Source organism: Burkholderia sp. BCC0044, assembly GCF_902832955.1.
In the GTDB taxonomy this organism is placed as follows: Bacteria; Pseudomonadota; Gammaproteobacteria; order Burkholderiales; family Burkholderiaceae; genus Burkholderia.
Window position 1 is genome coordinate 1,489,206 of the sequence record NZ_CADFDO010000002.1, and the last position, 115,343, is coordinate 1,604,548.

The window sequence follows — 115,343 nt, forward strand, 5'->3', positions numbered from 1 at the left end:
GTTCAGCACCAGCACGACCGCGCACATGCCGATCGACTGGACCAGCCCCGGCCATGCCTGCGCCAGGAACAGGCTCGCGAGCAGGAAGGCGAGATGGGCGAGCATGTCGAGCACGATCGCGCGCATCCGGATCGCCGACAGGTACAACAGCACGCCGTAGTCGACCAGCGCGCGCGCCGCGACAACCACCGCCGCGCCGATCAGCCCGAAGTGATGAATGCCGAACCACAGGCCGCCGACGAAGAACGGCATCTCGACGAGCCCGGCGAATGCCGCACGGGCCGGGTTGACCTGCGACTGGATCAGGATCCGCGTGACGCTCGCCTGCCCGACGAGCCACACGCTGATCACGAGCACGCGGCCGACCGGCGCCGAATGCGCGGCGAGATCGGCGCCGACCCACAGCGTGAGGAACGGCGCGAGCGCGAAGATCGCGACGATGCCGACCGGCGTGAACACACCGTTCAGGAATTCGAGCGACTGGCGCGCGAGGGTATCCGCATGATCGCGGCCGACCGCCGACAGGCGCGGGAACAGCGTGCGCACGAGCGCGTTCGGCAGCATGTTCAGGCGCGTGACGAGGTTCTGCGGCACCGTGTAGTACGTGACGAACTTCGCGCCCATGCCGGCGCCGAGCATCACGCGATCGAGCGTGTCGGCGATCATGCTCGTCGTGCTCGCGATCAGCATCCAGCCGCCGAAATTGAACAGCCCTTTCGCGGTGCCCCACTGCGGCGGATCGATGCGGCGAATCCCGAGCACCTTGATGCTGGCCTGCCCGAGCATCACCGCCGCGATCAGCCGCGCGACGACGGCCGCGGCGAGCACCGTCTGCAGGTTCGGCGCGATCCACCACGCGGCGGCGAGCGGCAGCAACTGGAACAGGAACGTGCCGATCGTCTGGTTCGTGTTGAACACGCCGAACCGTTCGGCGCCGTTGATCGCGCCGGCGAACACCCACGACACGTTCGCGAGCGGAATCGCGAGCGCGAGCCACGGCAGCGCGAGATATACCTCGTGCTGCATCGCGGCCGACACTTTCGTGAAATACGCGGTGTAGACGAACGCGCCAAAATAAATCAGCAGGCCGCCGACAATGCCGGTGCCGAGATTCAGCCAGAACGCGCTCCAGAACACGCGCGCGCTTTCGTCGGCGTTGCCGCTCGCGAGCGCCTTCGAAATGTGGTTCTGCGCGGCCATGCTCATCCCGAGATCGAGGATCCCGAAATAGCCGATCAGCGTCCACACGAGGCTCACGACGCCGTAGCGTTCGACGCCGAGCGCGTGGATGTACGCGGGCACGGTCACCAGCGACACGAAGGTCGGCAGGATCAGCCCGATGAAGTTGATCGAAACGTTCTTGAGTATGCCTTTGTCCATGCTTTAGCCCATGGGCCCGTTAAGGTTTCCAGCGGTACATGAGCACCTTGCCGCGCGCGTCTTCCTCGACGAACACCAGGTACTCGCCGTTCTCGCGCCGGAACGCACTGATGCCGAACGGCACGTCGACCCAGCCCGACGCCTTGCCGACCTCGGCGCCCGGGCTCATCACGCCGACTTCCTTGCCGGTTTCCTTGTCGTACACGTGGATCTTGCCGACCGGCTCCACCGTGAAGAGGTAGCGGCCCTCGACCGTGATCCCGATCAGGTCGAAGATCGGCTTCGCATCGAGCTTCCACGGCAGCGCCACCTGGTAGCGCGCAACCGGCGAGCCCGTCGACCACTTGTCGAAGCGGATCAGCACGCGCCCCACTTCCTTGTTGATGCCCGGCTGCGGCGGCGCATCGGCCGTGTAGCCGGTCACGTACAGCGTGTCGGTCTGCGGCTCGTAGATCGCGCGGCGCAGCTGCGTGAACGGCTGCGGCATCGGGTAGGTCGTGACCTTGTCGTACGAATAGATCGGGTTGCCGGCCTTGTCGACGCCGCCGTACTGGAAGCGGTGGATGCCGCGCACGTCGCTCGTGCGCCAGATGTCGCCCTTCGTGTCGACCCACCAGCCCCAGCCGCCCGCCTTCGCCTTGCCCGTCGTGTTGATCTCGGACTCGTCGGCATCGATCCGGCCGTTGCCGTTCGCGTCGCGCCACAGCCAGTCGCCGCCCGGCGGCTTGTTCGGCACCTTGTCGACCGGCCGCGCGCGGCCCGCGATCAGGCCCGACGGAATCGCGACCTCGCCGTCGCGCTTCGCGTCGAAGCGGTAGATCTTCAGGTGATCGGCGTACATGTCGGTCAGGTACAGGAACGTGCGCCCGTCGACGCGCCGCGCGATCGGCATGCCCGGATACTGGTCCGTATGGAACACCGGGTCGTCCGGATACTTGAAGCGGTTCGACAGGAAGCCGACGTATTTCCAGTCCTGACCCGGCGGCTTCGACAGGTCGAGCTCGAAGCGCTTGTTGCCCGTGTACACGCTGTTCGGCCGCGCGGGGTCGAGCCATGCGCCGTCGACGAACAGCAGCCCCTGCACCTGCCAGCGCAGCTTGCCGTCCGGCGTGTAGCTTTCCAGCACCGCGCCGAGCCCCGCGCCGATCGTGTCGTGGCGCGGCCCGATCCCGTTCATCGATACGTAGATGTTGCCCGCGCGGTCGACGCCGACGCCGGTCAGCCCGTTGAAACGCTGCGGCCCCGGCCGGCCCGGCACCGGGCCCGCGAAGATGCCGCCGCGTTCGCCGAGCGTGCCCGACGGCGCATAGCCGTTGCCGCCTTTCGAGAAGATCAGGATCTGTTGGCGCGGCCCGTTGTCCGCGACGAGCACGCGCCCTTTCGCGTCGACCGCCACGTCCACCGCGTCGGTGCCTTCCGGCAGCGCCGGCGCGTCGTCGAGCTTGCGGCCGTCGGCCCGCACGTGCACGAGATGCGCGGGCCCGGTGAGCGTATCGGTCAGCAGCCACAGCGTGCCGTCGCCGGCGAGCGCGATGCGGCCCGGTTCGCGCGCGCTCCACGTGCCCTTCTGCTGCATCGTCTCCGCGTCGTACACATCCACCACGTCGCGCGACGGATTGGTCGCGAACAGCGTCTTGTCGTCGGCCGCGAGGCCGCCCACTTCCGCCTTCGCCTCACCCACTTCCGAGCGCGCGGGCGCCGGCACCTCGTTCATCATCATGAAGCTGGCGGCCATCCGTGCGCGGCCGCTATCGGCGCGCCCGCCCGGCGCGACCTGCGGCGCCGCGCGAAACGGCGCGGGCTGCTTCATGTCGCCGATCGTGCGCCGCGAGATCCCGAACCATTGCTTGCCCTTGTCCGGCCAGATGCCGGGCGACTGCAGGTGACCGCGCTCGTTGCCGACGCCGATCGCGACATACGCGTACTTGCCGTTCACCGCGATCGCGCTGCCGCCGAGATTGCCCCAGCCGTGCGTGCCGCCGGCGAAGCCGAGCATCTTCCCGTCCTGGTAGACGCTCGCCTCGGCGCCGCTCTCGTCCCACGGCGCATTCGTATACACCTTGCCCTCGGGCGTCACCGCGATCGCGCGGATGTCGATCTGCGTCCATGTGCCATCGCCATAGCCGAACGTGTTGCCGATCCACGAGGTCGTCGCGGGCAACACCGTTTCGGCCGGCGCGGCGCTCGTCAGCAGCACCGCGCATACCGTCATGCCAACCAGAATCAGACGTCGCAATGCGCTTCTCCAGACTCGATGCAACAGCGACCGGCGCTGCCACGGATCGCCCGCGGCCGCGCCCCGTCGCTAAATGGGTTTCAAACGTCGCGATGCAGGTTACAAGCAAAAATAATCACAAGAAATTTGGAAATATTTGGGGATGTTTCTGCCTGAAATATCGAGCCGGAACAGCGAATAAACGACGCCCAAAAACGGCAATAACGACCGCCTTTTCCGGGCCATCACGTAGAAAATTCCGCTCCACGCCGCCTGGCGCGCCCGTCCGGACGTCAACCTTTCATGCCGCGATCGTAATAATCGGCATTTGCCTATTTATCGCCCACTAACGGACGCGCGTTTTTTTACCGATTTCTTTTCCCTAGAATCGGTTTCGATTCCATATTCGATTTAAAGGCATGCAATACGTACACGCATTGGATGCGGGTCGTGAAGGAGCCGCGCGATGACGGCCCTGGCGCGCCCCGCCGACCTCGCCCCGCCGCAACACGGCCGGATCGTGCAGCTCGACGGGCTGCGCGCGATCGCCGTGGGCGCCGTATTCCTGCAGCACGCACTGAAGGCGCCGCTGTGGATGGGTGTCGATCTGTTCTTCGTGCTGAGCGGCCTGCTGATCACCGGCATCCTGCTCGATCGCAAGGCGCGCGGGCAGTCGTACTTCAGCCACTTCTATGCACGCCGCGTGCGCCGCATCCTGCCGCCGTACGTGCTGCTGCTGGTGGTGTCGACGCTGCTGTTCGGCGCAAGCTGGCTGCCGCACTGGCCGTGGTTCGCGTTTTTCTCGACCAATATCGGGCTGTCGCTCGGCAGCATCGGCCATGACAGCCTGAACGTGCTGTGGTCGCTCGCGGTCGAGGAGCAGTTCTACATCTTCTGGCCGTTTGTCGTGCTGTGGTGCTCGGAGCGCGCGCTGCTGTGGGTCGCCGCCGCGCTGATCGTCGCGGCGCCGGTGCTGCGCGCGATCGCGACGCCGTGGTTCGATTCGTTCTGGCCGATCTACTACCTGACGCCGTTCCGGATGGACCTGCTCGCGGCCGGCGCCTTGCTCGCGATCGTGCTGCGCCGCGACCGGCGCGCGCTGGAGCCGTTCTATCCGCTCGCGATCGTCGGCGCGCTCGTGTCGCTCGCGATCCTCGGCTGGCTGCACCTGTCGTTCCCGCGCTTTCGCGCCGCGAACACGCCGCTGTCGAACGCAGCGCTCTACAGCATCTCGCTGCTGCTGTGCACGTCGATCGTCGTGATCGCGCTGCGCGGCCGCGGCCTCGTTCAGCGCGTGCTGACGAACCCGATGCTCGTCTACGTCGGCACCGTCAGCTACACCGTCTACCTGATTCATCTGAGCGTGCTGTACGCGCTGTGGCCGCTGCACCTGAACCGCTTCGTCACGGCCGCGCTCGCGCTGGCGATCACGCTCGCGTACGCGACCCTGAGCTGGTACGGCTTCGAACGGCGCCTGACGCGCGGGCCTGCGCGCCGCGCGGTGCCGGCCGCCGCCGGGACGACCGCCTGATTTTCATCATCCATCGATTTCGACAAGGACTACGCCATGAGCCAAACTCGCAAGAAGGCCATCATCACGGGGATCACCGGGCAAGACGGCGCCTACCTGACCAAGCTGCTGCTCGACAAGGGCTACGACGTCACAGGAACCTACCGTCGCACCAGTTCGGTCAACCTGTGGCGCATCGCCGAGCTCGGCGTCAACACGCATCCCAACCTCACCCTCGTCGAGCACGACCTGACGGATGCCGGCTCGAGCATGCGGCTCCTCGAACGCACGCAGCCCGACGAACTGTACAACCTGGCCGCGCAAAGCTTCGTCGGCGTGTCGTTCGAGCAACCGTCCACGACCGCCGACGTCACCGGCCTCGGTCCCCTGCACCTGCTCGAAGCGATCCGTGTCGTGAGTCCAAAGACGCGCTTCTATCAGGCGTCGACGTCCGAGATGTTCGGCAAGGTGCAGTCGATTCCGCAAACGGAAACGACCTCGTTCTACCCGCGCAGCCCGTATGGTGTCGCGAAACTGTTTGCGCACTGGATGACCGTGAACTACCGCGAATCGTACGGCCTGTTCGGCAGCAGCGGCATCCTGTTCAATCACGAATCGCCGCTGCGCGGCCGCGAATTCGTCACGCGCAAGATCACCGACACCGTCGCGAAGATCAAGCTCGGCAAGGCGACGCGCCTCGAGCTCGGCAATCTCGATGCGAAACGCGACTGGGGCTTTGCGCTCGAATACGTCGAAGGGATGTGGCGCATGCTGCAGGCCGACGAACCCGACACCTACGTGCTGGCCACCAACCGCACCGAGACCGTGCGCGACTTCGTGCGGATGGCGTTCGCGGCAGCCGGCTATCAGATCGAATGGACCGGCAAGGGCGAGCAGGAGCACGGCCTCGATGTGGCGACGGGCAACGTGCTCGTCGAAGTGAATCCCAAGTTCTACCGCCCCGCGGAAGTCGATCTGCTGATCGGTTGCGCGGACAAGGCCAAGAGCAAGCTCGGCTGGGCGCCGAAAACGACGCTCGAACAGCTTTGCCAGATGATGGTCGAGGCGGATTTGACGCGGAATCAACACCATGACACGTTCTGATATCGAACACGCACCGCGCCGTGCATTCGTCACGGGCCTGACGGGTTTCACCGGACGCTACATGGCGCAGCATCTCGAAGCCGCCGGTTACGAAGTCTGGGGAACGGTCGCGCACGGCTCGCCGCCCACCGACGATCCGGTATTCGCAAACTGCACGCTGTTGCCCGTCGACCTGCTCGACGCGGACGCGGTACGCGCAGCGGCGGCCGACGCACGGCCCGACGCGGTCGTCCATCTCGCCGCACGCGCACATGTCGCACAGGACGAGCCGTCGCAAACCTATGCGGTCAACGTCGTCGGCACGCGCAACCTGCTGGCCGCGCTCGCGGGGCTCGACCGCCGTCCGTCGGCCGTGTTGCTCGCGAGCAGCGCGAACATCTATGGCAATTCGACCGCAGGCGTGCTCGACGAGAACGTCCCGCCCGCCCCGGCGAACGACTACGCAATCAGCAAGCTCGCGATGGAATATGCGGCGAAGCTGTGGGCCGACCGGCTGCCGATCATCATCGCGCGGCCGTTCAACTACACGGGGGTCGGTCAAAGCGACTCATTTCTGCTGCCGAAGCTCGTTTCGCACTACGCGCGCAACGAACCGCGGATCTCGCTCGGCAATCTCGATGTTCGGCGTGATTTCTCCGACGTGCGCGACGTGACGGCTGCGTACCTGAAGCTGATCGAAACCGCGCCGGCCGGCGAAATACTCAACGTTTGCTCGGAGCGCGCGTATTCGCTGAAGGAAGTACTGGCGATCCTGTCCCGCATCGCAGGCTACGTAATCGACGTGACGATCGATCCGCGTTTCGTGAGAGACAACGAAGTGAAGAGTCTGAGCGGGTCGCGCGACAAGCTGCGGCGCGCGGTGGGCGAACTGCCCGTCACGCCGCTCGACGAAACGCTGCGATGGATGGTGAGCGCGGTGCGTAACGACGCACCGGCGGCGGCGCGGTCGCTGAGCGGATCGCGCACGCGCGAAGGCGTGCGCCGCGACTACGTCGCCGACGGCGACAGGTCGTCCGCACCGGAACGCCGCGTCGCATCGCCGTGAGAATGCCTGCCGGCGGCGTGCTCAGCCCTCCAGACCACGCGCCAGATCGTTGCGAACGTCGCCCGCATGCTCGAGCCCGACCGCCAGGCGAATCAGCCCTTCGGTGATCCCAGCCGCCGCCCGCGCTTCCGGCGTGATGCGGCCGTGCGTCGTGGTCGCCGGATGCGTGATCGTCGTACGCGTGTCGCCGAGGTTGCCGGTGATCGAGATCAGCTTCGTGCCGTCGATCACGCGCCACGCGTTCGCGCGCTGCTGCTCGGGCGTGTCGCCCTTCAGCTCGAACGACACGATCGCACCGCCCGCCTTCTGCTGACGCTTCGCGAGTTCATGCTGCGGATGCGATTCGAGCCCCGGATAGAACACGCGCGCCACCGCCGGATGCGAGTCGAGCCAGCGCGCGATCTCCAGCGCGTTCGCCGATTGCTTCTCGACGCGCAGCGACAGCGTCTCCATCCCCTTCAGCAGCACCCACGCGTTGAACGCCGACAGCGTCGGGCCCGCGCTGCGCACGAACGGGAACACCTTGCCCATGATGAATTCCTTCGAGCCGACCAGCGCGCCGCCGAGCACGCGGCCCTGCCCGTCGAGGAATTTCGTCGCCGAGTGCATCACGACGTCCGCGCCGAGTTTCAGCGGCTGCTGCAGCACCGGGCTGCAGAAACAGTTGTCGACGACGAACAGCGCGTTCGCGGCCTTCGCTATCTTGCCGATCGCCTCGATGTCGGCGAGTTCGGTCAGCGGGTTCGACGGCGTCTCGAGGAAGAACATCTTCGTCTCCGGCCGCACGGCTTCCCGCCATGCGTTCAGGTCGGTCGGGTCGACGAAGGTCGTCGTGATCCCGAACTTGCTGAAGATCTGCGAGAACATCCCGAGCGTCGAGCCGAACAGGCTGCGCGAGCTGACGAGGTGGTCGCCCGCCTGCAGCGCGGCCATCACGACCGACATGATCGCGGCCATGCCCGACGCCGTCGCGATGCACGCCTCGCCGCCCTCGAGCGCCGCGAGACGCTCCTGGAACATGGTGACGGTCGGGTTCGTGAAGCGCGAATAGGTGAAATAGTCTTCCGAATTCGCGAAGCGCTCGGCCGCGTCGGCCGCGCTCGAGAAGCAGAAGCTCGACGTGAGGAACAGCGCTTCCGAATGCTCGTTGAAGTCGCTGCGCAGCGTGCCCGCGCGCACGGCGAGCGTGTCGAAGTTGAGGGAGTCGTCCATGTTCGTTTTCCGTATTCGAGGGCCGCGCCGACGGTCATGCAGGCGGCGCGGACCCGGTCAAAACCGAGGCCAAAAAACAAAAAGCCCGCTATGCGTCGGCATCAGCGGGCTTCGGTGCGGTACGACAGCGATCGACTCGGGCCGGCTGCCGCCGGCCTTCGCTTTAGCTGTTTTGGGAAGTTGCCCCGCGTCCGCAAGCTGATATCAAATCGACGCAAGGCCACATCCTATCACGCCTCGATCAAAGCGTGCGCCGGTGTTACTCGACCGACAGTTGCAGGTTCATCTGCGAACGCTCGGTATCGCCGGCCGTGTCGCGATCGGCCTGCGACGCCGGCGCGAGGCGCGCGCGCTCGATCGCATCGAGATACTCGGGCGTCACGGCGCCGGTGATGTAGTTGCCGTCGAAGCACGACGCCTCGAAGCGCTCGAGCTTCGGGTTGATGTCGCGCACCGCGCGGCGCAGATCGTCGACGTCCTGATAGATCAGATGATCGGCGCCGATGATCTTCGCGACTTCCTCGTCGGTGCGGCCGTGCGCGACGAGTTCGCCGCGCGTCGGCATGTCGATGCCGTACACGTTCGGGAACTTCACGGGCGGCGCCGCCGACGCGAAGATCACCGACTTCGCGCCCGCATCGCGCGCCATCTGCACGATTTCATGCGAGGTCGTGCCGCGCACGATCGAATCGTCGACGATCAGCACGTGCTTGTCCTTGAACTCGATGCTCATCGCATTGAGCTTCTGGCGCACCGACTTCTTGCGCACGGCCTGCCCCGGCATGATGAAGGTGCGGCCGACGTAGCGGTTCTTGAAGAAGCCCTCGCGATACTCGACGCCGAGCTTCGCGGCGACCTGCATCGCCGCCGGGCGCGACGAATCGGGAATCGGCATCACGACGTCGATCGGCACGTTCGGCAGTTCGCGCTTGATCTTCTCGGCGAGATAGTCGCCCATGCGCAGGCGCACGTTGTAGACCGGCACGCCGTCGAGGCACGAATCCGGACGGGCCAGATACACGTATTCGAACATGCACGGATTCAGCGTCGGGTTCTCCGCGCACTGCTGGCTGTGGAAATTGCCGGCCTTGTCGATGAAGATCGCTTCGCCCGGCTCCAGGTCGCGCACGAATTCGAAACCGATGCCTTCGACCGCCACCGACTCCGACGCGACCATCCACTCGGTGCCGTGCTCGGTTTCGAGCTTGCCGAGGCACAGCGGACGGATGCCGAACGGGTCGCGGAACGCGAGCAGGCCGTAGCCGGCGATCAGCGACACGATCGCGTACGAACCCTGCAGGCGGCGATGCACGCCCGACACCGCCTTGAACACCGACGCCGGATCGAGCTCGAGGCCCGTGGTCGACAGTTGCAGCTCGTGCGCGAACACGTTGAGCAGCACTTCGCTGTCGGAATTGGTGTTGATGTGCCGGCGATCGATCCGGAACATCTCGTCCTTCAGTTGCTGCCAGTTCGTCAGGTTGCCGTTGTGCGCGAGGATGATCCCGAACGGCGCGTTCACGTAGAACGGCTGCGCCTCGGCCTCGCTCGACGCCGAACCGGCCGTCGGGTAGCGCACCTGGCCGATGCCGTAGGTGCCGGGCAGGCTGCGCATGTTGCGCGTGCGGAACACGTCGCGCACCATGCCGTTCGCCTTGTACATGTGGAAATTGCTGCCGTCCGCCGTCGCGATGCCCGCCGCGTCCTGACCGCGATGCTGCAGCAGCAGCAGGCTGTCATAGATCAGCTGATTGACCGGGGATTGGGAGATAACACCTACGATGCCGCACATGGCATGTCCTTCAAGATGACAAAATCGGTTACGTCCTGCCCGGCCGCGTCGTCACACGCGTACGTACTGGGCCATGCCGTCGGGCAGGAGCTGCTTCAGCTCGTGCACGCCCTGTTCGGCAAAAGGACGCAATAGCGCATTGCGCCAGAAATCCTGTTTGGGCAGTTCGGTCAGCCCAGCCGCCGCCACCAGCAGCACCACCAGCACGCAGCCGCGGACGAGCCCGAACATCATGCCCAGCGAGCGGTCGACGCCGCCCAGGCCACTCGCCTGCGCGATCCGCGACAGCAGCGCGTTCGCCACGCCGGCGACCAGCACGACGCCGATCACGAGCAACGCGAAGGCGATCACCCACTGCGTCAGCGCGCCGCCCGGCCAGTTCGCCGGAATATACGGCACGACCAGGCCGACGTAGCGGCCCGCGATCACGATCGCCGCGATCCAGCCGATCAGCCCGAAAATCTCGGACACGAAGCCGCGCCACGCACCGCGCAGCGCCGACAACGCGATCACCGCCAATACAGCGTAGTCGAAAGCCGTCAGCATCGTGGCCTTACTGCGTCAGACCGGCTTCGCGCACCTTCGCGATCGCGGCGGAGGCCGCCGAGCGATCCGCGAACGGGCCGGCACGCAACAGTGTAGCCGTGCTGCCGTCTGCCTGCTTGCGATGCTCGACATATGCGGGCACGCCGGCCGATTTCAACTTGGTCGCCCACGAGCGGGCCGTCGCGTCGTCCTTGAACGAGCCGAGCTGCACCGCGAAGCGCGCACCGGCCGGCGACGCCGGCGACGATGCGTCGCCGCTGTCCGGGCTCGCGGCGCCGTCGTTCGCGACGGTGGCGGGCGCAGGCTTCGGCGCGGCCGGTTTCGCCGCGGGCGCAGCCGGCTTCGGCGCGGGCTTCGGCGGCGTCACGCTCGCCGTGGTGGTCGTATCGGGTTTCGCGGCCGGCTTGGCGGCATCCTTCGGCGCGGGGGCCGGTGCCGGTGCAGCCGCAACGGCCGTGTCGGAGGCCGGCGGTTCGTCATGCGCGACGCCTGCCTGCACGTCGGACACATCGTCGTCGCGCGGCGCGACCGCCTGGTGCGCGGGGCGGTTGGGGATGTCGATCGCGATGTCGTCGGTGACCGGCTTCGGGTGCGAGTCGAGCACCATCGGCAGTACGATCACCGCGGCCACGACGAGCGCGATCGCGCCGACGAGGCGACGGCGCGCGCGTTGCTTTTCTGGAAGGGTCGGATCGAGAAGCAGTGCATCCGATTCCGGACGCTCGGTGCGGCGCGAGCGTCGCTCGACGCGTTCAGTGCGCTCCGTGCGCACGTTCCGGGATGCCCCGGTGCGACCGCCGCGCCGCGGGGGCGCGTCGTCGTCTTTCTTGCCGAACGAGAAAATTCCCATGAATGGCTGAGTCCGAAACTGCCCGTCAGTCAGTGTTGCTGCGATTTACGGTAGGCCAGCACGCCGGCAACCGTATGGAAACTGCCGAAAACCACGATTCTATCATTCTCGGATGCTCTTTTTAGTGCATCGCGAAACGCTTCCGCGGGCGACGCGTAACGCGTCACGCTCGAATCGGGCCCCTCCTCCACGCCGGCCTTGCGCAGCGCGGCTTCGAGCTGCTCCGCGGAGGCCGCGCGCGGCAGCGGCAGGTCGGTCACGCACCAGTGGTCGATCTCGCCCTTCAGGTGTTGCAGCACGCCGTCGATGTCCTTGTCGTGCATCGCGCCGAACACCGCGTACGTGTACGGGAAGAAACCCATGTTGCCGAGGTTCTGCTCGAGCACGGCCGCCGCATGCGGGTTGTGCGCGACGTCGAGCACGATCGCCGGCTTGCCGGGCAGCACCTGGAAGCGCCCCGGCAGCTCGACGTTCGCCAGCCCGAGCCGGATGTCCTGCGCGGACACCGGCAGCACCGGGCGCAGCGCCTCGAGCGCGGCAAGCGCGGCCGACGCATTGATCAGCTGATTCGCACCGCGCAGCGCCGGATACGCGAGCGCCGGATAGCGCTTCTCGCGGCCGAGGTAGCTCCATTGCTGGCGCTCGGCGCCGGCTTGCGCCTCGTAGCGGAAATCGCGGCCGACGAGCCACAGGTCGGCGCCGATCGCTTCGGCGTGGTCGATCAGCGTTTGCGGCGCGGCCGGATCGCCGCAGATAGCCGGCTTGCCCGCGCGGAAGATCCCGGCCTTCTCGAACGCGATCTTCTCGCGCGTGTCGCCGAGGTATTCGGTGTGGTCGATGTCGATGCTCGTGACGATCGCGCAATCGGTATCGATGATGTTCACCGCGTCGAGCCGGCCGCCGAGGCCGACTTCGAGGATCACCGCGTCGAGCCCGCGCGACGCGAACAGATGCAGGATCGCGAGCGTCGTGAATTCGAAATACGTGAGCGACACGGGCTCGGCCAGCGACGTGCGCGCGGCTTCGACGGCCTCGAAATGCGGCAGTAGTTCGTCGTCGGCCACGTTCTGCCCGTTCACGCGCGCGCGCTCGTTGAAGGCGAGCAGGTGCGGCGACGTGTGGCAGCCGACCTTGTAGCCCGCACGCACCAGGATCGTCTCGAGGAACGCGCAGGTCGAGCCCTTGCCGTTCGTGCCGCCGACGGTGATCACCGGGCACGCGAATTCGAGCTGCAGCGCCGCCTTGACCTGCCCGATACGGGTCAGGCCCATGTCGATGCCGACCGGGTGCGCGCGTTCGAGATGCGAAAGCCACGCGTCGAGAGTGGGAAAAGTGCTCATCGGATCAAGTCTGGATCGGAACCGCCACTACGCCAAAAACGAAGCGCGCCGCCTGACGCTGAAGCCAGGCGACGCGCAGAGTCACAACCTTGCGCCGGTCAGGCCAGCGCGTCGGCCGGCTGTCGCTGCAGCAGCGCGAGCAACTGCGCGATCTCGTCGCGCATCCGGCGACGGTCGACGATCATGTCGATCGCGCCCGTCTTCAGCAGGAATTCGGCGCGCTGGAAGCCTTCCGGCAGCTTCTCGCGGACCGTCTGCTCGATCACGCGCGGGCCGGCGAAGCCGATCAGCGCCTTCGGCTCCGCGATCACGACGTCGCCGAGGAACGCGAAGCTCGCCGACACGCCGCCCATCGTCGGGTCGGTCAGCACCGAGATGAACGGCAGCTTGGCTTCGGCCAGCTTGGTCAGCATCGCGGTGGTCTTGGCCATCTGCATCAGCGACAGCAGGCTTTCCTGCATCCGGGCGCCGCCCGATGCCGTGAAGCAGATGAACGGCACGTGCTGTTCGAGCGCGTTCTGCGCACCGCGCGTGAAGCGCTCGCCGACGACCGAACCCATCGAGCCGCCCATGAACGAGAACTCGAAGCAGGCCGCGACGACGGGCAGCGTGTGGATCGCACCGCCCATCACGACCATCGCGTCGGTTTCGCCCGTCTCGTCCATCGCTTCCTTCAGACGATCGGGGTACTTGCGGCTGTCCTTGAACTTCAGCGAGTCGACCGGCACGATTTCCTGGCCGATTTCATAGCGGCCTTCCGGATCGAGCAGCCCGTCGAGGCGCTCGCGCGCGCCGATGCGCATGTGGTGATCGCACTTCGGGCACACGTGCAGGTTCGCGTCCACGTCGTTGCGATAGAGAACGGCCTCGCAGGACGGGCACTTGACCCACAGGCCTTCCGGAATGCCCTTGCGGCTTTTCGGGTCGGTCTGCTTGATCTTCGGCGGCAACAGTTTGTCGAGCCAGCTCATCGTATGGTTTCCTGTTCCGTGGCGCGACGAGCCGCAAGGCCCGCCCGCTTCCTGTTGTGTTTATCGCGCCGTCTTGCCCGCGCCGTCCAGCGCGGCACGCAGCTCGGCGATGAAAGTCTTCAACGCGGCGGCGGCAGCTTCCGGCGCGGCGCTTTCGAGCAGCTGCACGAGGCGGCTGCCGATCACGACGGCGTCCGACACTTCGGCCACCGCGCGCGCCGTTTCGGCGTCGCGGATGCCGAAGCCGACGCCCACCGGAACCGGCACGCGCGACTTGATGGCCGGGATTTTACCTGCAATGCTCGAAACATCCAGATTTCCCGCGCCGGTCACGCCCTTGAGCGACACGTAATACACGTAGCCGCTCGCGATCTTGCCGACGTCGGCGATGCGTTCGTCGGTCGACGTGGGCGCGAGCAGGAAGATCGGATCGATCTGCGCGGCACGCATTTTCTCGGCGAACACGCCCGCCTCTTCCGGCGGATAGTCGACCACCAGCACGCCGTCGACGCCGGCCGCATGCGCTTCGGCCGCGAACGTGTCGACGCCCATCCGTTCGATCGGGTTCGCATAACCCATCAGCACGACGGGGGTTTTGGGGTCGGTTTCGCGAAAACGCTTCACGTCGGCGAGCACGCTCTTCAACGTGACGCCGCGCGCGAGCGCGCGTTCCGACGAGCGCTGGATCACCGGGCCGTCGGCCATCGGGTCCGAGAACGGCACGCCGAGTTCGATCACGTCGGCACCGCCTGCGGCGAGCGCGTGCATGAATTCGACGGTTTTCGCGGGATCGGGGTCGCCGGCCGTGATGAACGGGATCAGGCCCTTACGGCCTTGTTCGGCGAGCGCGGCGAAGGTCTGCTGAATACGATTCATGATAATTTTCCTATGTCGACCGGAGTTAGCGCTTTAGCGCTTACTCCGGTCCCATGCAAAGCAGCATTCGGCGATGCGGCGGCGCGATTCACGCGCACGCCGGCGCGGCGAGCGCGCTCACGCGCTCGTGCGCGATCGCACAATAGCTTTCGTTGATCTCGTAGCCGACGAAGTCGCGCCCCTGCCGTGCGCAGGCCACCGCGGTCGTGCCGCTGCCCATGAACGGATCGAGCACGCGGCCGCCCGGCGGGCAGCTTGCGAGCACCATCCGCTCGATGATTTCCAGCGGCTTCTGGGTCGGATGATCGACGCGCTCCGCGTGCTGCCGATGCAGGCGCGAGACCGACCAGACGTCCTTCGGGTTGTAGCCCATCTCCAGCCACTTGCTGCCTTCGAACAGCTTGCGCGAGCGGGCCTTCTTCGTATCGGCGTCGTACGGGATGCGGACCGGATCGAGATCGAAGTAATACGCCTTGGAAACCGCGAAAAAGCCGATGTTGTCGTGCACCGACGTGAAACGGCGCGTCGTGCCGCCCATGCTCGGCACGCGCCGGTCCCAGATGATCTCGTTGACCATCGTGAGCTGCGTCTTCAGGAAACTGAAGATTTCCGGCGCGTACTGCCACGTGCAGAAGATGTACATCGACCCGCTCGGCTTCAGCTTCGGAATCGCGAGTTCGAGCCACTCGCGCGTCCACGCGAGAAAGTCGTCGCCCGAACGCTTGTCCGAATCGTTGCCGTAGTCCTTGCCGAGCCCGTACGGCGGATCGGCGACGATCAGGTCGATCGACGCGTCCGGCAGGTGCGCGGCATCGGTCAGGAAATCGCGGTTGTGAAGCTGGATACCGGACGGCAGCGCGCGCGGCGCGACAGCGGCGGGCTGAACCGCCTCCGCCTCGCTCGCGGCGCCGCCGCCCGGCTCTTCGATCAGGTCACGCATCGGTCGGGGTCAGAGTTCGATGCCCGATCGCTCGGCGACCGTGTGCATGTCCTTGTCGCCGCGGCCCGACAGGTTGACGAGCAGGAGCTTGTCCTTCGGCAACGTCGGCGCGAGCTTCACGCCATACGCGATCGCGTGGCTCGACTCGAGCGCGGGAATGATCCCCTCGATCCGGCAGCAGTCGTGGAACGCCTTCAACGCTTCCGCGTCGGTGATCGGCACGTACTGCGCGCGGCCGCTGTCCTTCAGCCATGCGTGCTCGGGGCCGACGCCCGGATAGTCGAGGCCCGCCGACACCGAATGCGTCTCGATGATCTGGCCGTTGTCGTCCTGCAGCAGGTAGGTGCGGTTGCCGTGCAGCACGCCGGGGCTGCCGGCGATCAGCGAGGCCGCGTGATGGCCCGTGTCGAGGCCGTCGCCGGCCGCTTCGACGCCGATCAGCTGCACCGACGTATCGTCGATGTACGGATAGAAGATGCCCATCGCGTTCGAGCCGCCGCCGACGCACGCGATCACGGCGTCCGGCTGGCGGCCGGCGAGTTCGGGCATCTGCACCTTGCATTCGTCGCCGATCACGCGCTGGAAGTCGCGCACCATCATCGGGTACGGGTGCGGGCCCGCGACCGTGCCGATGATGTAGAACGTGCTTTCGATGTTCGTGACCCAGTCGCGCATCGCTTCGTTCAGCGCGTCCTTCAGCGTGCGCGAACCCGATTCGACCGGCACGACCGTAGCTCCGAGCAGCTTCATCCGGTAGACGTTCGCGGCCTGCCGGCGCACGTCCTCCGAGCCCATGTAGACGACGCACTCCATCCCGAAGCGCGCGCAGATCGTCGCGGTCGCGACGCCGTGCTGGCCGGCGCCCGTTTCCGCGATCACGCGCTTCTTGCCCATGCGCTTCGCGAGCAGCGCCTGGCCGATCACGTTGTTGATCTTGTGCGCGCCCGTGTGGTTCAGGTCTTCGCGCTTCAGGTAGATCTGCGCGCCGCCGAGCATCTCGCTCCAGCGCTGCGCGTGATAGATCGGCGACGGGCGGCCGACGAAATACTTCAGCTCGCGCTCGAATTCGGCGACGAAGTCGGGATCGTTCTGGAACTTTTCATACGCCGCGCGCAGTTCGTCCAGCGCGTGAATCAGCGTCTCGGCGACGAACACGCCGCCATACGGGCCGAAATGGCCGCGATCATCAGGAAGGTTGTACATGATGTCTCTCTCGATCGGTCGGTGCGCCCGCTGTGGGGGCCGCACCGGCTTGCATCACCCGGCGTCCGCTTCGCGCACCGCGCGTACGAACGCCGCCATCCGGGCGTGATCCTTCACGCCCTTCGCGCCCTCCACTTCGATGCCACTCGAGACATCGACAGCAAACGGACGCAGCTGGCGGATCGCATCACCGACGTTTTGCGCGTTCAAGCCACCACTCAAAACGACCCGACGCGCGAGCTCTGCGGGAATAAGAGACCAATCGAAGACCTTGCCGCTACCGCCGTAATCCGGCACCAAAGTGTCGAACAGGAGGCCGCGCGCTTTCGAATAATGAAGAGCCGATTCTACCAAATCGGCGCGCTGCGTCGAGGGGCCGACGCGCACCGCGCGCAGCCACGGCAGGCGGGCCGCGCGGCCGAGCGCGTCGCACTGCGCCGGCGTCTCGTCGCCGTGCAGCTGCAGCATCGTGAGCGGCACGTCGCGCACGACGGCTTCGATCTCGGCTTCGGTCGCATTCACGAACAGCCCGACCACCGACACGAACGGCGGCGCCAGGCTCGCCAGCTCGGCCGCCTGCGCGATCGTCACCGCGCGCGGGCTCTTCGGGTAGAACACGAGGCCGATCGCATCGGCGCCCAGCGCCGCCGCATGCAGCACGTCCTCGGGGCGCGACAGCCCGCACAGCTTGATGCGCGTGCGCGGCGGCAGGCCGGCCGCGGCGGAAGTCGAAGAAGACACGGCGTGCTCCGTCATGTTTGTGGGTCCAGATCCGCCCAGACGCTGCTCCACGGCACGCTGCCGAGCTGCGCGGGCGGGACGGCGAATTCCGCCGGGTAGCCGACGTGGGCGAGGTACAGCCCGTCGGCCATGAACGTGGGCGCCGCGAGGTTGCGGTCGCGGCCGGCCAGCACGTCGGCGAGCCAGTCGGCCGGATAGCGGCCGCGCCCGACCGCGACGAGGCAGCCCATCAGGTTGCGCACCATGTGATGCAGGAACGCGTTCGCGCGGAAGCGGAAATGGATGAAATGCCCGGCGCGCCGCACGTCGATCTGATACAGGTGTTTGACCGGCGTCTTCGACTGGCATTCCGACGACCGGAACGACGAAAAATCGTGCTCGCCGATCAGGTGCGCGGCGGCGGCGCGCATCGCGTCGTCGTCGAGCGGCGTGTGGATCCAGCCCGCGCGCCCGGCCAGCATCGGCGAACGTACCGGATGCACGTACAGCGCGTAGTAATAGGTGCGCTCGAACGCCGAGAAGCGCGCATGGAACGTGTCCGGCATCGGCTTCGCCCATTGCACCGACACGGTCGGCGGCAGGAACGCGTTGGTGCCGCGCACCCACGAGAACACTTCGCGCTCGAGGCCCGTGTCGAAATGCACGACTTGGCCGAGCCCGTGCACGCCGGTGTCGGTGCGCCCCGCCACCGTCGTGTGCAGCGGCGCCCGCGCGAACTCGGCCAGCGCATGTTCGAGCCGGTCCTGCACGGTCTTGCCGTGCGGCTGCGCCTGCCAGCCGCAGAACGCCGCGCCGTCGTACTGGATGCCCAGTGCGATCCGCATCACGCCTCGTCCGCCAGTTTCGCGAGCAGCGCGCGTGCATCGTCGCGCGTCGCGGCGTCGTTCGCGTCGACCACTTCCTGCAGCAGCGTCCGCGCGCCGGACAGGTCGCCCAGTTCGACGTATTCGGCCGCGAGGTCGAGCTTGTTGCGGGCGATGCGCGCGAGCTCGTCCGCGGTGAGCGCGGGCAGCGCGGCGCCCGGCGTGGACGGCAGGTCGAGATCGAAATCGAGCTTCAACGCGCCGAACTGCGCGCCGCCGAGCGGCGGCAGCGACGTCGTCGCAGGCGGGCTGCCCGCTTGGCCAGCGGGCGTCGCCGCGTCCGGATCCCAGTCGAACTCGTCGTCCTGGTACTCGTCTTTCTGGTCGGCCGGATGGTCCGGTGTCGTTTCTGCCGAACCCATCGGCGGGTGCTGGGCGGATTGACCGTTAGTTGCGATTTTATCGACGTCGGACTGCGGTGCGTGCGCAGACGGTTCCGCCACCGTCGACGACGGCTCGTCCGCCGCCCGCGGCGGCAACGGCATGTCGAGACTGTTGAGCGCGCTGATCGCGTTCTGCATCAGCGTCGCGTGCTGTGCTTCGGTTGTCGAAGGGGCGACGGATGCGGCGGTCGGCTCGGCCGGCTTGTCGGCGGTAGTGGTTTTTTCCGCCGGCTCTGCGTCGTGCGGAGCGTCAGCCGGAACCGGAGTCGCGTCGTTTGCGGGCGATGTGTCCACTGCGGGCGGCTCGACCGTCTCCGCCGCAGCGGCAGTCGCCGCGGCGAGACTCATGTCGGACGCCGCATCGCGTGCGACCGGCATCTCGGGCGTGATCGGCAGCTCGCGTTCGACGGACGGCGCGGCTTCCGCTTCTGCAGGCGGCAATTCGGGCGACTCGTCGCGCGGCGCCGTCACGTCAGGCGCAGGAGATGGGTCCGCGGCGGGCGGCTCGATCGTCTCCGCCGCAGCGGCAGTCGCCGCGGCGAGATTCATGTCGGACGCCGCATCGCGGGCGACCGGCATCTCGGGCGTGATCGGCAGTTCGCGTTCGATGGACGGCGCGGCATCCGCTTCCGCAGCCGCGGCCCCGCCTGCTGCGGCAGCAGTCGCAGCGGTGCCCGCCTCGTCCGCGCGGCGAGCCTTCCGGCGCTTGCGCCATGCGAAGCCGGCCGCGAGCACGATCACCGCAGCGCCGGCCGCGGCGGCCGGGCGCCAGTCGATTTGTTCGGTTCGACGTGCCGGTGTCGCGACGGGCGCGACCGGTTGCACGGAAGCCGAGGCCGGTTGCGGCGCACTCGCTGCCACACCCGACGCGGCTTCGTCCGCCGCCGATGCAGCAGCCGATGCACCCGCTTCACTCGCGGACGGACGCGGCGCAGCGGGCGCCGGAGCAGGTGCGACGCCAGTCGTCGTCGCCGGCTTGCCGATACCGTGCTTCTGCAACTCCATCAGCACGCGGTTCTTCAATGCCAGCAATTGCTGCAGGCTCGACGGCCGCGGCTGCGACGCCCCCACGGCAGGCGCCGCGCCGGCCGGTTCGTGCACGCCGGAAACCGGGCTGCCCGGCACCGACTGCCCCGCGGCCTCGCTCGCGGACGGCGGCGCCGACTGGATCGCACCGCTCCACACATGGGGGCCGCTTGCACCGTTTGCGGGCGCCGCCGGCTGCGTGCTGTCGACAGCCGACGCGCCATGTGCGGCCGACGCGCCGCTCGAAGCCAACGCACCGCTCGAAGCCGACACCCCCGCCGCCGTCGCGGCACTCGCCCCGCTCACCGGAGCCGCATGCACGGCCGGCGCCACTGGCGCAGGTTGCGCGGCCGAGCCGGGAAGCGGCGCGGTTGCGCCATGCTGCGCGATCGCCGCCCCGCCCGATGATGCGGCGGCGGGCGCGGAAGCGGCCGTCGTACCGGACGCAGCGGATGCACCGGCCGGCGCGAGCGCCGCGCCGGTCGCGTCGAGCGCTGGCACGGTCAGCGTCGCGCCGACTTTCAGGCGGCTCGCATCGCGCTTCATGAACGCCTGCGGATTGGCGTCGAACAGCGCACGGCCCGCGCGCGCGAGCACGGCCGGGTCGTGCGATTGCGTGGCCGCTTTCGCGATGTCGTTCAGCGACTGGCCCGGCTGGACCGTCACGGCGAGCGGTGCGGCGGCAGCAGCGCCGGCGGCGGATGCCGGCAGGTCGCCGGTGCCTACTGCCCAGGCCGATGCGGCTGCGCCGAGCGCCAGGATCGCCAGCGCGCCACGCACGGCGCGCGACAGACGGGACTGACGCGGAAACAAGGAAATTCGGGACATCGTTGGCTCTATCGCCGCGCGCGGGCGCGGCTCGGATTCGCGGTTGGAAGCGTCAATAAAGTGGCTGCAGAAATGCAAAAGCGTCGCGCGGAACGCGACGCTTTCGGCGGGTCTGTGCGTCGTAACCGCGTAGTTTACTTCACACGATCGCGTTCCGGCCGAATTCGTCTCCGACAGGTGCAACCGAGCGCGATCAGGCACTCGCATCGCGCGGGCCCCGCCGGCCGCAGCCCATGCATCCGATCGATCGATCGAAACGAACCTGCGCGCGCTGTCGAAAATCGTCTCGCGGCAACATCGCCCGCTTCGAATGCCGCGGTTTTCCGGCGCTCAGCGGGCAGCCGCCGCAGGACGCAGGACCCAGACGACAGAATCGCCAACGCCGCCTCAACGATCCATCCCGCCCGCCGTTAACGAATTTAACAGCCGGAAAATCAAAACAAATCCCGACCGGCGATCAATCCCGCTCCAGTCAATTCCAATTCGTCGATAAGAAGGCAATTTCCGCCTCTTATCGGAGAAATGAAAATCCACACATCCAAAGCCCCGCCCCATAAGGCTTTCGCCGCATCCCGCACGATCCATTACCCATACAAAAGCGATCGTTTCTGCATCAATTCAATTGCATTACACAAAATTACACAGACCTGATAACCGCCGTCGATACGATCGCCTTCAAACAGGAATCGGCACATTTCGACCTCGCGCCTGCACATGCCGGAAAGGCGGCCGCGCGCGGCCGGGCTGATGCCGTGAAGTACCGGAGGGCCATCGCGCAGTCGCACGACTGCATTCACTCACCAGCTCGTTACGGGGACCGAACATGGGCTATCAGCAGGGTTTGAGCGGGTTGGCCGGCGCGTCGAGCAATCTCGACGTGATCGGCAACAACATCGCGAACGCAAACACGGTCGGCTTCAAGCAGGGACGCGCGAACTTCGCCGACATGTACGCGAATTCTGTCGCGACGTCGGTCAACACGCAGATCGGCATCGGCACGCGGCTCGCGTCGGTGCAGCAGAATTTCGGCCAGGGGACGATCAATTCGACGAAGTCGTCGCTCGACGTTGCGATCAACGGCAACGGCTTCTTCCAGATGTCGAGCAACGGCGTGACCACGTACTCGCGCGACGGCACGTTCCACCGCGACAAGAACGGCGCGATCGTCAACGCGCAAGGCCGCAACCTGATGGGTTATGCGGCAGCCGCCGGCGGCGTGATCAACACCGCGCAGACCGTGCCGCTGCAGGCGCCGACCAGCAACATCGCGCCGCGCGCGACGAACAAGATCACCGGCCAGTTCAACCTGAACGCGCAGGACAAGGTGCCGACCAAGACCCCGTTCAACGCGACCGACAACACGACGTACAACTACAACACGTCGATCCAGGTCTACGACACGCTCGGCGGCTCGCAACAGGTCGCGATGTACTTCGCGAAGAGCGCGGCCAGCACGTGGCAGGCCTACGCGGGCCTGCAGGGCCAGACGCCGACGAATCTCGGCACCGTCACGTTCGACGCATCGGGCCGGATCAGCTCGACGACATCGGCCGCGACCGGCCTGCCGACCGCGAGCCTCGGCCAGTTCGCGTTCCCGATCCCGAACACGGCGGGCGGCGCCAATCCGCAGAACCTGACGCTCGACCTGGGCGGCACGACGCAGTACGGCGGCAAGGACGGCGTGAACAATCTCGCGCAGGACGGCTTCGCGAGCGGCACGCTGACGACGTTCTCGATCGGCACCGACGGCAAGCTCACCGGCAACTACTCGAACGGCCAGAGCGCGGTGCTCGGCCTGATCGCGCTCGCGAACTTCAACAACCCGAACGGGCTCGTGAACATCGGCGGCAACCAGTATGCGGAAACGGCCGCGTCGGGCGTGCCGCAAGTCTCAGCGCCTGGCAGCACGAACCACGGCACGCTGCAGGGCAGCGCGCTGGAAAACGCGAACGTCAACCTGACGACCGAGCTCGTGAACCTGATCACCGCGCAGCGCAATTACCAGGCGAACGCGCAGACGATCAAGACCCAGCAGGCGGTCGATCAGACGCTGCTGAACCTGCGCTGAACCGCCCATGAAAAACGCGCCGCGCCGGCCCCGAATCTCGAGGCCAACGCGGCGCGTCGTGTCGTGCAGCCCGGCCCGCGGGCCGGACAGGCAACGTGCTTACTTGTCGAGCAGGATGCGCAGCATGCGGCGCAGCGGCTCGGCCGCGCCCCACAGCAGTTGGTCGCCGACCGTGAACGCCGACAGGTATTCGCCGCCCATCGCGAGCTTGCGCAGTCGGCCGACCGGCACCGACAGCGTGCCGGTGATCTTCGCCGGCGACAGGTCGCGCATCGACGCTTCGCGCTCGTTCGGCACGACCTTCACCCAGTCGTTCGCCGATGCGAGGATGCCGTTGATCTCGTCGAGCGGCACGTCCTTCTTCAGCTTGATCGTCAGCGCCTGCGAGTGGCAGCGCATCGCGCCGATCCGCACGCACAGGCCGTCGACCGGGATCGAGCCCGGCTCGCCCATCGCCGGCTTGCCGAGAATCTTGTTGGTTTCCGCGCCGCCCTTCCACTCTTCCTTCGACATCCCGTTGCCGAGATCCTTGTCGATCCACGGAATCAGCGAACCGGCGAGCGGCACGCCGAAGTGGCTCGTCGGCATCGCATCGCTGTTCATCGCGGCCAGCACGCGGCGGTCGATGTCGAGGATCGCGGAAGCCGGATCGGCGAGCTGTTCCTGCACCGCGCCGTTCAGCGTGCCCATCTGCGACAGCAGCTCGCGCATGTTCTGCGCGCCCGCGCCCGATGCGGCCTGGTACGTCATCGCGGTGATCCAGTCGACGAGGTTCTCGCGGAACAGGCCGCCGAGCGCCATCAGCATCAGGCTGACCGTGCAGTTGCCGCCGATGAAGTTCTTCGTGCCCTTGACGAGCGCGTCCTTGATCACGTCGAGGTTGACCGGATCGAGAATGATGACCGCGTCGTCCTGCATCCGCAGCGACGATGCCGCGTCGATCCAGTAGCCGTTCCAGCCGGCCGCGCGCAGCTTCGGGAACACGTCGTTCGTGTAGTCGCCGCCCTGGCACGTGATGATCACGTCGCACTTCTTCAGCTCGTCGACGTTGGTCGCGTCCTTGAGCGTGGTCTCGTTTTTCGCGAACGACGGCGCCTTGCCGCCCGTGTTGCTGGTGCTGAAGAACACCGGTTCGATCAGGTCGAAATCGCCCTCTTCCTGCATGCGCTGCATCAGGACGCTGCCGACCATGCCGCGCCAACCTACGAGACCTACGTTCATGACTAACCCTTTGCTTGAATGGAGCTTCCCCGCCATTTCCGTCCCCGCGTGACCGCGCGGGGAAACAGGCGGGCACGACGGCGATCAGCGTTTAATGATCGTTTTCGTGGTAATGGTTTTCGTGATGACGATGGCGCGCGCACCCGCACGGGCAGTGTTGCCGTGGAGTTTCAGGACCGGGGAGATCAGGGAAATCAGCGCCATCGTTCGAGTCTACACAAAGCCGCTGGCCCGCACAACGGCCAACGGTGCGCGAACCGGCCGATTTTTCCGGCCCGTTCGCGCCCTTTTCATCTTAATTACCGGACTTCATTTCCGTCCGCTTACAGCGCGGCAACCACCGCATCGCCCATCGCGGCCGTGCCGACCTGCTTGCAGCCGGGCGTCGCGATGTCGCCGGTACGGTAACCCTGTTCGAGCACCGTTTTCACCGCGCGCTCGATGCGATCGGCCTGCTCGGCGCGATTCAGCGAGTAACGCAGCAGCATCGCGGCCGACAGGATCGTCGCGAGCGGGTTCGCGATGCCCTTGCCCGCGATGTCCGGCGCCGAACCGTGCGACGGCTCGTACAGCCCCTTGTTGTGCTTGTCGAGCGACGCCGACGGCAGCATGCCGATCGAGCCCGTCAGCATCGACGCTTCGTCCGACAGGATGTCGCCGAACATGTTGCCGGTGACGATCACGTCGAACTGCTTCGGCGCCTTCGCGAGCTGCATCGCCGCGTTGTCGACGTACATGTGCGACAGCTCGACGTCCGCGTATTCCTTCGACACGTCGATCATGATGTCGCGCCAGAACTGCGACGTCTCCAGCACGTTCGACTTGTCGACCGACAGCAGCTTCTTCGCGCGCTTTTGCGCGGCCTGGAACGCGACATGCGCGATGCGGCGCACTTCCGGCTCCGAATAGCGCATCGTGTCGAAGCCTTCGCGCTCGCCGGCGAACGGGCCGTCCGGCGCCGCGCGCACGCCGCGCGGCTGGCCGAAGTAGATGTCGCCGTTCAGTTCGCGCACGATCAGGATGTCGAGGCCCGCGACGAGCTCCGGCTTCAACGGCGAGGCATCGACGAGCTGCGGATAGCAGATCGCCGGACGGAAGTTCGCGAACAGCTCGAGGTGCTTGCGCAGCCCGAGGATCGCCTGCTCGGGGCGCAACGCGCGCTCCAGCGAGTCGTACTTCCAGTCGCCGACCGCGCCGAACAGGATCGCGTCGGCCTGCTTCGCGAGCGCCAGCGTCGCGTCGGGCAGCGGATGGCCGCTCGCCTCGTAGCCCGCGCCGCCGACCGGCGCCTGTTCGAGTTCGAACTTCTCGTCGAGTGCGTTCAGCACCTTCACCGCTTCATTGACGATTTCCGGACCGATGCCGTCGCCGGGCAGCACTGCAATCTTCATGCGAAATTCCTGACTGGATGGATTGTGATGGAGGCAGGCCGGCGAGCGCGCGCAACGCGCGCCCGCCGCGAAGGCGATATCAGCCGACCAGCTTGGTGTTGAGCCACGGCTGCTTCACGAGCCGCTCCGCTTCGAACTGGCGGATCTTGTCCGCGTGGCGCAGCGTGAGGCCGATGTCGTCGAAGCCGTTCAGCAGGCAGTACTTGCGGAACGCGGCGATGTCGAACGGATACTCGCGGCCGTCGCCCGCGCGCACGACCTGCGCGTCGAGGTCGATCGTCAGCTCGTAGCCGTTGAACGCGTAAGTGTCGTTGAACAGGTGATCGACCTGCTGCTCGGTCAGCACGATCGGCAGCAGACCATTCTTGTAGCAGTTGTTGAAGAAGATGTCGGCGAAGCTCGGCGCGATGATCGCGCGGAAGCCGTACTGCTGCAGCGCCCACGGCGCGTGCTCGCGCGAGCTGCCGCAGCCGAAGTTCTTGCGGGCGAGCAGCACCGATGCGCCCTGGTAGCGCGGCTGGTTCAGCACGAAGTCCGGGTTCAGCGGGCGCTTCGAGTTGTCCTGGCCCGGCTCGCCGTGATCGAGGTAACGCCACTCGTCGAACGCGTTCGGACCGAAGCCCGTGCGCTTGATCGACTTCAGGAACTGCTTCGGGATGATCGCGTCGGTGTCGACGTTCTCGCGATCGAGCGGCGCCACGACGCCGGTATGTACAGTGAATTTTTCCATGATCCGTCTATCCGGTTGAAGGGCCGGCAGTCAGCCGGCGCACATCGACAAATTCTCGGCGGGAAACGTCACTCCGCGGCGCGCTTCAGCGCGCTGCCGGCGGCGTTGACGTCTTCCCCGAAGCCTCGGACGGTATTGCAGCCGGCCAGGCCGAAGCCCAACCCCGCCAGCGCCAGCGCGGCAACCAGCCGCGCGATGACCTTCGATGCCGTCACGTGTTACCCCAGCTGGCGAATGTCGACGAAGTGGCCTTCGATCGCCGCGGCCGCCGCCATCGCGGGGCTCACGAGGTGCGTGCGACCGCCCGCGCCCTGCCGGCCTTCGAAGTTGCGGTTCGACGTCGACGCGCAGCGCTCGCCCGGATCGAGCCGGTCGGCGTTCATCGCGAGGCACATCGAGCAGCCCGGCTCGCGCCATTCGAAGCCCGCATCGGTGAACACCTTGTCGAGCCCTTCGCGCTCGGCCTGCGCCTTCACGAGGCCCGAGCCCGGCACGACCATCGCGAGCCGCACGTTCGACGCGACGCGACGGTTCAGCTTCTTCACGACGTACGCGGCCGCGCGGATGTCCTCGATCCGTGCGTTCGTGCACGAGCCGATGAAGATCTTGTCGACCTTGATCGATTCGATCGGCGTGTTCGGCTCGAGCGCCATGTAGGCCAGCGCACGCTCCATCGCGTCGCGCTTGACCGGATCCTTCTCGCGCTCGGGATCGGGCACGCGACCGTCGATCGACGTGACCATTTCCGGCGACGTGCCCCACGTGACCTGCGGGACGATCTCGGCCGCGTTCAGCTCGACCACGCGGTCGAACTGCGCGCCGTCGTCCGACCTGAACTGGCGCCAGTATTCGACGGCCTGATCCCATTCGGCGCCGGTCGGCACGAACGGACGGCCCTTCAGGTAGTCGATCGTCGTGTCGTCCACCGCGACCATGCCTGCGCGCGCGCCGGCCTCGATCGCCATGTTGCAGACGGTCATGCGGCCTTCCATCGTCAGCGCGCGAATGGTCGAGCCGCCGAATTCGATCGCGTAGCCCGTGCCGCCCGCGGTGCCGATCTTGCCGATGATCGCGAGCACGATGTCCTTCGCGGTACAGCCGCGCGGCAACGCGCCCTCGACCTTCACGAGCATGTTCTTGCTCTTCTTCTGCAGCAGCGTCTGCGTCGCGAGCACGTGCTCGACTTCCGACGTGCCGATGCCGTGCGCGAGCGCGCCGAACGCGCCGTGCGTCGACGTATGCGAATCGCCGCACACGATCGTCATGCCCGGCAGCGTCGCGCCCTGTTCCGGCCCGATGATGTGGACGATGCCCTGGCGCACGTCGTTCATCTTGAACTGCGTGATGCCGAATGCGTCGCAGTTCGCGTCGAGCGTGTCGACCTGCAGCTTCGAGACGGGATCGGCGATGCCGTGGCTGCGATCCGTCGTCGGCACGTTGTGGTCCGACACGGCCAGGTTCGCGCTGATGCGCCACACCGGACGGTGCGCGATCTTCAGCCCTTCGAACGCTTGCGGGCTCGTGACTTCATGCAGCAGCTGACGGTCGATGTAGAGCAGGGTCGTGCCGTCTTCCTCGGTGTGGACCACGTGGGTGTTCCACAGTTTGTCGTAGAGAGTCTGTGCCATGGGTATGCGGGGTCGTTGTGACTACAAGCCTTGCGGATGCGGTCGATTATGCCACGCAGAACGCGCCGCGGCGCAGGCCGGACACGAAAAAACCCATTAAAAACAGTGGTTTGGCTGGTAGTGCCAATACCTGTATCGGCATTACCCGGCAAAACGGGGCACGCACGATCCGGCGCGCGAGGGTCGCGCGAACGCGTCGCCGGGATTGCGCGTGTCATGCCCGTATCCGTGCCCTCGCCTAGCCGTTCGGATATTCGCGATTGATCAGCGCGAGCCGCAGCATCGACAGTTGCATGCCGGCGTTGCTCATCAGGTAAAGGTCGCGCCGTCGCATCGCCGGCTGCTGGGCCGATGCATCGTAGGCGCCCGGCAGCGACAGGCCGGCCGGCACCGCCGCCTGCATCCCCGCCGCGTTCGACGCGCGCACGGCGAGCGACGCCTGATCGCGATGCGTGACCACGCCGACCTTGCCGAGCGCCGCGGCCGAACCGACCTGCCTGACGATCGCGGCGGCCATACCGTCGGGCGTCGGTATCAGGCTGCCGGCAGCCGCGGCGGGCGTGGCGATCGACGTCACGCCCGCCGTCAATCCGTACTTCGACGCGAGCACGCTCGCGACTTCCTGCTGCGCGAACACCGGCACCGCGACTTTCTGCCGGAGCTGGAACACCGCATCGGCGATCGCCTCGTTCACGGGGCCCGGCACCGGCGCGGCGGCCGAGGCCCCGGCGCGACTGCCGAAGCCGAACGCGGCAATCGTGTTGATCGCGGCAGCGTCGACGGTCGGCGGCGTCCACGAGAAAAACGTGTCGAGCAGGTAACCGGTTTCGTCGCTGGCGGTCGCGCGATCGTTCAGTTCGTTGGTCAGCTTGCCGAGCATCTGGCGCTGCAGTTCCGCGTCGGAAACGAGCGCGTCGTTCGCGAAAGCGGGCGCAGCGGCGGCGCACGATGCGGCGAGCAACGAAGTGGAAGCCAGGAAATGGCGGCGGTTCGTCATGGTCATGGTCACGGAATTCGAATGAGAAACGACGGAAGGCCTCAGCCCTTCGGGAACGCCTGCATCGTCGCGGTGGTCGCGCGCGTCAGCATCTGCGCATACATGTCGTGCACGAGATAGAGGCTGCGGTTGCGCGTCCACGGCTGGCCCGACTGCGGGTCGTACGTCGTCGGCAGTGGCACCTCGGCAACCGCGGCCGCCTTCATGCCCGCCTGCTGCGAAGTCTGAATACAGCGCTTCGCATGATCGCGATGGCCGACCACCGCGACGGTGCCCATCGACGCCGCGCCGCCCGCGCGCGATACGGCCACGGCCGCGACACCCGCGGTGCTCAGGTACACGATCGAACCGTCGCTCGCGATCACCGGCTCGATCGACGACAGCACGTCGGCGCCGAGCCCGTATTTCGATACGAGAAAGCGCGCGATTTCCCACTGCGCGTACACCTTGACGGGTTTCAACTGGCGGATGCGGAACACGGCGTCCGCGAGCGCTTCGTTCACGGGCCCCGGATCAGGCAGCGCCGACTGGTTGCCGCCGGTGCTCGACGTATTGCCGCTCGCCGCGTTCGGACGGTTGCCGAAGCTGTACGCGACGATCGCGCCGATCTGGGCGGCCGGCGCCGTCGGCAGCGACCACGTGAAGCCGACATCGGTCAGCGCCGGCGCGATCGCATCGACCGTCGCCGCATCGCCGAGCTGGGCGTTCAGTTTCGCGGACATCTGCGCGGCGAGCGCGGCGTCGCCGATCGGCGCCGACGTGACGTCGTCGCCGCCGCATGCGCTGAGCAACGAAGCGGCCACGGCGGCCGGCGCGGCGGAGAGGAACGTTCTGCGGGACGAAGCCGGGGTATGCTGACTCATGAGTGCGAGACGAAAGGATGCGAATGTCGAGCACGCCTGACGACAGGCACGCTCGCAGGATTTCGCGGGGTCAAGGGAAAAGGCCAGCGGACAACCACGCGCGGATCGGCATCGCGACGTATTGCCGACTGACGAAGCGCGATCGTAGGCGGCGTTGGTTAAATTGCGGTGAAAACACCAATCGAATCGGTTCGGCCGCCGCGCCGTTTCGCCGATGGGCGCATCCGTTTCATCGGTGGCGAGCGCATCGAACTTTGTTTCGCCGGTGGCCAGCGCGGCGTTTCGACGTATCGACGCGCGCTACGACGGCGCAACATACGTTCCCGTAATCCGGACCCGGAGCCCGCCATGACGAAGCTCGGCCTGAAGGAATCGCTTGCACGCCTCGACGACGCAGGCACGCTGTTCACGACGCTGTTTCACCACGGCACGCTCGACGTCGAGCTGTACCGGCCGCGCATCGAGGACCGGCAAACGCCGCACCTGCGCGACGAGGTCTACGTGATCGCCGCCGGCACGTCGCGCTTCGTCGTCGACGGCCACGTATGCGACGTCGCGGCCGGCGACGCGCTGTTCGTCCCCGCGCACGCCGAGCATCGCTTCGTCGGCTTCTCCGACGATTTCTCGACGTGGGTGTTCTTCTACGGCCCCGAAGGCGGCGAACGCGGCGCGTGACGCACGACGCACGCGGAACTTTCCCGGCGATCTCCTAGACTGTCTATTCGCAGCGGGCGCCGCATGGCCGCCCCGTCGTCACGCAGCCGGCAGCATTCGGTGCAACGAACAGGAGAACAGCATGCGATATGAACTCTATTACTGGCCCGAGATCCAGGGGCGCGGCGAATACGTGCGGCTCGCGCTCGAAGCGGCCGAAGCCGATTATGTCGACGTCGCGCGCGAATCAGGGCGCGGGATGGGCGTGTCGGCCATGATGCGCATGATGGACAGCGCGAAGGCCGAATGCGTGCCGTTCGCGCCGCCGTTCCTGAAGGCCGGCGACGTGGTCGTCGGGCAGACCGCGAACATCCTGCTGTTTCTCGGCGCGCGGCTGGGGCTCGCGCCCGACGACGAAGCCGGCCGGCTATGGGTGCACCAGATCCAGCTGACCGCCGCCGATTTCATCACCGAGATCCACGACACGCACCATCCGATCGGCAGCGGCCTGTACTACGAGGACCAGCAAGCGGAAGCGGCCGAGCGCGCGGCCGATTTCCTCGAGAACCGGCTGCCGAAATTCCTCGGCTACTTCGAGCGCCTGCTCGAACAGAACCCGCACAAGCGCGGCTATATCGCGGGCAGCATGCTCAGCTATGCGGACCTGACGATGTTCCAGTTGATCGAGGGCCTGCGCTATGCGTTCCCGAAAGCGATGAAGCGCACGGAGCGCAAGGTCGCGGCGCTCATCGCGCTGCACGATCGCGTCGCGCAGCACCCGCCCGTCGCGCGCTACCTCGAGTCGGAACGCCGCATCCCGTTCAACGACATGGGGATCTTCCGGCACTATCCGGAGCTGGACAAGTAACGCGTCGGCACGTACCGCGGAACGTGCGCGCGCGGGGGATTTCACGCAGGGTCAGTGCGGCTGCCCGTGCTGCGCGGCGGCCGCGTCGACGGCCTCGACCGAGCGCGTGAGCCACGGCCCGATGTCCATCTCCTCGTAGCGCACGAGCCTGCTCTTGCGCGCGCGGCGATACGCCCACCAGATCGCGACGAACAGCGGAATCCACACATAGATCGACAGCACTTCCATCCAGTCGATGCGCGCCGCGAAAAACGCCTGGTAATCCTGCCCGAGCGAAATCACGATGCAGATCGCGATCGCGAACAACGGCCCGAACGGAAACCATTTCGCGCGATACGGCAACTGGTCGAGCCGATAGCCCTGCTTCAGGAATCCCTTGCGGAACCGGTAATGGCAGACCGCGATGCCGAGCCACGCGATGAAGCCGGTGATGCCGACCGTATTCAGCAGCCACAGATAGATGCGCTGGTTGTTGGTCAGCGACGTGAGGAAGCACAACCCGCCGACGGCCATCGTCGCGTACAGCGCGTTGCGCGGCACGCCGCCCGGCGACAGCGTCGCGAACATCGCCGGCGCGCGCCCTTCCGATGCGAGGTTGTACAGCATCCGCGTCGCCGCGTAGGTGCCGGAATTGCCGGCCGACAGCACGGCCGTCAGGATCACCAGATTCATCGCGCCGGCCGCGAGCGGGAACCCCGCGTGGCTGAAGACCAGCGTGAACGGGCTCACGCCGATGTCGGTCACGTCGCTCTTCATCGGATCGGTGTACGGCACCAGCAGGCCGATCACGAAGATCGCGAGCACGTAGAACAGCATGATCCGCCAGAAGATCTGCTTCACCGCGCGCGGAATCGTCTGGCGCGGGTTTTCCGATTCGCCGGCCGTGATGCCGACCAGCTCGGTGCCGAGGAACGAGAAGCCCGCGATCAGCGCGACGCTCATCATCGCGTGCACGCCGCCGACGAACGGCGCGTCGCCGGTCGTGAAGTTGCGCCAGCCGACCGGATGCCCGGCGCCGGTATGCCCATCGCCCAGCACGCCGGCCGCGATCAGCAGCCCGGCCGCGATGAACGCGATCACGGTGACGACCTTGATCAGCGAGAACCAGTATTCCGATTCACCGAAGCCGCGCACCGACAGCGTATTGAGCACGAAGATCAGCACGAGAAAACCCGCGCCCCACCACACGCCCGGCACCGACGGAAACCAGTAGCGCATCACGATCTGCGCGGCGACCAGCTCGATCGCGATCGTCACCGCCCAGCTGTACCAGTAGGTCCAGCCGAGCGCGACGCCGAAGCCTTCGTCGACGTACTTCTCGCCATAGATCGCGAACGAGCCCGATACCGGCATCAGCGCGGCCATCTCGCCGAGCCCCGTGACGACGAAGTAGACCATGATTCCGATCGCGACATACGCGGCGATCGCCCCGCCCGGCCCCGCCTGCGCGACCGACGCGCCCGACGCGACGAACAGCCCCGTGCCGATCGAGCCGCCGATCGCGATCATCGCGATGTGACGGCCCTGCAGACGGCGCTTCAGCGTCGTCCCGGACGGTGCGGCCGCCTCCGCTGCCGCTTGCATAGCATCCATAGTGTTCACCCTGATTGTGAGCCGGCCAGCCGATTTGATTGGGAATGCAAATCGATCGACCCGGTCATTCGCATCGAAACCGGCCCTGCCGGGCCGGCTGCATCACACAATGCTGCGCTTGATCGCCTGCAGTTCGGCCGTCGTCACGATCTTCTCGATCCGGAACCGCGGGCTTTCCAGCCACACGTTCGCGATCCGCCGGTATTCGTCGAGATCCTCGCACGCGAGCCGCACGAGAAAATCGAACGTGCCGCTCACCAGCCAGCAATCGAGCACGGCCGGATTCGCGCGCATTTCCTCTTCGAACGGCGCCTGCGAACGCCCGTGGTCGGCCAGCACGATCTGCGCGATCACGACGATCGGCTTGGTCGCGCGCGGCGCGTTGATCACCGCGCGGTACCCTGCGATCACGCCGAGCGCCTCGAGCCGCTCCACGCGCGCCTGGCACGGCCGCGGCGTGAGGTTCACGAGTTCCGACAGCTTCCGGTAGGAAATCCGCCCGTCGGTACGCAGGATGTCGAGGATCCGGAGATCGATCTTGTCGAGCTGCATCTTCTTGTCGGTCATCCGCGTTCGCTCCGGTCGGGTCGTGGCTCGTGCGCGAAGCGTCTGCCGTTCCGCGCGGGGGGCCACATTATCCGGCCGAAGCGGCCGCGCGCCAATCGGCTAGAACCGCAGCGACAGGCAGGTCAGGCCGCCGTCCATCTTGCGGAACTCGCTCGTGTCGATCACGTGCAGCGGCATGCCGAGCGACGCGATCGCGTCATGCACGCGCGGATAACCGGCCGGCGTGATCAGCGTGCCGTTCACGCGCAGCGTGTTGCCCGCGTATTCGTCGGCGGACGAGATCGCGATCCGGCGATAGTCGGCGAACGCCGGATGCGCGGCCAGCGCGTCGGTCACGAGCAGCGTGTCGTCGCCGAGCGCGTTGACGACCGATTTCAGGTGCAGGCCGGCGCCAACCGGCACCGCGACGACCGAATAGCCATGGCGCGACACCAGCGACTCGAACGCGGCGATGCCTTCCGCGTCGGTGCGGCTCGTCAGGCCGATGAAGAAGCGCTTGCCGACCAGCATCACGTCGCCGCCGTCGAGGCGGCCTTGCTGCATCGGCAGCAAGTCGCGATGCACGCGCAGCGCCGCTTCGATATGCGCGGTCTCGCCGCGCCGCGCGGGCGCGCCGGGGCGCGTGATCACCGCGAATTCCGGCGTGACGACCGCGACGTCCTCGACGAAATGCGAATCGGGAAATGCATCCAGCGGCGGCAATTCGGTCAGCTCGACGCCGAGCGTGCGCAGCGCGTCGCAGTACGCGTCGAACTGCGTGAGCGTCTTGTCGTAATCGGGTGCGCCGAGTTCGGCGGTGGTCAGGCCCGCGCCGCAGGACGGCGCGGGACGGCGAACGATCGCTTGCGTGAATTGCATCGACTCCTCCATGATCTGCGCCGCACCCGTGCGGCGCATGGGCCGGCGGCGTTGTGTCCGGACCATTATCGGAAGCCAAATTGCGCAATTCGCGTCGATTTCGGCGGCGCCGACAGCCGATTGCGTCGAATTGCGCGCACCACGCAGCGGATTCGGCAGACGGGCTGCCCGCCGTCTCGCGAACGGCCGTTTTCGCCCGCCGCACGCGCGTTACGCGCCGGGCTCGAATCCCATCTGCGCACGGCCGAGCGCCGTGAGCTCGCCCTCCCCCGCGCGCCCGTCGAAATCGACCTCGAAATGGTCGGCCGGGAAATCGGGCGGGCTGTCGCCACGCAGGAACGCGAGCCGCTGGCGTTGCAGGTACGCGTCGTTCTTCGCGCAGCCGGGCGCGGCCGCGATGTACATCACGTTGCTGTCGCCGCTGCCGCGATGCGCATCCTCGACCGCATGCACGACGTCGCCGTGCCAGAACACCGCGTCGCCCGGCGCCATGTGCGGAATCGGCACCAGCGCGTCGAGCAGCAGCGCGTGCCATTCCGGGCGGATCGACAGCGCGCGGCCGGGACGCGCGCCGCACAGGTCGTCGTCGGCGACGTCGTCCTGCAGCGCGCGCAGCACGACATAGGCCATCGCGTTCGCGACCGGGATCAGCTGCAGCGTGCCGTCGCCGGGGCCCTGCGGCGTCAGCGCGGTCCAGCCCTGGAACGTGCGGAACATCGAACACACGGCCGGCGACGGAATCTCCTCGACGTCGGGGCGGAACGCCGCATCGAACGGATCGTAGTCGCGCCAGCGGCCAGCCAGCACGTGGCGATAGACCTGCCGGAAATTCGCGCCGAGCCAGCGCTCGACCGAGCCGCCGTCGACGTGCGGCGACAGCCCGAGCGACGTCGAACCGGGCGGCCGGCGGCGAATCCGGTCCGCATACGCGGGCACCTGGTCGGGATCGAAATGCGTGCGTGCGCCGTCCGCATGCCGCCACAGACGGTTCAGGAACACGCGCGCCTGCGTGAGCGCCGGCGACTGGCGCGCGGCCACCTGCGGCTTCGACCAGTACACGCCGTAGATCTGCGGCTTGCCCGACGCGAGGTTGCCGAAATAGCGGTCTTCCGCGCGCGCATGCAGCCGGTCGGTGAAACGGTTCGCATCCAGGTAGGCGCCAATCTCGTCGTTCCAGTCGCGTGCCTGCTGCGCATCGAACACGCCGCGGATCACCGCCGCGCCGTGCGTGCGGATCGCGGCTATCGTCCGCGGATCGACGCGGCCGTTCGCGATATCCGGGAATTGCAGCACCGGAATCACGTCATCGCCGTGCGCGTGCGCGCGGCGGATCGCGTCGACCTGCCGCGCGATGTCGCCTTCCAGCTCGCGGAACGTGGCCGCGTAACCGGGCAGGTCGGCGCGCAGCGCCCGTTTCGCCGTGCGGATCGCCGCCGGCAGATCGTCAATCGTCAGTTGCATCGCTCGTCTCCTCACTGGATCGTGTTTTGATGAGCACTCAGCGTACGGCCGTCGCGGGGTCGCCATCGATACTATCCAGCCAACAATCGATACAATCCTGACAATCGTGCGTCACTCGGGACGATGGCAGACCACGCAGAGCTTGTTGCCGTCCGGGTCGCGAAAATAGGCGCCGTAGTAGTCGCGGTGATAGTGCGGCCGCAGGCCCGGCGGCCCTTCGCAGGCGCCGCCCTGCCGCAGCGCGAGCGCGTGGCAGCGATCGACGTGCGCGCGGGTCGGCGCATCGAACGCGATCGTCTGGCCGTTGCCCGGTTCGGGCGGGCGGCCATCGAGCGGCTTGCCGACGAAGAACAGCGGCCGCTCGGCGTCGGCCGGCATCCAGCCCGACCAGCCGTCCGGCTCGCGGAATTTCAGGCGCAGCCCGAGTTCCGCGAACAGCGGCGCGTAGAAATCGTAGGCGCGCGCCGTATCGCGGACGCCCACGCAAACATGTGAAAACATGGCATCGCTCCGTGGTGACGATCGCTCACGATCATGCCACGACGCGCTGCCCGCCCCTTCCGGAGGCCGCGATGAAACCGCAATACGAGCACGTGACGTTCGCGTCCGGCTGTTCGATCCGCGTCTATCACCGTCAGCTCGCGCGCATTCCGTTCGAATGGCATCGCCATCCCGAGTACGAACTGACGCTCACGCTCAACAGCCGCGGCCAGCGCTTCATCGGCGACCACGTCGCGCGCTACGCGGACGACGATCTCGTGCTCGTGCCGCCGAACCTGCCGCATACGTGGTCGTCGAACGCGCGCATCGATCGCGACGCGCCCGAGGTCGCGCTCGTCGTCTGGTTCGACGGAGACTGGGTGCGGCGGCTGGCCGACTGCTGCCCCGAATACGCGCCGCTGCGCTCGCTGCTGCGGCGCGCGGCGCCAGGCCTGCACTTCGACGTGGAGACGGCCCGCGCGATGCGCGCACGGCTGCCGCGGTTGCTCGATCCGTCGCCGCGCGTGCGGCTCGCGGCCACGCTCGACACGCTTGCCGATCTCGCGGAAGCCGGCGGCGAACCGCTCGCCACCGCGCACGCGTACGACCGGCCCGACGGCGCACCGTCGCCCGCCGACCTGGCCGCGCCCGAAGCCGAACGCCTCGATCGCGTGCTCGACGCGATCGACCGGCATTTCCACGAACCGCTGCGCATCGACGCACTCGCCGCTGTCGCGCACCTGTCCGAACGCACGCTGCAGCGGCTGTTCGCGCGTCATCTCGGCGAAAGCGTCGGCCGCTACGTGCAACGGCTGCGGCTCGCGCACGCATGCCGTCATCTCGTCGGCACCGACTGGCCGATCGCGACGGTGGCCGCGCGCTGCGGCATTCCGAATGCCGCGAACTTCAACCGCCAGTTTCTCGCCGCGCGCGGCACGACGCCCGGCGCGTACCGGCAATTCTTCAAGCAGCACGGCCATGCGCCCGACGACGATGCGCCTGCGCTCAACACACGGCCGCCGTCGCTGGAGCGCCGCCCCGCGCACGGCCGGGAACACGGCCAACGTCGGCCGCACAAATGAAAACACCCCGACGGGCTGACCCGTCGGGGTGTCGTGGCGTGGCGATTGCCGGACGCGAGCGGCCTGCCGGCCGTTCGCGCCGCACACGGCTTAACGTGCGTCGATCGGCTTCGCTTCGCGCGGCGTATCGCCGACGAACAGCTGGCGCGGGCGGCCGATCTTCTGCTCGGGATCGGCGATCATTTCGTTCCACTGCGCGATCCAGCCGACCGTACGTGCCATCGCGAAGATACACGTGAACATCGACGTCGGGATGCCCAGCGCGCGCTGAACGATACCCGAGTAGAAGTCGACGTTCGGGTACAGCTTGCGCGACACGAAGTATTCGTCTTCCAGCGCGATCTTCTCGAGCTGCATCGCGAGCTTGAACAGCGGGTCGTCGTGCAGGCCCAGTTCGTTCAGCACTTCGTAGCACGTCTCGCGCATCAGCTTCGCACGCGGGTCGTAGTTCTTGTACACGCGATGGCCGAAGCCCATCAGCTTCACGCCCGAATTCTTGTCCTTCACCTGCTTGATGAATTCGGGGATGTTGTCCGGCGAACCGATCTGCTCGAGCATGTTCAGCGCGGCTTCGTTCGCACCACCGTGCGCCGGGCCCCACAGACACGCGATACCAGCCGCGATACACGCGAACGGGTTCGCGCCCGACGAACCGGCCAGGCGGACCGTCGACGTCGATGCGTTCTGCTCGTGATCGGCGTGCAGGATCAGGATACGGTCGAGCGCGCGGACGAGCACGTCGTTGACCTTGTACTCTTCGCACGGGTTCGAGAACATCATGTGCATGAAGTTCGCGCTGTACGACAGCGAGTTCTTCGGATACACGAACGGCTGGCCGATGCTGTACTTGTACGCCATCGCGACGAGCGTCGGCAGCTTCGCGATCATGCGGATCGCCGACACTTCACGGTGACGCGGGTCGTTGATGTCGAGCGAGTCGTGGTAGAACGCGGACAGCGCGCCGACCGCGGCGACCAGGATCGCCATCGGGTGCGCGTCGCGGCGGAAGCCACGGAAGAAGAAGTGCATCTGCTCGTGCACCATCGTGTGCTTCGTGACGGTGTCGACGAATTCCTTCTTCTGCGCGGCGTTCGGCAGCTCGCCCTTCAGCAGCAGGTAGCAGCTTTCGAGGAAGTCGGCGTTCTGCGCGAGGTTGTCGATCGGGTAGCCGCGATACAGCAGCTCGCCCTTGTCGCCGTCGATGTAGGTGATCGCCGAATTACAAGCTGCCGTCGACATGAAGCCCGGGTCGTACGTGAACTTGCCGGTCTGGCCGTACAGCTTGCGGATGTCGATTACGTCCGGGCCCATCGTGCCCTTGTAGATCGGCAGTTCGACGCTCGGCGAATTGTCGCTGAACGATAGCGTGGCTTTAACATCAGACGGAGTCATGGCACATCCTCAATCGAAATAAAGAAACGGGATTCGATAACGGGCACAACGTGTTACACCTTGGCGTTACACGTTGCGCAGCATCTCCAACAGCCTGTGAATGTCCGGGCTGTCTAGGTCGCCCTCTGGTTCCTTGCGCGCGAGGAGCAAGTCCATCAGGTCGTTGTCGCTCAGATCGAGCAGGCGCGACAACGCGCCTACGTCTGCATCGGTGAGGTCATGCTCGTATCTGCTGAAGAATCGTTCGAAAACGATGTCGTTCTCCAGCAGACCCCGCCGCGCGCGCCAGCGAAGGCGCGCGCGACGGTGCGGGTCGGATTGATGCGAATCGTCGCTCATCAATCTTTATACCGCGCGGCGAACCATCAGTTCCTTGATCTTGCCGATCGCCTTCGTCGGGTTCAGGCCCTTCGGGCAAACGTCGACGCAGTTCATGATCGTGTGGCAACGGAACAGACGGTACGGGTCTTCCAGGTTGTCGAGACGCTCGCCGGTGGCGGTGTCGCGGCTGTCCGCGATGAAGCGGTAAGCCTGCAGCAGGCCGGCCGGGCCGACGAACTTGTCCGGGTTCCACCAGAAGCTCGGGCACGACGTCGAGCAGCTCGCGCACAGAATGCACTCGTACACGCCGTCAAGCTCGTCGCGCTCTTCCGGCGACTGGAGGCGTTCCTTCTCCGGCGGCGGCGCGTCGTTGATCAGGTACGGCTTGATCGAGTGGTACTGGTTGAAGAAGTGCGTCATGTCGACGATCAGGTCGCGCACGACGGGCAGGCCCGGCAGCGGACGCAGCACGATCTTCTGCGGCAGGTCGTTCAGGTTCGTCAGGCACGCGAGACCGTTCTTGCCGTTGATGTTCATCGCGTCCGAACCGCACACGCCTTCGCGGCACGAGCGGCGGAACGACAGCGTCTCGTCCAGTGCCTTCAGCTTGACCAGTGCGTCGAGCAGCATGCGCTCATGCTGGATCTCGAGCTCGTACGTCTGCATGCGCGGCGCTGCGTCCTTGTCCGGATCGTAGCGGTAGACTTCAAAAATGCGTTTTGCCATTTCGGATTCCCTTTGACTCGGCTTAGAACGTGCGCGGCTTCGGCGGCACGGATTCGACCGTCAGCGGCTTCATTTGAACCGGCTTGTAGTCGAGGCGATCGCCTTCGCTGTACCACAGCGTGTGGCGCAGCCAGTTGTCGTCGTCGCGGTGCTCGTAGTCGCTGTGCGCGTGCGCGCCGCGGCTTTCCTTGCGCGCTTCCGCCGACACCATCGTCGCGCGGGCCACTTCGATCAGGTTCTCCAGCTCGAGCGCTTCGACGCGCGCGGTGTTGAACACCTTCGACTTGTCCTTCAGATGGATGTTTTCCACGCGCGCCTTCAGGCCGGCCATCTGGTCGACGCCTTCCTTCAGCAGCGCCGACGTGCGGAACACGCCTGCGTGCTTCTGCATCGTCGCGCGGATGTCGTTCGCGACGTCCTGCGTGTATTCGCCCGAGCTCGACTTGTCGAGCTTGTTCAGGCGCGCCAGCGAGAACTCGCCCGCATCGGCCGGCAGCGGCTTGTGTTCCTTCTGGTTCTTCACGTGCTCGACGATGTGGTTGCCGGCCGCACGGCCGAACACCACGAGGTCCAGCAGCGAGTTCGTGCCGAGGCGGTTCGCGCCGTGCACGGACACGCACGAGCACTCGCCCACTGCGTAGAAGCCGTTGACCGGATCCTTGTGACCGCCGCGCGACGTGCCGACGACCTGACCGTGGATGTTGGTCGGGATGCCGCCCATCTGGTAGTGGATCGTCGGGACGACCGGGATCGGTTCCTTGATCGCGTCGACGTTCGCGAACTTCAGCGCGATTTCGCGGATCGACGGCAGACGCTTCATGATCGTCTCGGCGCCGATGTGCGACAGGTCGAGCAGCACGTGATCCTTGTTCGGACCGACGCCGCGACCTTCCTTGATTTCCTGGTCCATCGAACGCGACACGAAGTCACGCGGCGCCAGATCCTTCAGCGTCGGCGCGTAGCGCTCCATGAAGCGCTCGCCGTCCGCGTTGCGCAGGATACCGCCTTCGCCGCGCACGCCTTCGGTGATCAGCACGCCCGCGCCGGCCACGCCGGTCGGGTGGAACTGCCAGAACTCCATGTCCTGCAGCGCGATGCCCGAGCGCGCCGCCATGCCGAGGCCGTCGCCGGTGTTGATGAACGCGTTGGTCGATGCCGCGAAGATCCGGCCTGCGCCGCCCGTCGCGAACAGCGTCGTCTTGCCTTCCATGATGTAGACGTCGCCCGTCTCCATCTCGAGGGCCGTCACGCCGAGCACGTCGCCGTCCGCGTCGCGGATCAGGTCGAGCGCCATCCATTCGACGAAGAACTGCGTCTTCGCCTCGACGTTCTGCTGGTACAGCGTGTGCAGCAGCGCGTGACCGGTACGGTCGGCGGCCGCGCACGCGCGCTGGACCGGCTTCTCGCCGTAGTTCGCGGTGTGGCCGCCAAACGGGCGCTGGTAGATCGTGCCGTCCGCGTTGCGGTCGAACGGCATGCCGAAGTGTTCGAGTTCGTACACGACGTTCGGCGCTTCACGGCACATGAATTCGATCGCGTCCTGGTCGCCGAGCCAGTCGGAGCCCTTGATCGTGTCGTAGAAGTGGAAGTGCCAGTTGTCTTCGCTCATGTTGCCGAGCGACGCGCCGATCCCGCCTTGCGCGGCCACCGTGTGCGAACGCGTCGGGAACACCTTCGACAGCACGCCGACCGACAGGCCCGCGCGCGACAGTTGCAGCGCTGCGCGCAAGCCGGAGCCGCCTGCGCCGACGATCACGACGTCAAACTTGCGGCGCGGGAGGGAAGTTTTGATTGCAGCCATTCTTTACACTCTCCAGAGAATCTGCGCGGCGTAGCCCGCACATGCGAGCAGCCAGACGATGGTCAGCGATTGCAGCAGCAGGCGCACACCGACGGGCTTCACGTAGTCCATCCAGATGTCGCGCACGCCGACCCATGCGTGGTAGAAGAGGGAAAGCAGCATCACGAAGGTCGCGAGCTTCATCCATTGCGCGGCGAAGATCGAAGCCCAGCCTTCGTACGAAAAATCGTGCGCGCCGAAGAACAGGACGAGCAGAATGACCGTGTAGACCGCCATGATCGTGGCGGTGACGCGCTGCGCGAGCCAGTCGCGCAGGCCGTAGTGAGCGCCGACGACGAGGCGCTTCGAGCCGATTCGGTTGTTGGCTGCCATTTTCTTAGAATGCTCCGAACAGTTTGAGTGCCATGGCGATCGTCAGCGCGATCGAGACGACAAAGACGACGACGGCCGTCCGCTTGCCGCCTTCCTTCGTGACGGCGTCGTGGTTGACGTCCATCAGCAGGTGGCGAATACCGGCGCAGAAATGGTGGAAGAAGGCCCACGACAACGCGAGGACGATCAGCTTGACGACGATGTTGGAGAGGAAAGCCTTGAAGACTTCGAAGCTGAGCTCGGAGGTGAGGCTCTGGTCGAAGAGGAACAGCAGGAACGGCAGGAACAGGAACAGCAGCGCGCCGCTGATACGATGGAGAATCGACAATATCGCCGCCAGGGGCATGCGATATTTCAACGTGATGTCGCCGATTCCGATGTTCCGGTATTCCGGCCTCGGCTTTCTTACTGCGTCAGTCATGCTAGACCCCTACTATGTTGTCACACTAATCCGCGATTTTAGCGCCTTTTTATATCGCGCTGCAGCGAAAGTCTGCTCTGGATCATTGCGCGAACACGAACAAAGGCGGCCCGAAACGTGCTTCGCGCGCGTGGGAAACGCGAATGCACGCGGCTGAGCCAAACGTCGTCAGCTCAAGTCATTCTGATAGTAGTACCCGGTTGTGACATACCAGCCGCGCCGCACTTCCACCGGCCGGTCCCCGTACGTATAGGACACGCGCTCGACCGACAGCAGCGGGAAGCCCGCCGGCACGTGCAGCAGGTCAGCCACCGCCGGATCCGCCGCGACCGCGCGGATCTTCTCCGTCGCGCGGATCATCCGCGTACCGAACTCCGTCTCGAACATCGCGTAGAGCGGCCCCTTGTACTCGCTGAGCCGCTCGAACGTGAGCCCGCGGAACATCGTGCCCGGCAGCCAGATCTCGTCGAGCACCGTCACTTCGCTGTCGAACTCCAGCAGGCGGCGCACCTGCACGACCGGATCGGCGGGCTTCAGGTCGAGCTGCCGCGCGATCTCGGCCGGCGCGCGCAGGCGTCGGCATTCGAGCAGGCGGCTCACGTGCGGATGCTCGGCGCCGTCGTCGGCCAGCAGACGCAGGAAGCGGAATTGCGCGCGATCCTCGTTGTGCGTTGCAACAAAAGTGCCCTTACCCTGACGCCGGACCACGAGGTTTTCGGCGGCCAGCTCGTCGATCGCCTTGCGCACGGTGCCCTGGCTGACCTTGTAGCGGGCCGCGAGCTCCACTTCGCTGGGGATGATCTCGCCCGGCTTCCATTCACCGGATTCGAGACTTTGCGTGATCAATGACTTGATCTGCTGGTATAACGGGCTGAACGTCGGCGACGCGGAGACCGCGGGCGAGGCCGCGGCATCGCCCGCGCCCGGCTGCCCTGGGCCGCCTGCGCCGGTCTGATTCGCGGTGTTCGCCTGGTTCGATGTCATGGCGCGCATTTCATCACAAACCGCTCTTTTTCGTCCACTCAATTTCCGCAAAACATCTGTCTTATATAAGACATATGATACCGTTTGACTTTGCGCGTGACGGCTCCTACACTCCCGGTCGAGCAAGGGTTCGCGGGTGCCACAGCGCGTCCCCGGCTACGTGCCACGGCCGTCTCCAGGTTCACCGCGTCTGCCATCGCGAGTCCTCCGCCCTGCTTCAATGCAACGCTACGCACAACGCGCATAGAATGGCGTTTTCGCTCGCGTCCAACGCTTCACCCGTCCTGGAGATTTTCAATGGCTAAGCCCGCAAAGCGCGTTGCCGTCACCGGCGCCGCAGGTCAAATCGCTTACTCGCTGCTGTTCCGCATCGCGAACGGCGACCTGCTCGGCAAGGATCAGCCGGTCATCCTGCAACTGCTCGACCTCCCGCAAGCCCAAGGCGCCGTCAAGGGCGTCGTGATGGAACTCGACGACTGCGCGTTCCCGCTGCTCGCCGGCGTCGTGATCACCGACGATCCGAAGGTCGCATTCAAGGATGCAGACGTCGCGCTGCTGGTCGGTGCACGTCCGCGCTCGAAGGGCATGGAGCGCAAGGACCTGCTGTCGGCGAACGCCGAAATCTTCACGGTTCAGGGCGCCGCGCTGAACGAAGTCGCGAGCCGCGACGTGAAGGTGCTGGTCGTCGGCAACCCGGCGAACACGAACGCGTACATCGCGATGAAGTCGGCGCCGGATCTGCCGAAGAAGAACTTCACGGCCATGCTGCGCCTCGACCACAACCGCGCGCTGTCGCAGCTCGCCGCCAAGTCGGGCAAGCCGGTCGCGTCGATCGAGAAGCTCGCCGTGTGGGGCAACCACTCGCCGACGATGTACCCGGATTTCCGCTTCGCGACCGCCGAAGGCGAATCGCTGCTGAAGCTGATCAACGACGACGTGTGGAACCGCGACACGTTCATCCCGACCGTCGGCAAGCGCGGCGCGGCGATCATCGAAGCGCGCGGCCTGTCGTCGGCCGCATCGGCAGCCAACGCGGCGATCGACCACGTCCGTGACTGGGTGCTCGGCACGAACGGCAAGTGGGTCACGATGGGCATCCCGTCGGACGGCTCGTACGGCATCCCCGAAGACATCATCTACGGCGTGCCGGTCACCTGCGAAAACGGCGAATACAAGCGCGTCGAAGGCCTGGAAATCGACGCGTTCTCGCGCGAGAAGATGGACGGCACGCTGGCCGAGCTGCTCGAAGAGCGCGATGGCGTCGCCCACCTGCTGAAGAACTAAGCATCACGCATCGTGCCGGGCGGCCTTCGGGCCACCCGGCTTCGGTACGGGCCGGCATGCCGCCGGCCCTGCCGACCGATCCGATCCGTGCACGTTTTGCCGCCTCGCGCTGTGCCGCGCACCGGCCCAGAACCTGCCCGAATCCGATTTTCTCCCCGCTGACCCGCTTCCGTGACGTAGAAGAGATGGCCGCGCTCACTCCTGCACAAGTGCTGTACGACGGGGCGTCCCCGCCCGCGATCCTGCCCTGCTGCGATCACTACGCGGGCAGCGAGAAGCTGATGCGCAAGTCGCTCGCGCTGCAGGCCGAGCTGGGCCCCGTGTTCGACCTCACGCTCGACTGCGAGGACGGCGCGGCCGTCGGCCAGGAAGCCGCGCACGCGGCGCTCGTCGCCGATCTGCTCGGCAGCGCCGAGAACCGCTTCGGCCGCGTCGGCGTCCGCATCCACGACTTTTCCCACCCGCACTGGCGCGACGACGTGCGCATCGTGCTGCGCGCGTCGCGTGCACCCGCCTACATCACGCTGCCGAAGATCGCGAGCGCCGCCGACGCGGCCGAAATGACCGCGTTCATCGAAGGCACGCGCCGCGAGCTCGGCATCGCGCAGCCGATTCCGGCCGACGTGCTGGTCGAGACGCACGGCGCGCTCGCGCAGGCGGCCGCCCTCGCCGCGCTGCCGGCGGTCGGCACGCTGAGCTTCGGGCTGATGGATTTCGTCTCCGCGCATCACGGCGCGATTCCCGATTCCGCGATGCGCTCGCCCGGCCAGTTCGACCACCCGCTCGTGCGCCGCGCGAAGCTGGAGATCGCCGCGGCCTGTCACGCGCACGGCAAGACGCCGTCGCACAACGTGACGACCGAGGTGCGCGACATGAGCGTCGTCGCCGCCGATGCACGCCGCGCGCGCGACGAATTCGCGTTCACGCGGATGTGGAGCATCCACCCCGCGCAGATCCGCCCGATCGTCGACGCGTTCGCGCCGCGCACCGAAGAAGTCACGCTGGCCGCCGAGATCCTGCTGGCCGCGCAGGCCGCCGACTGGGGCCCGACGCGCCACGGCGATACGCTGCACGATCGCGCGAGTTATCGTTATTACTGGTCGGTGCTGCGCCGTGCGCGGGCCACCGGCCAGCCCGTACCGGCCGAGGCCGCGCCGCTGTTCGGGCCGGCCGCCGCGGGCGTCGCGCGGTGAGCGCGCGCCGCCTGTCGACACACGCGTTTCATGCATTCGCCGTTTCGCCCGCCGGACAGACGTTTGCGAAACGACAAAAAACGTAACGGAGCCCGAAAACCTGATATACGCGCGGCCAAATAGGTGAAAATAGCGGCCGCTGCGCGCTTTCGGGGCGCGTGCAGTTTCAACCCGGCCGGCCGTTTCGATTGCCGGCCCTTGTCAACTGATTATCGAAAGGTTCTGACTCCATGAAGAAACTCCTGATCGCTACCGCCATCGGCGCCTTGTCCGCCACGATGCTGGTGTCGGCTCCGAGCGCGTTTGCCCAGGGTACGGCCACCACGACCGCGAAGAAGGCCACGGCCAAGCGCCCGGCGCCGGCCAAGCGCATCATCCCGCGCAGCAAGAAGGCGCAGGCGCGCGCAGCGGCCAAGGTCGATCCGGTACCGGACGGCGCGGTCAAGTGGTCCTGTAAGGAAGGTCTGTCGTTCGACCTCGCCGGCGACATGAAGCGCGACCAGGTCGTCACGGTTCACTGGGCGAAGAAGAACTACAAGCTGCCGCGTCAGGCCACGACGACGGGCGCCGACACGTTCTACGATCCGGCAGCCGGCTTCAAGCTGGTCGTGATCCCGACCAAGGCGATGCTGTTCTCGGACGCGAACGGCGGCGAGCGCCTTGCGGACGAGTGCGTGACGCCGGAAATGGCACAAGGCGGCGCAGCGCCGACGCAGGCGAACGAGCTGAAGCCGGCCACGAACTAAGCGCGCGTTTTTCCGCTCCCGGCCCCTCGTGTCCGCCCCGGTCTCCAACGTCCGCCCCGCGCCGGATTCGGTACTCGTCGACATCGTCGACTACGTGCTGAACACCGGCATCGACAGCGCGCTCGCGCTGGAGACGGCGCGTCATTGCCTGATCGACACGCTCGGATGCGGACTCGAGGCGCTGTCCTACCCTGCCTGCACCAAGCTGCTCGGCCCCGTCGTGCCCGGCACGATCGTGCCGAACGGCGCGAAGGTGCCCGGCACGTCCTTCCAGCTCGATCCCGTCCAGGCCGCGTTCGGCATCGGCGCGATGATCCGCTGGCTGGACTTCAACGACACCTGGCTCGCCGCCGAATGGGGTCATCCGTCCGACAACCTCGGCGGGATCCTGGCGACGGCCGACTGGCTCTCCCGCACGGCCCGCGCGGCCGGCTGCCAGCCGCTCGCGATGCGCGACGTGCTGGTCGCGATGATCCAGGCCCACGAGATCCAGGGCTGCCTCGCCCTCGAGAATTCGTTCAACGCGGTCGGGCTCGACCATGTGCTGCTCGTGAAGGTCGCGTCAACGGCCGTCGTCGGGCGCCTCCTCGGGCTCACGCGCGACGAGCTGATCAATGCGGTCTCCAATGCGTTCGTCGACGGCCACGCGCTGCGGACCTACCGCCATGCGCCGAACACCGGTTCGCGCAAATCCTGGGCGGCCGGCGACGCGACGTCGCGCGCGGTGCGCCTCGCGCTGATCGCGAAAACGGGTGAAATGGGCTACCTGTCGGCACTCACCGCAAAAACCTGGGGCTTCTACGACGTGCTGTTCGACGGCAAGCCGTTCCGCTTCCAGCGCCCGTACGGCACGTACGTGATGGAAAACGTGCTGTTCAAGATCGCGTTCCCCGCCGAATTCCATGCGCAGACGGCCGCCGAGGCCGCGCTGCAGCTGCACGCGCAGCTCGCCGCGGCGGGCCGCACGACCGACGACATCGGCCGGATCACGATCCGCACGCACGCGGCCGCGATCCGCATCATCGACAAGCAGGGCCCGCTCGCCAATCCGGCCGACCGCGACCACTGCATCCAGTACATGGTCGCCGTGCCGCTGCTGTTCGGCCGGCTGACCGCGGCCGACTACGAAGACGCGGCCGCCGCGGACCCACGCATCGACGCGCTGCGCGCGAAAACCGTGTGCGTCGAGGATCCGCAGTTCACGAAGGATTATCACGATCCGGACAAGCGATCGATCGCGAATGCGCTGACGATCGAGTTCACGGACGGATCGAAGCTTGCCGAAGTGGCGGTCGAGTACCCGCTCGGCCATCGGCGGCGCCGTGCGGACGGCATCCCGCTGCTGGTCGACAAATTCCGGACCAACCTCGCCCGCCGTTTCCCGGCCAAGCAGCAACAAGCGATTCTCGACGTGTCGCTGGACCAGGCAAAGCTCGAAGCGATGCCGGTCGATGAGTACGTCGATCTGTACGTGATATAGCCGTCATTTACAGGACACGTAGTTTCCTAGCCTTAAACCCAGGAAAATCACCATGGCCCACAATCTCCACAAGACCCTCAAGGAATTCGACAGCGGTTCCGGCAAAGGCAAGTTCTACTCGCTGCCGCAGCTCGGCAAGGAACTGAAGACGAAGATCGAACGCCTGCCGGTGTCGATCCGCATCGTGCTCGAGTCCGTGCTGCGCAACTACGACGGCAAGAAGATCACCGAGGAGCACATCGAGCAGCTCGCGAACTGGAAACCGACCGCGAAGCGCGTCGACGAGATTCCGTTCGTCGTGTCGCGCGTCGTGCTGCAGGATTTCACGGGCGTGCCGCTGCTCGCCGACATCGCGGCCATGCGCGGCGTCGCCGAGCGCACGGGCAAGAACCCGAAGAAGATCGAGCCGCTGGTCCCGGTCGATCTCGTCGTCGACCACTCGGTCCAGATCGACTACTTCCGCCAGAAGGACGCGCTCGACCTGAACATGAAGCTGGAATTCCAGCGCAACAACGAGCGCTACCAGTTCATGAAGTGGGGCATGCAGGCGTTCGACACGTTCAAGGTCGTGCCGCCGGGCGTGGGCATCGTCCACCAGGTGAACCTCGAGTATCTGGCGCGCGGCGTCCACAAGAAGGCGGACGGCAGCGACACCGTGTACTACCCGGACACGCTCGTCGGCACGGACAGCCACACGACGATGATCAACGGCATCGGCGTGGTCGGCTGGGGCGTGGGCGGCATCGAGGCGGAAGCCGGCATGCTCGGCCAGCCGGTGTACTTCCTGACGCCGGACGTCGTCGGCGTCGAGCTGAAGGGCAAGCTGCGCGAAGGCGTGACGGCCACCGACCTGGTGCTGACGATCACCGAAATGCTGCGCAAGGAAAAGGTCGTCGGCAAGTTCGTCGAATTCTTCGGCGAAGGCACGCGCTCGCTGTCGCTGCCGGACCGCGCGACGATCGGCAACATGGCGCCGGAATACGGCGCGACGATGGGCTTCTTCCCGGTCGACGAAAAGACGATCGACTACTTCGAAGGCACGGGCCGCACGAAGGCCGAAATCGCCGCGTTCGAAAACTACTTCAAGGCGCAGAACCTGTTCGGCATCCCGAAGGCCGGCGACATCGACTACACGAAGACGGTGACGCTCGACCTCGCGACGGTCGCGCCGTCGCTGGCTGGCCCGAAGCGCCCGCAGGACCGCATCGAGATCGGCCACGTCAAGTCGACGTTCACCGACCTGTTCTCGAAGCCGGTTGCGGAGAACGGCTTCGCGAAGAAGGCGGACGACCTGAACACGCAGTACACGACGAGCAACGGCGTCGACGTGAAGAACGGCGACGTGCTGATCGCCGCGATCACGTCGTGCACGAACACGTCGAACCCGAGCGTGCTGCTGGCCGCCGGCCTGCTCGCGAAGAAGGCGGTCGAGGCCGGCCTCACGGTCGATCCGAAGATCAAGACCTCGCTCGCGCCGGGATCGCGCATCGTCACCGAATACCTGACGAAGACGGGCCTGCTGCCCTACCTGTCGAAGCTCGGCTTCGAAGTCGCGGCCTACGGCTGCACGACCTGTATCGGCAACGCGGGCGACCTGACGCCGGAACTGAACGAAGCGATCACGAAGAACGACATCGTCGCGGCGGCCGTGCTGTCGGGCAACCGTAACTTCGAAGCGCGTATCCACCCGAACATCCGCGCGAACTTCCTCGCGTCGCCGCCGCTCGTCGTCGCGTACGCGATCGCCGGCAACATCACGCGCGACCTGATGACCGAGCCGGTCGGCAAGGGCAAGGGCGGCCGCGACATCTACCTCGGCGACATCTGGCCGACGAGCGAAGAAATCCACGCGCTGCTCAAGTTCGCGCTCGATCCGAAGAAGTTCGAGGACAACTACTCGAAGCTGACCAAGAAGGGCGACCTCTGGAGCAAGATCGAAGGCGAATCGGGCGAGGTCTACGACTGGCCGAAGTCGACCTACATCGCGGAGCCGCCGTTCTTCGGCAACGACTTCTCGATGGAGCCGGCCGCATCGATCCCGACGGTCCAGGGCGCACGCGCACTGGGCATCTTCGGTGATTCGGTGACGACCGACCACATCAGCCCGGCAGGCTCGATCAAGGAAGACTCGCCGGCCGGCAAGTGGCTGAAGGAAAACGGCGTGCAGAAGGCCGACTTCAACAGCTACGGCTCGCGTCGCGGCAACCACGACGTGATGATGCGCGGCACGTTCGCGAACGTCCGGATCAAGAACCTGATGATCCCGGCGAAGGCGGACGGCACGCGCGTCGAAGGCGGCCTGACGATCCACCAGCCGAGCGGCGAACAGCAGTCGATCTACGACGCAGCGATGCAATACGTCGCCGCCGGCACGCCGACCGTCGTGTTCGCGGGCGAAGAGTACGGCACGGGCTCGTCGCGCGACTGGGCCGCGAAGGGCACGCAACTGCTCGGCGTGAAGGCCGTGATCGCACGCAGCTTCGAGCGCATCCACCGCTCGAACCTGGTCGGCATGGGCGTGCTGCCGCTGCAGTTCAAGGGCGCGGACAGCGTTCAGTCGCTCGGCATCACCGGTGAAGAGACGTACGACATCGAAGGCCTCGGCGACGACTTCAAGCCGCAGCAGGACGTCACGCTCGTGATCCATCGCAAGAACGGCGAAACGCAGCGCGTGCCGGTGCTGCTGCGCATCGATACGCCGATCGAAGTCGACTACTACAAGCACGGCGGGATCCTGCCGTTCGTGCTGCGCTCGCTGCTCGCAGCGTAAGCGCGCGGCTTTTGCAGGTGCCGCAGCCGCCTCGCGGGCGGTTGCGGCCGATTTGGATGCCCGACCTCGTGTCGGGCTTTTTTTGCCTGCTGCTCGGTTGGCGCGCGGCGTAGCGCCGACCGCACGGCGGCGCCCCGCTTTCGCCGAACGTCACCGGCCGGCATCCGGCCCGCGCGTCACGCCGCCTTGCTGCTTCGTACCTTCGCGCCCGCGGAGGAACCCGATCGCGCGTTCTTCTTCAGATGCGTTCGGTTGTATTCGATCGCCGCACGCACGAGGTGCTTCAACGCCCGCTTGTCGATCTTGTCGCCTTCGAAGAAATCGATCGCGCGCCGCGCATTGCCTTCGAGGCCGTCGTTGAACAGCTGGTCGGGATCGGGCAGTTTCGCGCCGTGCATGAAGGTCAGCTTCACCTTGCCCTTGTGCGCATTCGCGACCGCGATCATCCCGTCGCACGACCACACGGGGCTGCCCATCCATTTCCATTCCTCGACGATGCCATCGGCCGCCGCAAGAATCGTCTGGCGGAGTTCGGCGAACGTCTTGCCGCGCCAGTCGACGATGCCGGCGATCAGCGCGTCGATGCGCTCGGACGGTTGCAACTCCGTTGCACTCATGCGCGGGCCTCCGTTTGTGCGTCGGGGCGCGACAGCACCTGTTCGAGCGACTCGAAGAACCGCACCCAGCCGTGCTGCGCACCGCGGTACGCCTGCTCCTGATCCGCGCGAAAGCCGACCTGCTCCATGCGCAGGTGCGTGCCGGCCGGCGTCGGCGTGAGCGTCCACGTGACGACGCTTTCGAGGCCGTGGGCCGCCCACGTATAGGACAGCGCGCGGTGCGGCTCGATCGTGAGGACCGTGCAGTCGACCGAGCCCCAGTCCGCGCGGAAACTGAACGCACGGCCCGCGACGGGCTCGAAGTCGCTCTTCATCAGCCACGCCTCGATCAGGTGCGGTTGCGTGAGCGCGCGCCAGATCTTCTCCGGCGGATGCGGCAGCTCCCGGTCGACGACGACGGAGCGCGTTTCGGTAGTGGCTTGGTTCATTACTGATCCATCCTTTTGAGCAGATCTTCGAGGGCATCGAACCGGCGCTGCCAGAAGCCTGCCATCTGGCTCGTCCAGTCGATCAACGGGGCCAGCGCCTGCGGCTGCGCGCTGTAGTGCGTCTGCCGGCCTTCGTGACGGTCGTTCACGAGCCCGGCCTGCTTCAGTACGCCGAGATGCTTCGACACGGCCGGCTGCGACACGCCCGCCTCGGCGGTCAGCGCGGCAACCGTCAGCTCACCCTCCGCGCAGAGCCGCTCGAAAAGCGCGCGGCGCGTGGGATCGGCAAGCGTCCTGAAAAGCGTGTCCTGAGCGTTTTCCATATCGTCCAAAATCCATAACCCGATGGTTATGGATTGAAGGATATCCACTGATCGGCGCGCGTCAAGGCGGGATTTCGCGAACGACGACGCTCGATCGTGCGCGACGGGTGCGTGCGTCGCACCACCGCACGCCGACGCCGAATTCGAGCTTTCCCTCTAATCCGCGATGGCGGCGCGCGATCCGAAAGCGGCCTGCAAGACTGGCCGATACGCTGTTCCACAGTTCGGGAAACGTCCGGGGTCGGCCTGCCCCGTTCTTGTGCCTGCACGAAGCCGTTCCTGACGAGTCGCTTCCAATGACCACATAGTGCGATACGGCGCACGGCCATTGACACGCAAACGTCATGCATCCACGCGGCGCTCCCTTCCACGCCCGCGCACATTCCGATGCTGCAACGAACGACAGGTGCGTGCGAACGTCGCGCGCCGACAATCCGTCGTGCGGCGAACCGGTTCCGCCCACCGGCCTCGCCATCGCCAGCGCGTACGACGCCGCGCGCACACTCATGCGCCCCGTTGTCAGAACTGACAGCTATGGAAAATGGCAGCTACCCGAACCGCACCGACGCCCTACGCTCGTCACCGCTCGCGGCCCCACAAGGGCCGGGGGTTCCAGTAACGTCGCCTCTCCTAAAAAAGGACTCCCGATGAATAGGAACGCCTGGTTTGCCCTTCCCCTTCCGTCGCCCCGCCGCCTGGCGTGCGTGGCACCGCTCGTGTTCGCCGCCGCAACGGCGCACGCGGCGACGGATTGGGTCGATACTCATACGAAGGCCTTTCTGACCGGCCCGCAGTTGATGGCGCGCAGTGCGGCGCCGTCGCTCGAACTGGCGGCCGGCGAAACGACCCACGTCGTCGTCAGCCTGAAGCTGCGCAACGCCGCGCAGCTCAAGCAACTGGCGCGCGACGTGAACCGGCCCGGCAGCGCGCATTACCGCCAGTACCTGACGCACGAGCAGTTCCTCGCGAACTACGCGCCGACCGATGCGCAGGTGCAGTCGGTCGTCGACTATCTGCACAAGAGCGGCTTCACGAATGTCGAAGTCGCGCCGAACCGGCTGCTGGTCTCCGCCAGCGGCACGGCCGGCACGGTGAAGGCCGCGTTCAACACGTCGCTCGTGCACTTCGAGTACGCGGGCCGCTCGGGCTTCGCCAACACGTCGACCGCGCAGGTGCCGCGTGCGCTCGGCGACGTCGTCGGCTCGGTGCTCGGGCTGCAAAGTGTCGCGCACGCACGGCCGATGCTGCGCATCGGCAACGTGGCGAAGCCGCAGGCGCTCGCGGCCGGCACGGCGACGGGCCACTATCCGAAGGAATTCCCGGGCCTCTACAACGCGACCGGCGTGCCGACCGCAGCCGGCGTGACCGTCGGCATCATCACGATCGGCGGCGTGTCGCAGACGCTGCAGGACCTGAAGCAGTTCACGTCGAGCAACGGCTACGGCACGGTCTCGACGCAGACCGTCAAGACCAACGGCACCGGCGGCAGCTACAGCGATGACCAGGACGGCCAGGGCGAATGGGATCTCGACAGCCAGTCGATCGTCGGCTCGGCCGGCGGCCAGGTCGGCAAGCTCGTGTTCTACATGGCGGACCTGAACGCCGCCGGCAACACGGGCCTCACGCAGGCATTCAACCGCGCGGTCTCGGACAACACCGCGAAGGTGATCAACGTGTCGCTCGGCTGGTGCGAAACCGATGCGGACGCGGACGGCACGCTCGACGCCGAGGAGCAGATCTTCACGACGGCAGCCGCGCAAGGCCAGACGTTCTCGGTATCGTCGGGCGACGAAGGCGTGTACGAGTGCAACAACCGCGGCTATCCGGACGGCTCGAACTACACGGTGTCGTGGCCGGCTTCGTCGCCGCACGTGCTCGCGATCGGCGGCACGACGCTCTACACGACGTCGTCCGGCGCGTTCTCGAACGAGACGGTGTGGAACGAAGGGCTCGATTCGAACGGCAAGCTGTGGGCGACCGGCGGCGGCGTCAGCACGATCCTGCCCGCGCCGTCGTGGCAGTCGGGCAGCAATCGCCGGTTGCCGGACGTCGCGTTCGATGCCGCGCAAAGCACGGGCGCGTACATCTACAACTACGGCCAGTTGCAGCAGATCGGCGGCACGAGCCTCGCCGCACCGATCTTCACGGGCTTCTGGGCACGCCTGCTCGCGGCGAACGGCACGGGCCTCGGCTTCCCGGCCGGCAACTTCTATGCGGACATTCCGTCGCATCCGTCGCTCGTGCGCTATGACGTCGTGTCGGGCAACAACGGCTATCAGGGGTATGGCTACAAGGCCGGCACCGGTTGGGATCTGACGACCGGCTTCGGCAGCCTGAACATCGCGAACCTCAACCAGCTGATCAAGTCGGGCGGGTTCTGAGCGATGCATGAAGACCGGCGCGCGGCGATGGCTTGCCGCGCGCCGGTTGTGACCGTCCCGCGCGCTACTCCGTCGCCGGCGCCTTCACGGACTCCTTAACGGGCTCCGAAACGACCGGCGCGCCGGCCCGATGCGACGGCGCGAACAGCCGCAGCCCGCTCGCAACGCTCGCCGCGCCCGCGAAACCCGCACCGAGCATCAACGCAAGCGTCGGCCCGTGACGGCCCGCGATCCCGAACGACAGCGCCACCAGCGCCGCGCCGGTCGCCTGACCGATCAGCCGCGCGGTCGCGATGATCCCGCTCGCGCCGCCGCTGCGTTCGGGCGGCGCGCTCGACATCAGCGCCTTCAGGTTCGGCGACTGGAAGAAGCCGAAGCCCGCGCCGCACAGCATCATCCGCCAGCCGATGTCGACGGCGCCCGGCGACACCGGCAGCGCGGCGAGCGACACCATCCCCGCACTCAGCAATGCAAGCCCGATCGCGCCGAGCAGCCCGGGCGGATATCGATCCGACAGCCGCCCCGCGATCGGCGCGGCGAGCGCGACGATCGCCGACCACGGCGTCATCAGGAAGCCCGTCTCGACCGCGTTGCGATGCAGGACGGTTTCGAAATAGAACGGCAGCGACACGAACGCGAGCCCCTGCGCGGCGAACGCGCATACGGCGGTCAGCGCCGACAGCGTGAACACGGGCCGGCGAAACAGGTCGACCGGCAGCATCGGCGCGGGGTGCCCGGCCTGGCGGCGGATCAGCAGCCAGCCGAACGCGAACGCCACCGCGGCCGCCGCCAACACGACCGAGAGCGGCCCGCGCTGCGCGAATTCGCCGAGCGCGAAGATCAGCGACGCGAACGTGATCACGTTGAACAGCGCGGCAACCGGATCGAACACGTGCTTGCCGCGCGCCGTCCGCGGCAGCGACGGGATCGCCACCGCGAGCGCGAACACGCCGAGCGGCACGTTCACCGCGAACAGCCACGGCCACGCGGCCACCGACAGGATCAGCGACGCGATCGTCGGCCCCACCGCGAACGACACGCCGACGACGAGCGCGTTGAAGCCGACGCCGCGCCCGAGCCGGTGCGCCGGGAACAGGCCGCGGATCAGCGCGACGTTGACGCTCATGATCGCGCTCGCGCCGAAGCCCTGCACGATGCGCGCGGCCGTCAGCATCGGCAGCGTCGACGCGAGCGAACAGCCGAGCGACGCCAGCGTGAACACCGCCAGCCCGGCGACGTATACGCGCTTGTGGCCGACGATGTCGCCGAGCGACGCGAACGGCAGCAGCGTCGCGACCATCGCGAGCTGGTAGGCGTTGATGATCCACACGGACGCGGCCGGCGACGCATGCAGGTCGGCGGCGATGGCGGGCAGCGCGGTGTTCGCGATCGCGGTGTCGAGCGTCGCGAGCGCGACGGCCAGCAGCACGGCGGACATCGCGCGCCAGTTGACAGCCGGCTCGTGCGCGCCGGCGGAGGAAGCGAATTCAGACAAGATGGGCTCGGCTGACGAGCGACGCGCGGCGTCGCGGATTGAGCAGCGCGGCGCCGGATCTCCGTGCAGCAGCACGGGAATGCGCGGCACCGCGAGCCGTATTGTTGCAGAGCCGCACCGAACGTGCAGGCGGGCGCGTCGCCAGTCAGCGAAACGAAAGCTTCGGCATGCCGCGTCGGATGCGCGGCACCGATGAAGACGCAACGATCGGCGGCCTCGCGGCCTGCCGGACGGCGCGCGGCCGGGCGCCGCTATTTACGACACCGCACGCCGCGCATTGCGGCCGCGCAGCCATTCGAGCGCGAGCAGCAGGCTCGTCGAGAAAATGATCAGGATCGTTGCGAGCGCAGCGATCGTCGGGCTGATGTTCTCGCGAATTCCGGTGAACATCTGGCGCGGCAGCGTCGTCTGATCGGCGCCCGCGAGAAACAGCGTGACGACCACTTCGTCGAACGACGTCGCGAACGCGAACAGCGCGCCCGACATCACGCCCGGCGCGATCACCGGCAGCGTCACGCGGAAAAACGTCGTGACCGGGTTCGCGCCGAGCGACAGGCTCGCGCGCACCAGGTTCTGGTTGAAGCCCTGCAGCGTCGCGGCCACCGTCGTCACGACGAACGGCACGCCGAGCGCCGCATGCGCGGCGATCAGCCCCGTGTAGGTATTCGCGAGCCCGAGCGGCGCGAAGAACAGGTACATGCCGACGCCGACCACGACGACGGGCACGATCATCGGCGACAGCAGCACGGCCATCAGCAGCCCCTTGCCGCGGAAGTCGGCCTTCGTCAGGCCGATGGCCGCGAGCGTGCCGAGCACGGTCGCGACGACGGTCGCCGACGGCGCGACGATGAAGCTGTTCTTCGCGGCCATCCGCCACTCGTCGGACGCGATCAGGTTCTCGTACCAGCGCGTCGAGAAACCCGGAATCGGATAGACGAGGAACGTGCTCGACGAGAACGACAGCGGCACGATCGCGAGCACCGGCAGGATCAGGTACAGCAGCGTCAGCACGACGAGCACGCGCAACGCGACGTACCACGCGCGCTCGACGAACGACATGTGCGGCGCGAACAGCGGCCTGGCGAGTTTCATGGTCGGCATCCCCTTCCCGTTTCCCTGTGCCCGGCGCTCAGCCGAGGCTCACGTTGGTGCGCGTGAAGCGCCCGTATACCGCGTACAGCACGAGCGTCGCCGCGAGCAGCAGCCCGCCGAGCGCACACGCCATGCCCCAGTTGATCGTCACGTTCGTGAAGTACGCGACGTAGTAGCTGACCATCTGGTCGTTCGGCCCGCCGAGCAGCGCGGGCGTGATGTAGTAGCCGATCGCGAGGATGAACACGAGCAGCGCGCCCGCGCCGACGCCCGGATAGGTCTGCGGCACGTACACGCGCCAGAACGCGGCGAACGGATGACTGCCGAGCGACACGGCCGCGCGCTGGTAGGTCGGCGGGATCGACTTCATCACGCTGTAGAGCGGCAGGATCATGAACGGCAGCAGGATGTGCGTCATCGAGATGTACACGCCGACGCGGTTGAACAGCAGCGTCAGCGGATGGGAGATCAGCCCGCTGCCGATCAGCGCCGTGTTGATGAGCCCTTCACTCTGCAGCAGCACGATCCACGCGGCGACGCGCACGAGCACCGAGGTCCAGAACGGAATCAGCACAAGGATCATCACCAGGTTCGCGCGCCGTTCCGACAGCGTCGAGATCCAGTATGCGAGCGGATAGCCGAGCAGCAGCGCGAACAGCGTGACCGCGATGCCGATCACGAACGTGCGGCCGAAGATCGCGAGGTAGATCGACTGGTCGGGATCGGCCTGCACGATGTGGCCGAAGCCGTCCTGCTTGTGATCGAGCGCGGCGAGCAGGTAGAACGGCGACACCTGGCTGCCGTTCTTCGCGATCGCCTGCCAGTACGCGACGTCGCCCCAGCGCGCATCGAGATCGATCAATTTCGCGCGGGTCTGCGCGGGCGTCAGCGCCGCGTCGCCCGCGTTACCGTCGCCCTTCAGCGGCATCGCGCGCGCCGTCTTCGCGACGAGCGAGCGATAGCCGGGAATCTCGGTGTTCAGGCGCCGCGCGAGCGCGCCCATCGCCTCGCTGTCGGCCACCTTCGTCATGTCGGCCGCGAGCGCGACATACGCGGCATCCGCCGGCGGCGTCTTGCGGTCCCAGCCCGACAGCGCGGCGACCGTGTTCGGCAACGCGGTCGCGATCTCCGGGTTCTGCACCGCGCGCGTGAGCAGCGTGCCGATCGGCACGACGAAAATCAGCAGCAGGAAAATCGCGAGCGGCGCGACCAGCAGCAGCGCCATCGTGCGCTTGCGGGCCTCGGCGGCCTTCAGCTCGCGCTTGAGCGCGGCAGTCGACGGCGAGGAAGGCGCGATCGTCATCGTATTCAAAGGTTCTCTCCGGCCGGGCACGTTCCGGCGGAATGCCGCGCGACGCGATCGACGCGTCGCGCGGCCGGTTGCATCACGACACCCGTGAGGATGCCTGACCGCTTACTTCGTTGCCCACGCGGCGAAGCGCTGTTCGAGCTCGTCGCTGTGGTCGGTCCAGAAGCCGATGTCCTCCAGTACCGCGTTCTTGCCGTTGGCCGGCGAGTTCGGCAGGTTCGCGAGCGTCTTCGCGTCGAGCGACTTGATCGCGGCGACGTTCGCCGGGCCGTACGCGATGTGCTGCGCATAGGCCTGCTGCGGCTTCGGCGTCAGCGAATACGCGATGTACTGCTCGGCCAGCGCCTTGTTCGGCGAGCCCTTCGGAATCGCCCAGTAGTCGAGGTCGTAGATGCTGCCGTTCCACACGACCTTCAGGTTCTTGCCTTCCTTCTGCGCGGCGTCGATGCGGCCGTTGTACGCGGTCGACATCACGACGTCGCCGGCGACGAGGAACTGCGGCGGCTGCGCGCCCGCTTCCCACCACTGGATGTACGGCTTCAGTTCGTCAAGCTTCTTGAACGCGCGATCCTGGCCGGCCTTCGTGCCGAGCACCTTGTAAACGTCCTTCGTCGCGACGCCGTCGGCCATCAGCGCGAATTCGAGGTTGTAGCGTGCACCCTTGCGCATCCCGCGCTTGCCGGGGAATTTCTTCACGTTCCAGAAATCGGCCCAGCCGGTCGGCGCCGATTTCAGCTTGTCCGCGTTGTACGACAGCGCGGTCGACCACACGAAGAAGCCGACGCCGCACACCTGCGGCGATTCCGGAATCAGGTCGGATTTCTTCGCGATCTTCGACCAGTCGAGCTTCTCGTACAGCCCTTCGTCGCAGCCGCGGTTCAGGTCGCCCGATTCGACTTCGACCACGTCCCAGTTGACGTGCTTCGCCTCGACCATCGCCTTCACCTTCGCCTGCTCGCCGTTGTATTCGACGGCCGTGACCTTGTTGCCGGTCGCCTTCTCGAACGGCTGGTTGAACGCGGCCTTCTGCGCGTCGCCGTTCGCGCCGCCGAAGTTGACGACCGTGAGTTCGGCAGCGGCGGCCGATGCGCCGAACGCGACCAGTGCCAGCGCGAGCGCCGTGCGGCGCGCGGTAAAGCTTGCTCGTTTCATGATGGTTCCTCTCCTCTCGTGGTGGAAGTGGGCTTTGTTGTTGACGACGTGCTGCGGAAAACCGGGTGAACCATGCTCACGCGAACACGCGCAGGTGTTCGGGCGAGAACGCAAGCGAAACGGGTGCGCCGGGCGAGAACGCGTCGAGCGCGCCGGTGCCGAGCGGCACCTTCACGAAACATTCGTCCTGGCCCGGCACGGCGCAGCGCATGCGCACGTGATCGCCGAAATAGATCAGGCTGCGCGCCTCGCCGCTCACGCAATTGGCGGCGGCGCCGTTCGCGCCATTCGCGCCGTGCGCGGCCAGGCTCATGCGCTCGGGGCGGATGCACGCGACGGCCGATGCGCCCTCGGCGGCTTCGCCGATATGGCGGCCGACGAGCTTCGTGCCGTCGTCGAGCCGGAATTCGCAGAATTCGCCGTCGACGCGCGCGATGGTGCCGCGCAGCCGGTTGCTGTCGCCGATGAAGTTCGCGACGAATTCGTTGCACGGCGATTCGTACAGGCGGTCGACGGTGTCGAGCTGCTGCACGATGCCCTTGTCGAAGACGGCGACGCGATCGGACATCGTCAGCGCCTCGCCCTGGTCGTGCGTCACGTACACGAAAGTCACCCCGAGCTTTTCGTGCAGCGCCTTCAGTTCGTACTGCATGTGTTCGCGCAACTGCTTGTCGAGCGCGCCGAGCGGCTCGTCCATCAGCACCAGCTTCGGCTCGAACACGAGCGCACGGGCCAGCGCGATGCGCTGCTGCTGGCCGCCCGACAGTTGCGCCGGATAGCGTTTCGCGAAGCGCTCCATCTGCACCATCTTCAGCGCGTGCGCGACGCGCTCCGCGCGCTCGGCGGCCGGCAGCTTGCGCACCGTCAGCGGATACCCGACGTTCTGCTCGACCGTCAGGTGCGGAAACAGCGCGTAATTCTGGAACACCATGCCGATGTTGCGCTTGTGCGGCGGCACGCTGTTCAGCAGTTCGCCGTCGAGGCGGATCTCGCCGCCGGTCGGGAATTCGAAGCCGGCCAGCATCATCAGGCAGGTCGTCTTCCCCGAGCCGGACGGCCCGAGCAGCGTCAGGAATTCCCCGCGGTGGATGTCGAGGTCGAGCGATTTGACGACGAGCGTCTCGCCGTCGTAGGTCTTCCGCACGCCGCGAAAGCTGACGATCACATCATCGGACTTCATCGTGGCTGTCCCCTTGCTGCGCAGCAAAACGTTTTTGAGATGGACCCACTATACGGCCCGCACGGTTCTATACTAGGGAACCATTTCAATATTCCTAGTAGGACCACTTTGGATACCGTGATCCTCGCCGACTGGCTGTCCGCCCGTCTGGACCGCAGCTCGCCCGAACCGATGTACCGGCAACTGCTGCAACTGATGCAGCAGGCCATCCTGACCGGGGAATTGGGGCCGGGCGCAAAGCTGCCGAGTTCGCGCACGCTCGCCGGCGACCTGTCGATCGCGCGCAATACCGTGCTGCACGTGTACGACCAGCTGACGGCCGAAGGCTACGTGCTGACGACGACCGGCAGCGGCACCTACGTGGCCGACACGCGGCCGGACGCCGCCGCGATCCGCGTGCCGGGCGCCGCGCCGCCGCCGTCGGCCGCCGACGAACTGCCGCCGCCCGACGCGCAGGCCAGCCTGTCGATGCGCGGGCGGCAACTGATCGAGCACGCGGGCGTGTCGCGGCGCCAGTGGGGGGCGTTCATGCCGGGCGTGCCGGACGTGTCGGAATTCCCGAGCCGCACGTGGAGCCGCCTGCAGGCGCGGCTGTGGAAGGAGGCCAATCCGGAGCTGCTGACCTATGCGCCGGGCGGCGGCTACCGGCCGCTGCGGCGCGCGCTCGCCGATTACCTGCGCGTCGCGCGTTCGGTCAAATGCTCGCCGGACCAGGTGATCATCACGACCGGTATCCATCAGTCGATCGATCTCGCGGTGCGGCTGCTGTCCGACATCGGCGATCGCGCGTGGGTCGAGGAACCGTGCTACTGGGGCGTGCGCAGCGTGCTGCAGGCGGCCGGCCTCACGCTCGCGCCGGTGCCGGTCGACCAGGAAGGGCTCGATCCGCGCGCGAGCGACATGCAGCATCCGCCGCGGCTCGTGCTCGTCACGCCGTCGCACCAGTACCCGCTCGGGATGGTGATGAGCCTCGCGCGGCGCCGCATGCTGCTCGAATATGCGCGCCAGCACCGCTGCTGGATCATCGAGGACGACTACGACAGCGAATTCCGCTACGGCAGCCGCCCGCTCGCGTCGCTGCAGGGGCTCGACGACGGCGGCCGCGTGATCTACGTCGGCAGTCTCGGCAAGATGCTGTTTCCAGGACTGCGGATGGGCTACATGGTCGTGCCCGAGCATCTGGTCGACACCTTCCGCACCGGGCTGTCGGAGCTGTATCGGGAAGGCCAGCTGATGCAGCAGGCCGTGCTCGCCGAATTCATCATGGACGGCCACCTCACTTCGCACGTCAGACGAATGCGCACGCTGTACGGCGAGCGCCGGCAATTGATGATCGACGCGATCCGCGCGCGCTTCGGCGACGCGCTGCCGGTGATGGGCGACGAGGCCGGCCTGCATCTGGTGCTCGGCCTGCCCGACGCGTGCGACGATCGCGCGGTCACGCAGAGCGCATTCGACGCGGGCGTGATCGTGCGCCCGCTCACCAGCTACTACAGCAACCTCGACACCGCGCGGCAGGGTTTGCTGCTCGGCTATGCCTGCGTCGCGCACGAAGGCATCCGGCCCGCGTTCGACACGCTCGCCGACACCATCGAGCAACATCTGCCGCGGAACATCACGCGCGCGGCGTGAGGCCCGCCACGCGCGGCGTCGCCCGGGTCAATGCGCGCTGCCCGCGCCGCGATCGAGCGATGCCGCGCGCACGGCTTCGCCGGGCTTCGTGAACACACGCTGCCGCAATGCGGCGATCTGTGCGTCGCGATCCTGTGGCGACAGGCCGGCCGATTCGATCTGCGCACGCTGCGCCGCATAATCCGCGTAACGGCTCTGCCACGATGCATCGTCCTGCTGCATCTGCGCGACGCGCGCGGCGGCCTCGGGGCCGAGCGTCTGCGTCAGTTGCGCGCGCATCGCGTCGGGCGTCGCGCCGCTCTTCTGCAATTGCGCGATCTGGTCGATCGCGGCGCGCTGTTGGTCCATCCGCTGCTGCGCGGCGCGTTCGTCGGCCGGCATTTGCTGCTCGAGCGCCGCGAGCCGCTCGGCCTTCTGCGCGTCGGTCAATGAGCGATCGTGAGTGATCTTCAATCGTGCAAGGTCATAGCGCTGGCGCCACTGCTCCGCGCCGAAAAACGGCCGGCTCCAGTCGCCGAGCGTGCGGTACGCGATCGACGCGCGCTGGTCGAGCGCGAGCTGCAATGCGCCCAGGTCGGACTTGTCGACCGCGCCGGCGTCGCTCAATTTGGCGAGCGCATCGAGATACGCGCGATACCGGTGCCACACGTCGAGCGCCTCGGCTTGCGCGACCGTGCCGTCGAGCTGCGCGGCGATCTCGCGTACGACGAACGCATCGAGCGCGGCCGCGCTCAGGTCGCTCTGCGCGGTCAGGCAATAGTCGAAGAAATCGCGCACCGCGCGCGACTTCGCGAGATGGCCGCCGGCATCGAGCGGCAAGCGCGGCGCGCTGGAACCGGCGAGCGACGTCGGCAGCCCCGCACTCGCCGGCACCGCGGGCTGCGGTGCGGCGGCCGCCACGCCGCGCATCGCCGCCGCATCCGGCGCGTCCCCCGCGGCGCCCGCGCCGCGATGCGATCCCGCACCGCTCCAGATCGCGACGCCGGCAATCGCCGCCAGCCCCACGACACCATAGATCGCAGCGCGCCGCGCCAGCGGCGCGCGCCCTTCCCGTGCCGCCATCGATCACACGCCCGCGAGTTTCAACCGGTTCGCATGCGTGCGGATCACCGCGACCGGATCTTCCGCATACGCGCCGCGCACGCCGAGCAGCTGGTTGATCTCGTCGAGATGGTTCCACTTGTAGCTCGTGCTCAGCACCTTGCCGTACAGCGCGCTGCACTTCGACACGAGCCCGTCGTTCTGGCCCGACGCGCGGTTGATCATCACCGTGCCCGTGCCGTACAGCGCGAGCGTCGACAGGTCGAGCGCGTTCGCCGGGTCGATCACCGGAATCGTGCTCGTGTCCGTCGCGCCCGTCACGCCGAGCACGGAAAGCGTCGGCTGGATCGCCGTGCCGGCCCACGAATACAGCAGGTGCGTGTTGCCGCCGACGGTTTCCGTCGGCGCGCCGGTCTGGCAGCTTCCGGGGGTGCCGAGGCCCGCGCTCGGATAGTTCTGGTTGTAGGTGGCGGCCTGCGCGGTCGTCAGCGTCTTCAGTGCGGCGAGGGCGTCCTGGTTCGTGTTGTGGCTGCTGCTCGTCAGGATCCCGAACACATTGACGAAGGCGGCGATCACCGTCGACGACAACCCGGTCGGATCGTACGCGAGCACGCCCTGGACGAAGTCGGCGAATTCGGAGCCGCGATGCGGTGTGCCGATCGTCGTCACCGACGCGACGAGATCGGGCGCGACGGACGCGACATAGCGCGACGTCAGCCCGCCCTGGCTGTGGCCGACGAGGTTCACCTTGGTCGCGCCGGTCGCGGCGAGCACCGTCTTCACGTAGGCGAGCAGTTGTTCGCCGCGCCCGTTCGGGCCGTCGTCGCTCTGGAAGCCCGACAGGTTCGCGACGTAGACGGTCGCGCCATGCTGCTGCAGGTCTTCCTGGATGCCGTACCAGTACTCGAGTACGCCCGCGTACTTGTCGGTGCCGGTCAGCCCGTGCACGAGAATGATCGGATAGCGCGTCGCCGCATAGTTGTCGGCGGGCGCGGTGGCCGCCATCGCCGCGTGCGTCGTCGCGAGCGTCATCAGCGCGGTCGTCCCCGCGAACGGCGCGACGCTCATCGCGCATGCCACTGCCCCTGCCATTACCCTGGAACGCATCGATCTGGCCATGCATGTCTCCCGATTATTGTGCAGCCGGCGCGAATGACACCGGATCGACACGCACGCCGCATCGTGCACACGGCGGGTGTCGAAGCGGGAGTGAAGCACGACTCTCGAACGTTTGCGCCCCGACTAGACACGGTTCTCTAATCGGTTGACGCGCGCCGCCCGTTCGGGCGGTGCGGCGCTCAGGCATGCGGATGCTGCGACGCACACGCGCGTTGCGGGCTACAGCTTCGCACTCACGCGCACCCATGCGGTACGCCCCGGCTCCATGACCGGCGCGTTCGCCGGATAGCCGAAACCCGCGTTGCCGGCGAGGTTCAAATGCTCGGTGTAGGCCTTGTTCAGTACGTTGTCGACCCCGACCGAGATCTGCACGGTCTTGCTGACGTTGTACTGCGTATGCAGCGACAGCACGCCGAATCCGGCGCTCGGGCCGAAGTCCTTGCCGACCACGTTGCCCTCGTTCAGCGCGTAGCGATGCTGCGGCGCAACGATGCGCCACAGGCCGCCCGCCGACCATGCGCCGCGCGTGTATTCGAGCCCGATGCGCGCTTCCAGCGGCGGCATCTGCGGCAGCGGATCGCCGCTCGCCACGTTGCGCCCCCACGCATACGCGAGCGAGGTCTCGACGCGCAGCGGCGCGACCGGCCGCCACGACACGCCGGCTTCGCCGCCCATGATCTGCGCGTTGACGTTGGTTGCCTGCGTGGTCGGGCCCATCATGCCGGCCGCATAGTTGAACAGGATGAAGTCCTGGACGTAGCCCGCGTACGCCGACACCCATGCATCGAACCGGTCGCTCTTGTATTGCGCGCCGATATCGAGCTGCGTGGTCTTCTCCGGCTGCACCGCCGAAAACGCATTGACCGAACCGGCCGGCCCGCGCGTCGCGGAAAACAGTTCCCAGTAGTCCGGATAACGCTCCGCGTGGCCGATCCCCGCGTACCACGTGACGGGTAGCGACGCGAGATCGCGCTCATAGCGCACGAAGCCGCTCGGCAGCACCTTCGTCCGATCGTCGTCGAAAGTCGGGTTCGGCTTGCTCGTCATCATCCCGCTCTTCATCGCGCGCTTGTCGCGTGCGCTCGCATAGTCGATGCGTGCGCCGCCGATCACGCGCGATACGTCGCTCGCATACCACGTCAGCTCGCCGAACACGCCCGCGTTCCACATGGTCGCCTGCGCATCCCACGGCTGGTCGCGGTAGTTCTGCTGCCCCATCGACGAACGCGAATCGAGCCGGTTCGATTGCGCATCGACGCCCGTGACGAGCTTGACGTCGTCGCCGAAGCGCAACGTCGCGGCCGCACGCGCGCCGACCGTGCGGCGCCGCACGTCCGCGGCCATCCGCATCGGCATGCTGCTCGTCGGGTCGGGCTGCCGCAACGTGTAGTTGTCCATCACGTGATCGGCTTCGTTGTAGTACACGCGCGCCTCGATCCGGTCGAGCACGTCGCCGAGATGGCGCTTGTCGAACGACAGGCCGAACGTCTCGCGGCGGAAATGCGCGCCGTCCATCCCGCGGCCCGCATAACGCGCATAGCCATCGCCGGTGCCGGCGGTCAGCTCGACGCGCGTATGGTCGTCGGGCGTCCAGCCGAGCGCCGCATCGGCGTTCCATTTGTCCCACTGCGACGGCACGGTGTTGCCGTTGCCGTCCCTGTAGTCCTGCGAATGCGCGTGGTTCGCGGTGACGCGACCATAGACGTCCGGCGTGCCGGCCGTCAGGTCGACGTTCTGGTCGTTGCGGCCGAACGACCCGCCGACGAGGCTGCCGTCGAAGCGCATGCCGGGGCGCTCGAAACGCGGCGTCACGCGCTCGAACAGCACGGTGCCGGCCGACGCACCCGGACCGTACAGCACGGTCTGCGGCCCCTTCACGACGGTGACCTTGTCATAGCTTTCCGGCGCGATGTACGACGTCGGCGCATCCATCCGGTTCGGGCACGCGCCGAGCGTCGGCATCCCGTTCGCGAGGATGTTCAGCCGCGAGCCGAACATCCCGCGCAGCACGGGGTCGCCGTTCGTGCCGCCGCTGCGGATCGACGTGAAGCCGGGAATCGTCTTCAGGTAATCGGCGCCGTCGCTGGCGGGCAGCGGCTGGCGCGGCGCCTTCGGATCGGTGACGACGACGAGCGGCGTCGACAGCGGCGACGCGACGACTTCGACGGGCGGCAACAGCGTGGCGGCGGCGTCCGTCGGCGCACCGGCAGCATGCGTGGTGTCGGCCGCGGCCGCGCTCGCGACCAGCGCGCCGACAGCCAGCGCGGGAACGGTAAGTTTCAGCATCCGCGGCAAAGGCCGCGCACAGGCATTGCGTGGCGCCCGCGGCGCACGCAACTGGAAATTGGTCATGATCGAAAGCCCGAGTGACGCCCTCCACGCGGCCTCGACGGGCCGCACGGATATCGGCGGTAATAAGAACGGAAAGAAACGCGTCAGGCGCGCTCGGGCGGTGCGCGCGGATAGGCGCGCGGATAGCGGTCGCCGCGCGCCGCGACGGCGGGCGACGCGACGGCGGAAACGGAAACGACGGGAATGGAGCCGAGCAACGCGGCGGCAGGCGCGCCGATGGCCGGGCTATGCGCGAAGAAGCCGCAGTAGCCGCACGCGTCGAGATGCAACGCATGATCGTGCGTGCCGCGCGCATCGGCCGCACGATGCGCGCCATGCTCGGTACTGCAGACGATCGCCTCGGGCGCGGCCGCCTGCGCGATACGCCACTGCGACACCAGCGGCGCCGCGATCGCGATCCAGATCGCGAGCAGGCCGAGCCAGGCAGTCAGTTGACGATGTCGGTGCAGCATGTACGGCAACGCGTAAGCGGAATGTAAAAGCAGCCGAGATGTTACAGAATGTTCAACGCGATGACCAGTGCGGACGGCGGTAAACGAACCGGGGGCACATGGTTGTCAACACAACCATGTGCCCCCGCATGCTGCGCGCGCCGGTAGCGCGACGATCAGGGCGCCATGCGCCGCAGCACGTCATCGCGCCGGATGAAATGATGGTAGAGCGCGGCCAGCGCATGCAGGCCGATCACGAAATAGAACGTGTTGCCGATCAGCTCGTGCGCCTCCTTGATCGTCGGCCGCAGCGCCTTGTCGGGGCCGAACAGCGTGAACGACACGCCGAGCCAGTCGAGCGACACCGGCTTGCCGCCCATGTTGACCATCATGATGCCGAGCAGCGGCTGCGCGATGATGAACACGTAAAGCGCGAAATGCGCGAGCTTCGACAGCCAGCGCAGCAGCGTCGCCTGGGCAATGGCTTCCGGCACGCGGCTGACGACGCGCCACAGCACGCGCAGCACCGACAGCACGAGGACGAACGTACCGGCCGTCAGATGCACGTTCATCCAGAACGCCCGGCTGTCGCTGCCCTTCGGTCCGCGGATCTCGATGGCCAGGTAGGCCAGCGCGACCAGCAGGAAGATGGCCCAGTGGAAGAAGATCGCGGGCGAGCTGTAGCGCGTCTGTTTCGCGAGGATGTTTCTCATGCTTCGTCTCGTGTTGTATTCGGGGAGGGGCGCCAGCGGCAACCGGCCGGTGCCCGGCAAAGCTGTGACGATTGTAGCCGCACGGGCGGTGGGTTTTGCACGGCGCGATCAAATATCCGACGAATCGTCAACGCGCGCCGCGCAAGGCCGCCCTATGGAAAGTCCGCATCGCGCGCCGGGGCGGCTGTGGCACGATGAAGCTTTGGTGCGACGGCGCGCGGGCATCATGAGCAAAGCGTTCTTCGTTGCGGCCTACCGGCTGATCGCCGCGTTGCTCGCGGTGTCCACCACGCTGCACAGTGTCGCCGACTACTGGCGCCTGCCGAACTTTCATCTCGGTAACTACCTCAGCTATTTCACGCAACTGAGCAGCCTCTACGCGGCCGCGATGCTGGCCGCGGGGCTGTGGCGCATCGCGCGCCCCGGCTCGGCCCGCTACGAATCGATGCGCGGCGCGGCGGTGCTGTACGTGCTGATCACCGCGATCGTCTACGAGCTGCTGCTCGCGCGGCTCGATGCGCTGCGCCACGTCACGCCGGCGTTCAACAACTGGGTACTGCACCGGATCGTGCCGCTCGTGATGCTGTGCGACTGGCTGTATGTCGAACCGCGCTCGCCGATTCCGCGACGCAGTGCGTTCGCGTGGCTCGGCTTTCCGGTCGTCTATCTCGGCTATACGCTCGTGCGCGGCGCGGTGGAGGATTGGTATCCCTACCCGTTCGTCGATCCGCGGCCGCACGGCTACCTGCCGGTCGCGATCCAGTGTTCGCTGATCGCGCTCGGCGCGGCGGCGCTCGCGCTGGGCATTTGCTGGCTCGGCAATCGTGCGGGACAGTCCGGCCGCGCGACGCTCGAGGAAGGATGAAGGTGGAACAGTGAAGGAGGCAGGAACGTGTGCGCCGCCCGGCGCACACGTGGCGCGGCCGGCGATCAGCCGCCGTTGCGCGGCAGGAAGTTCATCGGATCGACGACCTTGCCGTTCTGGCGGACTTCGAACTCGAACGTCGAACGACCGCTTGCGTCGGTGCCCATTTCGGCGACCGGCTGGCCCTGGCGCACCGCGTCGCCTTCGTTGACGAGCAGCTTGCCGTTGTGCCCGTAGGCCGTGATGAGCCCGTTGTCGTGCTTCAGGATCACGAGCGGACCGTACGCCTTGACGCCGGAGCCGGCGTACACCACCCGCCCGTTTGCCGCGGCCCGCACCGAATGGTCGGGCCCGGAGGCGGCGATCACGACGCCGCGCGTCTTGCCGGCCGAGAACGGCGTCGCGACGACGCCCGTGGCCGGCCATGCGAGCGAGCCCGGCTGGGCGGCCGCACCGGGCGGCTGCCCGTACGCGTTCGCGGCCGGCGGCGGCGCGACTCGCAGGACCTGGCCCGGGAACACGGCGTCCGTGGGCGCCAGGTGGTTCCAGCTGGCGACGTCCTGCACGCGCTGCCCGTAGGCGTTCGCGATGCCCGCCAGCGTATCGCCCGGGTTCACGCGGTAATAGCCTGCGATCACGCCCGGCGTCGCCGCCGACGTGGGCGCCGGCTGGCGCGCGGGCTGCCAGTTGTCGGTCCACGGCGTCATCGTGCAGCCCGTCAGCGCGATGGCCGCGGCGACGAGCGCCGCCTGCGGCAGCCAGCGCGTGAGCGCGTCGTGGATGGGAATAGTTTCTCTCAAGGGTCCTCCCGGATTTGCGTCGTTGCGCCGCCCACCGCCCCCCGGCGCGCGACGCACGATGTCCGGCCGAACGGCCGGATCAATCAGTATCCGACCGCTTTCGCGGCCGTCAGTTTCCACAGCGGAACGTCGGCGCGAAGTGCTCACCGGCCCTTTTTTCGCGTCGTCCCGATCGGCAAAGATACCATTTGTCGCGGTCAGGGCCTCGACAGTTGCCCGGTCCGGAAACAATCTTGCGGCGTCGCGCGGGCGCGCGGGCGGCCTGCGAGCCGTGCCGGGCGGGGCGCCCGACGCACGCTTGGGGGTTTTTCGCGGACGCGGCCGCCCTCGCGTGCCGTATCGGCGCCGTCATATTGTCCGCTCCGATCGCCGCCTATACTCGGTGTTGCGCAGCGCGATCCAACGACAACGAGGAGCATGACAATGAACAACGCGACGTTTCTCTCCGTGCAGCTCGACGCCGACGATTTCGCCGGTTCCAGCAGTCTGGTCGAATTGCTCAACCGGCACCTGTTGTTCGCGACCGACGTGGCCGAAGCGGCCGACGCGCTCGTCCAGCTGGCGAGCGTCACGCACCTGACCGGCGCCACGCGCCACAGCGTCGAGCTGCCGGTCCTCGCGATCGAACGGCTGCGCGACGCGCTCGACACGCTGAGCGGTTACGACGAAACGTGGCTGCAGGTGCTGGAACCGGCCGAAGCGCTGTTCCGCGATATCGGGCGCGGCCGACGCCCGCTGCACTGAACGGCAGCGCATGGCGCGCCGCCCATGAAAAAGCCCGTCGTTCCGCTATGCGGAACGACGGGCTTTCGTACTACAGGGGGTCGGATGCGGTCGCCAGCGCGGCCGTACCATTAACGACCCTTGTAGACCGGTGCGCCGTCAGCGATGCGCTTGACTTGCCAGCCGGTCTTGGCAGCAGCCGGTGCGCCCGATTCCTGGCCAGCGGCCGGTTGTGCGCCGTAGCCGGTCGTGTCGGCGGCGGCGACGTTCTGTTGCGGGTTCACACGCGCTTCAGCAGCCTGGATGCCTTCCGGGTAGTTGGTCCGGTCGCTGCCCAGCTTGTAGCCGGCCTGTTGCAGCTGGGCCAGTTCGGCCTTCACCTGGGCACGGGTGACGGGCGCGTTCTGTTGGGCGAACGAGACGGCGGGGACGGCGAGGACAGCAGCAGCAGCGAACGTTGCGATCAGCGATTTCATGATTACCTCCGGGATTTTTTTGCTCCGCCGCACACACCATGTCTGCAGCGATGGAACAGAGTTTAGTCCCGGCAGCACCTAGGGAAAACCATGAAAGAACGAAAACACTGTTTCCCCGGAGCCAACAATGCTGGCATCCCGAATAGAAAAACCCTATTCAGAGTATAGATTTTCGCAACAATGCTACCCCCGCCAGCCGGTCAGGACCAGTTCGCGTGGAAACTGCCCGGCTTGTCGGTGCGCTCGAACGTGTGCGCGCCGAAGAAGTCGCGCTGCGCCTGCACAAGATTCGCCGGCAGCCGCTCGGAACGGTAGCTGTCGAAGTACGCGACCGCCGATGCGAACGCCGGGACCGGCACCCCGGCCTTCACCGCGGCCACCACGACGTCGCGCAGCGCGGTCTGGTAGTTCGCGGCGATGTCCTTGAAGTACGGGTCGAGCAGCAGGTTCGCGAGCGCCGGGTCCTTCGCATAGGCGTCGGTGATCTTCTGCAGGAAGCGCGCGCGGATGATGCAGCCCGCGCGGAAGATCTTCGCGATCGTCCCGAGATCGAGGTTCCAGCCGTATTCCTCCGACGCGGTGCGCAGTTGCGCGAAGCCCTGCGCGTACGAGATCACCTTGCTCAGGTACAGCGCGCGGCGCACCGCTTCGACGAACGCGGCGCGATCGCCGTCGAACGGCGCGGCGGCCGGGCCCGACAGGATCTTGCTGGCCGCGACGCGCTCGGTCTTCAGCGACGACAGCACGCGCGCGAACACCGACTCGGTGATGAGCGGCAGCGGCACGCCGAGATCCAGCGCGTTCTGGCTCGTCCACTTGCCCGTGCCCTTCTGCGCGGCGCGATCGAGGATCACGTCGACGAGATGCTTGCCGGTCTCTTCGTCCTTCTTGCCGAAGATCTTCGACGTGATCTCGATCAGGTAGCTGTCGAGCTCGCCCTGGTTCCATTCGGTGTACACCGCGCCGAGTTCGTCGTTGGTCAGGCCCGCGACGTCCTTCAGCACCGAGTAGCTTTCGGCGATCAGCTGCATGTCGCCGTATTCGATGCCGTTGTGGACCATCTTCACGTAGTGGCCCGCACCGTCCGGGCCCATGTACGCGACGCACGGCTCGCCGTCCGACGGCGCCTTCGCGGCGATCTGCTTGAGGATCGGTTCGACGAGATCGTACGCGTCGCGCTGGCCGCCGGGCATGATCGACGGGCCGCGCAGCGCGCCCTCTTCACCGCCCGACACGCCGGTGCCGATGAAATGCAGCCCCGACTGCGCGAGTTCCTGATTGCGGCGGATCGTGTCGGTGAAGTGCGTGTTGCCGCCGTCGATCAGCACGTCGCCCTTCTCGAGCAGCGGCTTGAGCGACGCGATCGTCGCATCGGTCGCTTCCCCGGCCTTCACCATCATCAGGATCCGGCGCGGCGTTTCGAGCGACGCGACGAATTCCTCGAGCGTATGGGTCGGCACCAGATTGCGGCCGGGGAATTCGGCGATCAGTTCGTCGGTTTTCTCGCGGCTGCGGTTGTACACCGACACCGCGTAACCGCGGCTCTCGATATTGAGTGCGAGATTGCGGCCCATCACCGCGAGCCCGATCACACCGATTGCTTGTTTGCCCATTAGTCAATTCTCCGGAAAAAACGGGGCGCGACCCGAGCCGGGCCGCGCGCACAGGCGAAAGGATAGTGGAAACCCGGCGGCGCTGCCCGCTTGCGTGTCATTGCTCCGCGTGCGGCAGGCGCCGGAACGCGACGCTCAGGTTGTTCGCCGGCATCTCGACGACCTCGATGCAGTCGAGCCCGCGATCGAGCCCGAGCGCGACCACGGTCTCGAGATCGCGCACGCCCCACGACGGGTCGCGGCTGCGCAACTGCAGGTCGAAGGCTTCGTTCGACGGCGCCGTATGACGGCCTTCGCGACGGTACGGGCCGTACAGGAACAGCACGCCGCCCGGCCGCAGCACGCGGGACGCGCCCGCGAACAGCGCTTCCGTACAGGCCCACGGCGAGATGTGAATCATGTTGATGCAGACGATCGCGTCGAGCGCCGCGACCGGCCACGGCGTGTCGCGTACGTCGAACGCGAGCGGCGCGGCGACGTTCGCGAGGCCCGCATGCGCGACCCACGCGGCGATCGAACGCCGCGCGTGCGCGTCGGGATCGCTCGGCTGCCAGTGCAGGCCCGGCAACGCTTGCGCGAAGTGAACGACGTGCTGCCCGGTGCCGCTCGCGATTTCGAGCACGCTGCCGTTCGCCGGCAGCACGCGACGCAGCACGTCGAGGATCGGCCCGCGATTGCGTTCGGCCGCGGGCGCGGACAGCCGCGCGGACGGATCGGGCGAAGAGGCGGCGCCGGTCACGATGCATGCTCCGTCGTGTTGCTGCTGCTGTTGCTGTTGCGCCCGAGACCCAGCCGCGCCGTGAGTGCGTCGAGCGCGGGTGCGCAGTGCGCCTCGATCTTCAGCGTCAGCATCGGGTCGGCGCGCGTATGGCCGAGATTGAGTGCGGCGACCGGCTTGTGCTGCGCCTGCGCCCACACACAGAAGCGGTAGCCGGAATACACCATCAGCGACGAGCCGACGACGAGCAGCGCGTCGGCCGCGTCGAGCGCCTGCGACGCCAGCGCCACGCGCTCGCGCGGCACGTTCTCGCCGAAGAACACCACCGCCGGCTTCAGCAGGCCGCCGCACGCGGGGCACGCCGGGATGCGGAACGTATCGAGCGCGGCCCATTCGAGATGCGCATCGCCGTCCGCGGCCGGCTCGGCCTGCGCGCCCAGCAGTTCGGGATTGTCGGTTTCGAGCACGGTCTGGATCGTCGCCCGCGCGTGATGCGCGCCGCATTCGAGGCAGGTCACGCCGTTGATGCCGCCGTGCAGCTCGATCACGTCGTCGCTGCCCGCGCGCTGATGCAGGCCGTCGACGTTCTGCGTGACGAGGCGCTCGATCCGGCCCGCGCCGCCGAGCCGCGCCAGCGCGACATGCGCCCCGTTCGGCCGCGCGCGGCCGACGACCGGCCAGCCGATCATGCTGCGCGCCCAGTAGCGGCGCCGCGCGGCATCGGAGCCGAGGAATTCGTGGAGCTGGATCGGCGGCGAGCGCATCCATTGGCCGTTGCGGTCGCGGTAGCCGGGAATACCGGAATCGGTGCTGATGCCCGCGCCGGTCAGCACGAGCAGGCGCGGATGACGCTCGACGAACGTCTGCAGCGCATCGAGCGCGGCCGGATCGAGGTCGGCGATGGAGGAGTCGGGCAAGGCTTTGTCGTTCATGTTGGCAACGTGATCGGTCGCGCCGGCAGGCCGTGCGCCCGCACGGGCGGCCAGACACGCCAGCACATGATACAGAACGCCGTGCGATCGGGCGGGCCGCCGCCGCGGCAAGCCGGCGCACGCGGCGCACGCAAAAAGACGCCCATCGCCGCTCGGCGACGGGCGCTTCAACAATTGATCCATCGGGGTAGTGGATCAACTGACAGCACAATGTTGCGACATCCGCCATACCGCGATTGACGGACGCTCCCCGGGACTTCGCGTGTTCCGCCCTGCCGCGCACCTCGGCGCGTCATCGGCTTTCCCGACCCGATCCTGCTCGGCGGGCTCGTCATGCCGACGCAATGCGCGGCGCGCAAACGCATTCGCCGCGCGACGACGTGCGTGGCGCCATGGCATGACGATTCCAGGATCCAGGCCGGGGCCATCCGCCTGCGTTCGCGGTTCATGCTGGACGGCCGACCGGCACTGGTCGAACGCGTGCGTCACGCAGGCACGCCGTCGTTCAGAACGAACCCGACTGCTCGGATGGAACGGAAAGCCGCTCGCTCACGTCGCCGCAATCAACGGCGAAGCGAATACCCTGGCAGGTCGGCGATTCATGTTTGCAACACGACACGTTGCGTTTCGGTCTTTTTTCATTCTCTTGTCCCCGTCCTCGATACGTCCGACCCACTGAAGCGATGGTCGGGCCGACTGCACCCGCGATCGCGCTCACGGCCCCTACAACCATGCAAGGAGCGCACCATGCTTCATGCCGCAAGGCCTCGCGGGCACCGGCCAGGCCGCGGGCAGGCATCGCACCCCTTCAGAAAGCGCGAACGTTTCGAAACTGAAACGCACCGCCGGTGGCGGCCGGCATCGTCGCATCGCCGCCGCGCGGAGCGGCCGGCCGCCTTACAATTGCCCCACATTGCGCGTCGCGGCGCGAGCGGACCCGTGCGCCTGGCGTTGCCCTTTCGCGTGGCGCGACACTGCGGGTCGCTCGGTGAGAGGCTTGGCCGCCCCGCTCGTGCATCGCGCAAACACGCTAGCATTCGGACACCGAGCGCCGCACGTTCCCGCTGCCTCGACGCCAAGGATTCGCCATGACCCCACCCGCTCCTGCCCGCCCGGACGTCGCACATTCCGTCTTCTCGGCCGGACGGCTGTCGATCGGCCTCACGCTTCCGCTGCTTCGCAGCGGCCACATCGTCGCGGACTTCAACGAACAGCTCGAGCTCGCGGCGCTGGCCGACTCGCTCGGCTTTCGCGCGCTGTGGATTCGCGACGTACCGCTGAACAGCGCCGACTATCCGGACCCGGTCGGCCATCTCGACCCGTGGGTGCTGCTCGGCGCACTGGCGTCGCGCACGCGCCGGATCGCGCTCGCGAGCGGCGCGATCGTGCTGCCGCTGCGTCATCCGCTGCATATCGCGAAAGGTGCGCTGTCGGTCGCGACGCTGTCGGGCGGGCGCTTCATCCTCGGGCTCGGCTCCGGCGACCGGCCGCCCGAATATGCGGCGTTCGGCGTCGACGCGGAAACGCGGCGCGACCGCTATCGCGCACACTGGGACGTCGTCGCGGCCGCGCTCGGCGTGCCGTCGCGCGTGCTGCCGGACGAAGCGCCGCCCGATGCGCCCGAGTTCACGCTACTGCCGCGCGACGGCGACGCGGTGCCGATGCTGGCGGTCGGCTCGGGCGGACAGAGCGTCGACTGGATCGCCCGGCACTCGATCGGCTGGATGACGTATCACCGCGATCCGGATACGCAGCGCGCCCGCTATTCGATGTGGCGCGCGGCGGTCGACCGGCTCGCGTCGCCGGAATTTCGCGCGTTCGGCGTATCGATGCGGCTCGACCTCGCCGCGCATCCCGATACGCCCGCCACCGCGCTGCCGCTCGGCTATGCCACCGGGCGCCGCGCGTTGGTCGACATCCTGCAGGACATGCGCGCGGCAGGCACGCACCATGTCACGCTGAACCCTGGATCGGACCGGCCCGTGCGCGACGTCATCGAAGAAATCGCCGCGCATGTGTTGCCGGTATTTCACGACGAGCACGCGTGATTCATCAGGAATCCCAATCCATCTGATGCGATGCACGTGTCGATCGCGCCCGGACGAATGCTCACGCAGCGCATCGCTGGCTGGCATCGGCATCGGCAAACACGCGTTACAGACGCCTTACGACCGGCAAGCAGGACGTTCCTCCGATATCCGACGGCCTGCATCCGGCACACGGCTTGCGGGCATGTGCCGCCCACGCCCGCATCCCCTCGCTCATGCCCGATCCAAATCGTCGGCGGCGGAACTATTCGGTCCCGATCGCGATCATGTTAACTTCCGTCCATCATTCAGCCTCGCGGGCCGCGTGACGAGACGCGCCCGCATGCCCACTCCATGCGACATATCCTCCTCGGCTGGCTGCTCGCTGTCGTCGTCTCCTCGGCCGCCCACGCGGCCGCTCCCGCTCCGGCCGCCGCGTCGGCCGCCTCCGGCGCCGCGCCCGCGCTGACGCCACAAGAGGCGCGACAGGCACTGAACGTGCTCGAAAACCCGCGCGATCGCGCGCAGGTCGAAACGACGCTGCGCGCGATCGCGGCCGTCGGCGCGTTGAGCGCACCCGCGGTGCCGGCAAGCGCGGCGCCCGCGGCCAGCGGCGCATCGGCTGCCGCGGCGCCGGCCGCGCTCACGTCGAACGGGCTCGCCTCGATGCTCGTCCGCCAGGGATCGCGCTGGGCCGCCCAGACCGGCAACGCGCTGCAGGAATCGCTGCACTCGCTGCTCGATATCGGCTCGGTGGGAAGCTGGTGGCGCGACAAGCTCGTGCGCGCGGACCAGCGTGCGGATCTAACTCACACGCTCGGGATCCTCCTCGCGGTGCTGCTGCCTGCGCTCGTCGTCGAATGGCTCGCGAAGCGGCTGCTGCGACGCGCGCTGGCCACCGTGGCCGCGCGCCGCGCCGACACGTTGCGCCACACCGCATCCGGTTCCGCCGCATCGGACGAGGGCCACGCGCCGCCGCCGTCCGATACGTCCACCCCGCCCGACACCGCAGCCGCAGACACCGCTCCCTCGTCGTCGCAAAGCCGAGGCCACGCACGGCGGCACACCACGCTGCTGCACCGGATGCCGCGCGCCCTCGTCAGTCTCGCGCTGCGCGCGGTGCCGCTGCTCGTGTTCGTCGGCGTCGCGAGCCTGACGATGTCGTTGCTCGTCGAAGCGGACACGCCGATCGAAGCCGCACTCGAAGCGTTGATCGACACCTACGTGATCTGCCGACTCATCACGATCATCAGCCGGCTGTTCTTCCAGCCCGATGCGCGGCAGTTGCGGCTGCTGCACATCAGCGACGCATGGGCCGCTTTCGTGCAACGCTCGATCGCGCGGATCGTGATCGTGGTCGGCGCATGCACGGCGGCCGTCGAGATCGCCGCGAACTTCGGCCTGAGCGAAGCCGGCCATGTCGCGCTGCTGAAGGCCGTCGCGCTCGTCGGCCACGTGATGATCTCGGTGCTGATCCTGCAGTGCCGCCGGCCGGTCGCGGCCCGGATCCGTGCCGCCGGCGCGGATCGTCCGACCTTCACGGTCGTCGGCAACGCGCTCGCGGACGCGTGGGCGCCCGTGTCGGTCTTCATCGTGATGGCACTGTGGTTCGTGTGGGCGCTCGACGTCCACAACGGCTACCGCGTGCTGATCACGCTCGGCGGCCGCTCGATCGCGGTGATGATCGCGATGCGGATGGTGTCGATCGTCGTGTTCGGCGCGCTCGCGCGGCTGTTCCAGCGCCGCGACGACGACCGCACGCTCGTTCATCTGCACGCGTACCGCTACTACCCGCTGCTGCGCCAGATCGTGTCGGGGGCGATCGGCGTCGTGACCGTCGTGCTGCTGCTGCAGATCTGGGGCGTGCCGATCTTCCGCGCGTTCGAGACGGGCACGATTGGCCACCGGCTCGCGTCCGCGCTGGTGACGATCGCGATCGCGGCTGTCGTCGCGCTCGTCGTGTGGGAAGCGGCCAACATCGCGATCGAGCGCCGGCTGCAGCGCTGGACGCGCGAAGGCAACCTGGTGCGCGCGGCGCGGCTGCGCACGCTGCTGCCGATGCTGCGCTCGCTGCTGTTCGTGATGATCGCGCTCGTCGTCGTGCTGACGGGCCTCAGCGAACTCGGCGTGAACGTCGGCCCGCTGCTGGCCGGCGCGAGCATCTTCGGCGTCGCGCTCGGTTTCGGCTCGCAGAAGCTCGTGCAGGATTTCATCACCGGGATCTTCCTGCTGATGGAAAACGCGATGCAGGTCGGCGACTGGGTCACGCTCGCCGGCGTGTCGGGCACGGTCGAATACCTGTCGATCCGCACCGTGCGGCTGCGCGCCGGCGACGGGTCGCTGTACACGATCCCGTTCAGCTCGGTGACGACCGTCAACAACACGAATCGCGGGCTCGGCAACGCGGCGGTGAAGGTCAGCATCGCGTACGGCGAGGACATCGAGCGCGCGATCGCGACGCTGAAGGAAATCGGCGCCGCGTTGCGCGACGATCCGAAGTATCACGACGGCATCCTGTCGGACTTCAGCTACTGGGGCATCGACCAGGTCGACGGCGCGGCGCTCGCGCTGGCCGGACAGATCCAGTGCACGGACTCGGCACGCTGGAGCGTGCAGCGCGAATTCAACCGGCGGATCGCGGAGACGTTCCGCGAACGCGGGATCCGGATCGCCAATCCGCAGCGCAGCGTCGTCGCCTATGCGGACGGGGCGCGGCCCGTCGGCAACGATGAAAACGACCCGCGCCCCGATACGCGGAATGCCGCCGAGACGGCAGCCCCGCCGCCGTCACCCGACGAAGCGGCGCGCAAGCCGGGTTGATCGCGATCGCCCGGAGCAGGTAATCCGCCGCGCTCAACGCGCGGCAGGCTTCTTCACGCGCGCGGTGCTTTTCGCGGCGGGCGGTACCGCCCCCGGCTTCGCCGCACGTCGTTTCGCCGCCGCACCCTGCGCGCGCTTCGCAGCGGATTCCGGACCGGCGGCACCCGCGTCGCGCTGCGCATGCCATTGCTCGAGCAGTACGCGCGTCTGGTCGGCAATCGTGTCGGTCACCAGCGCCCCGCGCTCGCCTTCGAACGCCTCCCATTCGAGCAACTGCAGCGCCGAACGCTGCGCGACGTGGAACACCGTGATCTGGCCGAACAGGCTCAGCGCGCGCAACCGCGTGACGGGATCGTCGGCCGGCCGCCCCGTGACGCGGCCGATCAATTCCGCGCTCACGTCGTTCAGCGGCTTGCGCATGCGCGTCATCAGGATCTCGCTCGCGCTCGCCGGCTCCTGGCCGCCCTGCTCGCGCGCGAAGAACATCCGCTGGTTCATCGTCTTCGGCGCGGTGAACATGCGGTCCGACAGCGCACGCAGCAGCCCGACGAACGCATCGATCAGCGCGTCGACGCTCGCGTGGGCGTCGAGCATCGCCCACGCATGGCCGACCGCCGGCGCGAACACCTGCCAGCCGTTCTCGGCGATCGTCTCGACGCACGCGCGGTACACGCCTTCCTTGTTCTCGAAGTAGTACTGGAGCGCCGGCGCGTTCACGCCCGCCATCGCGGCGATCTCGCGCGTCGACGCGCCCGCGAACCCGCGTTCGCCGAACAGTTCGATCGCCGCCTCGATGATCCGCTGGCGCGTTTCGTCGCCGCGCGCGTAGCCGCCCGCCGACGTGCGGCGCAGCTTCTTCGCTTCGTTCATGCCTTCCTCGTCATTCGATCGATCGACATTCTACTTGACACAATTTTATCAACTGGAATAATTCTTCCACTTGGAATAAATTGGATCCCGCATGTCGACGCCACAAGACCCGCCACAGAAAGCAGATCGTCAGGAAAACGGAACAAAACCGCGCACCGGAAACGGCGGGTCGAAGCGGCGCATCCTCCTCGTGGTCGCCGTGCTCGCGGCCGTCGGCGGCGCAGTGTGGCTCGGCCGCTGGTGGACGGTCGGCCGCTTCATCGAAAGCACCAACGATGCGTACCTGCAGGCGGACAGCATGACCGCCGCGCCGAAGGTCGCCGGCTACGTGACCGACGTCTACGTGCGCGACAACCAGCCCGTGAAGGCCGGCGATCCGCTCGTGCGGCTCGACGTCCGCCAGTACCAGGTGGCGCTCGCGCAAGCGCTGGCGACCGTCGACGCCCGCCGCGCCGATATCGCGCGCGCCGAAGCCGACATCAGCCAGCAGCGCGCGAACCTCGAGCAGGCCGATGCACAGGCGAAGGTGTCGCGCATCAACGCGCAGCATGCGAGCGACGAGTACACGCGCTATGCGCCGCTCGCGGCGACCGGCGCCGAAACGCACGAACGCGTGGCCGACCTGAAAAGCACGCGCGACCAGGCGCTCGCGACACTCGCCGCGAACGACGCGTCGATCGCCGCCGCCCGCACGCAGATCGCGTCGTTCACCGCGCAGCGCCAGCAGGCCCGCGCGCAGCTCGAGGCCGCACAGGCCAGCGCCGCGCAAGCACAGCTCGACCTCGACAACACGATCGTGCGCAGCACGCTCGCGGGCCGCGTCGGCGATCGCACCGTGCGCGTCGGCCAATACGTGCAGCCCGGCACGCGCCTGCTGACCGTCGTGCCGGTCGATTCGATCTATCTCGTCGCGAACTTCAAGGAAACGCAGATCGGCAACATGCGCATCGGCCAGCCCGTCGAGCTGCATGTCGACGCGCTGCCGGACGGCGCGCTGTCCGGCGTCGTCGACAGCTTCGCGCCCGGCACCGGCGCGCAGTTCGCGCTGCTGCCGCCCGAGAACGCGACCGGCAACTTCACGAAGATCGTCCAGCGCGTGCCGGTGCGCATCCGTCTCGCCGCGAATGCCCGCGCGCAACGCATGCTGCTGCCCGGGCTGTCGGTGACGGTCGACGTCGATACGCGCTCGGCCCGCGACGAGCAGCATCATGGCTGATACGCCCGCCACGATACCCCTGCCGCCGCATGAAGGCCGCGCGAGCGTGACCGACTGGATCGCGGTCTCGGCCGGCGCGCTTGGCGCGCTGATGGCGACGCTCGACATCTCGATCACGAATTCCGCGCTGCCGCAGATCCAGGGCGAAATCGGCGCGACCGGCACCGAAGGCACGTGGATCTCGACCGGCTACCTGATGTCGGAAATCGTGATGATCCCGCTCGCCGCCTGGCTCACGCGCGTGTTCGGGCTGCGCAATTTCCTGCTGACGAACTCCGCGCTGTTCATCGCGTTCTCGATGATGTGCGGCTGGTCGCATTCGCTGCCGATGATGATCGCCGGCCGGATCGGCCAGGGCTTCACCGGCGGCGCGCTGATCCCGACCGCGCAGACGATCATCCGCACGCGCCTGCCGCTGTCGCAGTTGCCGGTCGGGATGACGCTGTTCGGCCTGATCGTGCTGCTCGGGCCGCTGTTCGGCCCGGTGCTCGGCGGCTGGCTCGCGGAAAACGTGAACTGGAGCTGGTGCTTCTTCCTGAACCTGCCCGTATGCCTGCTGCTGATGGCGCTGCTGGTGTTCGGCCTGCCGTCGGACCGCCCGCAATGGAGCGCGTTCTTCAACGCGGACTGGCTCGGCATCTTCGGCCTCGCGATCGGCCTCAGCTCGCTGACCGTCGTGCTCGAGGAAGGCCAGCGCGAACGCTGGTTCGAATCGCAGATGATCGTCACGCTGAGCGTCGTATCGTTCGTCGGGATGGTCCTGATCGCGCTGTCGCAGCGCTTCGCGAAGCGGCCGATCATGCGGCTGTCGCTGATGCGCAATCCGCGCTACGCGAGCGTGATCGTGATCGTGTCCGCAGTCGGCGCCGGGCTGTATGGCGTGTCGTACCTGCTGCCGCAGTTCCTCGCGATCGTCGCCGGCTACAACGCGGAACAGGCCGGCGCGATCATGCTGCTGTCGGGGCTGCCGGCCTTTCTCGTGATGCCGATCCTGCCGCGCCTGCTCGGCAAGGTCGATTTCCGCATCCTCGTGATCACGGGGCTGCTGCTGTTCTGCCTGAGCTGCATGCTCGACATCAGCCTCACCGCGCAGAGCGTGGGCCACGATTTCGTGTGGTCGCAACTGATCCGCGGCCTCGCGCAGATGCTCGCGATGATGCCGCTCAACCAGGCGTCGATGGCGGCCGTCGCGCGCGAAGACTCGGGCGATGCGGCCGGGCTCTACAACATGGCGCGCAACCTCGGCGGCTCGATCGGGCTCGCGATCATCGGCACCGTGATCGACCGGCGCACGACCTTCCATACGGCCGCGCTGCGCGAATCGGTGACCGCGAACTCGCTGATCGGTCAGGATCGACTGTCGACCTACGCGGCCAACTGGTTCGCGCACACCGGCGATCTCGCGTATTCGAACCTGCGCGCGCTCGGCCAGTTGGCGCAGCAGATCCAGATCCAGGCCGTCGTGATGACCTATTCCGAAACCTTCTATCTGCTGGGCCTCGCGCTGCTCGCCTGCGTGCCGCTCGCGCTGCTGCTGAGAACGCCGCGCGGGCCGCAACCGATGTCGTCCGGCCATTGACCCGTCATACGCGATGAAACCCTTCTCCCTGCCCCGCCGCCCCGCGCTCACCCTGTGCGCGGCCGCGTGCCTGCTCGCCGGCTGCACGGTCGGCCCCGACTACCGCGGCGCGCCCGCCGCGCCGGATGCGCCGACTTTCGTGCGTGCGCCGGCCACCGGCGTCGACACCGCCGCGCCCGCGCCGAGCGCGTGGTGGCACGCGCTGAACGATCGCCAGCTCGACCAGCTGATCGTTGCCGCGCTCGTGTACAACCCCGATCTGCACGCGGCGCAGGCGCGCTTGCGCGCGGCACGCGCGCAGCTCTCGCAGCAGCGCGCCGCGCAGATGCCGAAATCGTCGGCCACCGTCGCGGCGATCCGCATGCGCGAACCGGACGTCAGCGCGCTCGGCTCGCTGCTGCCGTCGAACGGCTCGGGCCAGTCGGGCGGCGCGTCGCCGTCGCTCGGCGGCTCGGGGCCGCTGCAACTCTATTCGGCGGGCTTCGACGCGACCTGGGAAATCGACCTGTTCGGCGGCACGCGCCGCGCGGTCGAAGCCGCGTCCGCGCAGGCCGAGGCGGTCGATGCCGATCTTGCCGACACGCAGGTGTCGATCGCGGCCGAAGTCGCGAATGCGTATGTCGACCTGCGCGATCAGCAGCAACGGCTTGCGCTGTCGCGGCGCACCGCCGAGCTGCAGCAACGGATGCTCGATCTCACGCAGCAGCGCCGCGCGCGCGGCGTCGCGGCCGATGCGGACATCGAGCGGCTGACCACGCAGGTCGAGAACACGCGCGCGTCGCTGATCCCGCTCGATGCCCAGGTGACCGAATCGCTCGACCGGCTCGCGATCCTCACAGGCCGCGCGCCGGGCGCGCTCGACGCGGCGCTATCCACCCCGGACGCGGCCTTGCCGACGCTGCCCGGCAGCGTCGCGATCGGCGATCCGGCCACGCTGCTCAAGCAACGCCCCGACATCCGCGCGGCCGAACGCCGGCTCGCGTCGAGCCATGCGCAGATCGGCGAGCATGTCGCCGACTATTTCCCGAAGGTGACGCTGCTCGGCGATCTCGGCTTCAGCGCGACCGACCCCGGCCACCTGTTCCGCAAACAGAATTTCACGTGGGTCGGTGCGCCATACCTGCAATGGAACATTCTCGATTTCGGGCGCACGCGCGGCGCGGTACGCGCGGCCGAAGCGTCGCGCGACGAAGCGGAAGCGAATTATCAGAAGGCCGTGCTCGCTGCGTTACAGGACGCCAATACCGCACTGCAGCGTTACGGGCATCAGCGCGAGCATGTGGTCGCATTGACGAAGGTGCAGACGTCGGCCGTGCATTCGCGCACGCTGATGGACCAGCGCTATCGCGCAGGCGTCGCGTCGATGATCGACCTGCTCGATACGCAACGCGAAGCGCTGGCCGCGCAGCAGAACGTGATCGCCGGGCAAGCCGAGCTGGTCAAGGACTACGTGTCCGTGCAGAAGAGCCTCGGGCTCGGGTGGCAGGCAAGTGCCGGCTGACCGCGCCGACGCAAATCATGCACGACCCATGCATGATGCTCGTCGAAACAATCCGGCAATAACTCATTGCGCGCGCAACAATCCCGCTTCGTTTCTTGCGCAACGAACGGGCTCGCGCCGCATCGACCCCCACGGCTATCGAAAACATATCGAATATCAATTAGCCAATCGTCTGACGATCTCTTCTAATTCAGTCGGCTTCCCCACCACCGATCGGATTCAAGGAGTTCCATCGTCATGTCCTCATCTTCCCATCGCGTGCTGCGGCACGCAGTCGCCGCAATCTGCGTGGCACTCTCCGCCTCTCCTTACGCCGCCGAACTCACGCGCGACACCGGCGCGCCCGTCGGCGACAACCAGAATTCGCAGACGGCCGGCCCGGCCGGCCCGGTGCTGCTGCAGGATTCCGCGCTCATCGAAAAACTGCAGCGCTTCGATCGCGAGCGCATTCCGGAGCGCGTCGTGCATGCGCGCGGCACCGGCGCATTCGGCGAATTCGTGCCGAGCGCCGACATCTCCGACCTGACGAAAGCGAAAGTCTTCACGCCGGGCACCCGCACGCCGGTGTTCGTGCGCTTTTCCACCGTGATGGGCTATCGCGGCTCGCCGGAGCAGGCGCGCGACCCGCGCGGCTTCGCGGTGAAGTTCTATACGCAGCAGGGCAACTGGGACATGGTCGGCATCAACTGGCCGGTGTTCTTCATTCGCGACGGCATCAAGTTCCCCGACTTCGTGCACGCGAACAAACCGAGCGCGGTGACCGGCGTGCAGGATCCGAACCTCGCGTTCGACTTCTTCGCGCACACGCCCGAAGCGACCCACATGCTGACGAGGCTGTACACGGACGAGGGCATGCCCGATTCGTATCGCCGCATGGACGGCTTCGCGGTGCATGCGTTCAAGTTCGTCAATGCGCAGGGCGACGTGCATTACGTGAAGTTCCACTGGAAGAGCCAGCAAGGCGTGCACGGCCTGCGCCCGCAAGAGATCGCCGCGTCGATCGGCCGCGACTGGAACCTGATGACGAACGACCTGTACGGCGCGCTGAAACAGGGCGATTTCCCGAAGTGGGATCTATACGTGCAGGTGCTCACGCCGAAGGACCTGAACCGCTTCGACTTCGACGCGCTCGACGATACGAAGGTGTGGACCGGCGTGCCTGAACGCAAGATCGGCACGATGACGCTCAATCGCGTGCCCGACAACTACTTCCAGTCGACCGAGGAATCGGCGTTCGCGCCGTCGCGGCTCGTGCCGGGGATCGAACCGTCCGAAGACCGGATGCTGCAGGATCGCCTGTTCGCGTATGCCGACACGCAGCTGTACCGGCTCGGCGCGAACTACATGGACCTGCCGATCAACCGCCCGGTCGTGCCGGTCGTCAACAACAACCAGGACGGCGCGATGAACGCCGGCGACCGCAAGGGCGAGGTGAATTACGAGCCGTCGACGCTGAACGAACTCGCGCAGGATCCGCAGTACAAGTCGGTCCGCATGGCGCTCAGCGGCACGACGCAACAGGAAGCGATCCGCAAGAAGCTGCCGTTCCGTCAGGCGGGCGAGTACTACCGGAGCCTGTCGCAGCAGGACAAGGACGACCTCGTCACCGCGCTGTCCGGCGATCTCGGCCAGGTGAAGAACGCGCAGAACCAGTACGCGATGCTGTCGTACTTCTACAAGGCCGACGCCGATTACGGTACGCGTCTCGCGCAGGCCGTTCACGCGAACGTCCAGCAAGTGCAGTCGCTTGCGGCGAAGCTGAGCGACAACTGATCCCGCGGCTCCGGCCGCTGCCGACGTGTGCGAAACGCGCCGCACACGTCGGCCTGCCCTCTTCATCAGGACACCTCATGCGATCCGAACGCTTCACCCACGCGATCCGCGCGGCCGCGGCGGCGCTCGCGCTGGCCGCGCTCGCCGGTTGCGCGCATCTGCCCGACCAGCCGGCGTACGGCAAGGCCGACCCTGCCGCGCTGCGCCGCTATGACGACGACTGGTTCGACGCTGCACGCATCGGCCGCGTCGATATCCTGCGCGCGTTGCACGATGCCGGCTATCCGGTCGACGCCACCGACAGCCACGGCTATACGGCCGTGATCCTCGCGTCGTACGACGGCCAGCCCGCGGCGCTCGACTACCTGTTGTCGGCCGGCGCCGACGCGTGCGTCGGCGATCGTCACGGCAACACCGCGCTGATGGGCGCGCTGTTCAGGAACGAGCCCGCCATCGCGCGACGCCTGATCGACACGCGCTGCCCCATCGACCAGACGAACGGCGCCGGCGAAACCGCGCTGGGATTCGCGACGCTGTTCAACCGCTTCGAGCTGATTCCGCTGCTCGTCGCGCACGGTGCGAATCCGAACCATGTCGACCGGCGCGGCCAGTCGCTGCTTCAGCTCGCACTGACGCACGACAACACGTACGCCGCGGACGCACTGCGCGATGCCGGCGCCAAACCATAGCGCGACGACGCGTCAAAGCAGCATCCACTCGCACCCCGCCACCGACGCGACGTCGAGCACCTGCGCGCGGCAGGCCCGTCGTCGCCAGCCAGCGCAGTCGCGCGGCCTCGTCTGACCATTCCCCCTCCCCGTCCGCCATCGATTTTCGGCGCCTTTCGCCGCCTCCATCGAATCTCCATCTTTCCGCATAAAAGCCCCCAACTAATCCAAGCAAACTCCACCCCGTCAAAGCAGGCAGTGGGCTGCCTGCGCTTCCTGGAGTTGCTATGAACAATCAGAAACGATGCTGCCACGGCGCCGTATGCGCGCTGGTGGCGGCCATGCTGGCGGGTTGCGGGCCGTCCGAGCAGCAGGCCGCCGCACCGGCCACCCCGGTCGCGGCCATGACCGTGGCCGCCACGCGCGTCGACGTGACCGAAGACCTGCCGGGCCGCGTCGCGGCCGTGCGGGTGGCCGAGATCCGGCCGCAGGTGAGCGGCATCGTGCAGCGCCGGCTGTTCGAACAAGGCACCGAAGTGCGCGCGGGCCAGCCGCTGTTCCAGATCAATCCGGCGCCGTTCAAGGCCGAGATGGACACCGCCGCCGCGTCGCTGCAGCGTGCGCAGGCCGGGCTCGAACGCGCGAAGGTGCAAACGGCGCGCTTCAAGCCGCTCGTCGAAGCCGATGCGATCAGCCGCCAGGTGTACGACGACGCCGTATCGCAACGCGACCAGGCCGCGGCCGACGTCGCGCAGGCCCGCGCGACGCTCGCGCGCCGCCAGCTCGACCTGAAGTTCGCGACCGTGGAAGCGCCGATCGCCGGCCGCATCGACCAGGCGCTCGTGACCGAAGGCGCGCTGGTGTCGAGCAGCGACAGCCAGCCGATGGCGCGCATCCAGCAGATCGACCAGGTCTACGTGGACGTGCGCCAGCCGGCCGCGTCGCTCGACGCGCTGCGCGGCGCGCTCGCGTCGCAGCCGCAGGCGTCGGATAGCAACGGCCTGCCGGTCGACGTGCTGCGCGACGACGACACGCGTTACGACGTCAAGGGCCGCATGCTGTTCTCGGGCGTCAACGTCGATCCCGGCACCGGCGACGTGCTGCTGCGCGTGCTGGTCGACAACCCGAAACGCGAGCTGCTGCCCGGCATGTACGTGCGTGCCCGCATTCCGCGCGCCCACTACGCGAACGCGGTGATGGTGCCGCAACAGGCCATCGTGCGCGCCGGCGGCAAGCCGCAGGTGTGGGTGCTCGACGCGAAGGGCACCGCGCATCTGAAGGCCGTCGAAGTCGGCGAGCTCACGAACCGCAGCTACCGCATCAAGTCGGGCCTGCAGGCCGGCCAGAAGATCGTCGTCGAAGGCATGGAACGCCTGACCGACGGCGCACCGGCCGCCGCCACCGACTGGAAGTCGCCTGACGCGGCTACCACCGCGTCCGCGCACTGAGTCACGAGGAGCGTTGAGCCATGGCTGAATTCTTTATCCGCCGCCCGGTGTTTGCGTGGGTGATCGCCCTCTTCATCATCCTGATGGGGCTGATCGCGATCCCGCAACTGCCGGTCGCGCGCTATCCGTCGGTCGCGCCGCCGTCCGTCACGATCACCGCGACTTATCCGGGCGCCACGCCGCAGACGATGAACGACGGCGTGCTGAGCCTCATCGAGCGCGAACTGTCCGGCGTCAAGAACCTGCTGTACTTCGAATCGTCGGCCGACACGTCCGGCGGCGCGCAGATCACCGTCACGTTCAAGCCCGGCACCCATCCGGAGATGGCGCAGGTCGACGTGCAGAACAAGATCAAGTCGATCGAGCCGCGCCTGCCTGCCGCGGTGCGCCAGAACGGGCTGATCGTCGAATCCGCGTCGTCCGGCTTCCTGATGCTGATCGGCTTGCGCTCCGACAACGGCCGCTTCGACGAAGGCGCGCTCGCCGACTACATGGCGCGCAGCGTGTCGGAGGAGCTGCGACGCATCGACGGCGTCGGGCGGGTGCTGCAGTTCGGCTCCGAGCGCGCGATGCGCATCTGGGTCGATCCGCAGAAGCTGATCAATTTCGGCCTGTCGATGAACGACCTGACGACCGCGATCGGCCAGCAGAACGTGCAGATCGCGCCGGGCAGCCTCGGTGCGCTGCCCGCGCTGCCGGGCCAGCGCGTGACCGTGCCGCTCACCGCGCAGGGTCAGCTCACGACGCCGGAAGAATTCGCGAAGGTCGTGCTGCGCGCGAACGCGGACGGCTCGAAGGTCGTGCTCGGCGACGTCGCGCGCGTCGAACTCGGCTCGCAGAACTACATGTACGTGAGCCGCGAGAACAACAAGCCGGCCACCCTCGCCGGCGTGCAGCTCGCACCGGGCGCCAATGCGGTGAAGACCGCGGAAGCGATCCGCACGCGCATGGCCGAACTGAGCAAGTCGATGCCGTCGGGCATGAGCTATTCGATTCCGCTCGACACGTCGCCGTTCGTGAAGATCTCGATCGAGAAGGTGCTGGCCACGCTGTTCGAGGCGATGGTGCTCGTGTTCCTCGTGATGTACCTGTTCCTGCAGAACGTGCGCTATACGCTGATCCCGGCCATCGTCGCGCCGGTCGCGATGCTCGGCACCTTTGCGGTGATGCTGCTGACCGGCTTCTCGATCAACGTGCTGACGATGTTCGGCATGGTGCTCGCGATCGGCATCATCGTCGACGATGCGATCGTCGTCGTCGAGAACGTCGAGCGCCTGATGGCCGAGGAAGGGCTGTCGCCGAAGGACGCGACGTCGAAGGCGATGAAGGAAATCACCGGCGCGATCATCGGCATCACGCTGGTGCTGACCGCGGTGTTCCTGCCGATGGCGATGGCGAGCGGCTCGGTCGGCGTGATCTACAAGCAGTTCACGCTGTCGATGGCCGTGTCGATCCTGTTCTCCGCGCTGCTGGCGCTGACGCTCACGCCGGCCCTGTGCGCGACGATGCTCAAGCCGCTCGCGCCGGGCCATCACGAGAAGCGCGGCTTCTTCGGCTGGTTCAACCGCCGCTTCGATCGCCTGACGACCTGGTACGAGACGCGCGTCGGCCGCCTGGTCGGCCGCACGGGCCGCGTGATGCTGGTGTTCGTCGCGATTTCGGGCGCGCTGGTGTTCGGTTTCCGCGGCCTGCCGTCGTCGTTCCTGCCGGACGAGGACCAGGGCTACTTCATCACCAGCTTTCTGCTGCCCGCGGACGCTACCGCCGAGCGCACGCATGACGTGGTCAAGACGCTGGAGAAGCATCTTGCTGCGCGTCCGGCAATCCAGTCGAGCATTTCCGTGATCGGCTACGGCTTCTCGGGCCAGGGTCCGAACGCGGCGATCAACTGGTCCGTGATGAAGGACTGGAAGAACCGCGGCGGCGCATCGACGCTCGAGGAAGGCATGCTCGCGCAGCAGGCGATGGCCGGCGTGACCGAAGGCACGGTGATGAGCCTGCTGCCGCCGGCGATCGACGAACTCGGCAACAGCTCGGGCTTCTCGATGCGCCTCGAAGACCGCGCGAACCAGGGCACGGCCGCGCTCAAGGCAGCAGAGGTCAAGCTGCTCGAACTCGCCGCGCAAAGTAAGGTCGTGACCGGCGTGTACCCGGACAGCCTGCCGGCCGGCACGAGCATCCGCCTCGAGATCGACCGCGCGAAGGCGCAAGCGCTCGGCGTGTCGTTCACGACGCTCAGCGACACGCTGTCGACCGCGATGGGGTCGACCTACGTGAACGACTTCCCGAACGCGGGCCGCATGCAGCAGGTGATCATCCAGGCCGACGCGCCGGCGCGCATGCAGATCGACAACGTGATGAAGCTGTACGTGCGCAACGCGGCCGGCGGCATGGTGCCGCTGTCCGAGGTGGTGCGCCCGGTGTGGACCGAGACGCCGCTGCAGATGGTGCGCTTCAAGGGCTACCCGTCCGCGCGGATCTCGGGCACCGCCGCCCCCGGCCAGTCGAGCGGCGCGGCAATGGCCGAGATGGAACGGCTCGCCGCGCAACTGCCGCCGGGCTTCGCGGTCGAGTGGACCGGCCAGTCGCTGCAGGAGCGTCAGTCCGCGTCGCAGGCGCCGATGCTGATGGTGCTGTCGATGATCGTCGTGTTCCTGGTGCTCGCCGCGCTGTACGAAAGCTGGTCGATCCCGCTGTCGGTGATGCTGGTGGTGCCGCTCGGCCTGATCGGCGCGATCGGTGCGGTACTGCTGCGCGGCTTGCCGAACGACGTGTTCTTCAAGGTCGGGATGATCACGGTGATCGGCTTGTCCGCGAAGAACGCGATCCTGATCGTCGAGTTCGCGAAGCAGTTGCGCGAGGAAGGCAAGGGCTTGATCGAAGCCGCCGTGCAGGCGTCGAAGCTGCGCCTGCGCCCGATCCTGATGACCTCGCTCGCGTTCGGCCTCGGCGTCGTGCCGCTGATGATCGCGACCGGCGCGAGCGCCGAAACGCAGCACGCGATCGGCACCGGCGTGTTCGGCGGCATGGTGACCGCCACGGTGCTGGCCATTTTCTTCGTCCCTGTTTTCTTTGTGTTCGTGATGAGCATCCAGGAGCGCATCGGCGCATGGCGGGCTTCCCGCAAGCAGCCGGCCGCCCCGACTCACGGACAGGAAGGTTGATGCCATGCGATTGCTTATTCTTCCCCTCGTCCTCGCGCTGTCGGCGTGCTCGCTCGCGCCGACGCTGGTCAAACCCTCGATGCCGGTGCCGACGGCCTACACCGCCGCCGCTGCCGCCGATCTCAATGCGAACGCCGCCGATCTCGGCTGGCGCTCGATGTTCGGCGACCGCCGCCTGCAGCGCCTGATCGAGCTCGCGCTCGACAACAACCGCGACCTGCGCGTGGCCGCGCTGAACGTCGAGGCCGCCGAAGCGCAATACGGCATCCAGCGATCCGCGCGCCTGCCGTCGATCGGCGCCGGCGCGAGCTTCACGCGCCAGCGCACGTCGGACGACACGCAGGCGAATCCGCCGCTGTTCGGCACGACGCAGAACCAGTACGGCGTGAACGTCGGCATCAGCGCGTTCGAGATCGATCTGTTCGGCCGCGTGAAGTCGCAATCGGATGCCGCGTTCGCGCGCTACCTCGCGACCGATCACGGCCGCCGCGCGGTGCAGATCTCGCTCGTCGGCGGCGTGGCCGACGCGTACTTCGCGGAACGCCTCGCGCACGAGCAACGCCAGTTGTCCGAGCGCACGCTCGCCGACTGGCAGCAGTCGCTCGATCTCGCGCGCCGCCTGAAGGACGCGCATCAGGCGAGCGGCGTCGACATCGCACAGGCCGAAGGCCAGGTCGCGAGCGCGACGGCCGATCTCGAAGCACGCACGCGCGCCGTCGAGCAGGCGCGCAATGCGCTGCGCCTGCTGGTCGGCGCCGAGCTGCCGAAGGATCTGCCCGAGCCGCTGCCGCTTCAGCAGCAACCGGTGATGACGCAACTGCCGGCCGGCCTGCCGTCCGAACTGCTGTTCCGTCGCCCGGATATCCAGCAGGCCGAACAAAACCTCGTCGCCGCGAATGCGGACATCGGCGCCGCGCGCGCCGCGTTCTTCCCGCGCCTGTCGCTGACGTCGTCGATCGGCTTCCTCAGCCCCGCGATGGGCAGCCTGTTCGACGGCGGCCAGCGCGTATGGAGCTTCGCGCCGCAGGTCACGGTGCCGATCTTCCAGGGCGGCCGGCTGCGCGCCGAGCTGCGTCTCGCGGAAGTGCGCAAGTCCAGCGCGGTCGCCGAGTACGAACGCGCGATCCAGGCCGCGTTCCGTGAAGTGGCCGACGGCATCGCCGGACGCGAAACCTTCGGTCGCCAGATCGACGCGCAGACGCGCGTGGTCGGCTCGGCCGAACGCCGCACCGACCTGTCGAACCTGCGCTATCGCGCGGGTGTCGAGGGGCGGCTGGAATTGCTCGATTCGCAGCGGCAGCTCTATGCGGCGCGGCAGGCGCTGCTCGACCTGCGCCGCAGCGAGCTCGGCAATGCCGTTGCGCTGTACAAGGCGCTCGGCGGCGGCCTGACGGACCAGGACGTCGCACCGTCGAAGCGCGGGGTGCAGAACTGAACGAACGGCGCCGTTCCACCCGCGCAGCAGCGTGGCGGAACGGCGCGCCCCGGCCCGGCAACGGGCCGCCCCGACTGTTCGACATCGCACGGCACACTCCATGACGAATTCCCTGATACTGATTGCAGAAGACGAGCCCGACATCTCGGACATCCTCGATGCGTACCTGAAGCACGACGGCTTTCGCACCTACCGCGTCGCCGACGGGCAAGCGGTGCTCGACATGCAGCCGCACCTGAAACCCGACCTGATCCTGCTCGACGTGAAGATGCCGCGGAAGAACGGCTGGGACGTGCTCGCCGAGCTGCGGCGGCGCGACAATACGCCCGTCGTCGTCGTCACCGCGTTCGATCGCGACCTCGACCGGCTGCAGGCACTGCATGCCGGCGCGGACGACTACATCGTCAAGCCGTTCAACCCGGCCGAGGTGGTCGCGCGGTTGCGCGCGATCCTGCGCCGGTCCGCCGCGCCGCCGACCCTGCGCATGCTGCGCGTCGGCGACCTGGAGATCGACACCGACAGCTATCTGGCCCGCGTGCGCACGGCATGCGCCGAGGTGCCGATCACGCTGACGCTGACGGAGTTCCGGCTGCTCGCGCACATGGCGAGATCGCCGAGCCGCGTGTTCACGCGCGGCGAGTTGCTCGATGCATGCATGGCCGACGTGAGCGCGCTGGAGCGCACGGTCGACAGCCACATCTGCCGGCTGCGCAAGAAACTCGAACAGGCCGGCGCACCGGGCATGCCCGAAGTGATGCGCGGCGTCGGCTACCGGCTGCGAGGCGTGCAATGACGCTGCCCGCACGGCCCGGCCGGCAGATCGGGCGGGCGCTCGGCCTCGTCGCGATCGTCGTCGTGCTGCTCGCCTGCACCGTCGCGTTCTTCGTCCATGCATTGCATGCGCCGGCCGCGTTGCCGCACGACGCGAGCGCCGACGGGATGCGCCGCAATACGTCCACTTACCTGGTGCCCGCGACGGTGCTGTTCGTCTGCCTGCTGGCCGCCGCGTTCGACCTCGTCACGCTGATCCGCCGCATGCTCGCGACGCTCGACGCGATGGCGGACACCGCCGGCCGGATCGTGGCCGGCGATCCGTCGGCGCGCACGGTTTCCCGCGACGGCTGCCCGGCCGATCTGTCGCGCTTCGTCGAGCACTTCAATGTAATAACTCATTCAATGAAATCGACGAACCCATCCGATGCGACGGCCGCCGTCGCCAGCAGCAGTCGCGTCACGCGCACACAGCTCGCCGAACTCGAAACCCGGCTCGACGCCATCAAGGCGCTCGCCACCGATGATGCGGGCGCTTCCTCGTGCGACGCGTTGCTTCAGCATGTCGACGCGCTGTTCCGGCTCGTCGACGACCTTCAGATCTCCGAACGACAGGCCCCGGCGATTCGAGCACTTCCTCGATAACGAACGGCCGTTTCAATACGCATCGGAAAGGATCGGCGAGTCGCTTTCGGCATTACCTGCGTTGCCGGTTTCGAACATTACAAAATGCCGCCGATCTTTCAAAAACATTGCGGTTTATTCGATTTAATTTTGTTTCATATAATCAAAAAAAGTTTGACATCGCGCTTTCGTTCTTGATACCGTCCGATGCAAGCAATCCGACGGATTGCGCGCCACACAATCGATTCCGCTCCACGTTTTTTCGCTTCCGCTGCACCGAAGTACGCGCCGCCGAATGATGCGTTCGCCCGCCGGCGCGTGCAGTATCCCGATGCATTTCACTGGACGGCTGCCAACCGGCAGCGGGCCGAAGGATCGAATCAAATGAGCAGGACAACGAAGCTGTTGCTCTAGCAATCCCGCCCGCGCCGAATCCGGCGCGACTGCCCCGCCCTGCGGCGCAGCCTTCCCGTTACCGCGTTTTCCGTATTTCGCCCCCGGAGAAAAACCGCTTTCCGGATCGGGCGAAAGGCCCTGTCGCGTCCGTGCGATCCGCCCGCATGCGACAGAAAGCGGCGGTGCATGACCCGCACCGCTGTCGACCGTTGTTGTTCGTGCCGTTCGTTGTTCAACCGGAGGGGTAATTCAAATGAATCAGGTTGCAAACAAGAAACAAAAACACATTCGCGTCGCCAAACTCGCACTCGCCGCCGCAGCAGCCGCTTCGTTCGGCATGGCGACCGTCCATGCCGCGCCTGCGGCCGGCTGGACGGAAACGCGCACCAAAGGGTTCCTGCCGCTCGTGCAGCAGAACGAAGCCGGCACGGCCGGCGCGCCCGCCGCGAGCACGGCAGCCGCTGCCGCCTCCGCCATCGACATGGCGCCCGGCGAATCGGTGGACATCGTGCTCGGCCTGAACCTGCGCAACGAAGCGCAGCTCGACCAGTACCTGCGCGACCTGCATACGCCCGGCTCGCCGCACTACCGGCAGTTCCTCACGCCGGCGCAATTCGCCGCGCAATATGCGCCGACCGATCAGCAGGTCGCCTCCGTCGTCGCCCACCTGCGCAAGGCGGGCTTCGTGAACATCGAGGTCGCGCCGAACCGGCTGCTGGTGTCCGCGTCCGGCACCGCGGCAACCGTTCAGGCCGCATTCCGCACGACCCTCAAGCGCTTCACGCGCAACGGCCGCAGCGTCTATGCGAACACCGACGCCGCGCAAGTGCCGAACGCGATCGGCAACGTCGTCGGCGCGGTGCTCGGCCTGCAGAACGTCGAGCTCGTGCATACGGGCGCGGGCAGCAAGCCCCAAGGCAACACCAGCAACCTGACGATCCCGGCCGGCGCGTCGGCAGTGCCGCACAACCCGACCGAGTTCTCGTCGATCTACGGCGGCGACGGCACGCCGACGGCCTCGCAGACCACGGTCGGCATCATCTCCGAAGGCGACCTGTCGCAGACGGTGAGCGACCTCAATACGTTCGCCGCGAACAACGGCCTCGGCACGATCAGCAGCAGCATCGTGAAGACGGGCCCGGCCGGCAGTTCGTACACCGACACCGACGGCACCGTCGAATGGAACCTCGACAGCCAGTCGATCGTCGGCACGGCCGGCGGCAGCGTGAAGCAGGTCGTGTTCTACGTCGCGCCGTCGATGACGCTCACCGCGATCACGGCCGCGTACAACAAGGCCGTGACCGACAACGTCGCGAAGGTGATCAACGTGTCGCTCGGCGTGTGCGAATCGTCCGCGAACAGCACCGGCTCGCAGGCGACCGACGACACCATCTTCAAGCAGGCGGTCGCGCAAGGGCAAACCTTCTCGGTTTCCGCCGGCGATCACGGCGCGTACGAATGCGCGAGCGGCACGCCGTCGCGCTCGACCTACACGGTGAGCGAGCCGGCCACGTCGCCGTACGTGATCGCGGTCGGCGGCACGACGCTGTTCACCAATACGTCGACCAATGCGTACAACAGCGAAATCGTCTGGAACGATCCGAGCTGGCAGCCGGGCACCGTGTGGTCGACGGGCGGCGGATACAGCAAGTACGAGACCGCGCCGACGTGGCAGTCGTCGACCCTCACCGGGTCGACCAAGCGCGCGCTGCCCGACGTCGGCTTCGACGCCGACCTGCGCACCGGTGCGATTCTCGTCGTGAACGGCCAGACGTCCGACACGCTGTGGGGTTCGGGCTACCTGAACAACGAAGGCGGCACGAGCCTCGCCGCACCGATCTTCACCGGCATCTGGGCGCGGCTGCAGTCGGCCAACAACAATGCGCTCGGGTTCCCCGCGTCGAGCATCTACAAGTACTTCCCGACCAACGCGGCGCTGCTGCACGACGTCACGTCCGGCAACAACGGCAGCGGCACGTACGGCTACAAGGCGAAGGCCGGCTGGGATGCGACGACGGGCTTCGGCAGCGTGAACATCTCGAAGCTGAACGCGTTCATCCAGAGCACGTCGGATTTCGCGCGCTGATGAATCGCTGACCGAACCGGGTGCGGGAGCGCGACGTATCGCACGCAACCGCGTCCAACCACCCGCGAAGGCTGCGCAGTCTTCGCGGGTTTTCTGCATGCCGCGTCATCTCGCCTCTGCCGATGCGGGCCCTACCCGCCGCGCCGCTCAATCGGCCCAGTTCAGGACATAGTCCGGTACCGCCACGTTGCCGTCCGCATGAACCGGCGCGCCGTGCGTCGTCTTCAGCGGCAGGATCCCGGTCCAGACCGCCAGCCCGAGATCCTCTTCCTTGTCGGACGGCAGCGAATCGCTGACTTTCACGGCCGCTTCCGCCAGCGAAATCCGCAGCACGCGGGTCGCATTGATTTCCTTCGAATTGCCCGGCCGCGCTTCGTGCTTGCGGCCCGGCGCGATCTTGTCCATCAACGCATCCAGCGCGGCGAGTTTTTCCGCACTGCCTTCGATCATGTCGAACTGCCCGTAGATCACCGCGGATCGATAATTCATCGAATGGTTGAACGCGGATCGGGCGAGCACGAGGCCGTCCAGCAGCGTCATCGCGACGCAAGCCTGCGCGCCGGCCGACAATGCCTTGATCATCCGGCTGCCGTTCGACCCGTGGATATAGAGCGCATCGCCGATTCTCCAGTGCGCGGTCGGGATGCAGTGCGGATGCTGCCCGTCGCCGAACGCGATGTGACAGACGTACGCGTCGTCCACGATGCGGTAGAGCATCGTGCGATCGTGACTCGCCAGTTCCGGCAGGCGGCGAATGGTCGTACGCGGTGTGGAAGAGAGAGTGGTCTGGTCGTTCATCTATCTGTACTGCGAAATGAATGGTATTGGCATCGTGCCGTATCCGTGCATGAGCGCACGGCTGCCCGGCCCATCGACAGTCGCGCGCCGAATCGAGCAAAATACGCGTGCACCGGCCTGCGCCGCGAGAACGTGAACGATACGATGCGCGCGGCGTCTTCGAAAGAACCAGCACAAAGGAAATTTCTGGAACCAGCCCATGGATCTCGCGCTGCTCATCTCATCGCTTGCCAGACAGGACGGCGCGACAACCCATAGCCAGCAGGAAGCGCTCTACCGGAGCCTGCGCGACATGCTGCTGGACGGGCAGCTTCCGCCCGGCACGCGGCTCGCGTCGACGCGCGTGCTCGCGGCCGAGCTGGGCATCGCGCGCAATTCCGCGGTCTATGCGTACGAGCGTCTGGCCGAGGAAGGCTTCGTGGCAGCCACGCGCAACGGCACGATCACGCTATGGGACGGATGCGGCCGCCCGAGCGCCGAAAAGGAAGGCGGCCCCGCACCGGTTCGCCTGTCGGCGCGCGTGCACGGGCTGGAGAATGCCGACCCCGAGCCCGAACGCATGCTGCCGTTCGTTCCCGGCCTCCCTTCCCTCGACGAATTCCCGGTTGCCCAGTGGCGCCGTTGCATCGAACGCGCGTGGAAGACCATTACGCCCGCCCGGCTCGCGTACGGTCCGGTCGAAGGGTTGCCGGAACTACGGCGCGCGGTGGCCGCGTACATCCGCGTGTCACGCGGCGTGCGCTGCGACACGGACCAGGTATTCATCACTGACGGCACGCAGGGCAGCCTCGAACTGTGCGCGCGGATGCTGGCGAATCCCGGCGAATACGGCTGGCTCGAGAACCCTTGCTACAACGGTGCGAGGACCGCGTTCCGCTCGACCGGCCTGACTCCCGTGCCGATCGAGGTCGATCGCGAAGGCATGGCGCCGACCGACGCGCAGTGGCGCACCCACCCGCCCCGGCTGATCTATACGACACCGTCGCACCAGTACCCGCTCGGCGCGCTGATGAGCCCGCGGCGGCGCACGGCGCTCATCGAGCACGCCCGCGCATGCGGCGCGTGGATCATCGAGGACGACTACGACAGCGAATTCCGTCACGGCGGCCAGCCGCTGCCCGCGATCCAGGGTCTGCAAGCGGACGCGCCGGTGTGCTATCTCGGCACGTTCAGCAAGACGATGTTTCCGGCCCTGCGGCTCGGCTTCATGGTGGTGCCGCCGGTGCTGGTCGAACGCTTCACGCGCACGCTGCGCGAACTCGTCCATCGCGGTCACTCGGCCGACCAGCTGGCGATGGCCGAATTCATCGATACCGGCCTCTTTGCGCGGCACCTGCGGAAGATGCGGGCGCGCTATGCCGAGCGGCGCGGCAGCCTCCAAGCGGCGCTCGCCCGCCATCTCGGCACGTCGCTGAGCGTGCGGGAAAGCCCGGGCGGCATGCATCTTTCCGCGGATCTCGCGGCGCCGCTGCACGATACCGACGTCGCGCGCGCAGCCGCCGCCCATGGCTTGCTGCTGCAACCGTTGAGCAGCTACTGCATCGGCGACGGCCGCCGCTACAACGGCTTCGTGCTCGGCTATGCGGGGCTGAGCGACGCGACGATCGAGACAGCCGCGATGCAGTTCGCGGACGTCATCGACCAGCACCGCCGCGCGCGGCGCTGAGTGTCGCTCACAGTTGCGATTCGATCGGAAACAGCCCGAGGAACCACACTTCCATCCGTCGCGTGGCGGACACCTCCGGCTCGTGATCGATCTCGGTGACCTTCCCGTCCGCATCGGTCTGAACCCACTTGAGCCGCCCTTTGCCGGCCGAATCGGTTCTCGCTTCCACGCGCCACGCGATCTGGTCGAGCCGCGCCTCCAGATCGTTGGCCACTTGCGATGCAATCGCCGGGCTCTCGCAGTAAACGCCGATCTCCGTATTGAGGTTCAGCGAACGCGGATCGAGATTCATCGACCCGATGAAGATGCTCGTGTGATCGAACACGTAGGTCTTCGCATGCAGCGACGCGCGCGACGAGCCGATGATGACCTGCTTCGAAATGCTCTTGTCGCCCGACGGCCGGCGCTCGTAAAGCCGCACGCCCGCATTCACCAGATCGCTTCGATAGCGCCGGTAGCCGGCATGCACGGCCGCCACGTCGGTCGACGCGAGCGAATTGGTGAGCACCGTCACGCGCACGCCGCGCGCCGTGAGCGCGCGCAGCCGCTCGACCACCTCCTTGCCCGGCACGAAATACGGCGACACGATCAGCAGGTCGTGCCGAGGCTGCAACGCAAGCGCACGCAACTGCGGCAGCAGGTGCCCGTCGCGGTCCTTCGGCGAGTGCGCGATCTTCGACGGATCGTCGTACAGCACCGTCGCATGCCCCCACGACAACGCCGTACCTTGCCCGTGGACGATCCGGTCGAGCCGCTGCCGCGCCTCGAGCACGTACGGATTGTCCTCCATGGCCCTCAGGTAGTCGCGCAACCGTTCGCGCTCGTGGTCGAGCCCGCCCGGCGTCGCGTCGTGCCCGACGAGCGTATCGACCGGATACGCATACGGCGAATTCCAGAACGTGTCGAATTCGGTCGAGATGTCCTTCACGACCGGGCCGTGAACGACGACATCGAGATCGCCGAATTCCAGCATCGACGATGCGCCGAAATATTCATCGCCGATATTGCGGCCGCCGACGATCGCCGCCTGGTTGTCCGCGATCATCGCCTTGTTGTGCATGCGCCGGTTGACGCGCGAGAACTCGAACACGGTGCCGATTTTCTTGAACCGGCGCGTGGCCACCGGATTGAACAGCCGGATCTCGATGTTCGGATGCGAACTGATCTCGAGCAGCTTGCGGTCGTCCGCGTTGGTGCCGAGATCGTCGAGCAGCGCGCGCACACGCACGCCGCGATCGGCCGCGCGAATGACCGCGTCGGCCAGTTCGTGGCCGGTCAGGTCGTCATGCCAGATGTAGTACTGAAGATCCAGCGAACGGTCCGCGCGGTCGGCGAGCAGCACGCGCGCGTCCAGCGCGTCGACCGGATCGGTCAGCAAATGAAACGCGTCCTGCCCCGGATGGGCGGCAGCCTGCTGGCGAAATGCCGCGCCGAGGCGCGTAGTGTCGGTATCGGTGAATGCATGCGTCGGCGTGCGGTCGGCCTGCAGCGGCAGGCTCGTGCACGCGGCAAGCATCAGCAACGACAGAATCGCACCCCACGAACGCAGCATGATCATGTTGGCCGCCCCCACTGTCGGGCGAAGTCGGATTGTGTTTGTTCTGGCTGGCTGCCGGACGGAGCGCGGCGCCGGTCCTCGGTGCGCGGGCTACGGACCAGCGTGCGCCCGGATCGCGCTACAGCATACTTCGATTGATATCGGGGCCGCACGCTTTCAGTGTTTCCGCGGTGGCGAAGATGCGACAGGCGGCGCCGGCGCGAATGCGTTCAATACGATCGACACATTCAGACGGCACCCCAAAGAAAAACCCGCGACGCCGTGCGGCATCGCGGGTTTCGCGGCTTCCCCGGACAACCGGGGAAGCGAATCTGGTGGGCCCCCCGGGAGTCGAACCCGGCACCAACGAATTATGAGTTCGCTGCTCTAACCAAGCATGAGCTAGGGGCCCAGACGAGAAGCAAAGCGTGCTACACGCTGCCCCGGCAACGAGGCCGGGCCGGCATTGTAACAACAAAGACGACAGAGGGAACGAACGCCACCGGCATCATGCGGATACCGGCGGCGTTCGTGGCAGAGACGCTGGAAATCAGTTCCCTTCGAGGAACGATTTCAGCTTGTCGGAACGGCTCGGGTGACGCAGCTTGCGCAGCGCCTTGGCCTCGATCTGACGGATCCGCTCGCGCGTGACGTCGAACTGCTTGCCGACTTCCTCGAGCGTGTGATCGGTGCTCATCTCGATACCGAAACGCATCCGCAGCACCTTCGCCTCGCGCGGCGTCAGCGAATCGAGCACGTCCTTCACGACGTCGCGCATGCTGGCATGCAGCGCGGCATCCGCCGGCGCGACCGTGTTGGTGTCCTCGATGAAGTCGCCGAGATGGGAATCGTCGTCGTCACCGATCGGCGTTTCCATCGAGATCGGCTCCTTCGCGATCTTCATGATCTTGCGGATCTTGTCTTCCGGCATCTCCATCTTCTCGGCGAGCGTTGCCGGATCCGGCTCGAGACCGGTTTCCTGCAGGATCTGCCGCGAGATGCGGTTCATCTTGTTGATCGTTTCGATCATGTGAACCGGAATACGGATCGTGCGCGCCTGGTCCGCGATCGAGCGCGTGATGGCCTGACGGATCCACCACGTCGCATAGGTCGAGAACTTGTAGCCACGACGGTATTCGAACTTGTCCACCGCCTTCATCAGGCCGATGTTGCCTTCCTGGATCAGGTCGAGGAACTGCAGGCCGCGGTTCGTGTACTTCTTCGCGATCGAGATCACGAGACGCAGGTTCGCCTCGGTCATTTCACGCTTCGCCTGACGCGCCTTCAGTTCGCCGGCCGCCATCTGGCGGTTGGTTTCCTTCAGGTCCTTCAGCGGCAGCACGACGCGCGCCTGCAGATCGAGCAGGCGTTGCTGCTGTTCGCGGATCGCCGGGACGTTACGCGACAGCACCGCGCTGTACGGATGGCCTTCCGCAGTGATCTTCTCGGCCCAGTCGAGATCCGTCTCGCTGCCGGGGAAGCGCGCGATGAATTCCGAGCGCGGCATGCCGCACTTGTCGACGACGATGTGCAGGATCTGACGCTCGACCTGACGCACTTCGTCCACCTGCGCACGCAGCGTGTCGCACAGGCGTTCGACGGTACGCGCGGTGAAGCGGATCGTCATCAGCTCGCTCTGGATCGTTTCCTGCGCCTTCAGGTAGGCCTTCGACTTGTAGCCTTCCTTCTCGAACGCGCGGCGCATCTTGTCGAACCACTCGCTGATCTGCGAGAACTTCTCGAGCGACGCGCGCTTGAGGGCTTCGAGTTGGGCGGCGTTCGCCGATGCCTGCGCGGCACCGTCGTCTTCCTCCTCTTCCTCTTCTTCCTCTTCCTCTTCGGCTTCCTCGTCCTCGTTCTCGATGGCTTCCGCTTCCTTCGCGGAGAAGCCGTCCGTATCGGCGGAGTCCGAAGCATTCGGATCGAGCAGGCCGTCGACGAGCTCGTCGACGCGGATCTCTTCGTTCGCGACGCGTTCGGCCATCGCGAGGATGTCGGCGATCGTCGTCGGGCACGCGGAGATGGCCATCACCATGTGGCGCAGGCCGTCCTCGATCCGCTTCGCGATCTCGATTTCGCCTTCGCGCGTGAGCAGCTCCACCGTGCCCATTTCGCGCATGTACATCCGGACCGGATCGGTCGTGCGGCCGAATTCCGAATCGACGGTGGACAACGCGACTTCCGCTTCCTCCTCGACTTCATCGTCCGACGACGCGGCGGGCGCGTTGTCGTTCAGGAGCAGCGTTTCCGCGTCCGGCGCCTGCTCGTAAACCGCCACGCCCATGTCGTTGAACGTGCCGATGATGCCCTCGAGGGCTTCCGTCTCGGTGAAGTTGTCCGGCAGGTGGTCGTTGATTTCGGCGTACGTGAGGAAGCCGCGCTCCTTGCCGAGCTTGATCAGCGCGCGCAGTTTCACGCGGCGCTCTTCGAGCTCCTCGGCCGTGCCCGGCGTGCTCGTCGCGAACGCTTCCTTCAGCAGCGCCTTTTCCTTGGCGCGACGATCGCGCACCTTGGACTTGCCCGGTGCAGCCGCGGCTGCGGGCTGCTCGTCGCTCTGATTTGCGTCGTCTTCGACGGATACTTCGTTCAGCTTTTTGGTCATGGAGTTCGCCGTACCGGCTATATCGACTCGCGGCTGCTGGACGACAGCCGGTTGAACCGTGGGTGCATGAGTAGTACGTACTGCCGTTTCGTCCGCGTCGGCAGTCGTGTCCCTTGCGCTTTTCGCACTTGCCCGCTTCGCCGCCGGCTTGGCCGGCCTGGAGTCGGGTCTCGCGGCAGCCCGTGTTCTGGCTGCCGGTGCCGGCGCAGCCTGAGCAGTGCCGGCCGCGGTTTTCTTTCCTGCAGGGGCGGACGTGGCTGAAGACGTTGTCCTGGTGGAAGAAGCAGACTTGGCCGCTGTGACCTTCTTGGTCGGCTCCGTCGAGCCCTTGCCTGTTGCTTTCTTTCCGCCTGTCGTCTTTGCCATCGCGATTCTCGCCTCTGCTTGGAAAACAAACCGCTGGAAACCTTATATTATAGCACGCTGGGGAGCCCTCTCTAAGCGCCCCGGCCGCCTACAGCCCGAGCCGACGCTTCATGTCGGTTCGCTGCTGGTTCAATTCCGTTAATTCAGCCAGTTCCTCGGGAGTGAAGGTGGATTGCCGCGCCAGCCTGTCCAGCCGGTCGCAGCAGGCGTCATAGCGCATCTTGAGCACCGCTGCCTGCAGCTCCTCCCCCGCAATCCGTTCCTGCTCACGCTGCCGCTCGGGCACCGTCTCGTCGTCCGGATTCTGTAACAGCAAATCGCGGACGTTTTCATCATAGTCCAGAATTTCGCGGAAGATTTCCTCGTAAGTCGCCCCGTTCGAGGACGTCCTCAGGACATCCGACAGCAGCCGGAACTCCGCGCCTTCGCCCAGCGCACGCGCATGATCGACGACCTCCGCGAACAATTCGCCGATGCGCGGCAGCGCGCGCAGGGTCGCAATCTGTTCGTCGTCGAGCTGCGACGCGATGCGCGGATGCATCACCAGCGTGCGCAACGCGCGCTTTTCGCTGTCCGTCACGCGGCGCCGCTCGCTGCGCGCGGGCGCCTGCCGCGGCGGCGTCGCGATGCGCGTATCGACGTCCGACAGCGCCGCGACCTCTTCGAACGGGATATCGAGGCGGTCGGCGAACATGTGCATGATCTGCGCGCGCAACGCGTTCGCGGGCAGCGCCTGCAACAGCGGCTTCGCGTCGAACAGCGCCTTCGCGCGGCCTTCCGGCTGATCGAGCGCCTTGCCGGCAATTGCTTCGTTCAACAGAAATTGCGACAGCGGCATCGCACGTTCGACCTGCTCGGAGAACGCGTCCGCGCCGAATTCGCGCACGTAGCTGTCCGGATCGTGCTCGGTCGGCAGAAAAAGGAACCGGATCGTCCGGTTGTCGCCCGCATGCGGCAGGCACGCCTCGAGCGCGCGTCGAGCCGCGCGCCGCCCGGCCGAATCGCCGTCGAAACTGAAAATGACCGTGTCGGTCTGGCGCAGCAGCTTCTGCACGTGAATCGGCGTGCACGCGGTGCCGAGCGTCGCGACCGCGTTCGGAAACCCGAGCTGCGCGAGCGCGACGACGTCCATGTAGCCTTCGACGACCAGCACGTACTTGCGCTCGCGAATCGCGAGACGCGCCTCGAACAGCCCGTACAGCTCGCTGCCCTTGTTGAACAGCGGCGTTTCCGGCGAATTCAGGTACTTCGGCTCGCCGCTGCCGAGCACGCGCCCGCCAAACCCGATCACCTGCCCCTTCACGTTGCGGATCGGGAACATGATCCGCTCGCGGAACCGGTCGTAGCGGCGCGCGACGCCCTGCGCGTCGGTTTTCTCGCTGACGATCACGAGCCCCGCCTCGACGAGCGACTCGTCGCGATAGTCGGGGAACGCGGCCTCGAGGTTCTGCCAGCCGTCCGGCGCATAGCCGAGACCGAAGCGCGCGGCGATCTCGCCGGTCAGGCCCCGGTTCTTCAGGTACTGGATCGCGACGGTCGCGCCGCGCAACTGCTTGCGGTAGTAGTCGCACGCGGCCGTCATCGCGTCGGACAGCGCGGTCGCCACCGATTTCGACACGGGCGCCGGATAGTCGCCGCCGCCCCCGCCGCCCCCGCCACCGCCGCGCATCGACGGCTCGTGCGGCACGGTCAGCCCGACGGATTGCGCGAGCTCCTGCACCGCTTCCGGGAACGTGAGCCCCGCGTGTTCCATCAGGAAGCCGATCGCCGTGCCGTGCGCGCCGCAACCGAAGCAGTGGTAGAACTGCTTGGTCGGGCTGACGGTAAACGACGGGCTCTTTTCGTTATGGAACGGGCACAGCCCCATGAAGTTGGCGCCGCCCTTCTTGAGCTGCACGTACCGACCCACCACGTCGACGATATCGACGCGGTTCAGCAAATCCTGCAGGAACGAATGCGGAATCACCGTGGGATCGAGCGAAAAAAGACAATACGACGCCCGGCGCACGCATCGCTGGGCGCGCCGGGAACGGGTTTTACTTCGTGAGCGCGGCCTTGACCTGCGCGGATACGGCCGTCATGTCGGCACGGCCGGCGAGCTTGCCCTTCAGCACGCCCATCACCTTGCCCATGTCCTGCGGGCCGGCTGCGCCGGTTTGCGCGACCGCCGCCTGGACCTCGGCCGCCACTTCGGCGTCCGACAGTTGCGCGGGCATGTAGCCGCCCAGCACGTCCAGCTCGGCCTGCTCCTTCGCGACCAGATCGTCGCGGCCGGCCGCCTGGAACTGGCTGATCGAATCCTTGCGCTGCTTGATCATCTTGTCGATCACGGCCGTGATGCCCGCGTCGTCCAGCGTGACCCGATCATCGACTTCGCGCTGCTTGATCGCGGCCATCAGCAGGCGAATCGTTGCCAGGCGCTCGCTTTCCTTCGCGCGCATCGCGGCCTTCATGTCTTCGCTGATCTGCTCTTTCAAACTCATCTTTCACCCGGGATGGAAACGTGAATCCGACGCCCGCGAACAGGCGTCAACACAAAAACCCGCTTGGGACAGTGTCTCAAGCGGGTTGCTCGAATCCGGCATCGGCGACTCGCCGCCTGATCGGCTGCGCGATCGCCCCGAATCGCGCGGAGTCGCCGGTGCGCCGCTCAGCGAACCGCGCGGCGCCCAATCGTTCAGTACAGCTTCTTCGGCAGCGTCTGGCTGCGAATACGCTTGTAATGACGCTTCACCGCAGCGGCCTTCTTGCGCTTGCGTTCTGCGGTCGGCTTCTCGTAAAACTCGCGCGCACGAAGTTCGGTCAGCAGACCGTTCTTCTCGATCGTGCGCTTGAAGCGACGCATTGCAACTTCGAACGGCTCGTTCTCTTTAACGCGAATGATCGTCATGATCCGACACGAATAAAGGTTTGCAGGGAAAGACTACCGAGTATAGCAGAGCGATTGCTCAAAGGCACGGACCCCAACCCCGCCGGAACGGCGCCGGCCGGCGCGTCAGGCGCCTCGCGCGTACTCGGCCGCGGCCTGCCCGGCCGCCGTGCCGGACGCCCACGCCCACTGGAAGTTGTAGCCGCCGAGCCAGCCCGTCACGTCCACCGCCTCGCCGATGAAGAACAGCCCCGGCACCCGTGCGCTCATCATCGTCGCCGACGACAGCTCGCGCGTATCGACCCCGCCCTTCGTCACTTCGGCCTTCTTGTAGCCTTCGGTGCCGTTCGGCGTCAGCGTCCAGCCGGACAGCGCGTCGCCGATCTGGCGCAGCGTCTTGTCGGGCAGATCGGCGAGCCGCGCGTCTGCCGCGATGCGATGCGTGTCGAGCCATGCATGCGCGAGGCGCGACGGCACCCAGTCGGCGAGGAGTGAGCCGATCTGGCGCTTCGACGTGCGTTTCGCGTCGAGCAGGTCGGCCACCGTGTCGCGCTGCGGCAGCAGGTCGACGCGGATCGGGTCGCCGGGCTGCCAGTAGCTCGAGATCTGCAGGATGCCGGGCCCGGACAGCCCGCGATGGGTCAGCAGCAGGTCCTCGACGAATTCGCCGCCGCGTTTTTTGTCGCCGGTCGATACGCGCACTTCGAGCGATACGCCGGACAGCGGCGCGAACGGCGCCCAGTCCTGCGGCGCGAACGTCAGCGGCACGAGCGCGGGCCGCGTATCGACGAGCTTGTGGCCGAACTGCTTCGCGAGCCGATAGCCGAAGTCGGTCGCGCCGATCTTCGGGATCGACAGGCCGCCGGTCGCGACGATCAGTGCGCGCGCACCGATCGGGCCGGCCTGCTGCGTGTCGAGCGTGAAACCGTCGGCCGGCGCGTGGCGCACCGCTTCGACGACCACCGGCCGGCGCCAGGCGACGCCGCCCGCGTCGCACTCGTGCTTCAGCACGTCGATGATCGCGTCGCTGCCGTGGTCGCAAAAGAGCTGGCCCTTGTGCTTTTCGTGCCAGGTCACGTGATGGCGCTTGAGCAGCCCGAGGAAGTCGCGCGGCGTATAGCGCGCAAGCGCCGAGCGCGCGAAATGCGGATTCGACGACAGGTAGTTGTCGGGGCCCGCATGGAGGTTCGTGAAGTTGCAGCGGCCGCCGCCCGAAATGCGGATTTTCTCGGCGAGCCGCGGCGCATGGTCGATCAGCACCACGCGGCGGCCGAGTTGCCCGGCGACCGCGGCACTCATCATCCCGGCGGCGCCCGCGCCGATCACGGCGATGTCGTAAGTTTCCATGGCGCGGATTGTTCAGGAACCTTGCAAGGGTTAGGAAAATTATCTAGATTTATCAGACACTTACAAGTAAGTGGCGGATGGATATCTTGAGGAAGGGCGAATGATACATGCGGCGGCGGCGAACGCAACGTTTGGATGTTGGCGCAGCCTCGATTCGCAGGTGGGGCCCGACAGGCTTCATCCTTGTTCATCAGCAGGAGAACCTGAATGCGGTTGATCTCCGCCACCAGCGACTTCCTCATCAGTGGCCGGCCCTATCCCGGTTTCCCGATCCTGCTTTGGGACAACATGGAGGGTTGCTGTCCGGTCAATGAGTTTTTCCGGTTTTATCTCTTGCGCGGCGCCATCGGCTCAAAAAAGTCGTGGGGCAACACTGCACGAGCACTCTACGACTATTTCAGCTTTCTCCAAGCACATGACCTCAGTTGGGACGATGTCAGCCGTGGAGAGCAAAAGACACTCGTTGCTGCTTATCGTGACTATTGCCTCGAGGAGTATGACCTAGCCCGCGCCACGGTGCGCAATCGCCTGGTCTACATCTGCAAGTTCTATGAGTTTGCGATGCACCAGCAATGGATTCCGGCACTGCCGTTCTCGTACGACATTCGTCGAATGAGCGTCGATGGTCGATTTCTTGCACATGTGAATGCCTCTGGCGGCATTGTGGCCATACCCAATGTGATGCCGCGAGCCCACAAGGGGCTGCCGAAATTTCTTTCGCCGGCGCAGGTAAAACAACTACTGCAATCGGCTAAGAATCCACATCACCACATGATCATTCGCCTGGCGTTGGGAACCGGTCTTCGCAAAGAGGAGCTCGCAACGTTCCCACTGGCATATGTCTTCGATCCAGATCACCCCTACCGTCATGAGCGCAACGTCCGAGTGAGTCTTGATCCGCGCGATGGTCGCGGCATGAGGACCAAAGGTAGCAAGGCCCGTGACATATACGTCAGCCGGCGACTGATGAAAGACCTCCATCACTATGCAGTCCATCAACGAGGTCTTCGTTCCGCACTGAGCTCGCATGAACGCTTGCCGCTTTTCCTGAATCAGTCTGGCGAGCCGTACAACTCTGACGGCAAAAGTCTCGACCGGATCGTACGTCTGATCGGACAGAAAACCGGACTCCACGTGTGGACCCATATGCTGCGACACACGTACGCTACTCACACCCTTGTAGCGCTTCAACGTGAACGCGACCGAAACCGAATCGAACCTGTGGCATTCCTTCAGCGCCAACTCGGACATGCATCGATTCAAACAACGATGGTGTATCTGCATCTGATCAACGAACTGGCCGATGACGCTGTACTGGCTTACGACGACGAACTGAATAGCTTCGCTGCGGAGGACTGATGGGCAGGCGCAAAGCATTTGTGAAGGCTGATCTGACCACGATTGAGATCGAGCATACGGCTAGAGATGGTAGAAGCATTTCCATCCCAGCCGACGTGATACCTCCTGCCAGCACCGTGATCCACTTCGACAGAAGTGCATCAAAGTGTCGTCGGTTTGATTTTGGTCCGTGGTACACCGTTGGCATTGATCAGATCACTTACGCCTGCCAGCGACAAATCGAACGCTTTCTCGACAAGCAGGACCTCGACGTCGAGGTCTCAACCATCGCGGGCTACTGCACCAACGGAGTGAGACACCTCCTCAACTACCTGGTCATTCATGCCGCAGCAATAGGTCGCGCTCTCGAACTGCGTGATATCGGGCGCGACATGGTCGACGGCTACCTCGTCTTCCTGCGTGACAGAGGGGTTTCGACACTAACCCAGAGGGTTTGCTACGCATACACGAAATCAGTCCTAGTTGCGCTTGGACGACGCGGCCTATTCAAGCTCGTGACGAGCGGTGACAACGCTACGTTTCCCAACAACCCGTTTCCTGGAAGCCATCAGCAGGACAGAGGCGAAAGCCCCCTCACGCGAGCCGAACGCAAGGCGTTTACCGCGGCTGTGAAAACGGCCGTACTACCCATTCTGACAAACGACACAGCGCCGACGAGCACATTGCTCGCATATGCGCTTCTCGTCGTCGCGCTTCACACCGGCAGAAATACCACGTCGCTGATGGAAATGCCCATCGACTGCTTGAAGCCTCACCCGAAAGATAACCTCGAGTTCCTGATGCTATACAAGCGGCGCGGACATACAACAACAAAGATCGTCGTCCGCTCTGAGACGACAGCAGAGCGAACTGTCGAATCGACTCCCACACTGCGACCGACCGTCAGTCGACTGATTCGGAGAGTCATCGAACTCACCACTCAAATTCGGACGGACGCACCACCAGACATTCGCAATCGAGTCTGGTTGTACTCTACCCGACAGATCGACGGGCAGCGCCGAATTGTAGATTTGAAGATTGGAATGTTGGACGGCGCGATCAAGAAGCTCGTGCACGACTACGATCTCGTGGACAACGACGGTAAGCCGATGCGCATCAACATCAGCCGCCTCCGGAAAACGTTCACAAACCGTGTCAACGAAATCCTGGAAGGCGACCTTGTCACCACATCAGTCGCGGCAGGAAATACACCATCCGTGACATCGCGTCACTATCTACGCCCCGGAGAAGACGCGAAGCAGGACTGGCAGTTCATGGGAATATGCCTTGTCGAAGAACTGCTGTCGGGAACGCTTGGCGCAACCGAACGCACGCCACTTGGCAGGTGTTCTGACATCAGAATGGGCGAATACGCACCCAAACGCGAAGGTGCACCCTGCGAGCGCTTTCTGAACTGCCTGCGCTGCCGAAACTATGTTGTGACCGGTGATGATCTCTGGAGACTCTACTCCTTCTATTGGCGCGTGCTCAGAGAACGGTCACGCATGGACCGACAGCGCTGGAATCAGCAGTTCAGACACATACCTCGCCTAATCGAGCGCGACGTCATCGCAATCGGCATTGCCCGGAAGGTATTCAGGGAAGTCGACGTAGCGGCAGCCCGAGAGCGAGCTCGACATGACCCGCATCCATTCTGGGCAAGTCAGACAATCTTCGATGATCTGGAGTCACTGCAATGAACCATTCTCCAGCGGTCACCTCTATGGAGCATATCCATCAGCATCAGCCGCTGACAGTTCAAGGCGTGCCCGAGCAAGAGCGCGATGCGCTGATCATTTCAACACAAAAGGTTTCTGGTTACTGGATTGTGCTCTCCCACTATCGCGACGATCGGTGGCAAGTCGCTGGTCAACCAACGAACACAATACCATCCGTTCAGGGGATCGATTTCGGGAAAATACCCGAGATTTATCGGGCAACGATGAAGGCCATTCTCTACCGCTATATTTGCCGAGGTCGCTCTGGACAGAAACGCCCGTCCGCTCGCAGCATAGTGAAATTGGCCGGTGACGCAATCCCTTTCCTACGGCATCTTGAACGCCTCGGTATTGCAAGACTGGCAGACGTTACGCCGGTAGTATGCTCAGTCTACGTCGACGCATGCAAAAAGCGCCGAACAGGCCGACTTGGTCAACCTCTAAAAGCTTCGTCGTTGGGGCACTGCTTCAGCGTAGTCGAGGCCATATACGAACTCAGTCAATATACTGACGACCGAATGCGCAGCCATCCTTGGCCAGGCACTTCGGCCACACACCTCGCGGGACTTACCGGCGTGGGGACCGGCCGACGCGGAGGTACGACGCCACTAATCCCAGACGACGTATTCACCGTGCTCTTTCAGAAAGCCTGGTCGATAGTCGAGAAAGGTAATGCACTGCTCGATCTCCGCGACAAAATGGGTTCCGCTGGAGCACTGAGAGCTGATGACGGAACTCCGTCGGATTTCGTCATTGAAAATCTTCTTAAACGCAACGGCTGGTCAACTGGCGTAGGCAGTTTCAGAAAATCTCTTCGCGAACTTCGCACTGCTGCCTATATCGTGATCGCCGCGGTTTCAGGCTGCCGCAATCACGAACTCGCTTTCATCCAGTCAGGAGCCTGCTATAGCACGCAAGAATCGCCAAAGAGTGCGGACGACGAGGATAGGGCGACTACTTACTGGTGGATGCGCTCACGGTCAACAAAAACAGACGCGGGTCGTACCGAATGGATGGTCCCTGAGGCTGCTGTTATTGCTCTTCGAATCATGGAGCGCTGGGCCCAGCCATATCAGAACATGATCAAAGCAGAAATCTCAGAGCGCCGTGAAATCAATCCTTTCGATCCCGAGATTATCGAGGCCAAGCGACACGCACACGCAGTTTTCTTAGCCATCGCGCCGCGCAAGCAGAATCAGGTTCGCACGATGTCATCAGGGGCGTGGGGGCTCGCACTCAAGGCCTTCGCTCGCGAGTGCGGTCTGACCTGGGATCTGGCAACTCATCAATTTCGACGTAAGTTCGCGAACTACGCGGCTCGCAGTCAGTTCGGCGATCTGCGCTACCTGCGCGAGCACTTCAAGCACTGGTCGCTGGACATGACGCTTGGATATGCGCTCAACCAGTCGCAAGAGCTAGCACTTTACATCGAGATTCAAGATGAGCTTGACGATATAAAGGCACATGTAGTTGATACATGGTTACAACCCGGGGAACCTCTTGCTGGTGGCTATGGAAAAAGTCTCGTAGCGTGGCGAGGAAGTGAAGCTGTGGTCATCTTCAAGAATCACAAACAGATGGTTCGATCGCTCGCGAGCAGCACACCTATTCGCAGTAACGGTCACGCATGGTGCACTGCCGATGACGATCGCTGCGTCGGAAACGACATGGAGCGTACTCGTTGCAGCAACTGCGATCATTCGGTGATCGGCCGCCGGCACGCAAAGCTCTACCAAGGTCTCCATGAGCATCTCGCAGAAGTCCTACGCTGCAACGATATCGGCGAAGCGGGTTTGAACATAGTACGCCGGGATATGGAGCGCTGCCGTAACGTATTGGCAGCGCTTGGTCACGACATTCAAGAGGTGCAGTAATGGCCGAAGCCCGCAAGAACGGCGAGACGCGCGAAAAGGAACTTCGTCTCGCAATTCATCGTATCCGGAGAGGACGCGCACATACGAAAGCGACAAAGCTGAGTATCGCGTCTGTTGCCCGAGAAGCTGGTGTAAGCCCGGCTCTCATCCATAACCATTACCCAGGCGTCGCAGATCTCATCCGGAGCGCTCAAGGGCGTGACAATCGCGTTCAGCGCGACCAAAAGCATCGGGAACTTATGGACGAGCGGGCCAAGCGCGCTATCCTCCACGAAGAGATCACCGCTCTTCGTGCCGATATTGCTCGCCTGGCGTCTATCAATGAAGTGCTGACGTTCGAAAATGCGATACTGAAAGCAAAATTGAGCGCCCCCAAAGTCATCGAACTTCGGCGCACTGGTTCCGATGGGAAACGCAGCGACGCGTGAGTACCATCGCTGTCGTGCTCGGGTGTAAGCCCCCCCGATCGGATGGCCACCACCATATGGTTCGAAGTGTCGTCAGCGTGCAGCTAGAATGCAGTCATCGAGATCGACGTCCCATTGGCACAGAGGACGTTTACGTACGCCCCTTCAGCAAACTATCGCCCCGAACTGGAGAGGCGGCTATGCAACTAGTATCCCCCGAATCCATCGCAGCGGTGATGGCGTTGCATCCGGTTCCGCACACATTGGCCGAGCTTGAAGCAAGGGTCCGCGAAGGTCTCCCAAAATCGACGCTACGTACTAGCGTCGAGTCTGCGGCCAGCAGCCTTGACGCGCAACGCGCGTTACTCGCACAGATCATTTCCGAAGCGACCTACAAGCGACGTCGAACTCGACTCACCCGCGACGAGTCCGAGAAAACTGAACGGCTCGCCCGGGTTGTTGCAACCGCCTTTCACGTGTGGGGAAACCCAGAGGATGCACGTCAGTTTCTCGCAACGCCCCATCCGCTACTCGAAGGACGTGCACCTCTCAATGTTGGGCTAACAGAATTGGGCGCACGCCGGGTCGAGGAATTGCTCTGGAAGCTCTTCTACGGATTACCTATGTAACAAGGGTTCATATGACCTGAGACAGATCGTGTAGCCAAACGACAAGTGAGTTCTCTTATCCTAGAGGCAAGGAGAACTCGATGAAGAAGCGACACACCGACGAACAGCATCCGCATTCTGCGGGAAGCCGAGAGCCGTGAACGGGGCAAAGGTGCTTTCTTGGCCGGCCACGGTCCAGGTATCAAACAGCCGCGCACGTCGTGCACAGAGCCTGCTAGGTCGCTTGCAATTGTGCAAGTCTAGACCTGATCAACCAGACAGCGTCAGATCGGGTCTGAGATTGCTTGGACGTCACCTCATCAAAGGCCGTGATCGACCCGAAGCTGCCCTTCGAGTTAGTGGGACTTCAATCACGGCTTCGAGGCTGTATCGGACATCCGTCTTCGCGCAAACTGCTGTCCCACTATCTCCACCACGAAGATTTTGTCTGAACGTGCTGTCCGTCATCTTGCTCGCCCGGGCGATGATTCAGCAGCCAACAAGCAGGTCAATCCTCGCCTGACATATGAAACCCGAGATACTCATGCCGGTCGGGCAACGCTTCTGGTGCCGCCGCATGAGCATCAACCAAGGCGAGCGCCTCACGTGACCTGCAGCGATTCGAGATTAAGGTCCATGATTCTATCGAGGCCTTGCTCTCGATGGCATCGGCCTTTTCGATTGCGGTCGTGATCGCCCGAATCATCGCTTCCGGCTCCGCTGACACGACCACAAAACCCTCGTTGGTCAGAGCAGCCGAGCAAATGCCAAGCACGGCACACAGCATCCGTTTCGCGCCGACGTCGCTGATGTCTGTATCGCGGAAAGCCTCGATGCTTGCCACCAGCGATGGCTCCACGTACCGTCCCGACACTTCCAGCAGGGGATGGCGATCGGCCCAGGCATCGGGTGGACATGCCTTGCCGGAAGGGCGAAGTTCGATGAATGGGTTGATCTCGGCGGGATAGATGCGGCATACGTGCGGCCGCCGATCGTAAATGCCACACGCCAGGTCGGGTTGCAGATGGGGGCAAGGTCCGTCGAATGCGGCCGCGACCGTCACGGTAATGCGTAAAGGTAGTGTGCCACTCACCGCCGCGAAGGAGCGGCGGAACTTGTACGTGGCAGCCAGATCGTCCGCCGGCGGCTCGATCAACCACGGTATAGCTTCGCAGAGCAGCTGCACCTCGCCGCCATCGCGAAGCCAGTCGACAGCTTCGGAAAGCCGAAGAGGTACGCGAAGGTCCCGGCAGCAGCGACCGCACATCGTGCATGAAAAGTGGAGCGGCATCGGCTTTTCGGTCAATGAATTTCAGGAAATGTGACGGTTGATCGACCGCGGGATTCCGCGGCATCGGTTGCAATCCGGAACCGCAGCTTCAGGCCTGCTGACCGGCACGGTCGATCTGTCGATCAACTGTTGGTCACTGCAAGATGTCGTGCCGCCTGGAATCGCCTTGCGCCGCGTTCGAGACCGGCTCCCACTGCTGCCAGGTGGCAAGGCGCTCAGCATACGCCTGACGCGCAACGGGCAATCCTTCAGTGCCGAGAAAGAGTCGCAATGGCGGATTGGCTGCATCGACGACTTGAAGGACCGCCTGTGCGGTGGACTGCGGGTCACCGAAATCGACCTGGCCCCCAGCGGCAAAGAGCGATGCCCTAAGCGC

At 66.3% G+C, this 115,343-nt stretch carries 97 protein-coding genes, 1 tRNA gene and 1 pseudogene (2 of these 99 cut by a window edge); 35 read left to right on the forward strand and 64 right to left on the reverse strand.

Features of this window, described 5'->3' with window-relative positions; all coding sequences use genetic code 11:
- Both HWX14_RS15120 and HWX14_RS15125 read right to left on the reverse strand, forming a co-directional pair.
- Nucleotides 1–1,380 carry the 5' portion of a flippase gene (locus HWX14_RS15120; RefSeq protein ID WP_175883443.1) on the reverse strand. 87 nt of this gene lie to the left of the window's left edge, so 1,380 of the gene's 1,467 nt are visible here — the first part of the coding sequence; the start codon lies at nt 1,378–1,380; its stop codon lies beyond the left edge, outside the window.
- Nucleotides 1,381–1,399: 19 nt separating this feature from the next.
- Nucleotides 1,400–3,592, reverse strand: a complete 2,193-nt coding sequence (locus tag HWX14_RS15125) for a hypothetical protein (RefSeq protein WP_175883598.1) — start codon at nt 3,590–3,592, stop codon at nt 1,400–1,402.
- Between the two features lie 469 nt (nt 3,593–4,061).
- On the opposite strand from HWX14_RS15125, the gene HWX14_RS15130 reads away from it, so the two are divergent.
- The 3 genes and pseudogenes from HWX14_RS15130 to HWX14_RS15140 form a co-directional block, all read left to right on the forward strand.
- Nucleotides 4,062–5,126 carry an acyltransferase gene (locus tag HWX14_RS15130; protein ID WP_175883444.1) on the forward strand — a complete coding sequence of 355 codons (1,065 nt, stop codon included), beginning with the start codon at nt 4,062–4,064 and terminating at the stop codon, nt 5,124–5,126.
- Between the two features lie 36 nt (nt 5,127–5,162).
- On the forward strand, nt 5,163–6,209 hold the full coding sequence (gene gmd, locus HWX14_RS15135) for a GDP-mannose 4,6-dehydratase (RefSeq protein ID WP_175883445.1): 1,047 nt from the start codon (nt 5,163–5,165) through the stop codon (nt 6,207–6,209).
- Nucleotides 6,196–7,131, forward strand: a pseudogene (locus HWX14_RS15140) (NAD-dependent epimerase/dehydratase family protein); the annotation flags it as partial. The gene gmd and the pseudogene HWX14_RS15140, both read left to right, overlap by 14 nt.
- A 144-nt stretch (nt 7,132–7,275) precedes the next feature.
- Here HWX14_RS15140 and HWX14_RS15145 read toward each other — a convergent pair.
- The 13 genes from HWX14_RS15145 to HWX14_RS15205 form a co-directional block, all read right to left on the reverse strand.
- A complete protein-coding gene (locus HWX14_RS15145) occupies nt 7,276–8,466 on the reverse strand; it encodes an O-succinylhomoserine sulfhydrylase (protein ID WP_175883447.1) in 1,191 nt (396 codons plus the stop codon).
- A gap of 259 nt (nt 8,467–8,725) precedes the next feature.
- On the reverse strand, nt 8,726–10,258 hold the full coding sequence (purF, locus tag HWX14_RS15150) for an amidophosphoribosyltransferase (protein ID WP_175883448.1): 1,533 nt from the start codon (nt 10,256–10,258) through the stop codon (nt 8,726–8,728).
- Between the two features lie 51 nt (nt 10,259–10,309).
- Nucleotides 10,310–10,804, reverse strand: a complete 495-nt coding sequence (locus tag HWX14_RS15155) for a CvpA family protein (protein WP_175883449.1) — start codon at nt 10,802–10,804, stop codon at nt 10,310–10,312.
- 7 nt (nt 10,805–10,811) lie between these two features.
- Nucleotides 10,812–11,654: an SPOR domain-containing protein gene (locus HWX14_RS15160; protein WP_126367030.1), complete on the reverse strand. Its 843-nt coding sequence runs from the start codon at nt 11,652–11,654 to the stop codon at nt 10,812–10,814.
- A 29-nt stretch (nt 11,655–11,683) separates the two neighbouring features.
- The gene (gene folC, locus HWX14_RS15165; RefSeq protein WP_175883450.1) at nt 11,684–12,994 is read right to left on the reverse strand and encodes a bifunctional tetrahydrofolate synthase/dihydrofolate synthase; all 1,311 of its coding nucleotides are present in this window, start codon (nt 12,992–12,994) and stop codon (nt 11,684–11,686) included.
- A 98-nt stretch (nt 12,995–13,092) separates the two neighbouring features.
- A complete protein-coding gene (gene accD, locus HWX14_RS15170) occupies nt 13,093–13,965 on the reverse strand; it encodes an acetyl-CoA carboxylase, carboxyltransferase subunit beta (protein ID WP_175883451.1) in 873 nt (290 codons plus the stop codon).
- A 60-nt stretch (nt 13,966–14,025) separates the two neighbouring features.
- On the reverse strand, nt 14,026–14,841 hold the full coding sequence (trpA, locus tag HWX14_RS15175) for a tryptophan synthase subunit alpha (RefSeq protein WP_175883452.1): 816 nt from the start codon (nt 14,839–14,841) through the stop codon (nt 14,026–14,028).
- A gap of 88 nt (nt 14,842–14,929) precedes the next feature.
- On the reverse strand, nt 14,930–15,781 hold the full coding sequence (locus tag HWX14_RS15180) for a site-specific DNA-methyltransferase (protein ID WP_175883453.1): 852 nt from the start codon (nt 15,779–15,781) through the stop codon (nt 14,930–14,932).
- Nucleotides 15,782–15,790: 9 nt separating this feature from the next.
- The gene (trpB, locus tag HWX14_RS15185) at nt 15,791–16,984 is read right to left on the reverse strand and encodes a tryptophan synthase subunit beta (RefSeq protein WP_011548091.1); all 1,194 of its coding nucleotides are present in this window, start codon (nt 16,982–16,984) and stop codon (nt 15,791–15,793) included.
- A gap of 54 nt (nt 16,985–17,038) precedes the next feature.
- The gene (locus HWX14_RS15190) at nt 17,039–17,740 is read right to left on the reverse strand and encodes a phosphoribosylanthranilate isomerase (RefSeq protein ID WP_175883599.1); all 702 of its coding nucleotides are present in this window, start codon (nt 17,738–17,740) and stop codon (nt 17,039–17,041) included.
- Nucleotides 17,737–18,549 (reverse strand): tRNA pseudouridine(38-40) synthase TruA, encoded by an 813-nt coding sequence (gene truA, locus HWX14_RS15195; RefSeq protein WP_175883454.1) that lies wholly within the window; start codon nt 18,547–18,549, stop codon nt 17,737–17,739. The genes HWX14_RS15190 and truA overlap by 4 nt, the downstream gene beginning before the upstream one ends.
- A complete protein-coding gene (locus tag HWX14_RS15200) occupies nt 18,549–20,825 on the reverse strand; it encodes a FimV/HubP family polar landmark protein (RefSeq protein WP_175883455.1) in 2,277 nt (758 codons plus the stop codon). The genes truA and HWX14_RS15200 overlap by 1 nt, the downstream gene beginning before the upstream one ends.
- A gap of 584 nt (nt 20,826–21,409) precedes the next feature.
- Nucleotides 21,410–21,622, reverse strand: a complete 213-nt coding sequence (locus HWX14_RS15205; protein WP_175883456.1) for a hypothetical protein — start codon at nt 21,620–21,622, stop codon at nt 21,410–21,412.
- 26 nt (nt 21,623–21,648) lie between these two features.
- Between HWX14_RS15205 and flgE the strand changes: the two genes are divergently transcribed.
- Nucleotides 21,649–22,893 carry a flagellar hook protein FlgE gene (gene flgE, locus HWX14_RS15210; protein ID WP_175883457.1) on the forward strand — a complete coding sequence of 415 codons (1,245 nt, stop codon included), beginning with the start codon at nt 21,649–21,651 and terminating at the stop codon, nt 22,891–22,893.
- A 99-nt stretch (nt 22,894–22,992) separates the two neighbouring features.
- Here the strand turns inward: flgE and asd are convergent, their stop codons facing one another.
- From asd to HWX14_RS15250, 8 genes are all read right to left on the reverse strand, one after another.
- The gene (gene asd / locus HWX14_RS15215) at nt 22,993–24,114 is read right to left on the reverse strand and encodes an aspartate-semialdehyde dehydrogenase (protein WP_012338485.1); all 1,122 of its coding nucleotides are present in this window, start codon (nt 24,112–24,114) and stop codon (nt 22,993–22,995) included.
- A gap of 84 nt (nt 24,115–24,198) precedes the next feature.
- Nucleotides 24,199–24,318, reverse strand: coding sequence for a hypothetical protein (locus tag HWX14_RS15220; protein ID WP_006756675.1), 120 nt, complete (start codon nt 24,316–24,318; stop codon nt 24,199–24,201).
- A gap of 119 nt (nt 24,319–24,437) precedes the next feature.
- Nucleotides 24,438–25,505, reverse strand: coding sequence for a 3-isopropylmalate dehydrogenase (gene leuB, locus HWX14_RS15225; RefSeq protein WP_011548096.1), 1,068 nt, complete (start codon nt 25,503–25,505; stop codon nt 24,438–24,440).
- Nucleotides 25,506–25,584: 79 nt separating this feature from the next.
- The gene (gene leuD / locus HWX14_RS15230) at nt 25,585–26,235 is read right to left on the reverse strand and encodes a 3-isopropylmalate dehydratase small subunit (protein WP_175883458.1); all 651 of its coding nucleotides are present in this window, start codon (nt 26,233–26,235) and stop codon (nt 25,585–25,587) included.
- Nucleotides 26,236–26,303: 68 nt separating this feature from the next.
- Nucleotides 26,304–26,450, reverse strand: coding sequence for an entericidin A/B family lipoprotein (locus tag HWX14_RS15235; protein ID WP_011548098.1), 147 nt, complete (start codon nt 26,448–26,450; stop codon nt 26,304–26,306).
- A 3-nt stretch (nt 26,451–26,453) separates the two neighbouring features.
- Nucleotides 26,454–27,863 (reverse strand): 3-isopropylmalate dehydratase large subunit, encoded by a 1,410-nt coding sequence (gene leuC / locus HWX14_RS15240; protein WP_175883459.1) that lies wholly within the window; start codon nt 27,861–27,863, stop codon nt 26,454–26,456.
- A gap of 238 nt (nt 27,864–28,101) precedes the next feature.
- Complete coding sequence (locus tag HWX14_RS15245) at nt 28,102–28,860, reverse strand: Tat pathway signal protein (RefSeq protein ID WP_175883600.1); 759 nt, start codon at nt 28,858–28,860, stop codon at nt 28,102–28,104.
- A 41-nt stretch (nt 28,861–28,901) separates the two neighbouring features.
- Entirely contained in the window at nt 28,902–29,723 is an 822-nt protein-coding gene (locus tag HWX14_RS15250) for a hypothetical protein (protein ID WP_175883460.1), read from the reverse strand.
- Between the two features lie 348 nt (nt 29,724–30,071).
- On the opposite strand from HWX14_RS15250, the gene HWX14_RS15255 reads away from it, so the two are divergent.
- Nucleotides 30,072–30,398, forward strand: coding sequence for a cupin domain-containing protein (locus tag HWX14_RS15255; RefSeq protein WP_175883461.1), 327 nt, complete (start codon nt 30,072–30,074; stop codon nt 30,396–30,398).
- 121 nt (nt 30,399–30,519) lie between these two features.
- Nucleotides 30,520–31,245 (forward strand): glutathione S-transferase, encoded by a 726-nt coding sequence (locus tag HWX14_RS15260; RefSeq protein ID WP_175883462.1) that lies wholly within the window; start codon nt 30,520–30,522, stop codon nt 31,243–31,245.
- A gap of 51 nt (nt 31,246–31,296) precedes the next feature.
- Here the strand turns inward: HWX14_RS15260 and HWX14_RS15265 are convergent, their stop codons facing one another.
- The 5 genes from HWX14_RS15265 to HWX14_RS15285 all read right to left on the reverse strand — a co-directional run bounded on the left by HWX14_RS15265 (nt 31,297) and on the right by HWX14_RS15285 (nt 36,225).
- Nucleotides 31,297–32,838 carry an amino acid permease gene (locus HWX14_RS15265; RefSeq protein ID WP_175883463.1) on the reverse strand — a complete coding sequence of 514 codons (1,542 nt, stop codon included), beginning with the start codon at nt 32,836–32,838 and terminating at the stop codon, nt 31,297–31,299.
- A 102-nt stretch (nt 32,839–32,940) separates the two neighbouring features.
- Nucleotides 32,941–33,405 carry an Lrp/AsnC family transcriptional regulator gene (locus HWX14_RS15270; RefSeq protein ID WP_175883464.1) on the reverse strand — a complete coding sequence of 155 codons (465 nt, stop codon included), beginning with the start codon at nt 33,403–33,405 and terminating at the stop codon, nt 32,941–32,943.
- A 99-nt stretch (nt 33,406–33,504) separates the two neighbouring features.
- Complete coding sequence (locus HWX14_RS15275) at nt 33,505–34,263, reverse strand: arginine deiminase family protein (protein ID WP_175883465.1); 759 nt, start codon at nt 34,261–34,263, stop codon at nt 33,505–33,507.
- A 210-nt stretch (nt 34,264–34,473) separates the two neighbouring features.
- Nucleotides 34,474–35,724 (reverse strand): DUF1479 domain-containing protein, encoded by a 1,251-nt coding sequence (locus tag HWX14_RS15280; protein WP_175883466.1) that lies wholly within the window; start codon nt 35,722–35,724, stop codon nt 34,474–34,476.
- Between the two features lie 111 nt (nt 35,725–35,835).
- Nucleotides 35,836–36,225, reverse strand: coding sequence for a VOC family protein (locus HWX14_RS15285; protein WP_175883467.1), 390 nt, complete (start codon nt 36,223–36,225; stop codon nt 35,836–35,838).
- A gap of 71 nt (nt 36,226–36,296) precedes the next feature.
- On the opposite strand from HWX14_RS15285, the gene HWX14_RS15290 reads away from it, so the two are divergent.
- On the forward strand, nt 36,297–37,286 hold the full coding sequence (locus HWX14_RS15290) for an AraC family transcriptional regulator (protein WP_175883468.1): 990 nt from the start codon (nt 36,297–36,299) through the stop codon (nt 37,284–37,286).
- A gap of 90 nt (nt 37,287–37,376) precedes the next feature.
- Here HWX14_RS15290 and gltA read toward each other — a convergent pair whose 3' ends face one another.
- The 7 genes from gltA to HWX14_RS15325 form a co-directional block, all read right to left on the reverse strand.
- Nucleotides 37,377–38,678 (reverse strand): citrate synthase, encoded by a 1,302-nt coding sequence (gene gltA, locus HWX14_RS15295; protein WP_006479350.1) that lies wholly within the window; start codon nt 38,676–38,678, stop codon nt 37,377–37,379.
- Nucleotides 38,679–38,744: 66 nt separating this feature from the next.
- Nucleotides 38,745–39,017 (reverse strand): succinate dehydrogenase assembly factor 2, encoded by a 273-nt coding sequence (locus HWX14_RS15300; protein WP_057923949.1) that lies wholly within the window; start codon nt 39,015–39,017, stop codon nt 38,745–38,747.
- 6 nt (nt 39,018–39,023) lie between these two features.
- On the reverse strand, nt 39,024–39,725 hold the full coding sequence (locus HWX14_RS15305) for a succinate dehydrogenase iron-sulfur subunit (protein ID WP_006479352.1): 702 nt from the start codon (nt 39,723–39,725) through the stop codon (nt 39,024–39,026).
- 22 nt (nt 39,726–39,747) lie between these two features.
- Complete coding sequence (gene sdhA / locus HWX14_RS15310) at nt 39,748–41,526, reverse strand: succinate dehydrogenase flavoprotein subunit (RefSeq protein ID WP_175883469.1); 1,779 nt, start codon at nt 41,524–41,526, stop codon at nt 39,748–39,750.
- Nucleotides 41,527–41,529: 3 nt separating this feature from the next.
- Nucleotides 41,530–41,898: a succinate dehydrogenase, hydrophobic membrane anchor protein gene (gene sdhD, locus HWX14_RS15315; RefSeq protein ID WP_006487767.1), complete on the reverse strand. Its 369-nt coding sequence runs from the start codon at nt 41,896–41,898 to the stop codon at nt 41,530–41,532.
- Nucleotides 41,899–41,902: 4 nt separating this feature from the next.
- Complete coding sequence (gene sdhC / locus HWX14_RS15320; RefSeq protein WP_023474464.1) at nt 41,903–42,319, reverse strand: succinate dehydrogenase, cytochrome b556 subunit; 417 nt, start codon at nt 42,317–42,319, stop codon at nt 41,903–41,905.
- A gap of 168 nt (nt 42,320–42,487) precedes the next feature.
- Nucleotides 42,488–43,312, reverse strand: coding sequence for a GntR family transcriptional regulator (locus tag HWX14_RS15325; protein ID WP_175883470.1), 825 nt, complete (start codon nt 43,310–43,312; stop codon nt 42,488–42,490).
- Nucleotides 43,313–43,600: 288 nt separating this feature from the next.
- On the opposite strand from HWX14_RS15325, the gene HWX14_RS15330 reads away from it, so the two are divergent.
- The 5 genes from HWX14_RS15330 (at nt 43,601) to acnA (ending at nt 50,776) form a co-directional block, all read left to right on the forward strand.
- A complete protein-coding gene (locus HWX14_RS15330) occupies nt 43,601–44,587 on the forward strand; it encodes a malate dehydrogenase (protein ID WP_006479357.1) in 987 nt (328 codons plus the stop codon).
- 185 nt (nt 44,588–44,772) lie between these two features.
- Complete coding sequence (locus HWX14_RS15335) at nt 44,773–45,780, forward strand: aldolase/citrate lyase family protein (protein WP_175883471.1); 1,008 nt, start codon at nt 44,773–44,775, stop codon at nt 45,778–45,780.
- Nucleotides 45,781–46,010: 230 nt separating this feature from the next.
- Nucleotides 46,011–46,526 (forward strand): hypothetical protein, encoded by a 516-nt coding sequence (locus HWX14_RS15340; RefSeq protein ID WP_175883472.1) that lies wholly within the window; start codon nt 46,011–46,013, stop codon nt 46,524–46,526.
- Between the two features lie 28 nt (nt 46,527–46,554).
- Complete coding sequence (locus HWX14_RS15345) at nt 46,555–48,006, forward strand: bifunctional 2-methylcitrate dehydratase/aconitate hydratase (protein ID WP_175883473.1); 1,452 nt, start codon at nt 46,555–46,557, stop codon at nt 48,004–48,006.
- A 52-nt stretch (nt 48,007–48,058) separates the two neighbouring features.
- Nucleotides 48,059–50,776, forward strand: coding sequence for an aconitate hydratase AcnA (gene acnA, locus HWX14_RS15350; protein WP_175883474.1), 2,718 nt, complete (start codon nt 48,059–48,061; stop codon nt 50,774–50,776).
- A gap of 176 nt (nt 50,777–50,952) precedes the next feature.
- On the opposite strand, the gene HWX14_RS15355 is transcribed toward acnA, so the two are convergent.
- Genes HWX14_RS15355 through HWX14_RS15365 form a run of 3 tightly spaced genes read right to left on the reverse strand, consistent with a single transcriptional unit; the run spans nt 50,953 to nt 52,144 of the window.
- Complete coding sequence (locus HWX14_RS15355; RefSeq protein WP_175883475.1) at nt 50,953–51,393, reverse strand: DUF1801 domain-containing protein; 441 nt, start codon at nt 51,391–51,393, stop codon at nt 50,953–50,955.
- A complete protein-coding gene (locus HWX14_RS15360; protein WP_175883476.1) occupies nt 51,390–51,821 on the reverse strand; it encodes an SRPBCC domain-containing protein in 432 nt (143 codons plus the stop codon). Before HWX14_RS15360 ends, HWX14_RS15355 begins: the two co-directional genes overlap by 4 nt.
- The gene (locus HWX14_RS15365; RefSeq protein ID WP_175883601.1) at nt 51,821–52,144 is read right to left on the reverse strand and encodes a metalloregulator ArsR/SmtB family transcription factor; all 324 of its coding nucleotides are present in this window, start codon (nt 52,142–52,144) and stop codon (nt 51,821–51,823) included. The genes HWX14_RS15360 and HWX14_RS15365 overlap by 1 nt, the downstream gene beginning before the upstream one ends.
- A 647-nt stretch (nt 52,145–52,791) precedes the next feature.
- Between HWX14_RS15365 and HWX14_RS15370 the strand changes: the two genes are divergently transcribed.
- Nucleotides 52,792–54,525: a S53 family peptidase gene (locus tag HWX14_RS15370; protein ID WP_175883477.1), complete on the forward strand. Its 1,734-nt coding sequence runs from the start codon at nt 52,792–52,794 to the stop codon at nt 54,523–54,525.
- A gap of 64 nt (nt 54,526–54,589) precedes the next feature.
- On the opposite strand, the gene HWX14_RS15375 is transcribed toward HWX14_RS15370, so the two are convergent.
- The 5 genes from HWX14_RS15375 to HWX14_RS15395 form a co-directional block, all read right to left on the reverse strand.
- Nucleotides 54,590–56,020: an MFS transporter gene (locus HWX14_RS15375; RefSeq protein WP_175883478.1), complete on the reverse strand. Its 1,431-nt coding sequence runs from the start codon at nt 56,018–56,020 to the stop codon at nt 54,590–54,592.
- Nucleotides 56,021–56,275: 255 nt separating this feature from the next.
- On the reverse strand, nt 56,276–57,112 hold the full coding sequence (locus tag HWX14_RS15380; RefSeq protein WP_040141016.1) for an ABC transporter permease: 837 nt from the start codon (nt 57,110–57,112) through the stop codon (nt 56,276–56,278).
- A 37-nt stretch (nt 57,113–57,149) separates the two neighbouring features.
- A complete protein-coding gene (locus tag HWX14_RS15385) occupies nt 57,150–58,415 on the reverse strand; it encodes an ABC transporter permease (protein WP_175883602.1) in 1,266 nt (421 codons plus the stop codon).
- Between the two features lie 111 nt (nt 58,416–58,526).
- Complete coding sequence (locus HWX14_RS15390) at nt 58,527–59,573, reverse strand: ABC transporter substrate-binding protein (RefSeq protein WP_175883479.1); 1,047 nt, start codon at nt 59,571–59,573, stop codon at nt 58,527–58,529.
- 76 nt (nt 59,574–59,649) lie between these two features.
- Nucleotides 59,650–60,753 carry an ABC transporter ATP-binding protein gene (locus HWX14_RS15395; RefSeq protein WP_175883480.1) on the reverse strand — a complete coding sequence of 368 codons (1,104 nt, stop codon included), beginning with the start codon at nt 60,751–60,753 and terminating at the stop codon, nt 59,650–59,652.
- Nucleotides 60,754–60,861: 108 nt separating this feature from the next.
- Here HWX14_RS15395 and HWX14_RS15400 point away from each other — a divergent pair, with 108 nt between their 5' ends.
- Entirely contained in the window at nt 60,862–62,385 is a 1,524-nt protein-coding gene (locus HWX14_RS15400; protein WP_175883481.1) for a PLP-dependent aminotransferase family protein, read from the forward strand.
- A gap of 27 nt (nt 62,386–62,412) precedes the next feature.
- Here the strand turns inward: HWX14_RS15400 and HWX14_RS15405 are convergent, their stop codons facing one another.
- From HWX14_RS15405 to HWX14_RS15425, 5 genes are all read right to left on the reverse strand, one after another.
- Entirely contained in the window at nt 62,413–63,447 is a 1,035-nt protein-coding gene (locus tag HWX14_RS15405; protein WP_175883482.1) for a lipase secretion chaperone, read from the reverse strand.
- A gap of 3 nt (nt 63,448–63,450) precedes the next feature.
- Nucleotides 63,451–64,545, reverse strand: coding sequence for a triacylglycerol lipase (locus HWX14_RS15410; protein ID WP_175883483.1), 1,095 nt, complete (start codon nt 64,543–64,545; stop codon nt 63,451–63,453).
- Between the two features lie 219 nt (nt 64,546–64,764).
- Nucleotides 64,765–66,897, reverse strand: a complete 2,133-nt coding sequence (locus HWX14_RS15415) for a TonB-dependent copper receptor (protein ID WP_175883484.1) — start codon at nt 66,895–66,897, stop codon at nt 64,765–64,767.
- A gap of 83 nt (nt 66,898–66,980) precedes the next feature.
- Nucleotides 66,981–67,349 carry a DUF2946 domain-containing protein gene (locus tag HWX14_RS15420; RefSeq protein WP_175883485.1) on the reverse strand — a complete coding sequence of 123 codons (369 nt, stop codon included), beginning with the start codon at nt 67,347–67,349 and terminating at the stop codon, nt 66,981–66,983.
- A 155-nt stretch (nt 67,350–67,504) separates the two neighbouring features.
- Nucleotides 67,505–68,041, reverse strand: a complete 537-nt coding sequence (locus HWX14_RS15425; RefSeq protein ID WP_175883486.1) for a cytochrome b — start codon at nt 68,039–68,041, stop codon at nt 67,505–67,507.
- A 226-nt stretch (nt 68,042–68,267) separates the two neighbouring features.
- On the opposite strand from HWX14_RS15425, the gene HWX14_RS15430 reads away from it, so the two are divergent.
- On the forward strand, nt 68,268–68,906 hold the full coding sequence (locus HWX14_RS15430) for a Pr6Pr family membrane protein (protein ID WP_175883487.1): 639 nt from the start codon (nt 68,268–68,270) through the stop codon (nt 68,904–68,906).
- Between the two features lie 65 nt (nt 68,907–68,971).
- On the opposite strand, the gene HWX14_RS15435 is transcribed toward HWX14_RS15430, so the two are convergent.
- Nucleotides 68,972–69,706: a peptidoglycan DD-metalloendopeptidase family protein gene (locus tag HWX14_RS15435; protein ID WP_175883488.1), complete on the reverse strand. Its 735-nt coding sequence runs from the start codon at nt 69,704–69,706 to the stop codon at nt 68,972–68,974.
- A gap of 423 nt (nt 69,707–70,129) precedes the next feature.
- Here HWX14_RS15435 and HWX14_RS15440 point away from each other — a divergent pair, with 423 nt between their 5' ends.
- Nucleotides 70,130–70,450: a hypothetical protein gene (locus tag HWX14_RS15440; RefSeq protein ID WP_174388753.1), complete on the forward strand. Its 321-nt coding sequence runs from the start codon at nt 70,130–70,132 to the stop codon at nt 70,448–70,450.
- A gap of 110 nt (nt 70,451–70,560) precedes the next feature.
- Here the strand turns inward: HWX14_RS15440 and HWX14_RS15445 are convergent, their stop codons facing one another.
- From HWX14_RS15445 to HWX14_RS15460, 4 genes are all read right to left on the reverse strand, one after another.
- Nucleotides 70,561–70,905: a DUF4148 domain-containing protein gene (locus tag HWX14_RS15445; protein WP_175883489.1), complete on the reverse strand. Its 345-nt coding sequence runs from the start codon at nt 70,903–70,905 to the stop codon at nt 70,561–70,563.
- Between the two features lie 200 nt (nt 70,906–71,105).
- Entirely contained in the window at nt 71,106–72,518 is a 1,413-nt protein-coding gene (gene gndA / locus HWX14_RS15450) for an NADP-dependent phosphogluconate dehydrogenase (protein WP_059582863.1), read from the reverse strand.
- 97 nt (nt 72,519–72,615) lie between these two features.
- Nucleotides 72,616–73,257 (reverse strand): DUF938 domain-containing protein, encoded by a 642-nt coding sequence (locus HWX14_RS15455; protein WP_175883490.1) that lies wholly within the window; start codon nt 73,255–73,257, stop codon nt 72,616–72,618.
- Nucleotides 73,254–74,168 (reverse strand): NAD-dependent protein deacetylase, encoded by a 915-nt coding sequence (locus HWX14_RS15460; protein WP_244130232.1) that lies wholly within the window; start codon nt 74,166–74,168, stop codon nt 73,254–73,256. Before HWX14_RS15460 ends, HWX14_RS15455 begins: the two co-directional genes overlap by 4 nt.
- A gap of 1,088 nt (nt 74,169–75,256) precedes the next feature.
- Between HWX14_RS15460 and HWX14_RS15465 the strand changes: the two genes are divergently transcribed.
- Both HWX14_RS15465 and HWX14_RS15470 read left to right on the forward strand, forming a co-directional pair.
- Nucleotides 75,257–76,216, forward strand: coding sequence for an LLM class oxidoreductase (locus tag HWX14_RS15465; protein ID WP_175883492.1), 960 nt, complete (start codon nt 75,257–75,259; stop codon nt 76,214–76,216).
- A gap of 333 nt (nt 76,217–76,549) precedes the next feature.
- Nucleotides 76,550–79,015 carry a mechanosensitive ion channel domain-containing protein gene (locus HWX14_RS15470; protein ID WP_175883493.1) on the forward strand — a complete coding sequence of 822 codons (2,466 nt, stop codon included), beginning with the start codon at nt 76,550–76,552 and terminating at the stop codon, nt 79,013–79,015.
- 33 nt (nt 79,016–79,048) lie between these two features.
- Here the strand turns inward: HWX14_RS15470 and HWX14_RS15475 are convergent, their stop codons facing one another.
- Nucleotides 79,049–79,885, reverse strand: a complete 837-nt coding sequence (locus tag HWX14_RS15475) for a CerR family C-terminal domain-containing protein (RefSeq protein WP_175883494.1) — start codon at nt 79,883–79,885, stop codon at nt 79,049–79,051.
- Nucleotides 79,886–79,976: 91 nt separating this feature from the next.
- On the opposite strand from HWX14_RS15475, the gene HWX14_RS15480 reads away from it, so the two are divergent.
- The 11 genes from HWX14_RS15480 (at nt 79,977) to HWX14_RS15530 (ending at nt 96,546) form a co-directional block, all read left to right on the forward strand.
- Nucleotides 79,977–81,101: an HlyD family secretion protein gene (locus tag HWX14_RS15480; RefSeq protein WP_175883495.1), complete on the forward strand. Its 1,125-nt coding sequence runs from the start codon at nt 79,977–79,979 to the stop codon at nt 81,099–81,101.
- A complete protein-coding gene (locus HWX14_RS15485) occupies nt 81,094–82,680 on the forward strand; it encodes an MDR family MFS transporter (RefSeq protein ID WP_175883496.1) in 1,587 nt (528 codons plus the stop codon). Before HWX14_RS15480 ends, HWX14_RS15485 begins: the two co-directional genes overlap by 8 nt.
- Before the next feature lie 13 nt (nt 82,681–82,693).
- Nucleotides 82,694–84,181, forward strand: a complete 1,488-nt coding sequence (locus HWX14_RS15490; protein WP_175883497.1) for an efflux transporter outer membrane subunit — start codon at nt 82,694–82,696, stop codon at nt 84,179–84,181.
- Nucleotides 84,182–84,418: 237 nt separating this feature from the next.
- The gene (locus HWX14_RS15495; protein WP_175883498.1) at nt 84,419–85,954 is read left to right on the forward strand and encodes a catalase; all 1,536 of its coding nucleotides are present in this window, start codon (nt 84,419–84,421) and stop codon (nt 85,952–85,954) included.
- Nucleotides 85,955–86,031: 77 nt separating this feature from the next.
- Nucleotides 86,032–86,643 (forward strand): ankyrin repeat domain-containing protein, encoded by a 612-nt coding sequence (locus tag HWX14_RS15500; RefSeq protein ID WP_175883499.1) that lies wholly within the window; start codon nt 86,032–86,034, stop codon nt 86,641–86,643.
- Between the two features lie 266 nt (nt 86,644–86,909).
- Nucleotides 86,910–88,070 (forward strand): efflux RND transporter periplasmic adaptor subunit, encoded by a 1,161-nt coding sequence (locus tag HWX14_RS15505; RefSeq protein ID WP_175883500.1) that lies wholly within the window; start codon nt 86,910–86,912, stop codon nt 88,068–88,070.
- Between the two features lie 20 nt (nt 88,071–88,090).
- The gene (locus tag HWX14_RS15510; protein WP_175883501.1) at nt 88,091–91,234 is read left to right on the forward strand and encodes an efflux RND transporter permease subunit; all 3,144 of its coding nucleotides are present in this window, start codon (nt 88,091–88,093) and stop codon (nt 91,232–91,234) included.
- A 4-nt stretch (nt 91,235–91,238) separates the two neighbouring features.
- Nucleotides 91,239–92,669, forward strand: coding sequence for an efflux transporter outer membrane subunit (locus tag HWX14_RS15515; RefSeq protein ID WP_175883502.1), 1,431 nt, complete (start codon nt 91,239–91,241; stop codon nt 92,667–92,669).
- A 100-nt stretch (nt 92,670–92,769) separates the two neighbouring features.
- Nucleotides 92,770–93,462 carry a response regulator gene (locus HWX14_RS15520; RefSeq protein ID WP_175883503.1) on the forward strand — a complete coding sequence of 231 codons (693 nt, stop codon included), beginning with the start codon at nt 92,770–92,772 and terminating at the stop codon, nt 93,460–93,462.
- On the forward strand, nt 93,459–94,085 hold the full coding sequence (locus HWX14_RS15525; RefSeq protein WP_175883504.1) for a histidine kinase: 627 nt from the start codon (nt 93,459–93,461) through the stop codon (nt 94,083–94,085). Before HWX14_RS15520 ends, HWX14_RS15525 begins: the two co-directional genes overlap by 4 nt.
- 628 nt (nt 94,086–94,713) lie before the next feature.
- Nucleotides 94,714–96,546, forward strand: a complete 1,833-nt coding sequence (locus HWX14_RS15530; RefSeq protein WP_175883505.1) for a S53 family peptidase — start codon at nt 94,714–94,716, stop codon at nt 96,544–96,546.
- Nucleotides 96,547–96,693: 147 nt separating this feature from the next.
- On the opposite strand, the gene HWX14_RS15535 is transcribed toward HWX14_RS15530, so the two are convergent.
- The gene (locus tag HWX14_RS15535) at nt 96,694–97,344 is read right to left on the reverse strand and encodes a pyridoxamine 5'-phosphate oxidase family protein (RefSeq protein ID WP_175883506.1); all 651 of its coding nucleotides are present in this window, start codon (nt 97,342–97,344) and stop codon (nt 96,694–96,696) included.
- Nucleotides 97,345–97,543: 199 nt separating this feature from the next.
- On the opposite strand from HWX14_RS15535, the gene HWX14_RS15540 reads away from it, so the two are divergent.
- On the forward strand, nt 97,544–99,010 hold the full coding sequence (locus HWX14_RS15540; RefSeq protein ID WP_175883507.1) for a PLP-dependent aminotransferase family protein: 1,467 nt from the start codon (nt 97,544–97,546) through the stop codon (nt 99,008–99,010).
- 7 nt (nt 99,011–99,017) lie between these two features.
- Here the strand turns inward: HWX14_RS15540 and HWX14_RS15545 are convergent, their stop codons facing one another.
- The 7 genes from HWX14_RS15545 to HWX14_RS15575 all read right to left on the reverse strand — a co-directional run bounded on the left by HWX14_RS15545 (nt 99,018) and on the right by HWX14_RS15575 (nt 107,731).
- A complete protein-coding gene (locus HWX14_RS15545) occupies nt 99,018–100,568 on the reverse strand; it encodes a phospholipase D family protein (protein ID WP_175883508.1) in 1,551 nt (516 codons plus the stop codon).
- Between the two features lie 312 nt (nt 100,569–100,880).
- Nucleotides 100,881–100,959 (reverse strand) — tRNA-Ile (locus HWX14_RS15550).
- Nucleotides 100,960–101,097: 138 nt separating this feature from the next.
- Nucleotides 101,098–103,515: an RNA polymerase sigma factor RpoD gene (gene rpoD / locus HWX14_RS15555; RefSeq protein WP_175883509.1), complete on the reverse strand. Its 2,418-nt coding sequence runs from the start codon at nt 103,513–103,515 to the stop codon at nt 101,098–101,100.
- 88 nt (nt 103,516–103,603) lie between these two features.
- On the reverse strand, nt 103,604–105,481 hold the full coding sequence (gene dnaG, locus HWX14_RS15560; RefSeq protein ID WP_175883510.1) for a DNA primase: 1,878 nt from the start codon (nt 105,479–105,481) through the stop codon (nt 103,604–103,606).
- 70 nt (nt 105,482–105,551) lie between these two features.
- Nucleotides 105,552–105,998, reverse strand: coding sequence for a GatB/YqeY domain-containing protein (locus HWX14_RS15565; protein ID WP_175883511.1), 447 nt, complete (start codon nt 105,996–105,998; stop codon nt 105,552–105,554).
- A gap of 194 nt (nt 105,999–106,192) precedes the next feature.
- The gene (gene rpsU / locus HWX14_RS15570; protein ID WP_006479415.1) at nt 106,193–106,405 is read right to left on the reverse strand and encodes a 30S ribosomal protein S21; all 213 of its coding nucleotides are present in this window, start codon (nt 106,403–106,405) and stop codon (nt 106,193–106,195) included.
- Nucleotides 106,406–106,510: 105 nt separating this feature from the next.
- Complete coding sequence (locus HWX14_RS15575; protein ID WP_175883512.1) at nt 106,511–107,731, reverse strand: NAD(P)/FAD-dependent oxidoreductase; 1,221 nt, start codon at nt 107,729–107,731, stop codon at nt 106,511–106,513.
- Nucleotides 107,732–107,938: 207 nt separating this feature from the next.
- Between HWX14_RS15575 and HWX14_RS15580 the strand changes: the two genes are divergently transcribed.
- From HWX14_RS15580 to HWX14_RS15600, 5 genes are all read left to right on the forward strand, one after another.
- Nucleotides 107,939–109,090, forward strand: coding sequence for a site-specific integrase (locus tag HWX14_RS15580; RefSeq protein WP_175883513.1), 1,152 nt, complete (start codon nt 107,939–107,941; stop codon nt 109,088–109,090).
- The gene (locus HWX14_RS15585; RefSeq protein ID WP_175883514.1) at nt 109,090–110,769 is read left to right on the forward strand and encodes a hypothetical protein; all 1,680 of its coding nucleotides are present in this window, start codon (nt 109,090–109,092) and stop codon (nt 110,767–110,769) included. The genes HWX14_RS15580 and HWX14_RS15585 overlap by 1 nt, the downstream gene beginning before the upstream one ends.
- Nucleotides 110,766–112,661 carry an integrase gene (locus HWX14_RS15590; protein WP_175883515.1) on the forward strand — a complete coding sequence of 632 codons (1,896 nt, stop codon included), beginning with the start codon at nt 110,766–110,768 and terminating at the stop codon, nt 112,659–112,661. Before HWX14_RS15585 ends, HWX14_RS15590 begins: the two co-directional genes overlap by 4 nt.
- Nucleotides 112,661–113,089 (forward strand): TetR family transcriptional regulator, encoded by a 429-nt coding sequence (locus HWX14_RS15595; protein WP_175883516.1) that lies wholly within the window; start codon nt 112,661–112,663, stop codon nt 113,087–113,089. The genes HWX14_RS15590 and HWX14_RS15595 overlap by 1 nt, the downstream gene beginning before the upstream one ends.
- Before the next feature lie 179 nt (nt 113,090–113,268).
- The gene (locus HWX14_RS15600; RefSeq protein WP_175883517.1) at nt 113,269–113,697 is read left to right on the forward strand and encodes an antitoxin Xre/MbcA/ParS toxin-binding domain-containing protein; all 429 of its coding nucleotides are present in this window, start codon (nt 113,269–113,271) and stop codon (nt 113,695–113,697) included.
- Nucleotides 113,698–114,184: 487 nt separating this feature from the next.
- On the opposite strand, the gene HWX14_RS15605 is transcribed toward HWX14_RS15600, so the two are convergent.
- On the reverse strand, nt 114,185–114,967 hold the full coding sequence (locus HWX14_RS15605; RefSeq protein WP_244130233.1) for a YkgJ family cysteine cluster protein: 783 nt from the start codon (nt 114,965–114,967) through the stop codon (nt 114,185–114,187).
- 133 nt (nt 114,968–115,100) lie between these two features.
- Nucleotides 115,101–115,343 carry the end of an SDR family NAD(P)-dependent oxidoreductase gene (locus HWX14_RS15610; protein WP_175883518.1) on the reverse strand. Its footprint extends 606 nt past the window's final position, so the window shows 243 of its 849 coding nt (coding positions 607–849); the start codon falls outside the window, past its right edge; its stop codon occupies nt 115,101–115,103.

Coding starts and splice junctions, on each gene's coding strand:
- HWX14_RS15125 (WP_175883598.1), bottom strand. CDS start 3,592: ATGACGGTATGCGCGGTGCTGCTGACGAGCGCCGCGCCGGCCGAAACG.
- HWX14_RS15130 (WP_175883444.1), top strand. CDS start 4,062: ATGACGGCCCTGGCGCGCCCCGCCGACCTCGCCCCGCCGCAACACGGC.
- gmd (WP_175883445.1), top strand. CDS start 5,163: ATGAGCCAAACTCGCAAGAAGGCCATCATCACGGGGATCACCGGGCAA.
- HWX14_RS15145 (WP_175883447.1), bottom strand. CDS start 8,466: ATGGACGACTCCCTCAACTTCGACACGCTCGCCGTGCGCGCGGGCACG.
- purF (WP_175883448.1), bottom strand. CDS start 10,258: ATGTGCGGCATCGTAGGTGTTATCTCCCAATCCCCGGTCAATCAGCTG.
- HWX14_RS15155 (WP_175883449.1), bottom strand. CDS start 10,804: ATGCTGACGGCTTTCGACTACGCTGTATTGGCGGTGATCGCGTTGTCG.
- HWX14_RS15160 (WP_126367030.1), bottom strand. CDS start 11,654: ATGGGAATTTTCTCGTTCGGCAAGAAAGACGACGACGCGCCCCCGCGG.
- folC (WP_175883450.1), bottom strand. CDS start 12,994: ATGAGCACTTTTCCCACTCTCGACGCGTGGCTTTCGCATCTCGAACGC.
- accD (WP_175883451.1), bottom strand. CDS start 13,965: ATGAGCTGGCTCGACAAACTGTTGCCGCCGAAGATCAAGCAGACCGAC.
- trpA (WP_175883452.1), bottom strand. CDS start 14,841: ATGAATCGTATTCAGCAGACCTTCGCCGCGCTCGCCGAACAAGGCCGT.
- HWX14_RS15180 (WP_175883453.1), bottom strand. CDS start 15,781: ATGCGTGACCTGATCGAAGAGCCGGGCGGCGGCGCCGCGAGCGAGGCG.
- trpB (WP_011548091.1), bottom strand. CDS start 16,984: ATGTACAACCTTCCTGATGATCGCGGCCATTTCGGCCCGTATGGCGGC.
- HWX14_RS15190 (WP_175883599.1), bottom strand. CDS start 17,740: ATGACGGAGCACGCCGTGTCTTCTTCGACTTCCGCCGCGGCCGGCCTG.
- truA (WP_175883454.1), bottom strand. CDS start 18,549: ATGCGGATCGCACTGGGCATCCAGTACGACGGCGCGGCGTTCTGCGGC.
- HWX14_RS15200 (WP_175883455.1), bottom strand. CDS start 20,825: ATGTCCCGAATTTCCTTGTTTCCGCGTCAGTCCCGTCTGTCGCGCGCC.
- flgE (WP_175883457.1), top strand. CDS start 21,649: ATGGGCTATCAGCAGGGTTTGAGCGGGTTGGCCGGCGCGTCGAGCAAT.
- asd (WP_012338485.1), bottom strand. CDS start 24,114: ATGAACGTAGGTCTCGTAGGTTGGCGCGGCATGGTCGGCAGCGTCCTG.
- HWX14_RS15220 (WP_006756675.1), bottom strand. CDS start 24,318: ATGGCGCTGATTTCCCTGATCTCCCCGGTCCTGAAACTCCACGGCAAC.
- leuB (WP_011548096.1), bottom strand. CDS start 25,505: ATGAAGATTGCAGTGCTGCCCGGCGACGGCATCGGTCCGGAAATCGTC.
- leuD (WP_175883458.1), bottom strand. CDS start 26,235: ATGGAAAAATTCACTGTACATACCGGCGTCGTGGCGCCGCTCGATCGC.
- leuC (WP_175883459.1), bottom strand. CDS start 27,863: ATGGCACAGACTCTCTACGACAAACTGTGGAACACCCACGTGGTCCAC.
- HWX14_RS15245 (WP_175883600.1), bottom strand. CDS start 28,860: ATGACGAACCGCCGCCATTTCCTGGCTTCCACTTCGTTGCTCGCCGCA.
- HWX14_RS15250 (WP_175883460.1), bottom strand. CDS start 29,723: ATGAGTCAGCATACCCCGGCTTCGTCCCGCAGAACGTTCCTCTCCGCC.
- HWX14_RS15255 (WP_175883461.1), top strand. CDS start 30,072: ATGACGAAGCTCGGCCTGAAGGAATCGCTTGCACGCCTCGACGACGCA.
- HWX14_RS15260 (WP_175883462.1), top strand. CDS start 30,520: ATGCGATATGAACTCTATTACTGGCCCGAGATCCAGGGGCGCGGCGAA.
- HWX14_RS15265 (WP_175883463.1), bottom strand. CDS start 32,838: ATGGATGCTATGCAAGCGGCAGCGGAGGCGGCCGCACCGTCCGGGACG.
- HWX14_RS15270 (WP_175883464.1), bottom strand. CDS start 33,405: ATGACCGACAAGAAGATGCAGCTCGACAAGATCGATCTCCGGATCCTC.
- HWX14_RS15275 (WP_175883465.1), bottom strand. CDS start 34,263: ATGCAATTCACGCAAGCGATCGTTCGCCGTCCCGCGCCGTCCTGCGGC.
- HWX14_RS15280 (WP_175883466.1), bottom strand. CDS start 35,724: ATGCAACTGACGATTGACGATCTGCCGGCGGCGATCCGCACGGCGAAA.
- HWX14_RS15285 (WP_175883467.1), bottom strand. CDS start 36,225: ATGTTTTCACATGTTTGCGTGGGCGTCCGCGATACGGCGCGCGCCTAC.
- HWX14_RS15290 (WP_175883468.1), top strand. CDS start 36,297: ATGAAACCGCAATACGAGCACGTGACGTTCGCGTCCGGCTGTTCGATC.
- gltA (WP_006479350.1), bottom strand. CDS start 38,678: ATGACTCCGTCTGATGTTAAAGCCACGCTATCGTTCAGCGACAATTCG.
- HWX14_RS15300 (WP_057923949.1), bottom strand. CDS start 39,017: ATGAGCGACGATTCGCATCAATCCGACCCGCACCGTCGCGCGCGCCTT.
- HWX14_RS15305 (WP_006479352.1), bottom strand. CDS start 39,725: ATGGCAAAACGCATTTTTGAAGTCTACCGCTACGATCCGGACAAGGAC.
- sdhA (WP_175883469.1), bottom strand. CDS start 41,526: ATGGCTGCAATCAAAACTTCCCTCCCGCGCCGCAAGTTTGACGTCGTG.
- sdhD (WP_006487767.1), bottom strand. CDS start 41,898: ATGGCAGCCAACAACCGAATCGGCTCGAAGCGCCTCGTCGTCGGCGCT.
- sdhC (WP_023474464.1), bottom strand. CDS start 42,319: ATGACTGACGCAGTAAGAAAGCCGAGGCCGGAATACCGGAACATCGGA.
- HWX14_RS15325 (WP_175883470.1), bottom strand. CDS start 43,312: ATGCGCGCCATGACATCGAACCAGGCGAACACCGCGAATCAGACCGGC.
- HWX14_RS15330 (WP_006479357.1), top strand. CDS start 43,601: ATGGCTAAGCCCGCAAAGCGCGTTGCCGTCACCGGCGCCGCAGGTCAA.
- HWX14_RS15335 (WP_175883471.1), top strand. CDS start 44,773: ATGGCCGCGCTCACTCCTGCACAAGTGCTGTACGACGGGGCGTCCCCG.
- HWX14_RS15340 (WP_175883472.1), top strand. CDS start 46,011: ATGAAGAAACTCCTGATCGCTACCGCCATCGGCGCCTTGTCCGCCACG.
- acnA (WP_175883474.1), top strand. CDS start 48,059: ATGGCCCACAATCTCCACAAGACCCTCAAGGAATTCGACAGCGGTTCC.
- HWX14_RS15355 (WP_175883475.1), bottom strand. CDS start 51,393: ATGAGTGCAACGGAGTTGCAACCGTCCGAGCGCATCGACGCGCTGATC.
- HWX14_RS15360 (WP_175883476.1), bottom strand. CDS start 51,821: ATGAACCAAGCCACTACCGAAACGCGCTCCGTCGTCGTCGACCGGGAG.
- HWX14_RS15365 (WP_175883601.1), bottom strand. CDS start 52,144: ATGGAAAACGCTCAGGACACGCTTTTCAGGACGCTTGCCGATCCCACG.
- HWX14_RS15370 (WP_175883477.1), top strand. CDS start 52,792: ATGAATAGGAACGCCTGGTTTGCCCTTCCCCTTCCGTCGCCCCGCCGC.
- HWX14_RS15380 (WP_040141016.1), bottom strand. CDS start 57,112: ATGAAACTCGCCAGGCCGCTGTTCGCGCCGCACATGTCGTTCGTCGAG.
- HWX14_RS15385 (WP_175883602.1), bottom strand. CDS start 58,415: ATGACGATCGCGCCTTCCTCGCCGTCGACTGCCGCGCTCAAGCGCGAG.
- HWX14_RS15390 (WP_175883479.1), bottom strand. CDS start 59,573: ATGAAACGAGCAAGCTTTACCGCGCGCCGCACGGCGCTCGCGCTGGCA.
- HWX14_RS15395 (WP_175883480.1), bottom strand. CDS start 60,753: ATGAAGTCCGATGATGTGATCGTCAGCTTTCGCGGCGTGCGGAAGACC.
- HWX14_RS15405 (WP_175883482.1), bottom strand. CDS start 63,447: ATGGCGGCACGGGAAGGGCGCGCGCCGCTGGCGCGGCGCGCTGCGATC.
- HWX14_RS15410 (WP_175883483.1), bottom strand. CDS start 64,545: ATGGCCAGATCGATGCGTTCCAGGGTAATGGCAGGGGCAGTGGCATGC.
- HWX14_RS15415 (WP_175883484.1), bottom strand. CDS start 66,897: ATGACCAATTTCCAGTTGCGTGCGCCGCGGGCGCCACGCAATGCCTGT.
- HWX14_RS15420 (WP_175883485.1), bottom strand. CDS start 67,349: ATGCTGCACCGACATCGTCAACTGACTGCCTGGCTCGGCCTGCTCGCG.
- HWX14_RS15425 (WP_175883486.1), bottom strand. CDS start 68,041: ATGAGAAACATCCTCGCGAAACAGACGCGCTACAGCTCGCCCGCGATC.
- HWX14_RS15430 (WP_175883487.1), top strand. CDS start 68,268: ATGAGCAAAGCGTTCTTCGTTGCGGCCTACCGGCTGATCGCCGCGTTG.
- HWX14_RS15440 (WP_174388753.1), top strand. CDS start 70,130: ATGAACAACGCGACGTTTCTCTCCGTGCAGCTCGACGCCGACGATTTC.
- HWX14_RS15445 (WP_175883489.1), bottom strand. CDS start 70,905: ATGAAATCGCTGATCGCAACGTTCGCTGCTGCTGCTGTCCTCGCCGTC.
- gndA (WP_059582863.1), bottom strand. CDS start 72,518: ATGGGCAAACAAGCAATCGGTGTGATCGGGCTCGCGGTGATGGGCCGC.
- HWX14_RS15460 (WP_244130232.1), bottom strand. CDS start 74,168: ATGAACGACAAAGCCTTGCCCGACTCCTCCATCGCCGACCTCGATCCG.
- HWX14_RS15465 (WP_175883492.1), top strand. CDS start 75,257: ATGACCCCACCCGCTCCTGCCCGCCCGGACGTCGCACATTCCGTCTTC.
- HWX14_RS15470 (WP_175883493.1), top strand. CDS start 76,550: ATGCGACATATCCTCCTCGGCTGGCTGCTCGCTGTCGTCGTCTCCTCG.
- HWX14_RS15475 (WP_175883494.1), bottom strand. CDS start 79,885: ATGAACGAAGCGAAGAAGCTGCGCCGCACGTCGGCGGGCGGCTACGCG.
- HWX14_RS15480 (WP_175883495.1), top strand. CDS start 79,977: ATGTCGACGCCACAAGACCCGCCACAGAAAGCAGATCGTCAGGAAAAC.
- HWX14_RS15485 (WP_175883496.1), top strand. CDS start 81,094: ATGGCTGATACGCCCGCCACGATACCCCTGCCGCCGCATGAAGGCCGC.
- HWX14_RS15490 (WP_175883497.1), top strand. CDS start 82,694: ATGAAACCCTTCTCCCTGCCCCGCCGCCCCGCGCTCACCCTGTGCGCG.
- HWX14_RS15495 (WP_175883498.1), top strand. CDS start 84,419: ATGTCCTCATCTTCCCATCGCGTGCTGCGGCACGCAGTCGCCGCAATC.
- HWX14_RS15500 (WP_175883499.1), top strand. CDS start 86,032: ATGCGATCCGAACGCTTCACCCACGCGATCCGCGCGGCCGCGGCGGCG.
- HWX14_RS15505 (WP_175883500.1), top strand. CDS start 86,910: ATGAACAATCAGAAACGATGCTGCCACGGCGCCGTATGCGCGCTGGTG.
- HWX14_RS15510 (WP_175883501.1), top strand. CDS start 88,091: ATGGCTGAATTCTTTATCCGCCGCCCGGTGTTTGCGTGGGTGATCGCC.
- HWX14_RS15515 (WP_175883502.1), top strand. CDS start 91,239: ATGCGATTGCTTATTCTTCCCCTCGTCCTCGCGCTGTCGGCGTGCTCG.
- HWX14_RS15520 (WP_175883503.1), top strand. CDS start 92,770: ATGACGAATTCCCTGATACTGATTGCAGAAGACGAGCCCGACATCTCG.
- HWX14_RS15525 (WP_175883504.1), top strand. CDS start 93,459: ATGACGCTGCCCGCACGGCCCGGCCGGCAGATCGGGCGGGCGCTCGGC.
- HWX14_RS15530 (WP_175883505.1), top strand. CDS start 94,714: ATGAATCAGGTTGCAAACAAGAAACAAAAACACATTCGCGTCGCCAAA.
- HWX14_RS15535 (WP_175883506.1), bottom strand. CDS start 97,344: ATGAACGACCAGACCACTCTCTCTTCCACACCGCGTACGACCATTCGC.
- HWX14_RS15540 (WP_175883507.1), top strand. CDS start 97,544: ATGGATCTCGCGCTGCTCATCTCATCGCTTGCCAGACAGGACGGCGCG.
- HWX14_RS15545 (WP_175883508.1), bottom strand. CDS start 100,568: ATGATCATGCTGCGTTCGTGGGGTGCGATTCTGTCGTTGCTGATGCTT.
- rpoD (WP_175883509.1), bottom strand. CDS start 103,515: ATGGCAAAGACGACAGGCGGAAAGAAAGCAACAGGCAAGGGCTCGACG.
- HWX14_RS15565 (WP_175883511.1), bottom strand. CDS start 105,998: ATGAGTTTGAAAGAGCAGATCAGCGAAGACATGAAGGCCGCGATGCGC.
- rpsU (WP_006479415.1), bottom strand. CDS start 106,405: ATGACGATCATTCGCGTTAAAGAGAACGAGCCGTTCGAAGTTGCAATG.
- HWX14_RS15575 (WP_175883512.1), bottom strand. CDS start 107,731: ATGGAAACTTACGACATCGCCGTGATCGGCGCGGGCGCCGCCGGGATG.
- HWX14_RS15580 (WP_175883513.1), top strand. CDS start 107,939: ATGCGGTTGATCTCCGCCACCAGCGACTTCCTCATCAGTGGCCGGCCC.
- HWX14_RS15585 (WP_175883514.1), top strand. CDS start 109,090: ATGGGCAGGCGCAAAGCATTTGTGAAGGCTGATCTGACCACGATTGAG.
- HWX14_RS15590 (WP_175883515.1), top strand. CDS start 110,766: ATGAACCATTCTCCAGCGGTCACCTCTATGGAGCATATCCATCAGCAT.
- HWX14_RS15595 (WP_175883516.1), top strand. CDS start 112,661: ATGGCCGAAGCCCGCAAGAACGGCGAGACGCGCGAAAAGGAACTTCGT.
- HWX14_RS15600 (WP_175883517.1), top strand. CDS start 113,269: ATGCAACTAGTATCCCCCGAATCCATCGCAGCGGTGATGGCGTTGCAT.
- HWX14_RS15605 (WP_244130233.1), bottom strand. CDS start 114,967: ATGCCGCTCCACTTTTCATGCACGATGTGCGGTCGCTGCTGCCGGGAC.